Annotated in this window: 100 protein-coding genes and 1 other RNA gene (1 of these 101 running past the window's edge); 95 read left to right on the top strand and 6 right to left on the bottom strand. The window is 52.6% G+C overall.

All coding sequences use genetic code 11. The annotated features are described in order from the left end of the window. The first annotated feature begins 211 nt into the window (after positions 1-211). The 29 genes from addB (at position 212) to RB298_RS29850 (ending at position 35,910) form a co-directional block, all read left to right on the top strand. Positions 212-3,742, top strand: a complete 3,531-nt coding sequence (addB, locus tag RB298_RS29990) for a helicase-exonuclease AddAB subunit AddB (protein WP_486050018.1) — start codon at positions 212-214, stop codon at positions 3,740-3,742. Between the two features lie 5 nt (positions 3,743-3,747). Beyond that, on the top strand, positions 3,748-7,860 hold the full coding sequence (gene addA / locus RB298_RS29985; RefSeq protein WP_486050151.1) for a helicase-exonuclease AddAB subunit AddA: 4,113 nt from the start codon (positions 3,748-3,750) through the stop codon (positions 7,858-7,860). Positions 7,861-7,914: 54 nt separating this feature from the next. Further along, a complete protein-coding gene (locus RB298_RS29980) occupies positions 7,915-9,099 on the top strand; it encodes an exonuclease SbcCD subunit D (protein WP_486050017.1) in 1,185 nt (394 codons plus the stop codon). Position 9,100: 1 nt separating this feature from the next. Beyond that, positions 9,101-12,544 (top strand): AAA family ATPase, encoded by a 3,444-nt coding sequence (locus tag RB298_RS29975; protein WP_486050015.1) that lies wholly within the window; start codon positions 9,101-9,103, stop codon positions 12,542-12,544. A gap of 280 nt (positions 12,545-12,824) precedes the next feature. Continuing rightward, on the top strand, positions 12,825-13,184 hold the full coding sequence (locus tag RB298_RS29970) for a histidine triad nucleotide-binding protein (RefSeq protein ID WP_015734194.1): 360 nt from the start codon (positions 12,825-12,827) through the stop codon (positions 13,182-13,184). A gap of 184 nt (positions 13,185-13,368) precedes the next feature. Next, positions 13,369-13,542, top strand: coding sequence for a 30S ribosomal protein S21 (rpsU, locus tag RB298_RS29965; protein ID WP_005547957.1), 174 nt, complete (start codon positions 13,369-13,371; stop codon positions 13,540-13,542). Between the two features lie 16 nt (positions 13,543-13,558). After that, entirely contained in the window at positions 13,559-13,999 is a 441-nt protein-coding gene (locus RB298_RS29960) for a GatB/YqeY domain-containing protein (protein ID WP_006209020.1), read from the top strand. A 265-nt stretch (positions 14,000-14,264) separates the two neighbouring features. Then, positions 14,265-15,626, top strand: a complete 1,362-nt coding sequence (locus RB298_RS29955; protein ID WP_375121035.1) for an NfeD family protein — start codon at positions 14,265-14,267, stop codon at positions 15,624-15,626. Between the two features lie 93 nt (positions 15,627-15,719). Next, entirely contained in the window at positions 15,720-16,727 is a 1,008-nt protein-coding gene (floA, locus tag RB298_RS29950) for a flotillin-like protein FloA (protein WP_036666067.1), read from the top strand. Positions 16,728-16,748: 21 nt separating this feature from the next. Beyond that, the gene (locus RB298_RS29945; RefSeq protein ID WP_036666065.1) at positions 16,749-17,327 is read left to right on the top strand and encodes a single stranded DNA-binding domain-containing protein; all 579 of its coding nucleotides are present in this window, start codon (positions 16,749-16,751) and stop codon (positions 17,325-17,327) included. 201 nt (positions 17,328-17,528) lie between these two features. Beyond that, positions 17,529-17,822 (top strand): sporulation protein YqfC, encoded by a 294-nt coding sequence (gene yqfC / locus RB298_RS29940; RefSeq protein ID WP_009590797.1) that lies wholly within the window; start codon positions 17,529-17,531, stop codon positions 17,820-17,822. Further along, positions 17,819-19,012, top strand: coding sequence for a sporulation protein YqfD (gene yqfD, locus RB298_RS29935; RefSeq protein WP_486050012.1), 1,194 nt, complete (start codon positions 17,819-17,821; stop codon positions 19,010-19,012). The genes yqfC and yqfD overlap by 4 nt, the downstream gene beginning before the upstream one ends. A gap of 6 nt (positions 19,013-19,018) precedes the next feature. Beyond that, positions 19,019-19,990 (top strand): PhoH family protein, encoded by a 972-nt coding sequence (locus tag RB298_RS29930; protein WP_009590792.1) that lies wholly within the window; start codon positions 19,019-19,021, stop codon positions 19,988-19,990. A gap of 14 nt (positions 19,991-20,004) precedes the next feature. Then, positions 20,005-22,305 carry an HD family phosphohydrolase gene (locus RB298_RS29925; protein ID WP_486050009.1) on the top strand — a complete coding sequence of 767 codons (2,301 nt, stop codon included), beginning with the start codon at positions 20,005-20,007 and terminating at the stop codon, positions 22,303-22,305. Positions 22,306-22,307: 2 nt separating this feature from the next. Then, the gene (gene ybeY / locus RB298_RS29920) at positions 22,308-22,805 is read left to right on the top strand and encodes an rRNA maturation RNase YbeY (RefSeq protein ID WP_015734199.1); all 498 of its coding nucleotides are present in this window, start codon (positions 22,308-22,310) and stop codon (positions 22,803-22,805) included. Next, entirely contained in the window at positions 22,805-23,188 is a 384-nt protein-coding gene (locus RB298_RS29915) for a diacylglycerol kinase family protein (protein ID WP_213577419.1), read from the top strand. The genes ybeY and RB298_RS29915 overlap by 1 nt, the downstream gene beginning before the upstream one ends. A gap of 21 nt (positions 23,189-23,209) precedes the next feature. After that, a complete protein-coding gene (cdd, locus tag RB298_RS29910; protein WP_009590810.1) occupies positions 23,210-23,617 on the top strand; it encodes a cytidine deaminase in 408 nt (135 codons plus the stop codon). A 73-nt stretch (positions 23,618-23,690) separates the two neighbouring features. Then, on the top strand, positions 23,691-24,593 hold the full coding sequence (gene era, locus RB298_RS29905; RefSeq protein WP_096773047.1) for a GTPase Era: 903 nt from the start codon (positions 23,691-23,693) through the stop codon (positions 24,591-24,593). Between the two features lie 138 nt (positions 24,594-24,731). Next, positions 24,732-24,872: a YqzL family protein gene (locus tag RB298_RS29900; RefSeq protein ID WP_009590824.1), complete on the top strand. Its 141-nt coding sequence runs from the start codon at positions 24,732-24,734 to the stop codon at positions 24,870-24,872. A 36-nt stretch (positions 24,873-24,908) separates the two neighbouring features. Further along, positions 24,909-25,664, top strand: a complete 756-nt coding sequence (recO, locus tag RB298_RS29895; protein ID WP_015734203.1) for a DNA repair protein RecO — start codon at positions 24,909-24,911, stop codon at positions 25,662-25,664. A gap of 370 nt (positions 25,665-26,034) precedes the next feature. After that, entirely contained in the window at positions 26,035-26,922 is an 888-nt protein-coding gene (gene glyQ, locus RB298_RS29890; RefSeq protein WP_015734204.1) for a glycine--tRNA ligase subunit alpha, read from the top strand. Then, positions 26,915-28,990, top strand: coding sequence for a glycine--tRNA ligase subunit beta (gene glyS / locus RB298_RS29885; RefSeq protein ID WP_096773048.1), 2,076 nt, complete (start codon positions 26,915-26,917; stop codon positions 28,988-28,990). The genes glyQ and glyS overlap by 8 nt, the downstream gene beginning before the upstream one ends. A gap of 213 nt (positions 28,991-29,203) precedes the next feature. After that, entirely contained in the window at positions 29,204-29,680 is a 477-nt protein-coding gene (locus RB298_RS29880; RefSeq protein WP_096773049.1) for a YaiI/YqxD family protein, read from the top strand. A gap of 41 nt (positions 29,681-29,721) precedes the next feature. Next, the gene (gene dnaG / locus RB298_RS29875; protein ID WP_015734206.1) at positions 29,722-31,539 is read left to right on the top strand and encodes a DNA primase; all 1,818 of its coding nucleotides are present in this window, start codon (positions 29,722-29,724) and stop codon (positions 31,537-31,539) included. 42 nt (positions 31,540-31,581) lie between these two features. Beyond that, entirely contained in the window at positions 31,582-32,712 is a 1,131-nt protein-coding gene (gene rpoD, locus RB298_RS29870) for an RNA polymerase sigma factor RpoD (RefSeq protein WP_036666181.1), read from the top strand. Positions 32,713-32,974: 262 nt separating this feature from the next. After that, entirely contained in the window at positions 32,975-33,733 is a 759-nt protein-coding gene (locus RB298_RS29865) for a tRNA (adenine(22)-N(1))-methyltransferase (RefSeq protein WP_192569231.1), read from the top strand. Beyond that, entirely contained in the window at positions 33,709-34,824 is a 1,116-nt protein-coding gene (locus tag RB298_RS29860) for a Nif3-like dinuclear metal center hexameric protein (RefSeq protein WP_486050003.1), read from the top strand. Before RB298_RS29865 ends, RB298_RS29860 begins: the two co-directional genes overlap by 25 nt. Positions 34,825-34,912: 88 nt before the next feature. Further along, an RNA gene (gene rnpB / locus RB298_RS29855) (RNase P RNA component class A) lies at positions 34,913-35,319 on the top strand. A 312-nt stretch (positions 35,320-35,631) separates the two neighbouring features. After that, positions 35,632-35,910, top strand: coding sequence for a hypothetical protein (locus RB298_RS29850; protein ID WP_015734209.1), 279 nt, complete (start codon positions 35,632-35,634; stop codon positions 35,908-35,910). Positions 35,911-35,978: 68 nt separating this feature from the next. Here RB298_RS29850 and RB298_RS29845 read toward each other — a convergent pair whose 3' ends face one another. Further along, entirely contained in the window at positions 35,979-37,907 is a 1,929-nt protein-coding gene (locus RB298_RS29845; protein ID WP_486050001.1) for a S8 family peptidase, read from the bottom strand. Between the two features lie 254 nt (positions 37,908-38,161). On the opposite strand from RB298_RS29845, the gene RB298_RS29840 reads away from it, so the two are divergent. The 6 genes from RB298_RS29840 to thiI all read left to right on the top strand — a co-directional run bounded on the left by RB298_RS29840 (position 38,162) and on the right by thiI (position 42,870). Next, on the top strand, positions 38,162-38,668 hold the full coding sequence (locus RB298_RS29840) for a YpuI family protein (RefSeq protein ID WP_009592128.1): 507 nt from the start codon (positions 38,162-38,164) through the stop codon (positions 38,666-38,668). Between the two features lie 138 nt (positions 38,669-38,806). Beyond that, positions 38,807-39,031: a DUF1540 domain-containing protein gene (locus tag RB298_RS29835; RefSeq protein ID WP_006209042.1), complete on the top strand. Its 225-nt coding sequence runs from the start codon at positions 38,807-38,809 to the stop codon at positions 39,029-39,031. 69 nt (positions 39,032-39,100) lie between these two features. Then, on the top strand, positions 39,101-39,463 hold the full coding sequence (locus RB298_RS29830) for a hypothetical protein (RefSeq protein WP_009592139.1): 363 nt from the start codon (positions 39,101-39,103) through the stop codon (positions 39,461-39,463). 153 nt (positions 39,464-39,616) lie between these two features. Then, positions 39,617-40,306, top strand: coding sequence for a lytic transglycosylase domain-containing protein (locus RB298_RS29825; RefSeq protein ID WP_213577440.1), 690 nt, complete (start codon positions 39,617-39,619; stop codon positions 40,304-40,306). 168 nt (positions 40,307-40,474) lie between these two features. Then, positions 40,475-41,635: a cysteine desulfurase family protein gene (locus tag RB298_RS29820; protein WP_375121031.1), complete on the top strand. Its 1,161-nt coding sequence runs from the start codon at positions 40,475-40,477 to the stop codon at positions 41,633-41,635. Next, positions 41,632-42,870, top strand: coding sequence for a tRNA uracil 4-sulfurtransferase ThiI (thiI, locus tag RB298_RS29815; RefSeq protein ID WP_096773055.1), 1,239 nt, complete (start codon positions 41,632-41,634; stop codon positions 42,868-42,870). The genes RB298_RS29820 and thiI overlap by 4 nt, the downstream gene beginning before the upstream one ends. Before the next feature lie 132 nt (positions 42,871-43,002). Here the strand turns inward: thiI and RB298_RS29810 are convergent, their stop codons facing one another. Further along, entirely contained in the window at positions 43,003-43,695 is a 693-nt protein-coding gene (locus RB298_RS29810) for a TerC family protein (RefSeq protein ID WP_096773056.1), read from the bottom strand. A gap of 128 nt (positions 43,696-43,823) precedes the next feature. Here RB298_RS29810 and RB298_RS29805 point away from each other — a divergent pair, with 128 nt between their 5' ends. The 5 genes from RB298_RS29805 to RB298_RS29785 all read left to right on the top strand — a co-directional run bounded on the left by RB298_RS29805 (position 43,824) and on the right by RB298_RS29785 (position 48,853). Further along, positions 43,824-44,486 (top strand): TerC family protein, encoded by a 663-nt coding sequence (locus tag RB298_RS29805; protein WP_036666043.1) that lies wholly within the window; start codon positions 43,824-43,826, stop codon positions 44,484-44,486. Between the two features lie 258 nt (positions 44,487-44,744). Next, positions 44,745-45,257, top strand: a complete 513-nt coding sequence (locus RB298_RS29800) for a hypothetical protein (RefSeq protein WP_090911800.1) — start codon at positions 44,745-44,747, stop codon at positions 45,255-45,257. A 152-nt stretch (positions 45,258-45,409) separates the two neighbouring features. Continuing rightward, the gene (gene typA / locus RB298_RS29795) at positions 45,410-47,251 is read left to right on the top strand and encodes a translational GTPase TypA (protein WP_009592389.1); all 1,842 of its coding nucleotides are present in this window, start codon (positions 45,410-45,412) and stop codon (positions 47,249-47,251) included. 39 nt (positions 47,252-47,290) lie between these two features. Next, positions 47,291-47,584, top strand: a complete 294-nt coding sequence (locus RB298_RS29790; RefSeq protein ID WP_009592386.1) for a YlaH-like family protein — start codon at positions 47,291-47,293, stop codon at positions 47,582-47,584. 162 nt (positions 47,585-47,746) lie between these two features. Beyond that, positions 47,747-48,853, top strand: coding sequence for an LCP family protein (locus RB298_RS29785; RefSeq protein ID WP_486049995.1), 1,107 nt, complete (start codon positions 47,747-47,749; stop codon positions 48,851-48,853). A gap of 456 nt (positions 48,854-49,309) precedes the next feature. Here the strand turns inward: RB298_RS29785 and RB298_RS29780 are convergent, their stop codons facing one another. Beyond that, positions 49,310-50,008: a YhcN/YlaJ family sporulation lipoprotein gene (locus tag RB298_RS29780; protein ID WP_486049993.1), complete on the bottom strand. Its 699-nt coding sequence runs from the start codon at positions 50,006-50,008 to the stop codon at positions 49,310-49,312. A gap of 117 nt (positions 50,009-50,125) precedes the next feature. Between RB298_RS29780 and RB298_RS29775 the strand changes: the two genes are divergently transcribed. Beyond that, positions 50,126-51,457 carry a PhoH family protein gene (locus tag RB298_RS29775; protein ID WP_096773061.1) on the top strand — a complete coding sequence of 444 codons (1,332 nt, stop codon included), beginning with the start codon at positions 50,126-50,128 and terminating at the stop codon, positions 51,455-51,457. 197 nt (positions 51,458-51,654) lie between these two features. Further along, positions 51,655-52,905, top strand: a complete 1,251-nt coding sequence (locus tag RB298_RS29770) for an extracellular solute-binding protein (protein ID WP_277748375.1) — start codon at positions 51,655-51,657, stop codon at positions 52,903-52,905. Between the two features lie 33 nt (positions 52,906-52,938). Here the strand turns inward: RB298_RS29770 and RB298_RS29765 are convergent, their stop codons facing one another. Beyond that, a complete protein-coding gene (locus RB298_RS29765; protein WP_486049990.1) occupies positions 52,939-54,051 on the bottom strand; it encodes a coiled-coil domain-containing protein in 1,113 nt (370 codons plus the stop codon). A 254-nt stretch (positions 54,052-54,305) separates the two neighbouring features. Further along, entirely contained in the window at positions 54,306-54,542 is a 237-nt protein-coding gene (locus RB298_RS29760) for a DUF2626 domain-containing protein (protein WP_006209059.1), read from the bottom strand. A 341-nt stretch (positions 54,543-54,883) separates the two neighbouring features. On the opposite strand from RB298_RS29760, the gene RB298_RS29755 reads away from it, so the two are divergent. The 38 genes from RB298_RS29755 to RB298_RS29570 all read left to right on the top strand — a co-directional run bounded on the left by RB298_RS29755 (position 54,884) and on the right by RB298_RS29570 (position 97,520). Further along, positions 54,884-55,534 carry an RsfA family transcriptional regulator gene (locus tag RB298_RS29755; RefSeq protein WP_090913118.1) on the top strand — a complete coding sequence of 217 codons (651 nt, stop codon included), beginning with the start codon at positions 54,884-54,886 and terminating at the stop codon, positions 55,532-55,534. A 139-nt stretch (positions 55,535-55,673) separates the two neighbouring features. Continuing rightward, positions 55,674-56,633: a ketopantoate reductase family protein gene (locus tag RB298_RS29750; protein ID WP_213577452.1), complete on the top strand. Its 960-nt coding sequence runs from the start codon at positions 55,674-55,676 to the stop codon at positions 56,631-56,633. An 11-nt stretch (positions 56,634-56,644) separates the two neighbouring features. Beyond that, positions 56,645-57,031 (top strand): DUF3397 domain-containing protein, encoded by a 387-nt coding sequence (locus tag RB298_RS29745; RefSeq protein ID WP_145035309.1) that lies wholly within the window; start codon positions 56,645-56,647, stop codon positions 57,029-57,031. Positions 57,032-57,180: 149 nt separating this feature from the next. Further along, the gene (locus RB298_RS29740; protein WP_096773065.1) at positions 57,181-58,845 is read left to right on the top strand and encodes a peptide ABC transporter substrate-binding protein; all 1,665 of its coding nucleotides are present in this window, start codon (positions 57,181-57,183) and stop codon (positions 58,843-58,845) included. 209 nt (positions 58,846-59,054) lie between these two features. Continuing rightward, positions 59,055-59,987: an ABC transporter permease gene (locus RB298_RS29735; protein WP_009590847.1), complete on the top strand. Its 933-nt coding sequence runs from the start codon at positions 59,055-59,057 to the stop codon at positions 59,985-59,987. Positions 59,988-59,989: 2 nt separating this feature from the next. After that, on the top strand, positions 59,990-60,940 hold the full coding sequence (locus RB298_RS29730) for an ABC transporter permease (RefSeq protein WP_009590830.1): 951 nt from the start codon (positions 59,990-59,992) through the stop codon (positions 60,938-60,940). A gap of 13 nt (positions 60,941-60,953) precedes the next feature. After that, entirely contained in the window at positions 60,954-61,949 is a 996-nt protein-coding gene (locus RB298_RS29725; protein WP_009590828.1) for an ABC transporter ATP-binding protein, read from the top strand. Next, on the top strand, positions 61,946-62,884 hold the full coding sequence (locus tag RB298_RS29720; protein ID WP_009590843.1) for an ABC transporter ATP-binding protein: 939 nt from the start codon (positions 61,946-61,948) through the stop codon (positions 62,882-62,884). The genes RB298_RS29725 and RB298_RS29720 overlap by 4 nt, the downstream gene beginning before the upstream one ends. Before the next feature lie 188 nt (positions 62,885-63,072). Next, complete coding sequence (gene bshC / locus RB298_RS29715) at positions 63,073-64,704, top strand: bacillithiol biosynthesis cysteine-adding enzyme BshC (protein ID WP_486049985.1); 1,632 nt, start codon at positions 63,073-63,075, stop codon at positions 64,702-64,704. Positions 64,705-64,744: 40 nt separating this feature from the next. Continuing rightward, positions 64,745-66,013, top strand: a complete 1,269-nt coding sequence (locus RB298_RS29710) for an adenosylhomocysteinase (protein WP_096773067.1) — start codon at positions 64,745-64,747, stop codon at positions 66,011-66,013. A gap of 207 nt (positions 66,014-66,220) precedes the next feature. Then, positions 66,221-66,658 carry a division/cell wall cluster transcriptional repressor MraZ gene (mraZ, locus tag RB298_RS29705; RefSeq protein ID WP_009590832.1) on the top strand — a complete coding sequence of 146 codons (438 nt, stop codon included), beginning with the start codon at positions 66,221-66,223 and terminating at the stop codon, positions 66,656-66,658. Between the two features lie 79 nt (positions 66,659-66,737). Beyond that, positions 66,738-67,691, top strand: coding sequence for a 16S rRNA (cytosine(1402)-N(4))-methyltransferase RsmH (rsmH, locus tag RB298_RS29700; RefSeq protein ID WP_036666015.1), 954 nt, complete (start codon positions 66,738-66,740; stop codon positions 67,689-67,691). Between the two features lie 33 nt (positions 67,692-67,724). Continuing rightward, a complete protein-coding gene (locus RB298_RS29695) occupies positions 67,725-68,138 on the top strand; it encodes a cell division protein FtsL (RefSeq protein ID WP_192569216.1) in 414 nt (137 codons plus the stop codon). 18 nt (positions 68,139-68,156) lie between these two features. After that, positions 68,157-70,463 carry a penicillin-binding transpeptidase domain-containing protein gene (locus tag RB298_RS29690; RefSeq protein WP_486049981.1) on the top strand — a complete coding sequence of 769 codons (2,307 nt, stop codon included), beginning with the start codon at positions 68,157-68,159 and terminating at the stop codon, positions 70,461-70,463. 86 nt (positions 70,464-70,549) lie between these two features. Beyond that, entirely contained in the window at positions 70,550-72,493 is a 1,944-nt protein-coding gene (locus tag RB298_RS29685) for a stage V sporulation protein D (protein WP_015734232.1), read from the top strand. Positions 72,494-72,554: 61 nt separating this feature from the next. Next, positions 72,555-74,039, top strand: coding sequence for a UDP-N-acetylmuramoyl-L-alanyl-D-glutamate--2,6-diaminopimelate ligase (locus tag RB298_RS29680; RefSeq protein ID WP_486049980.1), 1,485 nt, complete (start codon positions 72,555-72,557; stop codon positions 74,037-74,039). Then, positions 74,039-75,460: a UDP-N-acetylmuramoyl-tripeptide--D-alanyl-D-alanine ligase gene (locus tag RB298_RS29675; RefSeq protein ID WP_486049978.1), complete on the top strand. Its 1,422-nt coding sequence runs from the start codon at positions 74,039-74,041 to the stop codon at positions 75,458-75,460. Before RB298_RS29680 ends, RB298_RS29675 begins: the two co-directional genes overlap by 1 nt. 4 nt (positions 75,461-75,464) lie before the next feature. After that, positions 75,465-76,430 carry a phospho-N-acetylmuramoyl-pentapeptide-transferase gene (gene mraY / locus RB298_RS29670; protein WP_009590845.1) on the top strand — a complete coding sequence of 322 codons (966 nt, stop codon included), beginning with the start codon at positions 75,465-75,467 and terminating at the stop codon, positions 76,428-76,430. A 3-nt stretch (positions 76,431-76,433) separates the two neighbouring features. Beyond that, entirely contained in the window at positions 76,434-77,867 is a 1,434-nt protein-coding gene (gene murD, locus RB298_RS29665; RefSeq protein WP_096773072.1) for a UDP-N-acetylmuramoyl-L-alanine--D-glutamate ligase, read from the top strand. 49 nt (positions 77,868-77,916) lie between these two features. Then, positions 77,917-79,014: a stage V sporulation protein E gene (gene spoVE / locus RB298_RS29660; RefSeq protein WP_009589659.1), complete on the top strand. Its 1,098-nt coding sequence runs from the start codon at positions 77,917-77,919 to the stop codon at positions 79,012-79,014. A gap of 5 nt (positions 79,015-79,019) precedes the next feature. After that, entirely contained in the window at positions 79,020-80,129 is a 1,110-nt protein-coding gene (gene murG, locus RB298_RS29655) for an undecaprenyldiphospho-muramoylpentapeptide beta-N-acetylglucosaminyltransferase (RefSeq protein ID WP_009589637.1), read from the top strand. 157 nt (positions 80,130-80,286) lie between these two features. After that, on the top strand, positions 80,287-81,192 hold the full coding sequence (gene murB, locus RB298_RS29650; RefSeq protein WP_015734237.1) for a UDP-N-acetylmuramate dehydrogenase: 906 nt from the start codon (positions 80,287-80,289) through the stop codon (positions 81,190-81,192). A gap of 16 nt (positions 81,193-81,208) precedes the next feature. Next, a complete protein-coding gene (gene murA / locus RB298_RS29645) occupies positions 81,209-82,492 on the top strand; it encodes a UDP-N-acetylglucosamine 1-carboxyvinyltransferase (protein ID WP_009589613.1) in 1,284 nt (427 codons plus the stop codon). 58 nt (positions 82,493-82,550) lie between these two features. Continuing rightward, positions 82,551-83,306: a cell division protein FtsQ/DivIB gene (locus RB298_RS29640; protein WP_486049974.1), complete on the top strand. Its 756-nt coding sequence runs from the start codon at positions 82,551-82,553 to the stop codon at positions 83,304-83,306. Between the two features lie 215 nt (positions 83,307-83,521). Next, positions 83,522-84,805 carry a cell division protein FtsA gene (ftsA, locus tag RB298_RS29635; RefSeq protein WP_009589690.1) on the top strand — a complete coding sequence of 428 codons (1,284 nt, stop codon included), beginning with the start codon at positions 83,522-83,524 and terminating at the stop codon, positions 84,803-84,805. A gap of 57 nt (positions 84,806-84,862) precedes the next feature. Continuing rightward, a complete protein-coding gene (ftsZ, locus tag RB298_RS29630) occupies positions 84,863-85,990 on the top strand; it encodes a cell division protein FtsZ (protein WP_009589569.1) in 1,128 nt (375 codons plus the stop codon). A gap of 388 nt (positions 85,991-86,378) precedes the next feature. Next, positions 86,379-87,392 carry a sigma-E processing peptidase SpoIIGA gene (gene spoIIGA, locus RB298_RS29625; protein WP_228469002.1) on the top strand — a complete coding sequence of 338 codons (1,014 nt, stop codon included), beginning with the start codon at positions 86,379-86,381 and terminating at the stop codon, positions 87,390-87,392. A 169-nt stretch (positions 87,393-87,561) separates the two neighbouring features. Beyond that, positions 87,562-88,284: an RNA polymerase sporulation sigma factor SigE gene (sigE, locus tag RB298_RS29620; RefSeq protein WP_009589674.1), complete on the top strand. Its 723-nt coding sequence runs from the start codon at positions 87,562-87,564 to the stop codon at positions 88,282-88,284. Positions 88,285-88,361: 77 nt separating this feature from the next. Beyond that, the gene (gene sigG / locus RB298_RS29615; protein ID WP_486049971.1) at positions 88,362-89,144 is read left to right on the top strand and encodes an RNA polymerase sporulation sigma factor SigG; all 783 of its coding nucleotides are present in this window, start codon (positions 88,362-88,364) and stop codon (positions 89,142-89,144) included. Positions 89,145-89,307: 163 nt separating this feature from the next. Continuing rightward, complete coding sequence (locus RB298_RS29610; RefSeq protein ID WP_009589579.1) at positions 89,308-89,640, top strand: YlmC/YmxH family sporulation protein; 333 nt, start codon at positions 89,308-89,310, stop codon at positions 89,638-89,640. A gap of 67 nt (positions 89,641-89,707) precedes the next feature. Further along, positions 89,708-90,562 carry a peptidoglycan editing factor PgeF gene (gene pgeF / locus RB298_RS29605; protein ID WP_486049969.1) on the top strand — a complete coding sequence of 285 codons (855 nt, stop codon included), beginning with the start codon at positions 89,708-89,710 and terminating at the stop codon, positions 90,560-90,562. An 8-nt stretch (positions 90,563-90,570) separates the two neighbouring features. Next, positions 90,571-91,260: a YggS family pyridoxal phosphate-dependent enzyme gene (locus tag RB298_RS29600; RefSeq protein ID WP_096773076.1), complete on the top strand. Its 690-nt coding sequence runs from the start codon at positions 90,571-90,573 to the stop codon at positions 91,258-91,260. A gap of 2 nt (positions 91,261-91,262) precedes the next feature. Beyond that, complete coding sequence (locus RB298_RS29595) at positions 91,263-91,709, top strand: cell division protein SepF (protein WP_009589651.1); 447 nt, start codon at positions 91,263-91,265, stop codon at positions 91,707-91,709. 8 nt (positions 91,710-91,717) lie between these two features. Next, complete coding sequence (locus RB298_RS29590; RefSeq protein ID WP_090913083.1) at positions 91,718-91,987, top strand: YggT family protein; 270 nt, start codon at positions 91,718-91,720, stop codon at positions 91,985-91,987. 11 nt (positions 91,988-91,998) lie between these two features. Next, positions 91,999-92,784 (top strand): YlmH family RNA-binding protein, encoded by a 786-nt coding sequence (locus tag RB298_RS29585; RefSeq protein ID WP_096773077.1) that lies wholly within the window; start codon positions 91,999-92,001, stop codon positions 92,782-92,784. 171 nt (positions 92,785-92,955) lie between these two features. Then, positions 92,956-93,450: a DivIVA domain-containing protein gene (locus RB298_RS29580; protein WP_090913079.1), complete on the top strand. Its 495-nt coding sequence runs from the start codon at positions 92,956-92,958 to the stop codon at positions 93,448-93,450. A 400-nt stretch (positions 93,451-93,850) separates the two neighbouring features. Next, the gene (ileS, locus tag RB298_RS29575) at positions 93,851-96,940 is read left to right on the top strand and encodes an isoleucine--tRNA ligase (protein ID WP_486049965.1); all 3,090 of its coding nucleotides are present in this window, start codon (positions 93,851-93,853) and stop codon (positions 96,938-96,940) included. 229 nt (positions 96,941-97,169) lie between these two features. Beyond that, a complete protein-coding gene (locus RB298_RS29570) occupies positions 97,170-97,520 on the top strand; it encodes a DUF5665 domain-containing protein (protein WP_015734246.1) in 351 nt (116 codons plus the stop codon). 59 nt (positions 97,521-97,579) lie between these two features. On the opposite strand, the gene RB298_RS29565 is transcribed toward RB298_RS29570, so the two are convergent. After that, positions 97,580-98,320, bottom strand: coding sequence for a TraR/DksA C4-type zinc finger protein (locus tag RB298_RS29565; RefSeq protein WP_486049963.1), 741 nt, complete (start codon positions 98,318-98,320; stop codon positions 97,580-97,582). Positions 98,321-98,532: 212 nt separating this feature from the next. Here RB298_RS29565 and lspA point away from each other — a divergent pair, with 212 nt between their 5' ends. The 15 genes from lspA to RB298_RS29490 form a co-directional block, all read left to right on the top strand. After that, a complete protein-coding gene (gene lspA / locus RB298_RS29560; protein ID WP_096773081.1) occupies positions 98,533-99,033 on the top strand; it encodes a signal peptidase II in 501 nt (166 codons plus the stop codon). Next, on the top strand, positions 99,033-100,004 hold the full coding sequence (locus RB298_RS29555; RefSeq protein WP_486050148.1) for an RluA family pseudouridine synthase: 972 nt from the start codon (positions 99,033-99,035) through the stop codon (positions 100,002-100,004). The genes lspA and RB298_RS29555 overlap by 1 nt, the downstream gene beginning before the upstream one ends. Before the next feature lie 150 nt (positions 100,005-100,154). Continuing rightward, on the top strand, positions 100,155-100,310 hold the full coding sequence (locus RB298_RS29550) for an RAxF-45 family protein (protein ID WP_009589583.1): 156 nt from the start codon (positions 100,155-100,157) through the stop codon (positions 100,308-100,310). A 143-nt stretch (positions 100,311-100,453) separates the two neighbouring features. After that, positions 100,454-102,415, top strand: a complete 1,962-nt coding sequence (gene abc-f / locus RB298_RS29545) for a ribosomal protection-like ABC-F family protein (RefSeq protein WP_486049960.1) — start codon at positions 100,454-100,456, stop codon at positions 102,413-102,415. Between the two features lie 151 nt (positions 102,416-102,566). After that, positions 102,567-103,820 carry an LL-diaminopimelate aminotransferase gene (locus RB298_RS29540; RefSeq protein WP_015734252.1) on the top strand — a complete coding sequence of 418 codons (1,254 nt, stop codon included), beginning with the start codon at positions 102,567-102,569 and terminating at the stop codon, positions 103,818-103,820. A 317-nt stretch (positions 103,821-104,137) separates the two neighbouring features. Beyond that, a complete protein-coding gene (pyrR, locus tag RB298_RS29535; protein WP_096773084.1) occupies positions 104,138-104,698 on the top strand; it encodes a bifunctional pyr operon transcriptional regulator/uracil phosphoribosyltransferase PyrR in 561 nt (186 codons plus the stop codon). Beyond that, positions 104,698-105,609, top strand: a complete 912-nt coding sequence (locus RB298_RS29530) for an aspartate carbamoyltransferase catalytic subunit (RefSeq protein WP_277749023.1) — start codon at positions 104,698-104,700, stop codon at positions 105,607-105,609. The genes pyrR and RB298_RS29530 overlap by 1 nt, the downstream gene beginning before the upstream one ends. A 122-nt stretch (positions 105,610-105,731) precedes the next feature. Next, positions 105,732-107,033 (top strand): dihydroorotase, encoded by a 1,302-nt coding sequence (locus RB298_RS29525; RefSeq protein WP_486049957.1) that lies wholly within the window; start codon positions 105,732-105,734, stop codon positions 107,031-107,033. 60 nt (positions 107,034-107,093) lie between these two features. Then, the gene (gene carA, locus RB298_RS29520; RefSeq protein ID WP_009589632.1) at positions 107,094-108,230 is read left to right on the top strand and encodes a glutamine-hydrolyzing carbamoyl-phosphate synthase small subunit; all 1,137 of its coding nucleotides are present in this window, start codon (positions 107,094-107,096) and stop codon (positions 108,228-108,230) included. A gap of 1 nt (position 108,231) precedes the next feature. Continuing rightward, the gene (gene carB, locus RB298_RS29515; RefSeq protein WP_096773087.1) at positions 108,232-111,438 is read left to right on the top strand and encodes a carbamoyl-phosphate synthase large subunit; all 3,207 of its coding nucleotides are present in this window, start codon (positions 108,232-108,234) and stop codon (positions 111,436-111,438) included. A gap of 21 nt (positions 111,439-111,459) precedes the next feature. Further along, positions 111,460-112,197 carry an orotidine-5'-phosphate decarboxylase gene (gene pyrF, locus RB298_RS29510; protein ID WP_009589605.1) on the top strand — a complete coding sequence of 246 codons (738 nt, stop codon included), beginning with the start codon at positions 111,460-111,462 and terminating at the stop codon, positions 112,195-112,197. After that, positions 112,194-112,835, top strand: a complete 642-nt coding sequence (pyrE, locus tag RB298_RS29505) for an orotate phosphoribosyltransferase (protein WP_486049954.1) — start codon at positions 112,194-112,196, stop codon at positions 112,833-112,835. Before pyrF ends, pyrE begins: the two co-directional genes overlap by 4 nt. Before the next feature lie 190 nt (positions 112,836-113,025). After that, positions 113,026-113,610, top strand: a complete 585-nt coding sequence (locus RB298_RS29500) for a TetR/AcrR family transcriptional regulator (protein ID WP_452519932.1) — start codon at positions 113,026-113,028, stop codon at positions 113,608-113,610. A gap of 217 nt (positions 113,611-113,827) precedes the next feature. Further along, positions 113,828-114,613, top strand: coding sequence for a hypothetical protein (locus RB298_RS29495; protein ID WP_486049952.1), 786 nt, complete (start codon positions 113,828-113,830; stop codon positions 114,611-114,613). Between the two features lie 72 nt (positions 114,614-114,685). Next, positions 114,686-115,343, top strand: the 5' portion of a protein-coding gene (locus RB298_RS29490) for a WXG100 family type VII secretion target (RefSeq protein WP_096773090.1). It continues 416 nt past the right edge of the window; 658 of the gene's 1,074 nt are visible here — the first part of the coding sequence; the start codon lies at positions 114,686-114,688; the stop codon falls past the right edge of the window.

Below are 115,343 nucleotides of genomic sequence, written 5' to 3'. Positions count from 1 at the left end.
GGGAATGAAATCCAAACGTATGTTCCACCAATCAGGACTTATGTTATACTAGTAATCAGCATCTTTTTTGATAGAGTCGAACCATCACGCAAGATTTGACATACATTTTTGATCTTGAACTACTAGATTCAAAGGGCATGATTTCACCGGATCAGCAGCTGGTTTTGAAGGTGAATGAGTCTCTTTCGGCAAGATGTAAAGGAGGCATAGCATGGGCGTTCAATTTGTTATCGGCAGGTCGGGCAGCGGCAAGAGCACGTCGATCCGCCAAGAGATGATCGAACGGTTGGAGCATAATCCCAAGGGGGATCCGATGATCCTGATCGTTCCGGAGCAAGGGTCCTATGAAGCGGAGCACGCGCTCGTCAATGCGGGAGGCATTCGCGGCATGATGCGCGCGCAGGTGCTAAGCTTCCGCCGTCTGGCTTACCGCGTCATGCAGGAAACCGGCGGAGCCGCTAAAGTGGCGATCAGCGAGGAAGGCAAGCGGATGCTGCTGTATAAAATTCTGCGGAGGCGCAAGGAAGAGCTCCACATGTTCGGCGCCTCGGGAGAGCAGCATGGCTTTGTCGGCAAGCTGAGCGAGCTGTACACGGAAATGAAGCGCTATTGCATTGACGCCTCATGCGTGGAGGAGCAGCTGGGACAGATGGTATCGGGCTCCGGGAATTCACCGATGCTGCGGCGGAAGCTGGAGGACATCGTAACGGTCTTTCGCGATTTCGAGCTTGAAATTTCACGGTTTTACATGGATGAGGAAGACACGCTGGCCTCATTGGCTGAGGGTGTGGCCGAATCGGAATATATCAAGCGTGCCGACATCTGGATCGACGGCTTCCACGGCTTTACGCCGCAGGAGTACCGGGTGCTGCGAGAGATCATCGCACACGCCAAGCGAGTGACGATCGCGCTGACGCTGGACAAGCCTTACAGGAACGGGACGGTTCCGCATGAGCTGGATCTCTTTCATCCTACTGCGGTGACGTACATAAAGCTCAAAGGGATTATCGATGAGATCGGGCTGGAGGCGGAGCACCGCATTCTTCATCCCGATGTTCTGCCGCGGTTTCAGGAATCTCCCATGCTTGCCCATCTTGAGCGCGGTTATGATCGGAAGAGACGCTGGGCGGAGCCGGATGAAGGCCCGGACACAGCGAGCAGTCCAAACCGCGGGAGGAAAGGTCTGCTTTTACACGCTGCCAGCCATCGCCGGGCCGAAATCGAAGGAGCTCTGCGCGAAATGCTGCGGCTGGCACAGGAGGAAGGGGCAAGATACCGCGAAATGGCTGTTTTTGTCCGGAATATGGGGGACTATGAGCATCTGATGGGTCCTTTGTTCAGGGAATACGGCGTTCCTTATTTTCTCGATCAGAAGCGGAGCGAGCTTCACCATCCGCTGGTCGAGTTCATTCGCTCTGCGCTTGATGTCATCGGTCGCCAGTGGCGTTATGAGGACGTATTCCGCTGCGTGAAGACGGATCTGCTGCTGCCGCTGGACGGTTCGCTTACCCGTGAGGACATGGACCGTCTGGAGAACCATGTGCTGGCCTCCGGAATCCAGGGCACGCGCTGGACGGACGGCCGTCCCTGGAAGGGAGTTCCAAGCCTTTCTTTAGAAGAGGGGGAAAGCGAGATCCGCAATCAGGACGGCATGGCGGCGATCGAGTACGCCAGGAAGGTGATAACGGAACCGCTGCATGCGTTCGAGAAGCGGATGAAAAAGGCTGCGAGCGCGATGGATCAGAGCACCGCGGTCTATCGGCTGCTGGAGGAGTGCGCTGTGCCCGAGAAGCTGGAGCTGTTAAGCCGGGCCGCACTGGATGCCGGGCGTCCTGAGGAAGCCCGGGAACATCGCCAGGTATGGGGTGCCGTGCTCGGCCTGCTCGACCAAATCGTCGAGATGATGGGCGCGGAGAAGCTAAGCACCGAATTGTTTACCGGCGTGCTGGGTACGGGACTTACGGAAATGAAAATGGCTCTTGTGCCTCCGTCTCTGGACCAGGTGCTCATCGGCAGCATGGACCGGACGCGGACGGGCGGGGTGAAATATGCATTCCTTCTCGGCATTAACGACGGCGTGCTCCCGGCCCAGTTCCAGGATGACGGCATCCTGACGGAGCCGGAACGGGCTCATCTTGAAGACCGCGGGCTGGAGCTTGCCCCGAGCATATCCCGAAGACTGCTGGATGAACGGTTTCTGATCTACAATGCGCTGACTTCGGCCAGCAAACAGCTGTGGGTCAGCTACCCTGCGGCGGATGATGAAGGCAAGCCGTTACTTCCATCCGAGGTGGTGCGGCATCTGAAGCTGATGTTCCAGCTGGAAGAGGAGCCTTTGTTTCCAAGGCCGCATGCCGGGCAATCGGCCCTTGAGCAGGAGGGTTATGCGGTCCGTCCAGACAAGACGCTTGCTTATTTAGCGGGCCGGCTTCGCGACTGGAGGAATGGGGAGGAGATCCCGGATTTGTGGTGGCATGTTTACAACTGGTATGCGGAGCAGCCGGGTTTGCGGCCCCGCCTTACGACCATGCTCTCCTCCTTGTCTTACCGGAATGAAGCCCGGCCTCTCAAGCTGGAAACCAGCAGACAGTTGTACGGAACGAAGCTGCGGACAAGCGTATCCCGGATGGAGCGCTTTGTTGCCTGCCCGTTCTCCCATTTTGCCTCCCATGGGTTGAAGTTGAGAGAGCGGCAGCTGTACAGGCTTCAGGCTCCCGACATCGGACAGCTGTTCCATGCTGCCTTGAGCAGCATGGCCGTCAAATTCCAATCGCAGCATCGAAGCTGGGGAGACCTGACCGCCGAGGAATGCCTGCGCGAAGCGGAAGCGACCGTGGATCGGCTCGCGCCCATGCTGCAGGGTGAAATCCTGCTCAGCTCCAAGCGGTACGGCTATATTTCGCGAAAGCTTAAAAACATCGTGGGCAGAGCGTCGGTCATATTGGGAGAGCAGGCGAGGCGCGGCAAATTCGAGCCGATCGGCCTTGAACTTGATTTCGGTCCCGGAAAACCGCTGCCTCCCCTGGCGTTTGAATTGCCGAACGGGACCAAGATGGAGATTGTCGGGCGCATAGACCGGGTCGACATGGCTCGAGGCGAGCATGGCATCATGCTTCGAGTCATCGATTATAAATCGAGCCAGAAGGATCTGCGGCTGCATGAGGTCTATTACGGCCTATCCCTGCAGATGCTGACCTATCTGGACGTGCTGCTGACGTTTGCGGAGGAATGGCTGGGCGAGCAGGCCCTGCCTGCGGGAACCTTGTACTTCCACGTGCATGATCCGGTATTGCAGTCCGCCAACGGCATGACGCCGGAGCAGGCGGCGGAGGAGCTGCTCAAGCGCTACAAAATGAAAGGCCTGCTCCTGGCAGACCGCGAAGCGGTGTCCCTCATGGATTCGTTCCTTGAAAAAGGGCACTCTGCCATCCTGCCCGTCGCCGTCAAAACGGACGGCAGCTTCTACAGCAGCGCGGCCGTGGCAACGCCTGACCAGTGGGAGACCTTGTTGTCCGCCGTGCGGGAGAACATGCTGAACATCGGCTCCCGCATCACAGGCGGCGATGTCGCGATTAAACCGTACCGTATTCAGCAGGAGACCGCCTGCACGTTCTGTTCTTTCCGGCCCGTATGTCAGTTCGACGACGCGATTGAGGGCAGCGAATACCAGCTGCTGGGCAAACCGGGCAAAGATCAGGTGTGGGATATGCTTGGACATCCGAAGGGAGGAGAGAGCCGGTGAGAGAGATGATAGCAAAACCCGAGGGAAGCATGTGGAGCGACGACCAGTGGAAAGCCATTGCGCTGTCGGGCGACGATATGCTGGTTGCAGCTGCGGCAGGTTCGGGGAAAACCGCCGTGCTGGTTGAACGGATCATTCGCAAAATCCTGGACGATGCCGCAGGGTTCAGCGTAGATCGGCTGCTTGTGGCTACCTTTACGAAAGCCGCCGCTGCCGAAATGCGGGGACGGATCCGGGAAGCGCTGGACCGTGAGCTGGACCGGGATCCGGACAATGAGCATATCCGGCGTCAGCTCGCTTTGCTTGGCAGAGCGTCGATTACAACGCTGCACTCCTTCTGCATGGAAGTCATTCGGCGATATTATCAGTTAATACCGCTGGATCCGGGATTCCGCATCCTGAACGAACATGAGGCGGATTTAATGCGGCAGGATATGCTGGAGGAGTTGTTCGAAGAGAAATACGGAGAGGCGGAGGGGGACCGGGAAAGCCGGTTTCTGCGCTTGGCGGACTGGTTCAGCGGCGAGCGAACGGACGATGCGCTGTACCGTCTCGTGCAGCGTCTATACGATTTCTCCCGCAGCCATTCATGGCCGTCACACTGGCTTAGAGAGACAGCCGCCGGCTTTCAGGTGGCCGATACGGAAGCCCTTGGTAACACGCCATGGGTCCAGAGCATCTTGGCGGATGCACGCCTGGCTCTGAACGGAGCGGCAGGGCTGCTGCAGCAAGCCAAGGCCATTGCCATGCAGCCTGGAGGGCCAACACCGTATGCGGACAATCTCGATGAGGACTTGCGGCTGGTGGCTTCCCTGCTGGAGGCCATCGATACTTCGCCGTGGGAATCGTTGTACGGCATTTTCCGCGAGGCGTCTTTCGGCAAGCTCAAATCCGTTCGTAAGGATGAGGTGCTGCCGGAGCTGCAGGAGCAGGTCAAGGAACTGCGCGACAACGTGAAGAAAATCGTAAATGAGCTGAAAAATGCATTGTTCGGCCGTCCGGCATCGGAGTTTTTGCGGGAGCTTCACACGGCAGCGCCGCTGATGATGGAGCTGGCCGAGACGGTGATCGCGTTTGGCGAGCGATACCGGGAGGCCAAGGCGGCCAAAGGCATGGTCGACTTTAACGACCTTGAGCATTACTGCCTCCATATACTTCGCCATCCCGATTCCGTGCCGGGACATATGATGCCTTCCGATGCGGCGATGGAATACCGCGAGCAGTTTGATGAAGTGCTGCTGGACGAATATCAAGATACGAACAGCGTGCAGGAAGACATCGTACGATTGATTTCCCGGGAGATGCCGGGCAACCGGTTTATGGTCGGCGACGTGAAGCAGAGTATTTATCGGTTCCGTCTGGCGGAACCGGGACTGTTTCTCGATAAGTACAAGACGTTTTCTTCCGAGACAGGCACGTCCCAAACGGGCATCCGTATTGATCTGGCCCGTAATTTCCGCAGCCGGATGGAAGTGGTGGACGCCGTCAATTTGCTGTTCCGGCAGATCATGAACGAATCGGTAGCCGAGATTGCCTATGATGAACGGGCCGAGCTTGTATGCGGAGCTTCCTTTCCGGAACAGGAAACGAACGGAGGCGCGAATCCCTACATGCCCGAAATGCTGCTGATCGACCGTGCCGGAAAAGGTCCGGAGGAGCAGTCCGATGAATCGGCTTCCGAAGAGGACGGGATTCAGCTTGAGGCTGAGGCGCTCGAAATGGAAACCGCCCAGCTGGAAGCCCGCGCCATCGCACGCAAAATCCGCGAAATGACAGGCGAAAGCGGAAAGCCGCTCATGGTTTACGATAAAGGGTTGAAAACGATGCGGCCCGCAGGGTATGGGGACATGGTCATTTTGCTGCGCTCCGCCATGGTTTGGGCACCGTTAATTATTGAGGAGTTAAGGCAGGAGGGAATACCGGCATTCGGCGAGCAGAACAAGGGATACTTTCAGGCTACGGAAGTGGAGATCATTTTATCGCTGCTGCAGGTGATCGATAATCCGCGGCAGGACATTCCTTTGGCTTCGGTATTGCGCTCGCCCATTCTTGGATTATCCGAGGAAGAGATGGCACAGGTTCGCCTGTGCGCGAAAGGGTCTTATTACGATGCGCTGAAGGCGGCGGTCTCGTTAAGCGTCGCGCCGCCGGTCATGGATCCGGCACGCCCTATGGGCTTCGTCGACGGAAAATGGACGCCGGGCGCAGGACTGGAAGGCCTGGCCGAAGCCGCCGCCGGTCATGAGCTCGTAGCAGGCAGCCATCTTTGGGATGCCCCGCTAACGGCGGAGGGCCATGCTATCGAAATATCGGCGGAGCTTGGCGCCAAACTTGGATTGTTTATGGATCGGCTGCAGCGCTGGCGGCAGGAAGTGCGTCAGGGAAGCCTGAGCGATCTGATCTGGGGGATTTACAGCGAAACCGGATATTTGGATTGGGTTGGCGGCTTGCCCGGCGGCAAGCAGCGTCAGGGCAATCTGACCGCCCTATATGACCGGGCCGTGAAGTATGAACAGGACACAGCCTCCAGAGGGCTCTTCCGTTTTCTGACCTTTATCTCGCGTCTCCGCGAGCGCGGCGGGGATCTTGGCACGGCCGGAGGCACGGAAAGCCAGGGCAACGCGGTGCGCCTGATGACCATTCACAAGAGCAAGGGCCTGGAGTTTCCGGTCGTGTTCGTGGCGGGATTGTCCAAAAATTTCAACCAGCAGGATTTGAACGCCCCCTTCCTGATGCATAAGGAGCTTGGCTTCGGACCGAAGTTCGTGGATGAAGGCATGCGCGTAAGCTACCCGACGCTGCCAAACCTGGCGATTCGGCGCAGATCGCAGCTGGAGCTGCTGGCCGAGGAGATGCGGGTGCTCTACGTTGCGCTTACAAGGCCGAAAGAGAAGATGATCCTGGTCGGCACGGTGAAGGATTTGCCGAAAAAGGTGTCCGCTTGGGCACAGGCCGATTTTAACCCGGAGCAGCTTCTGCCGGATTACGTCCTTGCCCGGGGACGGAGCTACCTGGATTGGATCGGTCCGGCCGTGATACGGCATCCGTCTGCGGGTCTGCTCCGCGGACAGGCGGGATTGCCCGAAGAGACGAGCTCGCGCGCGTTAGCGGCAGACCGATCGCAATGGATATTCTCGATTGAAACGCCGGAATCCCTGGCGCAGGGCATGACCGGCATGAGCGATGACGTTCAGGCGGACAGCGAAAATCGGATGACGAAGCTGAATGCCCTGCGCAGGCTCGAGCCTGTCCCGGAATCTGCGATTGCCGAAGCGGAAAAAGGGGGGACGGATGTTCAGCGGGCTTCCATCGATCAGCGGTTGTCGTGGAATTATCGTTATGAAGCGGTCAGTCAAATATCGGCCAAAACGTCCGTAACGGAGATGAAAAAGCTGCTTGCCCTACAGGACAGCCCCTCCTTGGATTTGCTGGAGGAACGGGCCGTGAAACGCCAGAGCAGGGAACGTATAGACGCAAGCACTTCCTTCACGCTGAGCCTGCGGCGGCCGAAATTTATGGAGTCCACGAAGCTGACGCCCGCCGAGCGGGGAACCGTCTATCATACCATCATGCAGCATCTGCCGCTTCAACGGCTGGAAGACGCAGCAGAACCGACAGCGGAGATCGAAGAAACCATCCGTTACCTGGTGGAAAAGGAGATCATCACCGGTGAGCAGGCTTCCGCGGTGGAAGCAACGGAGATCAGCAGCCTTTTTGCTTGCGGCCTTGGAAAGCGGGTGCTGTCAGCAGAGGATGTCTGGCGCGAGATGCCGTTTTCCTATGCGCTCCCAGCGGCAGAAGCTTATCAGGGTCTGGCTTTTCTGGACCCGATTTCGGAACACACGGCCCAAGGCTTGCCCGCGATGGAGCTGCTTCGGGACGAAACGGTGCTGATCCAAGGGGTTGTGGACTGCATGTTCAGGCATAACGGCCGCCTTGTGCTGCTTGATTATAAGACCGACCGGGTGCTGGAGCATCGCGGCGGCCTGGCGGCCTTGGTTGACCAGTATCGTTTTCAGCTGGACCTGTATGCAAAGGCTTTGGAGGATATTTTAGGCGAGCCTGTGCATGAGAAATGGCTGTACTTTTTTGATGGGGGACATGCCGTACAGGTATAACCTTTCGGTAAGTTATGTTTTGTTAGACGTTTGAAGCGGGAGAGGAGATTATCGATGCGTATTTTGCATACGGGGGACTGGCATCTGGGGCGCACGCTCGAAGGCCGAAGCCGGCTGGCCGAGCAGGAGCGCTTTCTGGATGAGCTGGTTAAGCTGGCGGACGATCAGCAGGCGGACCTGATCCTCATGGCGGGGGATGTTTATGATTCCGTCAATCCGCCTGCGTCAGCCGAGCAGTTGTTTTACGAAGCGGCCGCCAGACTTACGGAGGGAGGCCGCCCCATGGTGGTCATTGCAGGCAACCATGATCAGCCGGAACGGGTTGCATCGGTTACGCCGCTTGTTGCAGCCAGAGGCATCACGCTGATAGGGACACCTATCGCCGATGCGGTAACGGTTGCCGCAGCCCGTACCGGAGAAACGGCCAAGATCGCAGCTCTGCCCTACCCGTCAGAGGCCAGGCTCAACGAGCTGTTATCGGTCGACGGGGATGAGGATCAGCTTCGCCGCGCCTACAGCGAGAGAGTCGGAAAACTGATGAGGATGATGGCAAGGGAATTTTCTCCGCAGACGGTCAATCTGGCGATGAGCCATATCTATGTCCTTGGCGGCGTCGAGAGCGATTCCGAGCGTCCGATTCAAGTCGGGGGAGCGTACACGGTTGATCCGTCGGCACTCGCTGTCGGCGCTGCCTATACGGCGCTGGGTCACCTGCATCGTTCCCAGGCTGTGAAAGGGGAAGGGATGATCCGCTACAGCGGATCCCCGCTGGCCTACAGCTTCTCGGAAGCGGGACAGGCGAAATCGGTGACCATGGTTGACGTATCGCCGGGAGGGGCTCCCATGATTGAGGAGCTGTTTCTCAGCAGCGGCCGCCCGCTCGTCCGATGGAAGGCCAAAGGCGGCTTGGATGAAGTCTACCGCTGGCTGGATGAGGGGCGCGATCCCCAGGCTTTCATTGATCTGGAGGTATCCTTAACGGAGGCCATGGGGCTTGCCGATATTCAGCGGCTGCGCAAGAGCAGGGACGGCATCGTCCACATTCGTCCGGTATACCCGGAGATGGAAGCGTTGGAGCTGGAGAGCGAGCGCTCAAGGCTGCCGCTGCCGGACCTGTTCCGAAAGTTCTACCAACGGCAAACCGGGGGAGCTGAGCCTGAGGATCACCTGGTCGATTTGTTTCTGGAGCTGGTTGAGGAAGAGGAGTCTGAGTCTGACGGCACGGAGGTGAAGTCTTAGAATGAAGCCGATTTTGTTGAAGTTATCCGGACTGCAGAGCTACCGAAGCACGCAGGAGATTGATTTCGAAACGTTGTGCGAAACCGGGCTCTTCGGTATTTTCGGACCGACGGGCAGCGGGAAATCCACGCTGCTGGATGCGATTACCTTAGCCATGTACGGAAAAGTGGAGCGCGCGGTTAACGGAACCCAGGGCATCATGAACCACTCGGAGGACGGTCTGTCCGTCTCCTTTACGTTTGAGTTGTCTTCCGCGGCCGGGCTGGAGCGATACCGGGTAGAGCGCAGGTTCAAACGGGTAAACGAGCTTTCCATCAGCAATACGGTGAGCCGTTTCATTCGCGTTACCCCCGAAGGGGATCAGGTGGTGGCGGATAAATTGGCCGAGGTCACCCGCTGCGTCGAAGAGAAAATCGGGCTCAAAATGGACGATTTTACCCGGGCGGTCGTGCTTCCACAGGGAAAGTTCGCCGAATTCCTTTCCCTGAAGGGGAGCGAACGCCGGCAGATGCTGCAGCGGCTGTTCCATTTGGAACGGTACGGGGATCAGCTTGCGATCAAGCTCAGCCGCCGTGTTAAGGATACGGAGGGTTCTCTGAAATCGGTCGAAGCGGAACAGCAGGGTCTTGGAAGTGCAGGCAAGGAAGCTTTGGCGGAAGCGACTGCGGTGCTGGAACATGCCAAGAAACACGCGGCGTTATCCCGCAATCAACTCCAAGCCGCCATGGAAGCCCATGAAGCTATGGGAAAAATTCGCGAGCTGGATATGGAAAAGCGGCGGCTGCAGGGGAAGCTGGACGAGCTTGCCCAGCATGAGGAAGAGATGCAGCGGTTGGAACGCCGCCTTGAGCTGACAGGGGCTGCGGCCGCCGTACTCCCCGCGCTCGAGGCATGGCGCGAATCCGGCAAGGCATGGGATCAGCGGCGGCGGATTGCCGAAGGGCTCCTGGCGCAAGCCGCGTCCGCCCAGCAGGCGGCCGAGCAGGCGGTGAAGGCGGATGAAGCCGCCCAGGATGCGCTTCGGGCTGAGGAACCGAAGCTGGTGCTTCGGGAGCAGCAGCTGGAGCAGGCCGTTATATTGCAGCGGGAACGCGATGCATTACGGGAAGAACTGGCCAAGCTGGATGCGCAGCGAACGAAAGCGCGCCAAGAGCGCGAAGGGGTAACGGCACTGCTGCATAAGGAGCAGGAGCTGCTCGAACGAGGCCGCAGGCGGCAGGAGGAGCTGCAGGGCAAGCTGAAAGGGCTGGAGACCCGCTCAGGGGAGCGCCAGGCGCTTCATTTGGCGATGCAGAAGGTTCAAGCGCTTGAGGCTGTCCGAAGGCAGAAGCACAAGTCCGAGCTCGAACTGAAATCGCAGGAGGGCAAGCTGAAGGAGCTCGAGGCCAGATTGGGTACCATGCAGAAGCAGGAGCAGGAGCTGCAGCGCGACTACATACAGCTCTCCATGCAGGCTGACAGCTTGCAGCGTGACGCAGCCGAAGCATCGGCAATTGCCGATCGGATCGCCGCCGCCGCAGTCGAGGTAAGCCAGGCGATGAGCCGATCGCTTCGGGACAGACAGCTTCATGCGCTGTCCCTTTCGCTGGCCGCCGAGCTCCGGGCAGGCGAGCCATGTCCCGTGTGCGGAAGTCAGCATCATCCGCAACCGGCCGTTTCGGCAGGACAGCCTGAAGAGACTTTGGATGAGGGCATGGACCGGCTGACGCGGATCACGCATCAAATCCAGGAAGCCAGACTGACCCTGCGGGGGCAGCATAACGAAGCGGAGTCGCTGGCGAGTCAATCGCGTTCGCAGATCGGCACTTTCGCAGACGGCGAATTGATTGACGCGATTTCCTTCAGGCAGAGCGGATCGATGGAAGCCGCGGTATCAGCCATGCCTGTCGCTGAAGGACCGTACGACGCGGAAAAGCTTGTTTCGGATACAGCCTGGCTCATAGAAGCGGCTGATGCTCAAGCTGCTGCCATCGGACAATGCCGAGCGGAAGTTTCCAAGGTGCAGCAGAGTCTCCTGGCATGTCGGCAGGAGCTGATGAAACAGAGCGCCGCGCTGGAGAATGGACAAGCGGCAGAGCACCAGATGCGGGATCAGTTAGCCGGGTTGGAAACCGAAGCTGCGGACATTTTGGCTTCCTGGCAGGAAAACAAGCCGGAATTTCCTTTGGAAGAGGCAGCTGCCCGTTTTCAGCTCATGCAGGAGAAGGACGCGGAATCCGAATCGATTAAGGAAGGGCTCGAGCGCAGCGTTCCATTCATCGAAGAGAAAAAGGAGGCCGTCCTCCGCTTGGAGCAGCAGCTGCTTGAGCTCGAAAAGCTGCAGATTCAATGGGATGCGCAGCGGGAAGGAAAGGCGGATGGCCTGAAGGATAAAGAAGAGCGGCTTCAGGCTTGGATCGGAGACCGGTCGGCCGAGGAAATGCTGGGCGAGTGCAGGTCCAGGATGAAGCTGCTGAAGGATTCCGCGGAACAAGCCAGGAGCGAATGCAGGAAGGCAGAGGAGGCGGCTCGGCATGCAGCCAAGGAAGCGGCGCTTGCGGAACAGGCTGAAATAGCCGCGCAGGAGCAGCACGTGGCTGCCAAGCTTGCCTGGGAGAACCAGCTGGCCGCCTCTCCGTTCGCTACGGAGCATGCCGTCATGGAAGCCTGCTTGACCCCGGAAGAAAGCGAACGATGTGCCCAGCTCGTGAAAGCGCATCGGGACGGGCAGCGGGAATGGACGCTGAGGCTTCGCGACGTCGAGCTGAAGCTTGGCACCCGCCCGTTCCAAGAAGAGGACTGGGAACGGTGCACAGCCGAGCTTCAGGCGGCCCGTGCAACCGACGAGGAAGCGCTGCAGGCGAGAGCCCGGGCGGAGCGGGATTTGGAAGACCTGAACCAGCGTCACGTCCGGTTCATGGAATTGGAAGAGCGGCGCCTAAACCTCCAGCGAGAGAGCGAACGCTTGTCCAAATTGCAGTCCTGCTTGCGCGGCAACGCGTTTGTTGAATATATTGCGGAAGAACAGCTGATGCAGGTGAGCCAGTCGGCCTCCCAGCGTCTTCGCTATTTGACCAAGCAGCGCTACTCGCTTGAGGTGGATTCCGGCGGAGGCTTTGTCATTCGGGACGATGCCAACGGCGGCGTCCGGCGTCCGGTATCCACTTTATCCGGCGGCGAGACGTTCCTGACCTCATTGGCCTTGGCTTTGGCGCTCTCCGCCCAAATCCAGCTGCGCGGGCAATACCCGCTGCAATTCTTTTTCCTCGACGAAGGGTTCGGCACGCTGGATCCGGAGCTGCTGGAGACGGTCATCACCGCGCTTGAGCGCCTCCATACCGATAAGCTAACCGTCGGCATCATCAGCCATGTGCCCGAGCTTCGGGCACGCCTGCCGCGCAAGCTGGTGGTACAGCCGGCGGAACAGGCGGGAGCGGGATCCCGGATTGCAATCGAATCGATGTAGCCGCAAAACATAAGGCGGTGTGATTTAAATCACGGAAACAGCAACAAGGCGCTGTTATAGTACAGATAAGCCGACATATAGAAGAAGCACCGGGCTGGCGCATGATCATGAGAGATTCCTTTCTTTTCCCTTGCTCTCGTGATGAAGCGCCTCCTTACTGGACAGCTGCGTTCCAGGGGTGCTTCTCTTTTTTTATATGGATCATCTTCCATTGATTGGACGCACTGCCCGTTTTCTTATATGATAAAAGCATGTAAACGTATGAAAGGGGTAACCGCGAATGGATTGTGTTTTTTGTAAAATCGTAGAAGGTGAGCTTCCTTCCACGAAGATACTCGAGAATGATAAGGTGCTCGTATTTCAAAACATCAACCCGGAAGCGCCGGTTCATGTCTTGATCATTCCGAAGAAGCATATCGCTTCCATGAACGATATTGGGGATGAGGACCTGCTGCTGATTGGCGAGATGCACAAAGCGGCTAAAGAGGCCGCGGCCAAGCTGGGCATTGCGGAGAGCGGTTATCGGTTAATCAACAACTGTGGTCGCGATGGGGAACAAACGGTGTTCCACGTGCACTATCACCTGATGGGCGGCCGCCGCTTAGGCGCATTAACAGGCATTTCCCCCGCTCATACATAATTTCTTGCATAGGAAGAAATATATCAGCCTCGCAGCGCATGGCCGCCGCGGGGGTGTTTCCATTGCACGGACTATCGTAAATTAAACGCCCAAGGTTGACACCCTATTTCGGTTTGCCCTATAATGAAGTTTGATGAACCGTGTTAATGCTCTTGGACGGTCTGGTCGGAGGGAGGGAAAACTGGTGTCTGAAACTAAAGTTCGCAAAAACGAGACAATTGATGCTGCACTTCGTCGCTTCAAGCGTTCCATTGCTAAAGATGGCGTATTGGCTGAAGTGAAGAAACGCAAGCATTATGAAAAGCCAAGCGTAAAGCGCAAGAAAAAGTCCGAGGCTGCTCGTAAGAGAAAGTTTTAGGAGGATCTGAACTAGCATGAATCTTAGCGAACGATTGAACGAAGATATGAAGCAAGCGATGAAGAGTAAGGACAAGTTCAAACTCTCAACGATTCGAATGGTTCGTTCGACGATAAAAAATCTTGAAATAGATTTGAAACGAAGTTTGGATGACAACGAAGTGCTTGATATTTTTAGTCGTGAAATCAAACAGCGCAAAGATGCCCTCCAAGAATTTGAAAAAGCGGGACGCGACGATCTTGCCGCCGATGCAAAAGCAGAAATTGAGCTCCTTAGCGCCTACCTCCCGGAACAGCTTACTGAAGAAGAAATTAAAGTCATTGTACAGCAGACCATCCAGGAAACCGGTGCTTCTTCAAAAGCCGAGATGGGTAAAGTAATGAGCGCTCTCATGCCGAAAGTTAAAGGGCGTGCAGACGGAAAGCTTGTCAATCAAGTTGTTCAACAATTTCTGTAACAACATAAGTGAAACACCCCTTGTTTTCTCAAGGGGTGTTTTTTCTTTGTCGTGAAGGAGCAGGGCTTGGAGAAGCCGAGCGCCTTGATCGATGGTTTTTTCCATGGATGGGCATACTTTTTGAAACGAAATCGTTTCTGATTCGTAATAACTACCATATGGGTGCAAGTAGATACATATGCTTATGCAAGAGGCAGGCCGCTGAACCTGTTTTGTCGAAATGAAGGTAGAGGTGGCCGAATTAAGTCGAAAAGGAGGGGAAAAGATGAGTAGAAAGTTGTGGATGCGCAGATTCCTGACATTAACGGCAGCGGTCGTGATGATGCTGATATCGATCGGAATGTATGCAGCACCGATGAAATCCGCGATGGCGGCTAACATCGGGTCGGTGTACGTCATTCCGGTGAAGCAGCCGATCGAACGCGGCTTAACCAGCTTTATGGAACGCGGATTTAAGGAAGCCAAAGAGATGGCGGCAGGACTGATCGTCCTGGAAATCGATACGCCGGGCGGTCTTGTCGACCAAGCGGGTGAAATTGCTACCTTGATGAAGGGCAGCGAGATTCCGATCGTGGCTTACATTACGGGCGATGCGGCATCGGCCGGCAGTTACATCGCACTCAATGCAGACAAGATTGCCATGTCCGAGGGCAGCATGATCGGCGCGGCTTATATGGTGGATGCCAGAGGCAATCGGATCGAAGATGCCAAGCTGGTTTCCTGGTGGAAGAGCAAGATGGCAGGAGCTGCCGAAGCGGGTGGTAGAAACAAAGAAATCGCGATGGGCATGGCAGATATCAATCTGAAGGTCGATATGCCTGAAATCGGATTGACGAAACAACCTGGCGAGGGTCTATCCTTGATGCATGATGAAGCGCTGAAGACAGGTTACGCAGACACGATTGCGAACAGCACCGAAGAGGTCATCACATGGATGGACTACTCCACGCAGGACGTATTCCGGATGGAGCCGACGTTCTCGGAGAAGCTGGCTACATTTCTTACGCATCCCGGGGTCATGACGCTGCTGTTGTTCATCGGTATCGCCGGCGTGATTATCGAAGTCATCGTTCCAGGCTTCGGCGTGCCGGGGATTCTTGGCGTGGTTGCATTCGTGCTCTATTTCTTCGGCAACCAGGTGGCCGGATTTGCCGGTTGGGAGACCTGGCTGCTGTTTGTGATCGGTATCGTGATGCTGGCGATGGAGCTGTTTGTGCCAAGCTTCGGGATACTGGGCATCATAGGCTCAGCCAGCTTGATTGCCGGCGTCGTCATGGCGGCCTATAGCACCTCTCATGTTGCTTTGTCCCTTGGGGTTGCAGCGGCATCGGCCCTGGTGGCCATCATTGTGGTTGCCCTCGTATTCAAGGAACGGGGAGTATGGCGCAAGTTCATACTCAGCGACAGCTTATCGAAGGAACAGGGCTATATTCCGAATGAAGACCGGGATGTACTGATCGGCCTGGTCGGAACTTCGATTACGCCGCTTCGGCCGGCTGGGACGATGGAACTTGAGGGACGGCGCCTTGATGTGGTTACCCTCGGCGGATTCATCGATTCCGGCCGACCGGTCCGCGTCATCAAGACGGACGGTACCCGAATTGTGGTAGAGGAAGAAAAAGGGTGAACCTCTGCGCGGAATTGTGTAGTATTAAAAGAGCCCGTGTTTAAACGTTCTGCGTGATGAAGGCAAATATTCAATATTGGAGGGTAAACGAATATGGAATTGGATGGTTCTTTGGTACCGATTCTTCTAATCGGGGTTGTCGCGATTATCCTGCTTAGCGTGTTTTTCAGTTTCTTCCCGTTAATGCTCTGGATCTCGGCGCTCGCTTCCGGCGTGCGCATCGGGATTATTACATTGGTGGCCATGCGCCTGCGGCGCGTAACGCCAAGCCGGATCGTGAATCCGCTCATCAAGGCCACAAAGGCAGGACTTGGTCTTAATATCAACCAGCTGGAGAGTCACTATCTCGCCGGAGGTAACGTAGACCGGGTGGTCAACGCCTTGATTGCAGCCCAGCGCGCGAACATACCGCTTGAGTTTGAAAGAGCTGCGGCGATCGATCTTGCCGGGCGCGATGTTCTGCAGGCGGTTCAAATGAGCGTTAACCCGCGCGTGATCGAGACGCCGGTCGTGGCAGCCGTGGCGAGAGACGGTATTGAAGTGAAGGTTAAAGCCCGCGTGACCGTGCGCGCCAACATCGACCGTTTGGTCGGGGGCGCAGGGGAAGAAACGATCATCGCCCGTGTCGGCGAAGGTATCGTAACCACGGTCGGTTCAAGTAATTCCCATAAAGACGTGCTGGAGAATCCGGATTCGATCTCAAGAACCGTGCTTTCCAAAGGTTTGGATGCTGGGACTGCGTTTGAAATCCTGTCCATCGATATCGCGGACGTCGACGTAGGCAAAAACATCGGTGCTTACTTGCAGACCGAACAGGCGGAAGCCGACAAGCGCATTGCCCAAGCGAAGGCGGAAGAGCGCCGTGCCATGGCGGTAGCGCAAGAGCAGGAGATGAAGGCCCGAGTCGTGGAAATGAGAGCGCGCGTGGTGGAATCGGAATCCCAAGTTCCGCTGGCGATGGCCGAAGCGCTTCGCAGCGGCCAGCTGGGCGTGATGGATTATATGAACCTGAAGAATATCGAAGCCGATACGCAAATGAGAGGTTCCTTCGGTAAGATGGGTGAGAACAATGACAACTCCGGAGACAACAAAACCAAGTAACCACGATGAGGTGAGCCTATAGTGAGCTGGTTAATCGAAAATTTTTACATTGTAGCTGTTATAGGCTTCTTCATCATCTCCGCCCTCGGAAAGCGCGGCAAGAACGCTGAGGACGGGAAAAACCCCCGTATGCCATCCTTCGGCGGCGAAGGGGACCGTCCTGCAAGACCGGGGCAGCAGCGGCCACAGCGGCCTGAAGCAAGACGGGTACAGACCGCTCCGCAAGTCTCCCGTCCGGCACCTGTTCAGGAAAGCCCCCGGATCGACAGGATCGATGAGGAAGAAGCGGATACCGGAAACGGATATTCTCTTGAGCATCAAGAGATTGACCGAATGAAACGAAGGCTTGAAATGAGTTCGAGCCACGACAGTATGGATCATCGAATCGAGATGATGCAGAGGGATCTGGACCGGATCCACTCCCATCTGAATCGGATGACACTCGATATACCGGAAACCGTTGTCGAAATTCACGACGAGGATCAGGAACAGGGCAAGAATGGCCGATCGGTTCTTGCTGAACAGGCTCGAAACGGCATTGTGTGGGCTGAGATATTGGGTCCCCCGCGCGCCAAACGCTCCATGAATCCTCGTCGGTAAACGGCGGCGCGTCTGAGGTGTTCAGTGCCATAGGTTAGGGTAAGTTTTAAGAAATTAGCTGCGATTCATAGATTCTTAGATTCATAGAAGCGGGAGACCGCCTCGTCAGATTTTTGACGGGGCGGTCTTTTTACTTTTCATCTCATAAAACGGCTACCTGGGGCATAAGGTGTACAGTACAGGAAGGGGGAAAGTCTCCATATGTCCCGCATCAGCCGCAAGCTGCAGAAATGGACCCAAGAAATGCTTGATTTGCCACAGGACCTGTTATTTGATTTACCGCGGTTGACCCTGATTGGCAATAAAGAGCTGCATATCGAAAACCATCGCGGAGTCCGGCATTTTTCCGAGGAACGACTTGTGTTGTCATTAACGCAGGGTTCTTTGGAGATTTCCGGGACCGGGCTTGCGATTCAGGCCATTCAAAGCCATGAAGTGACCATCATTGGCACCATTCATAATATTCAATACATAGGATTGGGGGAGAAACCGTGAAGATTCCGACGATGATCCATCTTCGAGGATATTTGAAGCTCGCCGTTCGCGGTGAGCATGTGGAAGCATTCATCAATTCATTGGCGGAGGCCGGGACCCCGGTTTGGGATGTAACACCGACAGGGGCGCATTCAGCAGAGTTTAAGCTGCTGCTGAAAGATTTCAAAGGGCTCCGTCCGCTGTTAAAACGGACAGGCTGCCGTACGCGCATCAAGGAGCGTTTTGGTTATCCTTTTCAAGCACGACGTTTGTTGAAACGCAAAGCGTTTGTTATCGGCGTCGTTGCGTTTTTTATGATCCTGCTGACGCTTTCGTCCATGGTATGGAACGTGGAGGTCGAGGGGAATGAAACGATTGCGTCGGAAGATGTGCTGGATGCGGCCAAACAGGAGGGCATTTATCCGTTTCAATGGATATTTAAGCTGCAATCGATGGACAAGCTGTCCGGGAATTTGACCGTCCGTCTTCCGGGAACCTCTTGGGTAGGGGTGGAACGCAACGGGACGCGCATACGCATTCAGATCGTCGAGGCAGCCGTGCCGGAGAAACCGCCTCTCCAGAGCCCAAGGCATCTGATCAGTACCCAGGACGCGGTAATTACTCACATGTACGCAGAGAAGGGGGTTCCTAAAGTAGGGATCAACAGCCGGGTGAAGAAGGGCGACATTCTGATCTCTGGGGTTCTTGGGGATGAGGAGAACTCGGAAAGAGTCGTAGCCAAGGGGGAAGTGAGAGGCCTGGTATGGCATGAATACGATATCGAAATTCCGTTGGTAAAAACGCATAAGGTCTATACGGGCGAAGGAAAGAAGCGCTCCTATATCGTGTTCGGGGATCATGCCGTTCAGTTGTGGGGCTACGGGGAAATCCCGTATTCGCAGCAGGAGACCCTGACCTTCTATGATCCGCTGACTTGGAGGACGCGCGTGCTGCCGATCGGCTGGATGACGGAAAAAATCATGGAGGTCACCGAGGTCCAGCGGACCATTACCGAGGATGAAGCCAAAAAAGAGGGAATCGAGGGGGCACGCCGCGATATTTTGGCGAAATATGGGACCGATTCAAGATTCGTAAGCCAAAAAATTTTGCATGATAAGAAAGAGAATGGTAAAGTTTATATGAAAGTGCTTTTTGAGGTGGAAGAGACCATCGCGAAAGAACTTCCCATAGTATACGATCAAGGAGAATGAGGCTATTTGTCACAGCAAACGACCAGCATTCAAATTTTACTTCAAAGCGCGTCAGAAGGTCTGTCCTTATTCGGACCACAAGATACATTTCTAAAATTAATCGAAAAAGAGATTCCTGCAACGATCGATTCACGTGAAGCCGTCATCACGATTCGGGGACAACATCGAAATGTGGAGAGTCTTCAGCAGCTGTTTGAAGTGCTGCTCCAGCTTGTGCGCAACGGCTACATTTTGACCGAGCGTGATATTCTTTATGCTGTAGAACTTGCCAAGGATCTGAGAGCCGATCAGCTGCTGGATCTGTACAAGGGCGAGATTACGACAACTTTCAAAGGTAAGCCTATTCGAGTAAAAACCATCGGTCAGAAGCACTATGTGACCACCATCAAGAAGCGGGACATCGTATTCGGCATCGGTCCTGCCGGAACAGGGAAGACCTATTTGGCCGTCGTTCTGGCCGTAGCCGCGCTGAAGGAAGGATCCGTCAAAAGAATCATTCTGACAAGGCCCGCGGTGGAGGCCGGAGAGAGCCTGGGCTTCTTGCCCGGAGACCTGCAAGAGAAGGTTGACCCTTATCTGAGACCTTTGTACGATGCCTTATACGACGTCATGGGCCCGGATCAAACGGCCAAGGCGCTGGAGCGCGGGTTGATCGAAATCGCGCCGCTCGCGTACATGCGCGGACGGACGCTGGACGACTCGTTTATTATTTTGGATGAAGCACAGAACACCACGCCGGAACAGATGAAGATGTTTCTGACACGGCTCGGATTCGGTTCGAAGATGGTCATTACAGGGGACGTGACCCAGATTGACCTGCCGCGGGGGAAAAAATCAGGACTTATCGAAGCTAAAACGATATTAAGCGGAATTGAGGAAGTCGGATTCGTCTATTTCGCCGAACAGGATGTTGTACGTCATTCCTTAGTACAAAAAATCATCGTCGCTTATGATAAAGCAGCAGAAAACCAAGATTAAAGGGGATTGTCGCAATGGCCTCCAAAGAACCATCGACGGACAAGTCCATATGGAGTAAAAACAGCGGATGGAAATATAGCGTGGCAACACGCTATATTCTGTTTCTGCTGCTTGCTTTGCTCTTTTATATCAGTCTAGCATCCAAGCTTTTGCCGGAACGCTATGACATCCAGGTCAATACGAAAAGCGAAAAGAATATCGTGGCGCCCGTTCAAATCGAGGACAGCAAGGCGACGCTGAAGGCACAGGAGGCGGCGGCGGAGAACGTCCAGCCGATTTACCCTCTCGTCCCGCTGCGGAACGACGTTCTGGTTACGCAGATCCTTGACCGTATTGAACGTTTGAACCAGGACGTGGATATCAGCTCCGCCGAAAAGGTGGAGATTTATCGCAAAGAAATTCCGCGGATGGCCAGAGAATTCGTGCAAAATTTCGTGTCGGCCAACAGCACGAATGAAGCCTACTCCAAAGAGCTGCTTCAGGAAATGCAGCGGGTCATTGAAGAACAAACCTATCGGATTCCCGAGGAAACGTTCATTAAGATACCGCGGTTGAATTCGGAAGATATTATTCAGATGAAGCCCGTAGCCCGCGAGATCGTCTCCAGGCTGATGCTGAACGAGATCGTGGATGCCGACACGGCCCGCACCCGCGTGGCGGAACGAGTGAACACCAGCTCGTTGAATGATCGGACCGCCAGGGAAGTCGTTCAGGAACTGGCGAGTTTAACGATTACGGCCAACAAGTTCTATGACGAGGTCGCCACGAAGAATGCGAAGGTTGAAGCTCGCGAGAATACCCCGCCCGTCTTTATCAAACAAGGGGACATCCTTGTGGCAAAGGGTCAGCTCATCACGCCGGAGCTGTACGAGCTGCTCGGCAAGAACGGGCTGCTGAAGGACGACATCAACTATTGGCCGGAGCTTGGCGTTTTGCTCCTGTCCGTTTTGCTGTCCCTCGGCATACTGATGTTCATCCGGCAGTCGGAGCCGGGCAAATTCAAATACAACAACTCGCAGCTGCTGATGTTGGTCCTGGTGTACGTCATTACGCTGATCACCATGCATTTGACCGCATTTCTGCAGAGCGATTCCCAGATGTACGTGGGGTATTTGGCGCCTGTCGCGATCGGCGCGATTCTGGTTACCCTGCTGCTGGAGACCTCGCTTGCCTATTTCAGCGTCATTATCTTCAGCATCATGGCAAGCGTCATATTGAACGTTCAAGGGGAACTGTTCGACTTCAAGTTCGGGTTATTCGCAGCCGTGACTTCCTGCGTGGCGATCTTCTCGATCCACCGCGCGAGCCAGCGGTCGACGATGCTGAAGGGCGGCATCATGGCTTCTCTCTTCGGCGCCTTGATCGTGTTCATTATGCTGCTGCTCAATAACGACACGTGGACTACGACGGAAACGCTGTATTCGATCGGCTTTGCCATCGCGGGCGGACTGTTAACGGCGATCCTGGTTATCGGGCTCATGCCGTTCTTTGAAGTCACCTTCGGCATCCTCTCGGCGCTGAAGCTGGTTGAATTGTCGAATCCGAACCATCCGCTGCTCCGCAAACTGCTGACAGAGACGCCGGGCACATACCATCACAGCGTCATGGTCGGTAACTTATCCGAGGCAGCTGCGGAAGCGATTGGCGCCAACGGACTGCTGTGCCGCGTCGGTTCTTATTATCACGATATCGGAAAAACCAAGCGCCCCATCTATTTCATCGAGAATCAGAACAATATGGAGAATCCGCATGATTCCATAGAACCGAAGCTGAGCAAATCCATTATCGTAGCGCATGCAAGGGATGGCGTGGAGATGCTCAAGGAGTACAAGCTGCCCAAGCCGATAAAGGATATTGCGGAGCAGCATCATGGCACCACGTTTTTACACTATTTCTATCATAAGGCGGTTCGCCAGGCGGAAGAGCAGGGCGTCGAGCCGGATTTCACGGAGGATGATTTCCGCTATCCGGGGCCGAAGGCCCAATCCAAGGAGTCTGCGATTGTCGGCATCGCCGACAGCGTGGAAGCGGCCGTCCGATCATTGCGTAAGCCAACGGTCGAACAGGTCGAATCGATGATCGAGAAGATTATCAAGGGGCGTCTGGATGACCATCAGTTTAATGATTGCGATTTAACGATGAAGGAACTGGACATCATCGCCAAGACGTTAAAGGAGACGGTGATGGGGATTTTCCATTCCCGGATCGAATATCCGGAGGATGTGAAGCGTCCCAAACTGTCCGCGCCGAACGGCGAAGCCTCGACCGCATCGGAGACGTCCGCAACGAGTGAGGAACAGAGAAGGAGCGTATAAGAATGAGCCTGCAGCTGGCATGGAATAATGAACAAGAGGATTTTCAGATTGGCGAGGAATTGATCGCCCTGCTTGAAGCGATTCTGCAGAAGGCCGGAGAGGCTGAAGGCGTAACCGATGGCGAGGTTGATCTGACCTTTGTCGATGATGAAGGGATCCATGAATTGAACCGGGAGTACCGGGGAATCGATCGTCCGACCGACGTGCTCTCCTTTGCAATGAATGAAATAACGAACGATGAGCTCGAGATCATTTATGAGCTGGAAGAGGGAGAAGAGCTGGAGAGCGTGCCGGATGTACTGGGCGATATCATTATTTCGGTCCCCCGGGCGAAGCTGCAAAGCGAAGAATACGGTCACTCTCTAGAGCGTGAGCTGGGTTTTCTGTTTGTTCACGGATTTCTTCACTTGCTCGGATATGACCATCAGGATGAGGCAAGCGAAGCCGAAATGATGGGCAAACAGGAAGCCGTACTTGCCGAAGTAGGATTGACAAGATAGTGAAGCCGCACAGACAATCGTTATACCGGGCTTTTAGGTGCGCTATACGAGGCATCTTGACGGCTGTACAAACGGAACGCAATATGAAAATCCACATTGCTGCTGCCTTGATCGTGTTCATCGCAGCAGCTTTGCTGCAATTGGATCGAATCCGCTGGTTATTTTTGCTATTGGCGGTTTCCGTTGTATTCATCGCGGAGCTGGTCAATACTGCGGTGGAGGCCATCATCGATTTGATCTCGCCAGACGAACATGAGTTAGCCCGGGTGGCTAAGGATACGGCAGCCGGTGCAGCGTTCGTTGCAGCGGCGTTTGCCGTCGTGATCGGCATTCTGGTCTTCTATGAACCGGTATGGGAATGGATACATTCTTTAACAAACTGAACGATATAGGAGGAACTAGATATGGATGCAGGTTTGTTGATGCAAGAAGCGATTAAAGCGCGAACGCGGGCGTACATACCTTATTCGAAATTCGGCGTGGGAGCGGCCCTGCTGGATTCTCGCGGACAGGTGCATTTGGGCTGCAACGTGGAGAATGCCGCCTACGGACCGACCAACTGCGCGGAGCGCACGGCATTGTTCCGGGCGATTGCCGACGGTCATGAAGCGGGGAGCTTCCAAGCGATTGCCATCGTTGCGGATACGGACGGCCCGTGCACGCCGTGCGGCGTATGCCGGCAAGTGCTGGTGGAGCTGTGCAAGCCGGATATGAAGGTCATTATGGGTAACATGAAGGGCGACATCAAGGAGACGACCGTCAGCGAACTGCTGCCGGGGGCGTTCGGTCCATGGGATTTAAACAAGCAGTAAGACTCCAAATCATATAGTATGGAATCAATGTAGTACACAACACGTAGATACGGAACCGTAACGGAGGCATGGTATGCAAAAAAAACAATTTAAATCCGGTTTTGTGGCAATTATCGGCAGACCGAACGTAGGCAAATCGACGCTAATGAACCAAGTGATCGGCCAGAAAATCGCCATCATGTCGGACAAGCCGCAAACGACAAGAAACAAAATCCATGGCGTTTATACGACCAACGAATCCCAAGTGGTTTTTTTGGATACGCCGGGCATTCATAAGCGTCAGTCCAAGCTCGGAGATTATATGAACCAGACCGCTTTGAGCACGCTGGGTGAGGTTGAAGCGGCATTGTTCCTGGTTGACGCGTCCGAGGGCATCGGCGGGGGAGACCGGTATATCGCCGAGCAGCTGCAGAAGATCAAGACGCCGATCATCCTGGTGATGAACAAAATCGACAAGATTGAGCCGCCCGCTCTGCTGCCTCTGATCGAGCAATATCGGAAGCTGCATGATTTTGCAGAGATCGTCCCGATTTCCGCGAAGCTCGGCAGCAATGTGAACACGCTTCTCGAGCAAATCCAGAAGTATTTGCCGCCTGGCCCGCAGTACTATCCTGAGGACCAAGTGACGGACCATCCGGAGCAATTCGTATGCGCCGAGCTGATTCGCGAGAAAATTTTGCACATGACCAGGGAGGAAGTGCCTCATTCCATCGCAGTCACCATCGAGGACATGCGGGTCGAAGAGAACGGAACCGTCTATATTTCCGCCGTTATTTTCGTAGAGCGCGATTCCCAGAAGGGCATCATTATCGGCAAGCAGGGGGCGCTGCTTAAAGAAGTGGGCAGACAGGCCCGCCAGGATATTCAAAGGCTGCTGGGGTCCAAGATTTTCTTGGAGCTCTGGGTTAAAGTAAAAAAAGATTGGCGCAATCAAGAACGCGTTCTTCGCGATCTCGGATTTCACCGCGGGGAATAATGAAGCCGGCTCAAATTCGAGGGAAATCATACGCTGCTGCCGCCTGCCAACAATTGCATTTCATAAATCTGCTCTAGAGGCACATCCTAATTTTCGTAGATGATGCAGACGTCATTTCCGAAGAGAGGATGAATACGAATGCGAGATTTTTCGTGGAAGTATTTTGCGATGACTGGAGATGTCGATGCGTATTTGCTGTATAAGGAAGCCGAGGGTGAATCGGTCCTTGCAGCTGCATCCGTTGAAGACGAGGCGGCCCCGAATGAAGAAGACGAGTAATCATTGGTTGTTCCAGGAATGGTTGGGGGAAAGCGCATGCTATATCGGGCGGAAGGGATTGTCATCCGCAGCATGGACTACGGTGAAGGGAACAAAATCATTACACTTTGCACCAAAGAATCGGGCAAGGTAGGCGTGCTGGTCAGAGGAGCAAAGAAGGTGAAAAGCCGTCATGCTGCTCTGACGCAGCTGTTTACTTATGGAGAATATGTGTTCTTCCGCAATGGTACCGGGCTTGGCAACTTGAACGCCGGCGAGATTATGGAATCTCACCACGGGCTCAGGGAGGACCTTGTAAAAGCCGCCTATGCTTCTTATGCCTGCGAGCTCTTGGATCGGGTGCTGCAGGATGAGGAGACGGGCGCTTTTTGGTTTCATCAGCTCAAGGCCTGCCTGGAAGCCCTTCAGGAGGATAAGGATCCCCAAATCATCATCAATCTGTATGAGATGAAAATTTTGCAGGCGGCAGGGTACGGGCCGGAGCTGGATGTTTGCATTTCATGCAATCAATCCAGAAAAGACGAAGATATGCTGGTGAGCCCCCGCCTTGGCGGCGTGCTGTGCCGTTACTGCAAACATCTGGATCCGCCGGCGATGGCCATCTCGACCAGAACGCTGAAGCTGCTGCGCCTGTTTGGACGCCTGGACCTGAGGCGGCTGGGCAATGTAGACGTAAAGGACGAAACGAAGGCGGAGCTCAAAAAAGTCATGCGAGCGTTGATGGATATGCAGCTGGGGCTGCGTTTGAAATCGCAAAACTTTTTGGATCAAATGGACAAGTACAACATTTGACGTAAGGTATGGAATGAGGTATTATATTTATCAGTTTATTAGTTTTTTGAATACTGGCATGCATTGAACGGGAAAGTAGTGAATAATCGATCCAATGATAGCGAGCCGGGGGCGGTGGAAGCCTGGCGGGAGATATTCATGAACAGGGCACCCGGGAGCATGGTGAAACGATAAAGTGGGTTTTGCTTATCGCTGGAGATCGTCAGATCACTCGGCGGCAAAAGCAAGGCCAAGTAGGGTGGAACCGCGGGAAGCTACAGCTCTCGTCCCTATGTCTGTACAACAGGCGTAGGACGAGAGCTTTTTGTTGTACAGAGAAATGTAAGCATGATGGATTGGATTCGAAAAAGAAAACAAAGGAGCTAAAATCATGAATTTCCAGCAGATGATTTTGACGCTGCAGCAATTTTGGGCGGAACAGAATTGCATCATCGTGCAGCCGTACGACACGGAAAAAGGCGCCGGTACGATGAACCCGATGACGTATTTGCGTTCGATCGGACCTGAGCCGTGGAACGTGGCTTATGTTGAGCCTTCCCGTCGCCCGGCCGACGGCCGCTATGGGGAGAACCCGAACCGTTTGTATCAGCATCACCAATTCCAGGTCATTCTCAAACCTTCGCCTGACAATATCCAGGAGCTGTATTTGGAGAGCCTGAAGCGTCTTGGCATCAATCCGCTTGATCATGACATCCGTTTTGTCGAGGACAACTGGGAAGCGCCAACGCTCGGTGCATGGGGCTTGGGCTGGGAAGTATGGCTCGATGGTATGGAGATCACGCAGTTTACGTATTTCCAGCAGGTTGGCGGCATTGACGCCAATCCGGTGGCTGTGGAGATTACCTACGGCATGGAGCGCCTTGCATCCTACATCCAGGATAAAGAGAACGTGTTCGATCTGGAGTGGGTAGACGGCATTACCTACGGAGACGTGTTCCATCAGCCGGAATTCGAGCATTCGAAGTATACCTTTGAGGTGTCCGACGTGAAGATGCTGTTTACGCTGTTTAACATGTACGAGGAAGAAGCGAATAAAGCGATGAACCAGCATCTGGTGTTCCCCGCTTATGATTATGTGCTGAAATGCTCGCATACGTTCAACCTTCTGGATGCCAGAGGCGCGATCAGCGTAACGGAGAGAACGGGATACATCATGCGCGTGCGCAACCTGGCTCGTCAGGTAGCTGCCACGTATTTGGAGGAGCGCGAGAAGCTGGGCTTCCCGCTGATTAAGAAAGGGGGCGCAGAGCATGTCTAAGGATTTATTGTTTGAAATCGGCCTGGAAGAAGTGCCGGCGAGATTTCTGCGCGCCGCGATGGAGCAGCTTCAGGACAAGTTGGTCAAATGGCTGGATGCTTCCAGAATCGCGCATGGCGAAGTCACGGCATTTGCCACCCCGCGCCGCTTGGCGGTATGGGTTCAGAACGTTGCGGATAAGCAAGAGGACGTCAGCGAGGAAGTGAAAGGGCCTTCCCGCAAGATCGCTCTCGATGACAGCGGGCAATGGAGTAAGGCGGCTCTTGGTTTTGCCAAAAGCCAGGGCGTTGATCCCGAGAGCTTTACGTTTAAGGAGCTTGGCGGAGTCGAGTATATTTACGTGACGAAGAATAGCGTCGGCGTGGATACGAAGTCCATCCTGTCCGAAGGACTGCTTGGAATACTGACTTCGATGACATTTCCGAAAAACATGCGCTGGGGAGCGCACGAATTCAAATTCGTCCGTCCGATTAAGTGGATGGTCGCGATGCTGGGCAGCGAGACGGTAGATCTGGAAATTACGGGCGTGAAGGCCGGTAACGTAACTCGCGGGCATCGTTTCCTTGGCGGAGAAGCCGTAATTCCGGAAGCATCTGCTTACCGGGACGTGCTTCGCGAACAGCATGTTATCGTCGATGTGAATGAGCGCCAGGAGATGATCGTTTCGCAGATCCAGGCGCTGGCCCAGGAGAAGGACTGGAATATCGCGATCAAGGATGACCTGCTTGAGGAGGTATTGTTCCTGGTTGAGACTCCAACCGTGCTGTACGGATCGTTCGACTCCTCATTCCTTCATATTCCGCAGGAAGTATTGATTACGTCCATGCGTGAGCATCAGCGGTATTTCCCGGTGCTGGATAAGCAGGGACAATTGCTTCCGTATTTCGTAACGGTTCGCAGCGGGGACAGCCGCTCCCTCGACGTGATTGCGAGAGGAAACGAGAAGGTGCTGCGGGCTCGTTTATCGGACGCGAAATTCTTCTATGAGGAAGACCAGAAGCTTCAGATCAAGGATGCCCTGTCGAAGCTGGAGAGCATCGTTTTCCATGAAGAGCTGGGGACGATCGGCGATAAAGTCCGCAGAATACGCCGGATATCGGACCAACTGTCCGCGAAGCTTAACGTTTCTGCTGACGCAGCCGATTCCGTGAGCCGTGCGGCCGATATTTGCAAATTCGATCTGGTGACGCAGATGGTCTATGAGTTCCCTGAATTGCAGGGGGTCATGGGAGAGGATTACGCAAGAAAAGCCGGTGAGAAGGAGCATGTGGCCAAAGCGGTGTTCGAGCATTACCAGCCTCGCTTTGCCGGCGATTCGGTGCCTTCCACGATGGTGGGTTCCATCGTGAGCATCGCCGATAAAATCGACACCATCGTGGGATGCTTCTCCATCGGCATTATTCCGACTGGCTCCCAGGATCCTTACGCACTCCGGCGTCAGGCTGCGGGCATCGTTCAGATCATCTTGGAGCACAAACTTCCGGTGACTTTATCCGACGTGTTCGGCGTAGCGCTCGAGGTTCACGAGAACATTCGCGTATTGAAGCGATCGACGGACGAAATCCGCAAAGACCTTAAGGAGTTCTTCGGGCTTCGCGTGAAGAAGCTGTTGTCCGAAGACCAGCGTTATGATGTGGTGGATGCGGTCATTACGGCCGGATTCGATCATGTGGTGTCCGTCGTATCCCGCGGCCATGCGCTGATGAATGCCGTGGAGAGCGTCCAGGATTTCAAAACGACGGTAGAGTCCTTCAACCGGGTCAGCAATTTGGCTGCCAAGGCGGGCAAGGCCGCCGTCAACGCCGAACTGTTCACGGAATCGGAAGAAAACAAGCTTTATGAAGCTTGGAACGCGATTCGCGCAGATTACCATGCCGCGCTGCAGGCAGCGGACGGCGAACGTTCATTGTCCTTGCTGAGTGGACTGAGGGAGCCGATTACCGGGTTCTTTGATTCGGTCATGGTGATGGCTGAAGACGAAGCGGTTCGGGCCAATCGCCTTGCGCTGCTCTCCGGCATCGACGGTGACTTGAAGCGGTATGCCGATTTCACGAAATTGGTGTGGTAGTAGTGACAGCATGATTTTGCAAATGGTATAATGTATTGTTCAGTGAAAGCGACAGCCCGCGGTTCAGCGCGGGATGGCGCTTTCGCTATGAACGGACGGATTCAAGCAAGGGCAAGGTCATTGTTTATTTGGGCAGCAGGATTTTAATCGGCCAAAGACGTATATAATAATATACAGCATAATAAGGACCCAAGATTAAGATAAGAGCCGGTGATGCGTATGAACGAAAGCTCCATTTCGATCGTGGTTGACGGGGATGCTTGTCCAGTCAAGAAGGAAATCGCAGAGACTGCTCGTACATTCCGTGTGCCGGTGCTGCTTGTTTCTTCCTACGATCATCTGCTGCAAGCCGAAGAAGGGGTTACGACGATCCAGGTGGACCGGAGTGATCAAAGTGCCGACCTCTACATCGCTAACCACATATCCAGGGGGGATATCGTGGTGACGCAGGATTATGGACTGGCTGCGCTTGCGCTTGCCAAATCATGCCACGTGATCTCCTTTCGCGGCCGTATTTTCCATAATACGGATATCGATTTCATGCTGGATTCCCGTCACCATCAGGCGAAGGCGAGGAAACAAGGAAGGTATGGCAAAGGGCCCAAGAAACTGCTTGACGAAGACCGGAGGTTTTTTCAACATAAACTGACAAAACTTTTGCGTGAATTGCAGGAGAATGTCCACCCGTAGCGAATACTATTTACGTGCCAAAAGAGATGAAGGTGGTTTGGATGAGTACCGGACAAGGCAATATTCCGGATGATGTCATTGAGGAAGTACTGGCCAAAAGCGATATTGTGGATACGGTCAGCAAATACGTGCATCTTACCAAACAGGGGAAATACCTGAAGGGCTTGTGCCCGTTTCACTCAGAGAAGACTCCTTCCTTTACGGTTACACCGGAACGCCAAATCTTTTACTGCTATGGCTGCGGTAAGGGCGGAAACGCCATTAAGTTTAGAATGGAAATCGAAGGATTTTCTTTTCCCGAAGCCGTCAAGACAATGGCAGAAGAGAATGATATCTCGTTGCCGGAAGGTCAAGGAGTTCCCGTAATTCCTCGTAATCCGGAAAAAGAACGTTTGATTGAAGCGTATGAGCTTAGCGCCAAGCTGTACCATTTCCTGCTGAAGAATACGGAACATGGTACGGAAGCCATGAAGTATTTAAGAGCCCGCGGAATGAACGACAAGATGATTGATCAGTTTCAAATCGGTTATGCGCCAGATCGTTGGGACACGCTGGTTCAGTTCCTGACCAAACGCTCCTTTGACTTGAAAGAGATGGAAAGAGGCGGTTTATTATCCGCAAGACATGAACAAGAAGGCTATCTCGACCGTTTTCGCGGACGAATCATGTTTCCGATACATGACCGCAGCGGCAAGGTCATCGCGTTTGCTGGCAGAATACTGGGGGACGGTCAACCGAAGTACCTGAATTCCCCGGAGACACTTCTATTTAATAAGAGCCGCACATTGTACAACCTGCACCAGGCCAAAACATCCATACGCAAATTGCGTCAAATTCTGTTATTCGAAGGATACGGCGATGTCATTTCGTCATGGGAAGCAGGACTGCACAACGGTGTGGCAACGATGGGAACCTCTCTAACGGAAAACCAAGTGGCAATCATGAAATCGGTGGCTGAAGAAGTTGTTGTTGTCTATGATGGCGATAAAGCCGGCATGGCCGCCGCGTCAAAAGTCATTCCAATGCTGGAAGGCGTTGGTCTCAAGGTACGAATCGCTTTGGTGAACGAAGGAATGGACCCGGATGATTATATCCGCAAGTTCGGTCCCGAGCGTTTCAGGCATGTGGTAGAAACAGCCGTTTCAACAACAAAATTTAAACTTATATATCTGAAGAAAAACCATATACTGCTAGAAGAAGATGGTAAAATTGCGTACGCCAAAGAGGCACTGCCCATTATCGCCGTACTGGATTCCTCAACCGAACGGGAGGTTTATTTGAGGGAATTATCCTCCGAGCTTCATCTTTCCTACGAAAGTCTTAAGCAGGATTGCAATCTGCTTCGGCAATCGATGCAAAAAAAGATGGGCGATGGGGATAATAAGGAAAAAAGGTGGAATAATGGTAGGCATAAAAAAGGGCGCCAGCCCGCCCCGGCACTTCTGCCTGCTTACCATGCTGCAGAACGGCGGCTGCTGTCGCTGATGCTGCAGGATGCGGAGGCCGCGCGATACGTTGGCGATCGCCTGGGAGAAGCGTTTAATATTGAAGATCATGCGGCAATCGCTGCTTATCTATATGCTTTTTACGCACAGGGCAAATCCCCGGATATCAGCCGTTTCATGTCATCGCTCCAAGACGATCGTTTGGAAATGACGGTCAGCTCGATCATGATGATGGAAGCACCCGCCGAGTGGAACGTTCAAGTGCTCGATGATTGCATACGCGAGGTGCTGAAATTTCCGCAGCAGAGAGAGATCGACCAGAAAAAAGAAGAAATGATAAAAGCGGAGCGCTCAGGTGATTTTTTGCGAGCCGCGCAAATTGCAAGTGAGATTATCGCCCTAGAAAGACAATGAAGCCCCGCGCATTGCTGTTTCTAGGGAGGAGGGAGTCGAATGATGGCGAATGATCAGCATACTGAACTAGAAACGGAATTTACGCTGGATCAAGTCAAGGATCAGTTGATTGAACAGGGTAAAAAGAGATCCGTATTAAGCTATAAAGATATTATGGAGAAATTGTCGCCATTTGATCAGGACACGGAGCAGATGGAAGAGTTCTATGAGCAGCTGGCCGACCTGGGCATTGATGTGGTAAATGAAAATGACGAAGAGGGCCCTCACCGGCAATCGGGAGATTCCGAATCCCATGATAATGAGGATTTTGGATTTGACGACGATCTTTCACTGCCTCCGGGGATCAAGATTAACGACCCGGTTCGGATGTACCTGAAGGAAATTGGACGGGTTCCGCTGTTGTCCGCGGATGATGAGATTGAGCTTGCCAACCGGATTGAACAGGGAGATGAAGAAGCCAAGCGCCGTCTGGCCGAAGCCAACCTGCGTCTCGTCGTAAGTATTGCGAAGCGTTATGTGGGTCGTGGAATGCTGTTCCTGGATTTGATTCAGGAGGGCAACATGGGTTTGATCAAAGCCGTGGAGAAATTCGATTACAAAAAAGGCTTCAAATTCAGTACGTATGCGACTTGGTGGATTCGCCAAGCGATCACGCGCGCGATCGCGGACCAGGCCCGTACCATCCGTATTCCCGTGCATATGGTAGAGACCATCAACAAGCTGATTCGTGTATCCAGACAGCTTCTGCAGGAGCTTGGACGTGAGCCTTCGCCGGAGGAAATTGCTGCAGAGATGGAGCTCAGCGTTGAGAAAGTCCGGGAGATCATGAAGATTGCCCAAGAGCCGGTTTCGCTGGAAACGCCGATCGGCGAAGAGGACGATTCCCATCTTGGGGATTTCATCGAGGATCAGGAAGCACTCGCTCCTGCTGACGCGGCTGCGTACGAGCTTCTGAAGGAACAGCTCGAGGATGTGCTGGATACGCTGACAGAGCGCGAGGAGAATGTCCTTCGCCTTCGTTTCGGACTCGATGACGGCCGCACAAGAACGCTGGAAGAGGTCGGCAAAGTATTCGGCGTTACGCGTGAGCGGATACGGCAGATCGAAGCCAAAGCGCTCCGTAAGCTACGTCACCCGAGCCGCAGCAAACGGTTAAAGGATTTTCTCGAATAGCTTAATCCACGGACCTTCTGCAGTAACGCAGCAGGTCCTTTTTTTCGAATGCAAGCAGGGTGAATGAGGTTTCTTGGTTCTGGAATTTCTTCCTGCATTTGTTGTATTGGTCTTTATTTTAGCTCTTTTCCAGACCCATTGCAAATGACTTGGCACCCGGTTGGTTTGCCGGATTTGCGGGTTTGCAGTTTGGTATCGTGTCTGTTAGGGTAATGAATAGATCGTGGATTGAACGAAAATATGGAATGTAAGGGTGTCAGCATTGAAATTATCAAGAAGATTAACGAAAATTCTGGAGAAGATTCCTCGCGGCAGCAAACTTGCAGATATCGGTTCGGATCATGCCTTGCTGCCCGTGGCTGCCGTGGAGTGCGGAGCTGCGGTTCAAGCTGTCGCCGGTGAGGTAAACCCAGGCCCATACGATGCTGCCGTCAAGCAGGTCATCGAATCAGGGATGACCGATGTCATCAGCGTGCGAAAAGGGGACGGATTGAATGTGCTCTCGGCCGGTGAGGCGGACGTGATTACCATTGCCGGCATGGGCGGCAGCCTGATTGCAGCGATTCTGGATCGCGGGATCGAGAAGCTGGCCGGCGTTCGCAGGCTTGTTTTACAGCCGAACGTGGGAGAGGACATTTTGCGCAGATGGTTGCATTCCCATGGCTGGGTGCTGATCGAGGAATGGATCCTGGAGGAAGACGGAAAAATTTACGAGGTGCTGGTCGCCGAGCCTTCGGATACAACCGACCTGACGAATGAACAGGTATACAAGGAAAGGACGATCGGAGACGGTGTCCGGCTTTCTGCGGACTGGCTGTTCCGTATGGGGCCTTGGTTGACGCAATCCCCGAATCCGGTTTTCCACGATAAATGGACGTCGGAGATGGAGAAGATGGGGTATATACTTCAGTCGCTATCGCGTTCGGATCTGCCCACGGCAGCCGATAAGGCGAGCGAGATTCGATCGGATATCGAGTTTATTCAGGAGGTGCTGGCATGCTTGCCAAAGGACAAACCGTAATTCAATTCATGGAACAACTGGCCCCGAAGCACGTGGCCGAACCCGATGACCGGATCGGGCTCCAGCTCGGAACTTTGCAAAAGGACATCCGCACGGTGCTGATTGCACTGGACGTGAATGACGAAGTGGTGGATGAAGCCATAGAGCTTGGGGCTGACCTGATTATCGCGCATCATGCGATTATCTTCCGTCCGCTGAAGCAGCTGCAGACGGATACGCCGATGGGCAAGGTATACGAGAAGCTGATCAAACACGACATCGCGGTCTATGTAAGCCATACCAATCTGGACGTAACCGAGGGCGGCATGAACGATTGGATGGCGGAGGCGCTGGGCATCGAGGATACGTCGCCCATCCATGACATGCATAACGAGCAGCTGTCCAAGCTGGTGGTGTTTGTTCCGAAGAGCCACCATCAAGAGGTGCTGGATGCCGTGCTCGGAGCCGGCGCGGGCTGGATCGGAAATTACAGCCACTGCAGCTTCAATATCGAGGGCTTCGGCACCTTCGTTCCAAGAGAAGGCAGCACCCCTTTTCAAGGCAAGGAAGGAAAGATGGAACGGGCAGACGAGGTCCGGATCGAAACGATTGTTCCCCACACGATTAAGAACAAGGTCATCCAGGCTATGCTGAAGGCGCATCCTTATGAAGAGGTTGCCTACGATCTGTATAACATGGACCTGAAGGGAAGATCCCTCGGTCTTGGACGGGTCGGGAAGCTGAAGGAGCCCCTGACGCTGGCTGAGTTGGTCGACGTGGTAAAAGAGAAGCTGGAGGTCCCTCATGTTCGCGTAGTAGGAGAACTCGACCGTACCATACGCAAGGCAGCCGTTATAGGCGGCTCCGGAGGACGCTACATGATGAAGGCGCTGTTTCGGGGAGCAGACGTGCTGGTAACGGGGGATGTGGATTATCATACGGCACAGGACGCGCTGGCCGCAGGACTTACAATCATTGATCCGGGCCACAATGCCGAGAAGATCATGAAAGTCAAAGTTGCCGAGTGGATGGAGCAGAAGCTGCAGGAGCATAAGTACGAAACTCGGGTCGTGGCTTCCCGCATCAACACGGAGCCGTTCCAGTTTGTTTGATTTCGGAATGGGAAAATAATCAGCTGTTGTTAATGTTTAATGGTTGTGTACCGCATGGAATCACGATATAATATGTAATGTTGTCCGGAAAGTTTGACAGACAATCGCTGGCGGCCTCAAAGCCGCGAGAGGAAAGTCCGGGCTCCATAGGGCAGGGTGCTGGATAACGTCCAGTCAGCGCGAGTTGAAGGATAGTGCCACAGAAATGGACCGCCGATGGCCGCCTAAGGGCGGCACAGGCAAGGATGGAACCGAGGTGTAAGAGACCCCGAGGAACGCTGGTGACTTCGTTCCTGGTAAACCCCACCTGGAGCAAGACCTAATGGGACGCAGTCTCCTTCGAGGAGACAGCCTTAGCCCGAGGCGCGTCCGGGTTGGTCGCTTGAGCCGATTAGTAATGATCGGCCTAGATAGATGATTGTCGCTTATGGTGGCAGGGTAGTTCCCGCTATGACCACGAAGAGCACAGAACCCGGCTTACGGAAAACTTTCCCAACTGCACAACGATTTTATGAATATGCTATGGTACAAACGCGTATTTTCTTTTCACTCCTTGCGGGGGTGTACAGGAAATGCGCGTTTTTTCAAGTATCAGAAAGTATAAACTTCGAAGCTTGGGTCTTCCTGATATCGCAAGAAACTTCCTCTAACCGTGGTCTGTGTTCTGAGAAAGTACGTCGATAGACGTTTTTCTTCTGGATTTGTGAAAATATTGGGAGATCATGTGCCCTGTACGGATAATCGTCCATACCAAATAGCCCTTGGGATAATAAGCTATAATCATCAACGGAAAGGAGATGCAAACACATGTCTTGTCATAACGATTATCCATGTCCTCCGGTGTCCCCGATTGTGTGCGATCCGATTGTAGTCGTGAGAGACCACTATGTACCGCAAATCGTACCGGTTATTCATCCTATAAAAGTGGTGGATAAGATTCACTGCGTGCCGGTAGAAAAACATCTGTACACGTACAGCGAAGAAGAAGTCGTAACCGAAAATGGAGGCTATGGCGGCGTTACGGTTTCCGGCAAGCGTTCCAAGAAAGCTACAGTGCGTACCAGCCGTACCCGCCGGAAGAAATAAACGTGACGGCATTGCCTCGGATCATGAATAAAGCAGCCAACGCGAGAGGGCGGAAGCTGCTTTATTCTTTATCTTTTATCGTTTGAGCCGTTTAGTTTGCGGAGCTCTTGCTCCAGATTGCGAAGGGTATGGCCGGGCCACATTTGAAGAGGCACTTCAGGGGCGCCAACCGCCTTCAAGGACTGGAAGATGTCGATCTGACCATGACCGTAATATTTATCCCTTCCCTTGTCGCCAAGATCCACCGCTTGGTTGATCATGACGTCCATGACCTCTTGATTGGTCAGGTCAGGATTAAGGGAACGGATGAGCCCCGCCATGGCGGCTGCATGGGGACTGGCCATGGAGGTCCCGGACAGAGCTGCATATTGATTTCCCGGGAAGGTGCTTGCGATATTGGTCCCTGGAGCGGCCACATCGATGTAATCGCCGTAGTTGGAATATTCCGCCCGCTTCTGATTGGAATCCGTTGCGGCGACAGCCAACACCTCCGGATAGGCGGCAGGATAGCCGGGGCGCTCCGTGTTGTCGTTGCCTGATGCGGCAACAAGCACAACGTCGCGATCATAGGCGTATTTAACGGCATCATGCAGGAACTGGGAGTCGGCATAGTTGCCAAGACTCATATTGATTACCTTGGCTCCGTGATCCGTGGCCCAAATAATGCCTTCCGCGACAGCATAGGTTGTTCCCGATCCGGATCCGTCGAGCGCTTTGACCGGCATGATTTTGTTGTACCAGCTAACGCCCGCAACGCCTTCGCCGTTGTTGACCAGGGCACCGATGATCCCGGCTACGTGCGTCCCGTGCCCCACATCATCCAGCGGCTGTTTGTCTTTCTCGACAATGTTGTATCCTTCCACCAGTTGTCCGTCCAAATCGGAATGCTGAAGATCCACCCCTGTGTCAATTACGGCGATGATGACATCTTCGCTGCCTTTGGACAGATCCCAGCCCCGGTTTGTCTCGATGACGGGCAGATTCCATTGATATTCCGAAAACAGGAGATCATTCGGAATATTGACTTGGGCATTCGCCCCATCCGGGAAATCCGAGTTAACCCGGGATTGAGGGCTGCGATCATTGGTTAAATAAATGTAGTGAGGCTCCGTGTATTTGATTTTCCACTTCTGCTGGAAATAGGAGCGAAGCTTCTGGTAATCCATATCTTTGGAACGGAAAACATAGGCATAACCCAGTTTCCTTGGCGTTTCGCATGATATTTCCTTGGAGATATCCAACAGCTGCTGCTTTGACGGTTCATTTTGAAAGGACACCACGATTTCATTTTCGTAAAAATGACTGGCCTTTTCATTATCATGGCCGGTTTTGACGGTGATGTCGGAGAGGGTATCCGCATGGATGGACTCGACCCGGAATTTTCCTTCCTTCGGATACGGAATTAAGCGGAGATTCCGCTTCTGGTGATTGCTTACCTCTTGGAGCACGGCTTGATTGACCAGGGCGGCAGCGCCATATCTGCCATCCTTGGACGGTTCGGCCACAACAAAATAAGGCTGCCCCGCCGCGTTGAATTTGGGGGAATCATAAGGTTCGCCGCGTTTCAATTTCTGCTGCGCCAGTTGAAAATGATGGGCGATCCGATTTTTGTCGGTTTTGCTCATTTTGGGAAGCTGGCCTTGAATGTCCGCCATCTTGTTTTCCTTGAGGTTATACCAGCGTACTTGCTGAAAATGCTTGTGCATCTTTTGCTCTTTCTGCGTATACGCCTTGACTTGCCCCGCGCTGCGCAAAGAATTGTTGTTCAGCATTTTGCGGAGGTGTCCCCTGGCATCGAGACGGTTTAATTGATCCGTTGCCTGGATATCGCCCAGCATGGTAAAATGCTTGGCCTTGTTCTCCTGCTGGGGTTTTAAGGGCCGTGACGGTTCAGCCGTTGGAGCCGGCTGTTTCGAGCCGGGGATGAACAGCAAGATCAAAAGCGCGCCAATAACTGACGCTGCCCCTATAATGCTCCAAAAGGTACGAGATTTCACATATTTTCCTCCTCGCCGCATTTCAGGATGTAAGTAATCTTAGCGTGGGAAGAGTGCATCCTTTTTATGCGTGCAAGAAATCTTTAGTCAATAAGAGTGAATACGCCAAAAAAATGTACTAAAAATAACCTTGTAAGTGTATTCATGATAGGGATTTCGTTATCCCAAAATTTGTGTTAGGATAGTACATATTAGCATGACCGTCAGGCCGTTTTGGCCTGCAGGTCACGACCATTTAAGGGGGATCTATCGTAATGCCAGCAGACAATCTTCAGAAATTATGCTCAGAATCCAGAGAAAAGTTGAAATCTGCTATTTCGATTATGGAAACGTTTTTGAATGAACATGCTTTATCTCAATTGGTAACGGAACAGGACGAGGAAACCGTTCACTTTTACAAAGGATTCTTGTCGGATGTTCGCCATTTGCTCGTATTTTCTGAAGTTTCCTATGAGAAGCTAGGCGTTGTACAGCGTCGCCCTAATTTTGATATCGATTTTGCCGAGAAGGCTTTGTATAATTTGTATCATCGCTGCGTGAACAGCTTCTTCTATCCCAAAAATGAAAGTTATTCCGAAGATGGCCGTTACGCCTACACCGGACAGGATGCCATCCGTTTCCGGAAGAAGCCGGTACGTCCCGCACGTGACGTCATCATGAACATTACCAAGATTTATGAAGAGCTTCGCGACGATCTTGCTTATTACGAGAGCGATTATTTGACGGAGCGCCGGATGCAATCCGAGAGAAGCCACGCTTAGTATAATTATGGAAGACTCAAGAGATGCCAGCCGTTGGCATCTCTTTTTTGCGTTCCGCGCCTAAGGCACCAACTGACAATCGTTATCGTGCATACCGGCCCTAAACATAGGAAAAAATGTTGACGAGGTGATGCTAAAATGGCCAACGAAGCCAAACCATTAGTGAAGTGCAGTGTCAGCAATTGCCATTACTGGGGAGAACAAAATTTATGTCATGCCGAGATGATTATGATCGAGATTGACCGTCATGCGAATGTGAAACTTAACGAAGAGTATGGGGCAGAGCCTTACGTAGACGATCATCAGGATGTTGCTGACAAGTCTTCCGAGACCTGCTGTCTGACCTTCAAGCCGAAGGGCTGACGGGCACAAGCTCCGGATAAAGTCCGGGTACCGGGCACTTTAGGATGATGGAAATGGAGGAAGCGAGCTATGGATAAAAAACATCGCAAAAATAAAATGAAGGTTGTTCAAGGCAAGCGAAACCGGGTAGACTTCCCGCGGAAGGATCACCGCGAGGAATATGCTGCCGAGGTGGCTCCGCCGATGGAAACCTCGGTACGGCATGCAGACGAGGATAAGACGGATCTCTCCACCGGCCGGGCGGTCGGATACGTAGGCCTGGTATTAGGGATTGCCTCCTTGTTCATGTGGTCGGTCATTCTCGGACCTATCGCGGCTGTCGTGGGTTATTACGCATACAGCAAAGGCAGCAGAACGACAGGTGCTTGGTCCATAGGACTCGGCATTCTGGCGACGCTCAGTTATTTTATCTTGATTCCTTTCAGCAGATAATGATTGATTTATTTATCATCGTTTAATATGGGCGGGTCAACCGGGAAGGGTTGGTCCGCCTATTTTTTTGTCGAATAGGTATAGCAGATTGTTCCAGTTCCGTGATAAAATAAGGACAAGTTTGAAATTTAACGGCAGAAAGTGAGTTAAACGATGCAAATAGATCCGATATCATGGAAGCAAATGACGGATGTATCACAGATGAATACGAATTCCACCGAATCGTCAGCCGGATTTGTCAATGTGCTGAGCAGCCTGCTTAACGAAGAATCCACTTCCAAACCGGTTGAACGTTCCATGACACAGCTGGCGCCCGGCGTCACCTTTAAGGACGGGCTGTTGTGGCAGCAGTTAGGCGTTGTGAATGAATCCGTTTCGTCGAGCACCTCGATAGAAGCAGAGATCAACGACACCGGGGCAACAAAGCCTACGACTTTTGAGGATTTAATCACGGCGGCAGGGGAACGCTATGGCGTGCCGGTATCGTTGATCAAAGCGGTCATCGACGCGGAATCCTCGTTTAATCCGCATGCGGTCTCGTCTGCAGGTGCCAAGGGACTGATGCAGCTCATGGACGGTACGGCGAGAGGACTCGGGGTAAGCAACCCTTTTGATCCGGCTCAGAACATCGAGGGCGGCACCAAATATTTGTCCAATCTGATCCAACGGTTTGGCGGAGAGATAGCCATGGTGCTTGCTGCCTATAATGCAGGACCGACACGCGTCGCGGGTTTGGGTGTATCCAGCGATGAAGAGCTGATGTCCGTGGCTCATGAATTGCCCAAGGAAACCCAGGCATACATTAGCAAAGTCATGAACGCCCAGTCGAAATACGCCTTGTAGTCCGATTGGGGCGAATAGTAATCTGATAGAGGATCAAACGATAAGCGCCGCTTTGCCCAAGGCAAGATGGGGTGCGGCTTTACCGTTTGGTCTTTTTGTGTAAATATAAAGGTCTGGAATCATAAGCTATGCAATCTGCGATGCGTAAGATGGAAAGGGGAAATTACCTTGATATATTGGGATCACGCTGCAACGACCCCTCCTTTTGATGAAGTGGTGGACACGATGGCGGAAGTCATGAAGCTTCATTATGCCAACCCGTCAGCCCTTCACCGTTCAGGCGAAGCGGCCGCCAAATTGCAGAAAAGGGCAAGAGAGGTGTGCGCAGCCGCGCTGGACGTTAAGCCTGATGAGATCGTATTTACGTCCGGGGCAACCGAGGGCAATAACATGGCGATAAAAGGGGCTGCGATGCAGTACAGCAGCCGGGGCAAGCATATCATCACGACGGGAACCGAGCATCCGTCCGTATATGAATGCTGCAGACAGCTGGAAACGCTGGGCTGGGAAGTGACGTACCTTCCCGTGGATGCCGAAGGCATGGTGGATCTGGCTGCCTTGAGCGAAGCGGTCCGTAAAGATACGGTGCTGGTCAGCATCATGCATGTGAATAATGAAACGGGGGCCGTACAGCCGCTGGCGGAAGTGGGGCGTATCGTGAAGGAGCGGAACCCGCGCACGCTGCTGCATGTCGATGGCGTACAGGGATTCGGCAAGCTCCCGGTCTCGCTATCCGGGTGGCAGGCCGATTTGTACAGCTTGTCCGCACATAAGTTCAACGGTCCAAGGGGAATGGGGGTGCTGTACATCAGGCAAGGCGTGCAGCTCTTTCCCCTGATATCCGGCGGATCCCAGGAGAGCGGGCATCGGGCGGGCACGGAGAATGTTGCCGGAGCGGTAGCGATGTCGAAGGCCATGCGATTGTCCAGGGAAAATCAGCCTGAGCTTTATGCCAGGATGACGGAGATCAGGGAGCTGCTGTTTCAGGGCATCCGCAAAATTCCGGGCTTGGTGTTAAACAGCAGCGAGCAGAGCGCACCGCACATCATTCATTTTTCGTATCCGGGATTAAAACCCGAGGTGATGGTCCATGCTCTGGAAGAGATGGGCATGCTCGTATCGACCAAATCGGCTTGTTCGTCCAAATTCAGCGAACCCAGCCGGGTGCTGTTGGCGATGGGAAAAGACAGGGAGGCAGCTTCCTCCGGAATTCGTATCAGTCTTGGCAAGGAGCATCAGCTGGGCGATGCAGCGCGGCTGGTCGAGGTATTGGCGAAAGTTTGCGGGAACCTGCGTCCCGTCATAGAAAGAGAGGGTAATCGGAGATGACTTACGATAAACTGCTGCTTCGCTTTGGCGAGTTTACCCTGAAAGGCAAAAACCGCAACCGGTTCGAGAGATCGGTGCTGAATCATATTCGAAGCGTGCTCAGACCGTATCCGGGCGCGAAAATCATCAAGGAATATGGCCGCCTGTACGTCGAGCTTAACGGAGAGTCTCCCGAGGCGCTGATTCAAGTGCTGAAGAAGGTATTTGGCCTGGTTTCCATCAGTCCGGTTCGCGTTTGTTCTTCGGAACCTGAACGCATTATCGAAACAGCGGTTGAATTTGTGGGGCAGAAGGAACTGGAAGGCACGGTAACCTTCAAGGTCAATGCCAGAAGAGTATGGAAGCAATTCCCTCATTCCTCGCAAGAGATGAATCATTTGGTCGGATCGCCATTGCTGCGGACCTATCCCCAGCTTAAAGTGAAAGTGAAGCAGCCCGATATGGAGCTGCGCGTGGAAATTCGGGAGAACGAGACGTATTTGTACTATGAAGTGATTCCCGGCGCCGGCGGTTACCCCCTTGGTACGAACGGGAAGGCGATGCTGCTCCTCTCCGGAGGAATTGACAGTCCTGTAGCGGGCTGGTCAGCGATGCGCAGGGGACTTGAAATTGAGTGCGTCCACTTCTACAGCTTCCCCTACACCAGCCAGCTTGCGAAGGAAAAGGTCATGGAGTTAACGAGGCTGTTATCGGGCTATACAGGAAAAATCAAGCTTCACCTGGTGCCGTTTACCGATGTGCAGACCTCCTTTGTCGGCATTGGCCAGGATAATCTGATCATTACTTTTATGCGCAGAGCCATGTTACGGATTGCTTCCTCGCTTGCTGAGCGGGAAGGGGCACTGGCGATCGTGACCGGGGATAGCCTGGGACAAGTGGCCAGCCAAACGCTGCCGAGCATGAATGTGATCGGAAGAGCTACCGAGCTGCCGCTGCTCCGGCCGCTCGTCATGATGGATAAGAACGACATCATCAACATTGCGATGGACATCGGCACATTTGACACGTCGATTCTGCCGTATGAGGATTGCTGCACGTTGTTTGTTCCTAAATCGCCGACCACCAATCCGAATCTGAAGATTATCGAGAAGGTGGAGGCTTCGCTTACCGAGCTGCCTGCCTTGATTCAAGCGGCGGTTGAAGGCACGGAGACCGTGATCATCACGCCGGACAGTAAGATCGGCGAGCTTGGCGAGAAGCGTGAGGAGCCCGTAGTCAACGAAGACTGGTTCTAAATCGGGTATGAAGCTGCGGCCGCCATGGCGCCGCCGACAGAGCGTCTTATGCTATTCGATAAGATAAAAACCATAAAAACGCCCCGAGGCTTACGATAAGCCTCGGGGCGTTTTTATGGTATGTTGAGACCGTTAGGACAGGGTGGACGACTGACGGCGAGCGGCTGATTTTTTTTTCAGATGTCCTGCCGTCAGCACGCCGACGATGATGGCGGCAATGAACAGATACTTTATAATCTGGTGCCCTTCAAAGTACCCCATAAAATGCTTCTCCTCGGTAATCATGGAGGATGCCGTATATGCAAGCACCGCTGAACCTACATAGATAATCCATGGGAAGCGGTTGATCAGCTTGATGAACAGGGTGCTGCCCCATACCACGATGGGAACGCTGATGAGCAGGCCCAGGGTTACAAGGATCATGTTATGTTTGGCCGCGCCGGCAACGGCAATGACGTTGTCCAGGCCCATGGCGGCATCGGCTACGATGATGGTGCGGATGGCCGCGCCCAGGTTGCTGCCAGCCTTGATATTGCCGTGATCATTATTGTCGTCGGTCAACAGCTTGTAAGCAATGCCGATCAGGAGCACGCCTCCCACAAGCAGCAGCCAAGGGATGTTGAGCAGCCAGACGACAAGGATGGTGGCTATGATGCGGAGAATTACAGCACCTGCCGTACCGTAGATAATGGCTTTTTTCTGGGTTTCCTTCGGAAGATTGCGTGCCGCCAGGCCGATCACGATGGCGTTGTCCCCGGCCAATATCAAATCCAAAAACACAATGTTGATTAATGCAAGAAAAAATTCAGCGGCTGTGGTTTCCATGAATGTCACTCCTCTTAGAATACGTTCCACCATTAAACAAAGTGGATTTATTATAGGCCTATTTTTCCCGATGTGCAAGCATAGCCTGGACAAAAACCACATATGTGTAGAGTGGGGGTGTTGTACTGGTGGAGACGATTTTTTTGTTGGGACAAATATTAGTGATCAATCTTGTACTCAGCGGCGACAATGCCTTGGTCATTGCTATGGCCAGCAAGGATCTTCCGGAAATACACCGCAAACGGGCCGTTTGGATCGGGACGGCGGGGGCCGTACTTTTGCGCTGCATTCTGACTTTTGTGGCCGTTCTGCTGTTGAAAATTCCGTTTCTGCAGGCTGGCGGCGCATTGCTGCTCATCTGGATCGCGGTCAAACTGATGATGCAAAAGGAACATGATCCTGCGAGCATGGCCAGGGCTTCCACGATATGGGGCGCGGTCAATACGATTCTGATCGCCGATTTTGTCATGAGCCTGGACAATGTCTTGGCAATCGCGGGGCTTGCCAATGGCGATCTCTCCCTGATTGTCATCGGGATTATATTAAGCATTCCAATTGTTGTATGGGGAAGCGGGATGATCTCCAGGCTGCTTCAAAAGTTTCCCGTACTGCTGTATATAGGTGCCGGTATTTTAGCTTTTACAGCAGGCGAAATGCTCATACAGGATTCTCGCGTCGGCCTGCTGCTGGCTTATTGGATGCCCTATGCGCACAGCTTGCTGCCGATTATCGTGGCGGGTTTCGTTGTTCTCATCGGCGGATTGCAGACGGTAAGACGGACCGGCGCGTAAACGGGGACATTACTGCAGGCTGCGGTGTTGGACATACTCATGCGGAAGCCGTAAACCGGATAAATGGACGACTGTCTCTCGCAGTCGTCCATTTCTTGTGATGCTAGGCCGATGCCTCGTGGGCCGGGCGGGGTAATTTTTAAGCGGAACAAGCTCGGGATATGGTTTTTTTTGTCGGTTTGGGCTAAAATTAACGTAACTGCTTCTGTTAGAAACCGCTGTTTATGGTGATACATATATTGAAGAGAGGGTGATCAAATGTCCTCCAGAAAAGATTTGGCATTGGGTATTTTCATCGTTGTCGCTGGAGTCGTTATTTTGCTCGGCAAGCTTGGCGTGTTCGGATTTCTGGGCAGAACGTTATGGCCGCTCGTCCTGCTGCTGCCGGGTATTTTTTTGCATATCCTGTTTTTTGGTCGCCGGGCTTCTGCCGCCGTACTGATACCGGGCGGTATTCTGACGGTATACGGGCTTCTGTTCCTCATATGCAATATCGGCGGCTGGGGACTAATGGCCTCATTATGGCCTGTTCTCATTCTCGGTGTGGCCGTAGGCCTGTTTGAGTATTATCTGTACGAGAGCCCGCGTCCCGGCGCTGCACTGCCGATTGCGCTTGGTCTGACGGCGCTTTCCGTTGTGATATTCATCTTCACCTGGCTTCAGACAGGAGCGTTCTACATTATTGCGCTGATCTTGATCGCGGCGGGCGCTTGGATGATCTTCGGTCGCAATCGTTCGAGACGCAATAATAAATGGAGCCGAGGCTGGTAATCGGGAAGAGGTAAAAGTTGCTGGAAGTTTTCTGAAAAGACTTGATTTTCCCGCTCGTTTACCTATATTATAGGATGTATGTTGAAGCGTCGGCATGTCGTCCGGCGCTTTCTTTGTGGCTCATTCGAATAGAAGGGATTTGAGATATATTTATGCAATCAAGAGATCAGATTCGCAACATTGCCATTATTGCTCACGTTGACCATGGCAAAACAACACTTGTAGACCAACTGCTGCAGCAGTCCGGTATTTTCCGGGAGCATGAGACGCTGCAGGAGCGCGCGATGGACTCCAATGATTTGGAGCGCGAACGCGGTATTACCATCCTAGCCAAAAATACGGCTATTACGTATAAAGATTTCTTGATCAACATCGTGGATACGCCTGGACACGCCGATTTCGGCGGTGAAGTCGAACGTATCATGAAAATGGTCGACGGCGTTCTGCTCGTTGTTGACGCATACGAAGGCTGCATGCCTCAGACCAAGTTCGTTCTGGGCAAAGCGCTTGCCCATAACTTAACGCCGATCGTCGTTGTAAACAAGATCGACCGTCCGGCTGCTCGCCCAGCTGAAGTGATCGATGAAGTGCTTGACCTGTTCATTGAGCTTGGAGCGAACGACGACCAGTTGGATTTCCCCGTAGTATATGCATCTGCCCTAAACGGTACTTCTAGCATGGATCCGGAGAAGCAAGACGATAACATGCTTGCTCTTTACGAAACCATTATCGACCATATCCCTTCCCCTACCGAGAAAGTGGACGAGCCTCTGCAGTTCCTCGTTACCTTGATGGATTACAATGAATATCTGGGCCGTATCGCCGTCGGCCGCGTGAATCGCGGTGTCATTAAGCAAGGCCAACCGGTTGCCGTTATGCTTAGAGACGGTTCCACCAAGAATGCCCGCATCGAGAAGCTGTTCGGTTTCCAGGGACTGAAGCGGATCGAGGTTGCCGAAGCAGGCGCTGGCGACATCGTGGCGATCGCAGGCATCAAAGACATCAACATCGGAGAAACCATTGCGGATCCGCAGCATCCGGAAGCCCTCCCGGTTCTCAAAATTGACGAGCCTACCCTGCAAATGACGTTCCTGGTGAACAACAGTCCTTTTGCCGGACGCGAAGGCAAATGGGTGACATCCCGCAAGCTTCGTGACCGTCTCTTCAAAGAACTGGAAACGGACGTCAGCTTGCGAGTGGATGAGACGGACAGCCCGGATGCCTATATCGTTTCGGGACGCGGCGAGCTTCACCTCAGTATCCTGATTGAGAATATGCGTCGTGAAGGCTATGAGCTTCAAGTATCCAAGCCTGAAGTTATCGTAAGGGAAATCGATGGCGTCAAAATGGAACCGATCGAACGCCTCCTGATTGACGTGCCGGAAGAGAGCATGGGCGCTGTTATGGAAAGCCTTGGAACACGCAAGGCCGAAATGGTGAACATGGTGAACAACGGAAACGGTCAAGTCCGTCTGGAATTCCTGATTCCGGCTCGCGGGCTTATCGGCTACCGCACCCATTTCTTGACGCTGACACGCGGCTACGGCATTATGAACCACGCGTTCGACAGCTATGGCCCGCTGGTTGGCGGCCAAGTGGGCGGACGCCATCAAGGCGTGCTGGTTTCCACGGAAAACGGATCTTCGACGTTCTACGGCATGATGTCGGTTGAAGACCGCGGAACCCTGTTCCTGGAACCGGGAACCGAGATTTATGAAGGCATGATCGTCGGGGAGCATACCCGGGACAACGATATCGTCGTCAATATTTGTAAAGAGAAGCAGTTGACCAACGTTCGTTCGGCAACGAAGGACGATACGGTGAAATTGAAAACACCGGTCATCTTCTCGCTTGAGCAAGCTCTGGAATACTTGAACGACGACGAGTATTGCGAGATTACGCCGAAATCCGTTCGTCTCCGCAAGAAGATTTTGAACAAGAGTGAGCGCGAACGCGCAGAAAAACATCGTAAAATGGCGCAAGCAAATCTATAATAGATAGAGATCTACTTGCCCAAAAGGAGTGAACCTATCATGCAGGAATGGTTTGCCGCGCACCCGCTCGTTTCGTATATCGTCATATTTGTGCTGATCACCTACGTTTACAACAAGGTATTCCGAGTGAAGCAGAAGCTTCCTCTGTTGAAGGAGATTCTCCTGTATATCTTGATGGCCCTGGGTTCGGCGATACTACTTGTGTTTCAGATCGATAAGCTGCCGATTATCCAATGCTTGTTGGTCGCCGTGGCGTTGATGCTGATGGTGCGTATTCGATACTTTGTTGAAGATCGTCAGAAGAAGAAGGCTCAAGCCGAGCCGAAGTCATAAGGTTTGTAGAAATTTAGCAATTCAGGCAGCAACCTACGGCAACTTTTTGTCAGTCCCCATCGTTTATAAGAGAGAGAAGTCAACCATGGTCCGGTAAATGCTTCGCAATTTGAAGCGTTTATCGGACATTCATCTAATTTGAATGAAATCAGGTGTTATGATATGAATCCTACTCATACCAGTCTCCCTCCAAGAGCCAAAAGTGGGGGGAAGGGCAAGAAACAGCCAGTTCCTAAAAAGAAAAAAAGCCCATGGAAATCATTTTTTAAATTTATTCTGATCGTACTGCTAATCGCGATTTTGGCTGCAGCAGGTTATGCCGGGTATCTGTACATCAAAGGGAATCAGGTTATCGAGAAAAGCGGGATCGACAAGCCGGTGGCTCCCGGCCATTCCGCAAAAGAAAAACCGATCACCGTGCTTCTCTTGGGAACGGATCATCGCCCGGAGACGGGGACTTACTTGACGGATGTGGTCATGGTCGCCACCATGCATCCGGAAACCAATACCTCGACGCTGGTATCCCTGCCGCGGGACACGCTCATTGAACTCGATGGATATAGAGCGACGAAACTGAATGCGTATTACCCAAGGTTTAAAACGGCCTACAATGCAGCGGAGAAAAAGGAACCGGGTAGCGGCATTCCAGCTGAAGAAGAAATGAAAGTCATGATGAGCAAATATCTTGGCGTTAATATCGATTATGTAACGGTTATCGACTTCCAGGGATTCCGTGATGTGGTGGACACCTTTGGCGGCGTAGATGTGAATGTTCAATACAATATGTGTTACCGCGATACTGCTGACGGGACCGACATTAACCTCACTGTGGGTCCTCAGAAGCTGGATGGCAAGAAGGCACTGGATTATGTTCGTTACCGTAAATCCAGTAAAAGCTGTTCGCCGAGAACGAAGGAGTCAAGCGATTTTGAACGTAATGCTCGCCAAAGCGAAGTATTGCATTCCCTGCTCGACAAGATGAAGACGCTCGGAGGCGTTGCGAAGGTGGGCAATGCGCTGGATGCGGTCAGCGATAACATGACCACCGATTTCGAGCAGGAGCAGATCCGGAATTTGATTGCAACTTATTATGATATCGGAAAAGATGATGTGAAATTCATGCCGGTTACAGGCAATTGGAAGAGCCCTTATGTATATATAAGCAGCAGCGAGCTGGATGCAGCCAAACAAGCGCTGCAAGACGAACTTGCCGGCAAGCACAACGCCGGTGATCAGGGAACAGAAGCGGATTCTGCAACGGCTCCGTGACAATTGAAGGCAAGTTTTATCGTATGTTATAATACAATGTATCAGATGGAGATCATTGTACAGGAGGCCGAAGGAATGTCCTACCTCATGATGCATACGACACACCCATTGATCCATAGTCGGCAGACGGGTTGCCTTGCCCCTGCATTGGTGCGGGCGGATTCCATTAGGGAACGGGGATCCTTCGGATGTCGTCCTTCTGATTCCATGTCGCTCATGACGGGTTCTTTCGACATGGGTGTCCATGTTGCACCGAATAAGCAGTCATACTCCAAATATGTTAACGGTCATGTCCCTAGCGAAGCAGCTATGCCGGTTAGTGGCGTTGTTATGACCTTAAAAAAAGCCCAGTGAGCATCACTGGGCTTTTTTTGTATGAAATTTGGAGACTTGTGACGGACAAACTCGGGTCATGACGGGATATGTCCGCGCGTAAGACCGAATTCATCCTCAAGTTTATTTCCCGTTTTGTGGATGGGCCGGTGCATGACCGCGATGATTTGGTTTTACCGTTTTAGCACCGTTTTGCTGCACATTTCCCTGTTGCTGCCCATTCCCGTTTCGCTGTGCATTCCCGTCTCGCGGCGTTACGTCTTTCGGCAATTGAGGGATGATACGGCCAACGATGTCTGCAAGTTCACTGGCAAGTCCGGAAACAGGATGTCCCTCCTGAATGTGCCGACCAAGCTCGGCAATCCGGTTGGCTACGTCCAAATCGGCGGTAACCAGCGCATTGGCGCCTGCCGGATCGGTTTGAAGGGCTTCCGCGACCGTGTATTTAATGGTTCCAACTTCTGCACGATCTAAATTTCCATCTACATTCAGCCCGACGACAGCCGTATTGCCCATGACAACACAGTTCGCGTTTTTAACGCCAGGCACGCTCTCAGCCAGCGATTTCAGGTGATTTGCGGTTGTAGCGTCAACTCGTCCGTTGTTATCATTTACGTTACCGACACGCCCCGTATTGGGGTTATCCGGTGTCCAACCGTCTACATTGTTGGTGGTATAACCTCTGTTCCCGTTCATGTTGCGAACACTGTTAGCAGTGGTTCCATCGGTTTGATTACGAGGAGAGGGTGATGCATTGTTATTGGCGGTCCCGCAGCCTGCGAGCAACAACACCGCCAGCATGATGGATAGAGCAGCTCTCATGGATTGATCTGTCCTTTCGTAATAGAATTCGCTAAATTACTCCAGTCGCTACGCTTATTATGTCCGGGACGGAAAGGTTTATGTGTGTACCTGATGAAGAAGCAGTGGAGGGATAAGATGAAAAAAATATTTGTACTGGATACGAACGTACTGCTGCATGATCCTCAATCGATTTATGCATTCGAGGAGCATGAAGTCATCATTCCTGCGGTGGTTCTTGAAGAGATTGATTCCAAGAAGCGAAATGCCGATGAAATCGGCCGCAATGCCCGTATGGTCTCCCGATTGCTTGATGGGCTTAGAGAACAAGGGCATCTTCACGACGGAGTTCTTCTGGAGAACGGCGGGACGTTGAAGGTTGAGCTAAATCATCGCAGCTTCGTCAAGGTACAGGAGTTATTTAGCGAAGCATCGAACGACAATCGTATTTTGGCTGTCGCGTTAAATTATAAATTGGAGGAGGAGCCGAAGGAGGACGGAAGACCCGTTGTTCTTGTCAGCAAGGATGTCCTCGTTCGAATAAAAGCGGATGTGCTTGGGCTAACGACACAGGATTATCTATCTGACCGCACGGCGGATCCAAGCGAATTATATCCGGGATTCTCAACGATCAAGGTGCATCCTTCCGTGATCGACGAATTCTACAGCTATCGTTATTTGCCGATTAAACCACTTCAACTCTCTTATCCGCTTTATCCGCACGAATTCGTTATTCTGAAGGACGAGATGGGATCCGGCAAGTCTGCCCTTCTTCATGTGAATGAAGATGCAACCCGACTAGAGCCGCTTCATCTAAGCAACGAGCCCGTATGGGGCATCAGTGCCCGGAATGCTCAACAGCGCATGGCGATTGAGCTTCTCCTGAATGACGACATTCCGCTGGTTACCATTACGGGAAAAGCCGGAACGGGAAAAACCTTGCTGGCATTGGCAGCAGGACTATCCAAGGTGGAGGATGAGCACAAATACAAAAAACTGCTCATTGCGCGTCCGGTCGTTCCGATGGGGAAAGATATCGGATATTTGCCGGGAGAAAAGGAAGAGAAGCTGAGACCGTGGATGCAGCCGATCTATGACAACCTGGAGTATTTGTTCGACACCAAGAAATCCGGCGATATCGATAAAATATTGATGGGTCTGGGAAGCATCCAGGTAGAAGCACTGACTTACATCCGCGGTCGCTCCATTCCAGGTCAGTTCATCATCGTTGATGAGGCTCAGAACTTATCCCGCCATGAGGTCAAGACGATTGTTTCCCGGGCGGGAGAAGGGAGCAAGGTGATACTGATGGGGGACCCCGAACAGATTGACCATCCCTACCTGGATGCCGTTAGCAATGGGCTGACCTATGTGGTTGAACGATTTAAGCAGGAAGGTTTAAGCGGACATATTACGCTGACTAAAGGGGAGCGTTCCAAGCTGGCACAGCTGGCGGCCGATTTGCTGTAGCGTGATATTTCCCGAGAAATGATCTCACAAAGTAACTTGTACGAGAAGGACTGTCCGGAATTCATAGGACAGTCCTTTTAGCGATCGGGTCCTATTAGTAAAATATGGACTGGTAAATTATAAAAAAAGATAGGACAAGAGCACTATAAGTTTGGTAAAATAAGGGCATGCGACTATGGGAGGAGTGAAGAAGGGATATGAAGCGGAAGAAATATTGGTTCTTATTCGCCATTTTATTATTATCCTTATCCAGTTTATCTCCCAGCTTTGACTTCACTCATCATACGAGACGGGAACCGCCCGGGGATGAACCGATTCCTCCGCAGCAGAGGCCGGAGGTGCCAGAGAGCGACCTGGGCCCCATCAAGGTCGGCGTCCAATTGAATCCGGACGAGCTGAGGCACCTGAAAGCGCTCAACGAACGCTTTATGGAAGAGACCGGAGCCGAGATCGAAATCACGCCTCTGGAAACAGCCGGTACGGAGAAAGAATCGTTTTTGCTTCATATGTCCCTTGGCGAAGGACCGGACATTATATTAACGGATTCCCATTACATTAAAGCGCTTGCAATGACGGGATATCTTCTGCCCGTCGATGCATCACAGACAACGGTGACCGGCGAGGATACCCTGAATGGTCTTCTGCCGCAGCTGCAATGGAACGGGTATCAATGGGGAATGCCTTTTGATATAGATCCCTATATCGTGACCTGGCAGACCGAAGGGAAGGACGGCGCCTCATTTAACATGCCGGAGAGCCGTCAGGCTTGGAAGGAATATATGGAGCTTCATAAGACGAGCCCTGTCCTCTCATTTGATCCGAAGGATCCTTACGCATTCGGCGCGGCGGTGCATTTGCTTGAAGGCGATCCTTCCAAGCCGGATCAAGAGGTACTTGAAATGTTAATCCGCAATCACCTTCGAACGCTGGAATCGTCCCACGGCGCAGCAGATACGATAGAAACGGGGCAGGAACCTTCCTCTGGCATAGAGGAGGCTTCCGTGGCCGTTGAGCCGTATTCGAGCTTCGCGGACCGAGAGGTAAGCGGATTGTCTTCCGCATTGGCCATGGGAAAGAGTCATTTGAATACGCCGGTTGTGCGAGCGAGAAGTTTTGCGGTAGCCGCACAGACGGAGTCGTCTGCGCTTGCCATGAAATGGATTACGTATATGACAAGCAAAGAGATGCAGCAGGAATGGAGCAAAACGTCAGGAACACTCCCCGTTGTATCCGAAATGTATGTCACGGGCACGAACCTGAGGGATCGGGGCATTTGGCAAAAAGCAGCGGTTCCCGCCCAGGTGCTGCTCTCTCGGAATGAGCCGGCCGCTTTGGATTTTGGCGATTCTGAAGGTTTCCAGACTTATAGCGAATCGGCATATCGATTGCTGCATGGCGAAATAACGGTTGAAGAATATATGAAATTGTACACGCCTGCTCAACCATAACAAGAAAAAAGCTGCCCTCGCGGGCAGCTTTTTCTATAGATCCAGCTCCATTTTGACCACTAATCGTTGATCGTCGCTTGCGACCTCCGTCGCTTTCAAGAAAGAAACCAGCTGCTTGGGATAAAAGTTCATGTCGAATTCTTCCTGCAGCGCTCTGCGCGTTGTGTCGGGCAATTCCAGCCGGTTGAACACAAGTTTGTCGACTTCAAACATAATGGCATTCTCCGGTTCGTTAATGACGGTGTATTTCCCTTCAATCAGCAGCGACAAATTTCCGCTTTCGCCGGAAGCTATTACTTTTCCATCGTCAAAATGAAACGCAAAGCTATTAAAGATTTCGTCTTCGGATCTTAAAAACGTGTTGAGATCATCTTCATGGATGTCGATGGTGTATACCTTGCCGTTGGTCTTCAGTATGTTCTTGCTGCTTTGGACGAACGACGGCAGATTTTCCATGGCGCTAGCCAGGGCCTGGAAATGACGCTTCACCTCGTACAGCCCTACATTCTCCCAATAGAGGGTAAACTCCTCGATCAGCCTCTTCATGGCATCCGGATTGCCGCTGGCTGTGAGTGCTCCATCTACCTGCTGCTCAAGCGCAAGCACCCGTTCGCGCTGCTTCACCAGGCTGTCCTTTACTTCGGCGAGCTGGGACGCATTCCGTGCTGCTTCAGCCTGAGCGGAAGCAAGTGAGCGGTACTGATTGTTATACACGGTAAGCGTATCCCGGTCGTTCTGAATAATAATATCGTAAAAGTCCATGACGCGGAAAAAGCCGGCTAAGTCTTTTGCAGACAGCAGCATGAAAAATAAGTTATCCCGCTCACCCATATAATATGACCGAAGGACGGCGGCCGCCCGAGCTCGCCGGTCTTCAATGCGCAAGCCCATATCCTGGATTTGGGTTTGCAGCTCATTCTGAAGAGTCTGCAATTCCTCCATGCGTTTGGTTATCCGTTCGATTTCATGATCGATTTCCACGATGGAGAGGCTGTCCTCCAGAAGCTTGCGCGCCTCTTCCGAGTCAGGCATGACGGGGCTGACATCCTGCTGGGAATAAACCGCAGCGGGAGCGCCGATGAAGCAGAAGAACAGGGTTAAACACAGCAAGACCGGGAGGAGTGGGTATTTTACTCGTACTTTCAAACGGGAGTCCTCCTTGCATGGTTGTTAGTCGAAAGGATACCAACCATGGTCTGTCCCTTCATTTTAACCAATATATGACGCGTACGACTCAATTATCAACCTTTAGGCACTAAAAAAGCGATCCGGCAGCTAAAGCACCTGATCGCTCTTTTAAGTACTTGTTCTCTAATCGCAAGGAAAATCCACCAGCGCAGCCTCAGGTTGTCCAGGTTGACCGCCGGCGGATATCGTTTATCGCTTGCATGGTTTACATATTAGAGTGGTTTGCCCATAATGAAGACCGTCCAGTAGCTAAAGCCTGTGAAGGTCACGATCATATAAGCCCAGAAGAGAAGAATATAGGTTCTCTCCGTGAATTTCAAATATCCCAGGATCACGAAAAATGCGGTCTGCAGGAAGAAAAGCAGTGCCATTTCAATATGATCTCCGGCAAAGGCCATCAACCCGATGGTCAGGGTGAAAAAGCCAAGGACTCGAAACATCCGTGCCACGATTATATCCTCCTCTCGTATGTACGCACATAATGCTGCTATGAACATTATAGCGTTATGGGAAAAACGTGTAAACGCCTAACTCAAGAAAACCCTTTATTTTTTATTATTAACCAGAAGCAGGACATTGAATTCGGGAACAATTTGGGTGAAACGCCCCTTTTCCCTCCGTAAGAGTATGATCTGTAATCAAAATGGAAATACATTTTAGTATCAAATAGATTCTATGAACTCTATGAGAGGCATAGAAATGAACTAAGCAGTTTTTATACCCTATTCAGCAGCCGATTTACGGTATTGAAGACGGTTATTTTAGGATGTCGTTAGGAGGGTTTTATGGTATGTCAGCAGTGAGACAGGATGCATGGAGCGCAGAGGACGACCTAATACTGGCGGAGGTAACCCTGCGTCATATTCGTGAGGGCAGCACCCAATTGGCTGCCTTTGAGGAAGTCGGAGAAAGAATAGGCCGGACATCGGCGGCTTGCGGATTTCGTTGGAACAGCTGTGTTCGCAAGAAATATGAGGATGCTATCAGCTTGGCGAAATCTCAGCGTCAAAAGAGAAGTTATTATAAAAAACAGCCTTCCGCCAGCGGACCACAAGTTGCAGGATTGGCAGCTCCAGAAATGGAGCACGATGTTTATAAAAATGATGGCGCAAGCGAAGAGACGCTGTCCATCGATGCGGTGATCCGTTTCCTTCGTCAGTGGAAGGGCGGGCTGCAGGAAAGTTCACGCCAGTACAAACTGCTTGAGAAGAATTTGCGTGAAAAAGAGGATGAGCTTGCAAGGCTCCGCAGCGAGAATCAACGGTTGTTGAAGGAAGTAAGCGAAGTGAAAACCGATTACCATGTGGTCAATGACGATTATAAGGCACTGATTCAGATTATGGATCGGGCACGGAGGCTGGCTTTTTTGAATGAAGAGGACGAGGAACTGAAGACCCGCTTCAAAATGGATGCCAACGGTAATCTGGAACGAATCGAATAGGTAAAGGTTATCCTGATCCGCCGTAACCCGCACTAGTGCATTTCATGCGCTTTGGCGGGTTATTTGTGCGTATTGAAGATTATTCTGATATATACTAAGACTAGCACATCATGTTTAAAGACAGTAATGGGGGATGATTATGAATATACATATCATCGGGGCCGGCTCTTTGGGCCTGTTGTATGCCGGCAAACTTGCGGCTTCAGGCTGCGGCGTCACGGTATGGTGCCGCAGCGAGGAGCAGGCGAGCAAACTCCGGGCATCCGGCATCACGATCGAGGAGATGGAGGGGAAGCCTCAGACCGTTGCCCCCCATGCTTTTTCGGTCCGTGTATGGGATGCCTTTGCCGAGTCGGGAGCGGCAGCGGATGCGGATTATCTCTTTCTCATGTTGAAGCAGCAAGGGATCGAAGAGATGGCTAGGGAAGTGCTGGCACCATTCGGACACCATCGCCGCAATCTCATATGTTTTCAGAACGGTACAGGCCATTTGGAACGGCTTCGGGAGCTGCTGCCCATGTGGAAGCTCTATGCGGCGATTACCACGGAAGGGGCCAAGCGTACAAGCAGTTCTTCGGTTCTGCACGCCGGCCACGGAACGACAACAATCGGCAAAATGATGCCTGCTGCAAGCTTTATAGGGGCAACATCCCGCGAAGATCATGAAATTGAGCTGGTTAAAGAGCTGAATAGAGCAGGATTTGAAGCTTTATTGTCGAATGAGATGGATGAGATGATCTATCGTAAACTGCTGATGAATGCGGTCATTAACCCTTTGACTGCATTGTGGCGGATTCCTAACGGAGCGCTGTTATCCTCCCCTGAACGGGTCGGGCTTATGAAGCAGCTGTATCATGAAGGAATCCTTGTATATGAAGCTGCCGGAATTCCGTATGGAAACAAGCTGTGGGAATGGATTGTAAGCGTCTGCCAATCCACTTCGGGTAACACGTCCTCCATGCTAAAGGACGTGATGGACGGCCGAACGACGGAAGTTGCCTGGATTAACGGAAGCATTGTCCAGCTTGGACACAAATATGGCGTTTCAGTGCCAAAACACGAGCTGATCACGCAGCTCATCGAGGGGATGAATCTATAGGGGGTCTTAGCATGGGGTTTTTGCAGGGTCTGTTTAACACATTGAGTCTTTTTCCGTTCATTCCGTTTCTGATCGTGTATATCATAGTGCTCCAAAGAAATAAGAATCGAAAACAAGCGCTGGAGCTGGCCATGGATATCACCACCTTTTTTATGCTGTTCTCGGTTTCCGCCTTGTTTAATACTACGTTCCAGACCAAATTCGGATTTTATCTGATCCTCCTGATGCTGCTGATCGCGGCGGGGCTGATCGGGAGTGCGCAAAACCGCTGGAAAGGCAAGGTAAACGGTAAAAGGCTGCTGCGGGCCGTGTGGAGGCTCGGCTTTGTGACAATGAGTTTTGGTTACATAGTTTTTACATTTTTTGGTCTACTCTCCTACATAATTAAGATGATGTAAGTACAATCTAATAACTAGTATTATATGAGAAATCTGTTTGATCATTGGATCAGGCAGATTTTTCAATTTATTGATTTCTGGATTTTTTTGACCACTGGTTGTATAATCGATAAGCATATACCTAAAATCTATGAGGGGGATACCGCAAGATGAAGAAACACAAGAAACTCCTGCTTCTCATGACGCTGATTCTTGCCTTCAGTTCAGTGTTGGCAGCATGCGGAGCTGACAAGAATGATCAAAGTGCCAACAACGGGGAAGCGGGCAACAAGCCGAAAGAACAAGTCTTTCGTATGAACCTTGCTTCTGACCCTCCAACATTGGATCCGGGATTGTCTCAGGACAATACGTCGAATACGGTAATCAATGCTGTGTTTGAAGGTCTGGTTCGTAAAGGTGCAGACGGTACCGAAGAGCCAGGCGTAGCCAAAGAATGGAAAATTTCTGAAGATGGCCTCAAATATGTCTTCACGCTTCGCGAGGATGCCAAATGGAGCAACGGCGATTCTGTAACGGCTAAAGATTTCGAATATGCATGGAAACGCGTACTTGATCCGAACTTTACGCCGGCATCGCCTTATGCATATCAGCTGTATTACGTGAAAAACGCTGAAGCGTACAACCTTGGCGAAATTAAAGACGCAAATGAAGTTGGCGTAAAAGCAACTGATGATTACACGCTGGAAGTAACGCTGGAGAACCCGACGCCATACTTCCTCAGCTTGATGTCATTCCAAACCTACTTCCCGGTTCACAGCTCCGTTGAAGGTAATGCTTCTTGGGCAACGAAACCGGATACGTTGATCGGCAATGGTCCGTTCAAAGTTTCACAAATGACGAAGGGTCAAAAGATCGAGCTTGTTAAGAACGACCAATATTGGGACAAGGCTTCCATCAAACTTGAAAAAGTTCAAATGAGCATCGTCAACAGCTCTGCGACTGAGCTTTCAAGCTATCGTAACGATGAATTGGATTATGCAGGACATCCAACAGGCAACATCCCGACCGATCAACTTACGGCGATCAAGAAGGAACTGGGCGATGAATTGATGATCAAAGGCATTTCATCGACTTATTTCTATATCTTTAACACAACGGAAGAACCATTTGACAATGTAAACATCCGTAAAGCCTTCTCGATGGCGATTGACCGTCAGGCAATCGTAGAGAAAATTACGCAGGGCGGACAACTTCCTGCACACGGGTTTGTTCCTCCGGGTATCAAAGGTGAGTCCGATGAGTACCGTAAAGAGGTGCCGGATACTTACTTCGAAGAAAATCTTGAAGAAGCTAAGAAACTGCTCGAGCAAGGTATGAAGGAAAAAGGCTATACCACGTTGCCTGAAGTTACTCTGATCCATAACTCCGATGACAACCACAAGAAAATTGCGCTTGCCATCGCGGATATGTGGAAGAACAACCTCGGCGTTACTGTTAAGGTTCAAAACCAAGAGTGGGGCGTATTCCTGAAGAACCGTACGGACCTCAACTATCAAGTTGCACGTTCCGGCTGGGGAGCAGACTATAACGACCCGATGACTTATATCGACATGTGGACATCCAATGGCGGAAACAATGACACTGGATTCAAGAACGAAGAATATGACAAACTTGTGAAGGATGCCTATGCGACTAGCGATAACGCCAAGCGTATGGAGCTGATGTCCCAAGCAGAGAAAATTCTTGTTCAGGACAATCAAGTTGTGATGCCGATCTACTACTATTCCAGTGTGTCCCTGGTTAAACCATGGGTGAAGAACCTTCATCTGGATTATAAAGGTGATATCGATTTCACACGTGCATATATCGAGTAGTCTTTTATAAGCATTTATAAAAGGTTGCGGTTCGGGATATATATGTGGGGCATTTTTAAACCTCATATATATCCCGATTTTTTTGTATGAACGCAAGGTTTCCAAATCTTGTGTCCGTTGGTGAAAGTTAAGGGATGCTCAATCCGCCCTGGAATTATACAATTATAGGGACGGCTTGGTTTAGAACAACTGATCAGGAGGCTAGCGAAATGCTGAGGTATGTGGCGAGTAAGTTTTTTTATATGCTTGTATCGTTGTTCATACTGATCTCAGCCACTTTTTTTCTTATGAAAGCCATACCGGGCGATCCGTTTATGGGAGAGAAAAAGCCATCGCCTGAAATTCTGGCGAGGCTGATGGAGCAGTATGATTTGGATAAACCGGTATTTCAGCAGTATACGAAATACTTGGGCAATATCATCCAGGGTGACTTTGGCTTGTCCATGAAGAAACAGGGACAATCCGTAACAGATATTATTGTAGACACGTTCGGCCCGTCACTGCGTCTGGGTCTTATCGCGATTGTGGTATCCGTCATCGTGGGCGTCCTGCTGGGGATGCTTGCGGCTTTGTATCACCGCAAGCTGATTGACAACATCGCCATGATTATCTCGGTTCTGGGCATCGCGGTACCGAGTTTTGTACTCGCGTCCTTGTTGCAATTCGTTCTCGCGGAGAAAGCAGGCATATTCAACGTCATGGGCTTTGAGGGACCGCTGGACTACGTGCTTCCGGTCATGGCGCTGTCTGCACAACCGATTGCATTTATCGCTCGCTTGACAAGATCCAGCATGCTGGAAGTTTTGCATTCGGATTATATCAAGACGGCGAAGGCCAAAGGCCTTAACTGGTTCGCGATTATGTTTCGTCATGTGATCCGTAACGGTATTTTGCCGGTCGTGACTTATGTCGGTCCAATGACAGCGAACATTATCACGGGTTCGGTCGTCATTGAACAGATTTTCGGTATCGGCGGCATAGGCAAGCAGTTTGTTGAAAGTATCACGAACCGTGATTATACCGTCATCATGGGAATTACGATTTTCTACGGCATCCTGCTGATGCTGGCTCGTTTTGTTACGGACATCGTGTATGTATTTGTGGATCCACGCATTAAATTGACCGGCGGGAAGGAGAGGTAGACATGGAGAAAGAACAGCGTATGCCTCATCCTGCGGCACTAAACTTGAAGCCTGAAGATTTTCAGAAGATTGGTCCTGATGAGAAGCAATCCGAGGTAATACAGCGTGAAAGCTTATCTTCCTGGAGAGATTCCTGGGAGAGATTGCGCAAGAACAAGCTGGCAATGACAGGCTTGATTATTATGATCCTGATTGTCATCATGGCCATCATCGGCCCGATGATCTCTAAATATGATTATGAAACGAATGATTTGATGAATACGAATATGCCGCCTTCATCAGAACATTGGTTTGGAACCGACGATCTGGGCCGCGACGTCTTTGTTCGTACCTGGATGGGAGCTCGGATATCCTTGACCGTTGGTCTTGCAGCAGCTGCGATTGACTTGATGATTGGCGTAATATATGGCGGCATCATGGGTTATTTCGGTGGCCGCGTCGATGAGTTCATGAATAAGTTTGCGGAAATTTTGTATTCCATTCCGTACCTGCTCGTTACGATCTTGCTGTTGGTTGTATTCGAACCAAGTTTAGGCACGATCATACTCGCCTTAACCATCACGGGGTGGATTAACATGTCCTGGATCGTGCGGGGCGAGATCATGCAGCTGAAGAGCAGAGAGTATGTGCTCGCTTCACGCTCGATGGGTGCGGGAACTGCCCGCCTGCTGTTCCGGCATTTGATTCCGAATGCGATGGGCCCGATCATCGTTACCTTGACCTTGTCGGTTCCAAGCGCAATCTTTGCCGAGGCTTTCCTGAGTTTCCTTGGTCTTGGCGTTCAAGCACCGGTTGCATCATGGGGCTCCATGATTAATGATGCCTTGTCCGGATGGATGTATTATCCATGGCGGATGTTGTTCCCTGCTCTATTTATCAGCTTGACGATGTTGGCATTTAACATTTTCGGTGATGGATTGCGTGACGCGCTGGATCCGAAATTGAAAAAATAGGAGGTGGGAAGGTATGGAACCGATCTTGCAGGTGAAGGACCTCAACGTATCGTTTCGTGTTCGCGGCGGTGAAGTAAAGGCAGTCCGCGGCATGAATTTTGAAGTCGGCAAGGGGGAGACGGTTGCCATCGTCGGTGAGTCCGGAAGCGGTAAAAGTGTTACCGCCCAGACCATTATGCGATTGATTCCGTCCCCGCCCTCGGAAATAAAAAAAGGAGAGGTCATTTTCCAAGGACAAGACCTTCTCAAAAAAACGAACAAACAGATGGAAGCGATTCGCGGCAAGGATATCGGGATGATCTTCCAGGATCCGATGACCTCGCTCAATCCAACCATTAAAATAGGAAAACAAATCACGGAAGTGCTGGTCAAGCACCAAGGGATGTCATTCTCGGAAGCCAAGAAACATGCCATCGAAATGCTGAAGCTGGTGGGCATCAAAAACGCGGAAGAGCGCTTCAACCAGTATCCGCATGAATTCTCCGGCGGTATGCGCCAGCGCGCGATGATCGCGATCGCCCTTGCATGTAAGCCGACCCTGCTGATCGCGGATGAACCGACGACTGCCCTTGACGTTACCATTCAGGCGCAGATTATGGACGTGATGAAGGAAATGCAGGAGCGTTTGGGCACATCCATCATTCTGATCACCCATGATCTCGGCGTTGTTGCCGGCATGTGCGACCGCGTGATCGTCATGTATGCGGGCGAAGTGGTGGAAACGGGAACGAAATGGGAGATTTTCAAAAATCCGCAGCATCCTTATACCAAAGGCTTGCTTCGTTCCATGCCGCGCCTGGATCAGAAGAAGGACGAGCCGCTGATTCCGATCATCGGTACGCCTCCCGATCTCATTAAGCCGCCGGTGGGCTGCCCGTTTGCCGCTCGCTGTGATGAGGCTATGCGAATTTGCGAACGGGTCGACCCGGGCGCAACGGAATTCAGCGACACGCACATCGCGCGCTGCTGGAATCTGCACCCGATGGCGAAGGAGGCGCAGGGCTCATGAAGGATAACCATTTGATTGAGGTAAAAGGCCTGAAGAAGTATTTCAACGTTGGCAAAGGTCAAGTGCTTAAGGCGGTTGACGACCTGAATTTCTTCATTCGCGAAGGCGAAACGCTTGGTATGGTGGGTGAGTCCGGCTGCGGCAAGTCAACCGCAGGACGGACGATTCTTCGCCTCTATGAACCTACGGCCGGGAGCGTTAATTTTAACGGAACGGACATTTACAAGCTGTCCCCTGGCAAGATGAAGGCGATGCGCCGCGATATGCAGATGATTTTCCAGGATCCGTATGCCTCGCTGAATCCAAGATTCACGGTGTCGGACATTATCGGCGAAGCCTTGGATATTCACGGAATGGCAGGCAGCCGCGCCGAACGCAAGAAGCGGATTGAGGAGCTGCTGGATATGGTCGGCTTGAACAGCGACCACGCGACGCGTTACCCTCACGAATTCTCGGGCGGTCAGCGTCAACGGATCGGGATTGCCCGCGCCCTTGCGGTAAACCCTAAATTCATCATTTGTGACGAGCCGATCTCGGCGCTTGACGTTTCGATTCAGGCGCAGGTTGTCAATTTGTTGAAAGATCTGCAGGATCGGCTTGGTTTGACTTATCTCTTCATTGCGCATGACCTGTCCATGGTTAAGCATATCAGCGACCGGGTAGCGGTGATGTATTTGGGCAAAATGGTGGAGCTGGCAGACAGCGAGGAACTGTATGCGAACCCGATCCATCCGTACACGAAAACCCTGCTGTCCGCGATTCCGATTCCGGATCCTGAAATTGAGGCAAACAAAAAGCGCCTCAAGCTGGAAGACGATTCGCAGGGGCCGATTTCGGCAGCCAAAGGCGAAGACGGAACGGTTCAGCTGGACGTGAAGGATTCGGAGCTGGTCGAAGTGTCCAAAGGACACTGGGTTGCCAAAGCCTACGCTTAAGTCATCCATACCTGCTAATAGGAAGCTGCTTCAAGAATAGCCGCTGGCATCGTGCCGGCGGCTATTCTTTTCCTTTGACGCACAATGCCAACATTCGGTACAATCAAGAAAGGCAAAAAATAAAGAAACAAATTTACCTGCATGCACAATCTAGATTTGGTTGCGACGTAGAATAGGAGGCATACCTCATGAATATCGTTCCGGAACCATTATCCCTCGCTTCGCGTCTCGCCCATGATTATATTCACCATTTCGACCGGGTAAGCGGGTTCTACGGTGAAGATCACCGCGGCGAGCACGGCTATGCCGAGCGGGTACAATGGCTGGATCTTTCGGAAGACAAACGAATTCAGCGCAAGTCGCTGGCAGCATGTCTTCGGACGTATAACCAGAAACACAATGATCACCCCGCCGTACATAAATCACTTCAACTGCTGGAACAGCCCGGAACTGTTACCATGGTTGGTGGACAGCAAAGCGGTTTGTTTACCGGCCCCCTGCTTGCCATATATAAAGCCATCACCGTGATTCAGGCTGCCCGCGAAGCGGAGGAACGCTTGAATCGTCCCGTTGTGCCTGTATTTTGGATCGCCGGAGAGGACCATGACTGGGATGAGGTCAATCACACGTATTTCCTGACTCCGGATCAGCAGCTGTCCAAAATCAAGCTGGATGCCAAGGACGGGCTCAGGACATCGGTGAGTTATACCGATGTTCCTGAAGAGGACTGGTCGATGATGCTGGCAGAGCTTCAGACGCAGCTGGCGGACAGCGAATACAAGGCAGACCTGCTGAAGCTTGCGTCTCAATCGTTTGACGGCTCGGCCGGATTAAGCGAGGCATTCGCTAAACTCATCGGCTGCATGTTCGGCAAATATGGACTGATCCTCCTGGATTCCGCAGACCCGGGACTTCGGGCGCTGGAAGTGCCCATATTCGAATCGCTGATTACCCGCAACGAGACACTGGGACTTTCGTACCAGCAGGCTGCAAGGGATATCGACGGACTGGGCTACGAGGTCCAGGCCGACGTATCCGAGAACGGGGCCAATCTGTTCTACTTGCATGAAGGCAGACGCCTGCTGCTGTACCGGGAAGGAGGCGTGTTCTCCGACCGCAAGGGCATCGTTTCTCTCACGAAGGAAGAATTGCTTCGGGATTTGCATCAGTTTCCTGAGCGCTTCAGCAATAACGTGCTGACCCGGCCGATCATGCAGGACTCGCTGCTCCCCGTGCTGGGGACGATACTCGGTCCCGGCGAAATCTCTTACTGGGCGATTACGCGCTATGCATTTGCCGATATGGGCTTGCAGATGCCGCTAATCATCCCGAGAATGTCTTTCTCCATTGTGGACGGCGCCGTCCACAAGCTGATGGAGAAATACGGATTGTCCTTCGAGGATGTTCAGCTTCGCTTGTCCGAGAAGCGCGAGGCTTGGCTGGCAAGCAAGGACGAACTGAATCTGGAGGAACGCTTCAGCGAAACCCGGAAACAATTCGAAGCATTATACCAACCTTTAATAGAAGATCTTGGCAAAATGCAGAGCGGACTGTTAAAATTAGGTCTAACCAATAAGGATAAAATATTGGAGCAAATGGATTACCTGTTAAGTAAATCCCGGAATGCCCTGGAACAGCAGCATGAGGCCGCCTTGGCGCAGTGGAAGCGCATCGAGCAGACGCTGCTCCCGGAAAGGAAGCCTCAGGAGCGGGTATACAACATACTGGAATACATGAATCGTTACGGATTGAATCTGGTGGATCGCCTGATGGAAATCCCATACGATGCTTCGGGCATGCACCGCGTCGTTTACGTATAATGATCAGGAATTCAAACATCAGATCCTAGGAGGCTGTTAAATGAGCTCATCATCAATACAAACCAGCAATATTGCCGACCTGAAACTGGCGCCGGAAGGTCATCTCAAAATTGATTGGGTGCAGGCGCACATGCCGGTATTGAACCGGGTACGCGAACAATTCGAGAAAGAACAACCGTTCAAAGGCTTGAAAGTGGCCATCTCGCTGCATCTGGAAGCGAAGACCGCGTATCTGGCGAAGGTCATCCAAGCCGGCGGAGCCGAAGTGACGATTACCGGCAGCAATCCGCTGTCTACGCAGGATGATGTATGCGCGGCGTTGGTGGAAGACGGAATCACGGTGTTTGCCAAGTACAACCCGGATCCGGAGGAATACAAGCAGCACCTCATCTCGACGCTGGAAACGAGACCGGATCTGATCATCGACGATGGCGGAGATCTCGTAACGATCCTTCACTCCGAGCGCACGGATCTGCTAGAAGGAGTGCGAGGCGGCGCCGAAGAGACAACGACGGGCATTCTGCGCCTGAAATCGCTGGAGAAAGAGGGCGCTCTGAAATTCCCGATGGTTGCCGTGAATGACGCGTACTGCAAATACTTATTCGATAACCGTTACGGTACGGGGCAATCGGTCTGGGACGGAATTAACCGAACGACCAACCTGGTGGTTGCAGGCAAAACGGTTGTTGTCGTCGGCTACGGCTGGTGCGGCAAAGGCGTGGCGATGCGCGCCAAGGGTCTCGGCGCCAACGTCATCGTGACCGAGATTGATCCGATCAAGGCGGTTGAGGCTTACATGGACGGCTTCCACGTTATGCCGATGCGCGAAGCGGCTAAACGGGGAGACTTTTTCGTAACCGTCACGGGCAACCGCGACGTCATTAGCGGAGAAGACTTTGATGTCATGAAGGATGGCGCCATTTTGTCCAATGCCGGGCACTTCGATGTGGAAGTCAACAAACCGGATCTGTCGGAGCGATCCCAATCGGTTCGGACGGTTCGCCGCAATATCGAAGAATACCATTTGAAGGACGGCCGTAAGATCTATTTGCTTGCAGAAGGCCGTTTGGTGAATCTGGCGGCAGGAGACGGACATCCGGCAGAAATCATGGATATGACGTTTGCGCTTCAGGCCTTGTCGCTCAAACACGTGAATGATCAGTACCAGAGCATCGGCAACCGCGTCGTGAATGTTCCGTACGAGCTGGATCAACAGGTTGCATTATATAAACTGGAAAGTCTAGGTATCCATATCGACAGCCTGAGCGCTGAGCAGAAATCCTACTTGGACAGCTGGGCCCAGCATTAAACCGCAGCAGCTTCAGATCATTTGCAGACCTCCTTTCCATCCCCCGACGGGATGAAAGGAGGTTTTTTGCGCGGTTGTTCTGAGAGAAAGTTCCAAAAAAACAAATGCAGCTCAGAAGGGATTTGATTCTTGACGCCGAATCTATTATCCTAAAGTGGTGGAAAGTGGTGCAAAGTGGGGAATCGGGGTTAAGGAGTGGAATGCCTGATGTTTATGGGGGAGTTTCAGCATAGCATCGACGATAAGGGGAGAATCATCATCCCCGCTAAATTTCGCGACCTCCTGGGCACCTCGTTTATCGTAACCCGCGGATTGGACAATTGCCTCTTTGTATACCCCAAAGATGAATGGGCCATCATGGAGCAGAAGCTCAAATCCCTACCGCTCATGAAGTCGGATGCACGCGCATTCACCCGGTTTTTTTTCTCCGGAGCGACGGAATGTGAATGGGATAAACAGGGAAGGGTAAATTTGCCGGGCAATTTGCGCGAGTTCGCCAAGCTCGAGAAGGAATGCGTCGTCATCGGCGTATCGAGCCGCGTGGAGATCTGGAGCAAGGAGCAATGGCAGAATTACTATCAGCAGTCGGAGGAAGCGTTCAACGACATTGCTGAGAAGCTGGTAGACTTTGATTTTGACTTATGACCAGCTAGGAAAATCCCGTAATCGAAATGGACAAGTTACACTAAAAATCATGTAAGAGACACAATGGAGGGCTGCAGCTTTGTTCCATCACATCACAGTGCTTAAGCAAGAAGCGACAGAAGGGCTGCGCATCAAACCAGACGGTATATATGTTGACTGTACGCTCGGGGGGGCGGGGCACAGCTCGCTCATTGCTTCCCAACTAAGTTCGGAAGGCCGGTTGATCGCTTTGGATCAAGACGACTGGGCATTGAATAACGCCCGGGAGGCCATGAAGCCTTATGCGGACCGGATCACTCTCGTTAAGACCAATTTTCGCGATTTGGAGGAGGTGCTCCGACGCGAAGTGGGGGCTGGCGAGAACGGGCAGCCGCAAGTTGACGGTATACTGTTCGATTTGGGCGTATCTTCTCCGCAATTTGATGAAGGGGAGAGAGGGTTTAGCTACAATCATGATGCCCCGCTGGATATGCGGATGGATCAATCCGCCGAGCTTACAGCAGCCAAGATTGTAAACGAATGGCCGGAACAGGAAATCGCGCGGATATTGTACCAATACGGCGAAGAGAAGTTTTCAAGGCGGATTGCCAAGGTCATCGTTGAAAGAAGGGCACAGAGTCCTATTCAGACAACCGGAGAGCTTGTCGAAATGATTAAGGAAGGGATACCGGCCGCGGCTCGAAGAACGGGCGGCCACCCGGCGAAGCGAAGCTTTCAAGCATTTCGCATCGCGGTAAACGATGAGCTGGGCGCTTTCGAGGATGCGCTTCATCAAGCCGTAAGATGTCTAGCACCGGGAGGAAGGGTCTCTGTTATTACCTTCCACTCGCTCGAAGACCGGATATGCAAGCAGATTTTTAACAGTTACATTCCCAAGTGCACGTGCCCTCCAGACTTTCCGATGTGCGTATGCGGAGGCGGCCAAGGCGATCTGAAGCTGGTAAACCGTAAACCGCTTATCCCGTCGGCGGAAGAAATTGAGAGTAATCCAAGGGCGCGTTCGGCGAAGCTGCGGATTGCGGAGAAACTGTAGTAACATTAAATCCCTGAAGAAGGAGAATCAGCCATGGCTTACACGCGCGGCAATTTAGCCGTACAGGAGAGACAGAAGGAAACGCAGCAGTCCGCTTATCTCGAGAAGACCAAAGTCGTTAAACGTCGTTCCCAGCTTCCGCAAAAAGAAAAGCTGCTGTATTTGTTGTCCGTGGTGTTCGTGGTTGCCGTCATGGGCGTCATCGGCATGAGTCATGTTCATTCCTATGACCTGAACCGGCAGATCCAGGCGACGGAGAATGAGATACTTAAAGCTAAACGAAACATCAGTCAACTTCAGGTAGAGAAGCAGACGCTGGAGATGCAGGTATTGGACAAGGCGAAAGAGCTCGGTTATGTGCCGATTGAGGACGATAACATGATCCATCTATCACCTGTCTCGGGAGCAACCGGGACACAGGATTCAGACTCGGGACAAAATGATTGAAGTGTGAGGTTTTGACCGATGATTAAAAAAATCAAACTGCGTACCGTGCTAATAGGGGGATGTATAACCCTCTTTTTTGCTTTATTGATTGGTCGGGTATTTTGGCTGCAGGTGATCGATAACGACTTCTGGAAGGAACAAGCCTTAGCGAAATGGTCCAGAACCCAGGACTTGCCGGCATCCCGCGGTACGATCATGGACCGGGACGGCGACATCCTGGCCATGGACGCCCCCGCCTTCACGGTCATTGTAAACCCTGCGGTCATCCAGGCTAACGGCCTGGAGGATGAGGTCGTTAAAGGGCTGCACGAAACCCTCGGCAAGGATGAGGATAAGCTTCGCGAAATGGTTCAAGCCAAAGGCAAGGACGGGGAATACCTCAAGGGCGTGGAAGTCCGCAACGAAGGATGGAAGATCAGCCAAGAGAAGATGGTAGAGGTTAAAGCGTTCAGCCAAAGCTTGAATGATAAATTGAAGGCCGCAGGCAAAGTCCCCGATTCGGGCATCGGCTTTCAACGCGAGCAGAAACGCTTCTATCCCAAAGAGACATTGGCCGCGCATATGCTGGGTTATACCGATCGTCAAGGACAGGGGATCGGAGGCATTGAGCAGTTTTATGACGAGATGTTGAAGGGGACCGACGGATTCGCTTCTTACAAGAGCGACAAGAAGGGAGTCAAGCTGCCCAGCGAGGATGATTTATACCAGCCTGCAATAAATGGGAAAAATTTAGTACTGACGACCGACGATACAATCCAGTATTATATCGAGGAAGCGATGCGCGACACGTATAACCAATATAAACCAATCAGCATGACGGTGATCGCGGCGGATCCGAACACGATGGAAATACTGGGGATGGCCAACATGCCGACTTTTGATCCCAATACATATTCGAAGTGGAATCAAAAGAATTTTATCAACCATGCCGTGCGGTCCATCTATGAGCCGGGATCGACCTTCAAAATTGTAACCCTGGCCAGCGCAGTGCAGGAAAAGCTGTTTAACCCGGGTGATATCTATCAATCCGGATCCATCAGGGCGGGGGGAAGAACCCACCGGGACATTAACAGCGTAGGGTGGGGCCCGATCACCTACCTGGACGGCGTGAAAAAGTCGAGTAACGTTGCTTTTGTTAAACTCGGATACGAAATGCTCGGCAAGGAGCGGTTTACCAATTATATTCGGGAATTCGGTTTTACCGAGAAAACGAATATTGACCTGCCGGGGGAAATTCTCGGTACCTTGAACATGACCTATGATTCCGATATTTCAACCATGACCTACGGTTACGCCGTATCCGTAACGCCTATACAACAGATTGCGGCCATTTCCGCCGTTGCCAACGGCGGCAAGCTCATGGAGCCGCATATGGTGAAGGAGATCGAGGACCCCAACACGGGCGAGGTTCAGAAAATCGAGCCGAAAGTCGTGCGCCAGGTCATATCTCCCGAAGCCGCAAGAGAAACAGGGACTTACCTTGAGCAGGTCGTAGCCGACCAATTAAACGGCACAGGCAAGCTTGCGTATATCGACGGATACCGCGTTGCGGGCAAAACCGGTACCGCCATTAAATCCGGCGGCGGATATAAAGACCGTTCGAAACAGGTGGTTTCGTTCATCGGGTACGCACCCGTCGAAAACCCGAAGATTGCCGTGCTGGTTATTATCGACGAACCGAACGTGGAGAAGGGCGGCGGAACGCTGGCGGCACCGATTTTCAAAGAAATCGTCTCCAAGACATTGAATTATTGGGGCGTTCCCAAATCGACTGAAACTCAGGACAAAGAAAAATCGAATACGGGAACGGCGCCGAAGGATTCCCTTAAAGCACCGGACTTTACGGGAATGAAGCTCAGCGAAGTAAAGGCCAAGCTGTTGAAGGACGGAGTTGCGTTTGAGACATTGGGTAATGGAAGCACCGTGAAGGAGCAGTATCCGCCCGCAAATGCGACCATCAGCGTTGGACAGCGCATCTATCTTCTTACAGAGGACAGCCCATCGATGAAAATCCCGAATTTAGAAGGAGAATCGCTTAGGGACGCCATGGAGGTGCTCACCTTGATGAAAGTAAAGGTGAACGTTCAGGGCGAGGGTTTCGTTGCATCGCAATTGGAAGCCAAAGAGAATGGCCAGCGGATCGTGCAATTAACGCTGAAATCGGCTCAAGAGCTGATAACGGGGAGCAGCAGTACCGATGAAACCTCCTCCGATGGCAACGAAAATGCGAACGGGGAAGAAACCGGCGACAAAGAGACGGAAGGAACCCCCGATAACGAAGCCGAAGCAAACGACCCAGGACAAGGCGATACAGAAGGGGAATAGCTTGTTCTAACCCGGGTTTGTCCCGAATACTCATGTGAAGAACGCATATCATGAGCTTTCGGGTTCAAACAGGGAGGGAAGCTTAGGTGAAAGTATCCAAGGTATCGCAGCGGAGAAGGCTGCTCTGGAGCCTGCTGCTGCTGCTCCTGCTGTTCTCTGCGCTGATCATCAGACTGGCCTATGTGCAGATCGGGAAAGGCGCGGAGCTGTCGGCGAAGGCGGAGGACCTCTGGCGCCGCGACATTCCGTTCGCGGCACAACGTGGCGAAATTCTGGACCGTAACGGAACCGCATTGGTTACGAATATAACGACACCGACCATTTGGGCGATTCCTGTACAAATCAAAGATCCGGACCATACAGCCGAGACGTTGGCCGGGCTGATCAGCATGGACAAGGCCGATATCAAGAAGATCATTACGAAACGTTCGAGGTTGGAACGGATAAATCCCGGTGGACGAAAAATTACGATGGAGCTGGCTCAGGAAATTCGTGATTTGAAGCTGCCGGGTATCGTTGTTGCTGAGGATAACAAACGGTATTATCCCTACGGCGATCTCGCGGCCCATATTTTGGGGTTTACGGGAGCCTACAGCCAGGGACTCACCGGCCTGGAAGCCATGCATGACGACAAGCTGAAGGGCTTCGAAGGCGGAATATCCTATTTGTCCGATGCCGGCGGAAGAATCATGCCGGGCTCCTCGGAGAAATACGTAGAGCCCCGCGACGGTCTGAATCTGGAGCTGACGATCGATAAATCGATCCAGTCCATCATGGAGAGGGAGCTTGACCAGGCCATGGTGAAGTACCAGGCGAATGGAGCATGGTCGATTGCCATGAATCCGAAGACGGGCGAGATTTTGGCGATGGCCAGCAGGCCGGGGTACTCCCCTGCCAACTATCAGGAATTTTCAGCGGAGACATACAATCGCAACTTGCCGATCTGGATGACCTATGAGCCGGGCTCGACGTTCAAGATTATTACGCTTGCCGCTGCCCTCGAAGAGGACAAGGTCGATCTGAAGAACGACCATTTCTTCGACAGCGGGGCGGTAGAGGTCGGCGGAGCCAGGCTGCGCTGCTGGAAGAAAGGCGGCCATGGCAGTCAAACCTTCATGGAGGTTGTGCAGAACTCCTGCAACCCGGGTTTTGTGGCATTGGGCCAGAAGCTGGGCAAGGAAAGCCTGTTCCAGTATATCCGGGATTTCGGCTTTGGAGCGAAGACGGGCATCGATTTGAACGGGGAAGAGAACGGCATTCTGTTCAAGCTCGATAACGTTGGCCCTGTGGAGCTGGCCACAACGGCGTTTGGCCAAGGCGTATCGGTTACGCCGATCCAGCAGGTTGCGGCCGTGTCCGCCGCCATTAACGGCGGTAAGCTGTTCAAGCCGCACGTCGCCAAGGCTTGGGTCAATCCGGAGACGGGCGAGACGGTGGAGGAGATCAAACCGGAGCTCGTCAGACAAGTAATCTCGGAGGAAACCTCCAAGCAAGTGCGCGAGGCACTCGAAAGCGTCGTCGCCAAAGGAACCGGACGTCCGGCCTTCATCGACGGTTATCGTGTGGGAGGGAAGACCGGTACCGCCCAGAAGGTGATTAACGGCCGTTACTCTTCAACCGAGCATATCGTCTCCTTCATCGGATTCGCGCCAGCCGATGATCCGGAAATCGTGGTGTACACGGCGGTGGATAACCCGAAAGGCATACAGTTCGGCGGCGTCGTGGCAGCCCCGATCGTGCAGAATATCCTGGAGGATGCGCTGCACTATATGAACGTTCCGCCGCGCAAAGACCAGCTTGCCCGCGAATACAAGTACGGCGAGACACCGACCGTGACCGTACCTAACCTGGTCGGTGCAACCGTTCAGGATCTGTATGAGGACTTGAATATGAACTTCATGCTGGCCAAGTCCGGAACCGGCAATACGGTGATTTCCCAGGCGCCGAAGCCGGGAAGCCGGGTGGAGCGAGGGTCCACCATTCGGATTTACATGGGTGAAGACCCGGGGGAATCCAAGCACGAACACTAAGGCATCATCCGGTCGGCAAGCGAAGGGCGGATGATGCAGATATATAGAGAGAGGGATAACAATGAACTTAAAGCAATTATCATCCGTATTGGCCGCTGCTGTTATCGAGGGATCCGGAGATGTTGAAATTACGGGGATAGAAACAGACTCCAGACAAGTAAAACCGGGGGATTTGTTCATTTGCCTGCCGGGCCATACGGTGGATGGACACCAGTTTGCAGCCCAGGCCGCCGGCAAAGGCGCCGCGGCGCTGGTCGTTGAACGCAAGCTGGAGGTTGACCTCCCGCAGGTCATCGTGAAAGACAGCCGCTTCGCGATGGCGGGTTTGGCGAATGCCTTTTATCATCAGCCGAGCTCCCGCATGAAGATGATCGGCGTAACCGGTACGAACGGCAAGACAACGACAACGTATTTGATCGAGACGATCATGAACGATTTCGGGTTGAAAACCGGATTGATCGGCACGATTCAGATGAAATACGACGGCCAGTCCTTCCCGATGCCGAGAACGACGCCCGAGGCGCTGGAGCTTCAGCGTTACTTGAACGATATGGCCAATGCAGGCACCGAGTGCTGCGTGATGGAGGTATCCTCGCATGCGCTCGAACAGGGGCGCGTGAAGGGAACGGATTTCCGGACGGCCATCTTCACGAACCTGACCCAGGACCATCTGGACTATCATCACACGATGGAAGAATACCGCGGCGCAAAAGGGTTATTTTTCTCCCGGCTGGGCAACGCTTTTGCCAAGGATGAATCCGCGCGCAAATATGCCGTCCTGAATGCGGATGACGATGCTTCGGCATATTTCGCCAAGCAGACCGCGGCGGAAGTGATTACCTACGGTTTGGGTGAAGATGCGGATGTGCGGGCGAGCAATATATCGATCACCGCGCAAGGCACCTCGTTCCATGTGGATACGTTCCGCGGCAGTGCGGACATTTCGATTCGAATGGTAGGGAAATTCAACGTGTATAACGCCATGGCTGCGATCGCGGCAGCGCTCCTGGAAGGTGTGCCGCTCGAAGATATCAAGAACAGCCTGGAGTCCGTGCCCGGAGTCGATGGCCGCGTAGAGGTCGTGGATGAAGGCCAGCCGTATGCCGTGATCGTGGATTATGCCCATACGCCGGACGGACTTGAAAATGTGCTCCGCACCGTCAATGAATTCGCGGAAGGCCGGGTGCTCACCGTTTTCGGCTGCGGGGGCGACCGGGACCGGACCAAACGGCCGATCATGGGTAAAATCGCTGCGAAATACAGCGATGTTGTATTGGTAACTTCCGATAATCCCCGTACCGAGGATCCGGAGTTGATATTGAAGGATATCGAGGCCGGATTGGTTGAGGACGGTGTGGCAACCGAAAGCTACAAGCTCATCGTCGATCGCCGGAAAGCGATCGAAAAGGCTATTGAAATGGCAAGCCCGGGCGATGTAGTATTGATTGCGGGGAAAGGTCATGAGACCTATCAGCTGATTGCGGGCGAAGTGCTTGATTTTGACGACCGCATCGTAGCCAAAGACGCGATAAGGGGCAGACAATAGTGATCCATAAATCATTAAAGAGCATCGCCGACATGTGCGGCGGAACGCTCTCACGTAACCAAGATGACAACATCATCATTCAAGGAGTCGGTACCGACTCCCGAACCATACAGCCGGGCAACCTGTTTGTTCCGATTGTCGGCGAGAAGTTTGACGGGCATGAATTCGTGGAGAGCGTGCTCGCCGGCGGAGCAGGCGCGGCATTCTGGCAGAGGGATCATCAGCCGGTTCCCGCCGACCTTCCGCTCATTTTCGTGGAGGATACATTAAAGGCGCTCCAGTCGCTTGCGGCGGCCTATTTGTCCGAGAGCAGAGCCAAGGTGGTGGGCATAACCGGCAGCAACGGCAAAACCACCGTGAAGGACATGGTGTCGGCACTGCTTGAAACCACGTATAACGTTCACAAAACGCAAGGCAATTATAATAATCATATCGGGCTTCCGTTAACCGTACTGGCAATGAAGGAAGGCACCGACATTATCGTGCTTGAGATGGGTATGAGCGGACGACATGAGATCGAGCTGCTCTCGAATATAGCCCGTCCGGATTTAACCGTGATCACCAATGTCGGGGAAGCGCATTTGCTGCAGCTCGGTTCCCGGGAAGAAATCGCACGGGCCAAGCTTGAAATTATCAGCGGCATGAAGCCCGGCGGTTTGCTGATCTATCATGGGGACGAACCGCTGATCCGTCAGGTGCTTGCTGAAGAGACAACGGTGAAGCCGGAGGGGCTGCGTACGTTTACGTTCGGAAATCAAGATACCAATGACGATTATCCGACGGGACTCATGTTCCATGCCAGAGGAATCATTTTTACTTCGAGCCGGCATGCAGGCGAAGGCTTCAGCCTGCCGCTCCTCGGCCGCCACAATGTGGTAAACGCCCTGGCAGCCATGGCCGTGGCGACCCATCTGGGCATCGGCGATGAAGCCATTCGCAGCGGGTTCGCCCATCTGAAGCTGTCGAGCATGCGGATCGAAGCCGTAGAGACCGCGTTCGGGGTAACCGTGCTGAACGATGCCTACAATTCCAGCCCGACGGCGGTGAAGGCGGCTGTAGACGTGCTTGGCGATATGAAGGGTTACCGCCGCCGGATCGCCGTGCTCGGGGACATGCTGGAACTTGGTCAGCGGGAAGAGTCATTCCATGCCGAAATCGGAGAGTATTTATCTCCGGACAATGCGGATCTGGTATTCACCTACGGTCCGTTGTCTCTTCATACGGCGAATAAAGCGAAAGCTCGCTTCCCGGAAGGGGCCGTGCTTTCTTTTACGGATAAAGAAAAGCTGATCGAAGCCCTGCTGGAGCAGGTTACGGAGAAGGATATCGTATTGGTGAAAGCCTCGCGCGGCATGAGGCTGGAGCACGTGGTTGATGCCTTGAAGGCACTGCCGGGCAGCAACAACGGAGTGAGGGGGTGAGCTGATGGACTTTCAATTGCTGTTATTGACAATCGGTGTAGCGTTTGTGCTTGCGGTGATATCGGCTCCGCTGCTCATTCCGCTGCTGCGGCGTATGAAGTTCGGCCAGCAGGTCAGGAACGACGGTCCGCAGAGCCACTTGAAAAAAGCCGGGACGCCAACGATGGGCGGCGTCGTCATTCTTTTAGCTTTTACGCTGACTTATATTAAATTTTCGCCTGTCGATACCGATTTCTACGTGCTGATCGTAGCCACGCTCGGTTTCGGTTTGATCGGCTTTCTTGACGATTACATCAAGATCGTGTTTCGCAGATCATTAGGACTTACGGCCCGGCAGAAGCTCTTTGGACAGCTTCTGTTTTCCGGTATTATGTGCTGGCTGTTGATTTCCAATGGCCACAGCACGGCAATCAGCGTACCGGGCATGGATTGGTCCTTTGATTGGGGCCCATGGTTCTATTATCCGTTCATCGTGGTCATGATGCTTGCAATCAGCAACGCGGTCAATTTCACCGACGGATTGGACGGCCTGCTGTCCGGCGTCAGCGCGATTGCCTTTGGCGCCTATGCCATCGTCGCGATCCAGTCCACCTCGTTCGCGGCGGCGTTCTGCGCGGCTGCGATGATCGGCGCGGTGCTCGGGTTTCTGGTATTTAACGCTCATCCCGCGAAGGTGTTCATGGGTGATACGGGTTCTTTAGGCATCGGCGGTGCCATCGGCGCCATTGCCATCGTAACCAAGAGCGAGCTGCTGTTCCTGATCATTGGAGGGGTCTTCGTCATCGAGATGCTATCTGTTGTGCTTCAGGTGATCTCCTTCAAAACCCGGGGCAAACGAATATTCAAAATGAGCCCGATCCACCACCATTACGAATTGTCCGGGTGGTCGGAGTGGCGCGTTGTTTTTACATTTTGGGCCGTGGGACTGGTACTTGCGGGACTCGGACTCTATATCAACAAGGGGTTGTAACATATGAAGCAGCTAGATGTTTATCGGGATAAGCATATCGTCGTGTTGGGTCTTGCCAAAAGCGGAGTGCAGGTGGCCAAGGTGCTGCATCAAGCCGGCGCCTCCGTCATCGTGAATGATCGAAAGGAAAGAGAACAGTGTCCTGAAGCCTCGGAGCTCGAGGCTTTGGGTATTTCTGTTATTTGCGGCGGGCATCCCGATGACCTCATTCATCCCGGCGTGGCGCTCCTTGTCAAAAACCCGGGAATTCCGTATTCGGTCCCGCCTGTCCAAAAGGCGATCGAGCTTGAAATTCCGATCGTGACCGAAGTCGAAATCGCCTATCACCTCTGTGAAGCTCCCATAATCGGCATCACGGGCTCGAACGGCAAAACAACCACGACGACTTGGGTGGGCCAGCTGCTGGAAAACGCCGGCCTTTCTCCGATCGTTGCCGGCAATATCGGCACGCCCCTATCCGAGGCTGCAGCGACAGCCACCGAACATGACTGGATGGTCGTGGAGCTGAGCAGTTTTCAACTAAAAGGAACGGAGGCGTTCCGGCCGCGCATTGCCTGTCTCCTCAACGTGACGGAAACGCATCTGGATTACCATGGCGGAATGGATGATTATGTGGCATCCAAAGCCAAGCTGTTTGCCAACCAGACTTCGGAGGATACCGCTGTGCTCAATTGGGATGATCCCGTGTGCAGAAACCTTGTCCCGTATATCAAGGCGCACATCGTGCCTTTTTCGATGAGCGAGAGCCTTCGTGAAGGGGTTCACATCACGCCGCCATATGCTCCCGGTGCCCAGGATTCGGACGACGACGATCAGGGGCGCAGAATCATTTATACAGACGGCGAAGGGTTTACCCATGAGATCATCCGTGTGGAGAACATCGGACTGCCGGGAAGATTCAATGTGGGGAACGCAATGGCGGCCTGTGCCATCGCCATAGCGGCGGGCGTTGCCCCCGATAAGCTGGAGGAAGCTTTGTCCAGCTTCCGCGGCGTTGAGCACCGCCTGGAATTTGTGGCGGAGCTTCAAGGCGTATCCTATTACAACAATTCCAAGGCAACCAACTCCAAGGCGACGCACATGGCTTTGACCTCGTTCAAGGAACCTGTCGTTTTGATCGCGGGGGGGCTTGACCGGGGATCGGATTACGAGGAGCTGATTCCATCCATGCAAGGGCGGGTGAAAGCGGTCGTGCTTCTTGGCGAAACCAGGGAGAAAATCGCGAACGCTGCCGCCAAGGCCGGATTAAAGGACATCATCCTCGTCGATAATGGGGAGGACGCCGCTTCGACATTGACCTCGGCTGTCCGGAAGGCTGCCGGGCTGGCGGAGAGCGGAGACATCGTTCTCCTGTCCCCCGCGTGCGCGAGCTGGGACATGTTTCCTTCCTATGAGACGCGAGGACGCATTTTTAAAGAGGCGGTGCATAACCTTTAAGTAGGGGGGTGGAAAAGCCCCTACTAAGGATGTACGAGGTGGCCTTTCCATGAACAAGAACCGCCAGGCGCCCGATCTGTGGCTGCTTATCTGTATTTTGGCCCTGCTGGCCATCGGAATCGTCATGGTATACAGTGCAGGCTCCGTCCTCGCTTTTCATGACTATGGCGATAAGTTTTATTTTGTGAAGCGTCAGCTGTTTTTTGCCTGTCTGGGGCTTGCTGCCATGTACTTCACATCGAGGATCGATTTTCGGGTTTGGAAGAAATACAGCAAGATTGCGCTGCTGGTCTGCTTTTTTTTACTGATTATCGTACTAATTCCAGGCATCGGCGTTGTTCGCGGCGGAGCCAGAAGCTGGCTCGGCATCAGCTCGTTCGGCATTCAGCCCTCCGAGTTCATGAAGCTGGGCATGATTCTGTTTCTATCGCGCTGGCTTAGCAAGCAAGACTATGATATTACATCATTTACCAGAGGGCTGATGCCGCCGCTAGGTTTGATCGGACTGGCATTCGGGCTGATCATGCTCCAGCCTGATTTGGGTACGGGCGCCGTTATGCTCGGTGCAGCGATGATGATCGTATTTACGGCAGGAGCACGGATGAAGCATCTGGGCTTTCTCGCTTTAGGCGGGATAGCCGGATTCATAGGCTTGATTCTGACAGCGCCCTACCGGCTGAAGCGGATAACCGGCTTTCTCGATCCATGGTCCGATCCGCTCGGCGCAGGCTACCAGATCATCCAATCCCTCTATGCGATAGGGCCGGGCGGACTCGGCGGACTCGGACTAGGCATGAGCCGTCAGAAGTACGCTTATGTGCCCGAACCGCAGACTGATTTTATTTTTTCGATCCTGGCCGAAGAGCTGGGGTTCATCGGCGGCTTGATTGTACTGCTCTTGTTCGCCGCCTTGGTGTGGCGGGGCATGAGGGTGGCCATGACGGTCACCGACGGCTTTGGCAGTCTGCTGGCCGTAGGGATCGTAGGCATGGTCGCCATCCAGGTCGTCATCAATATCGGCGTCGTTATCGGTTTGATGCCGGTGACAGGGATTACGCTGCCGCTCATCAGTTACGGAGGCAGCTCGCTGACGCTGATGCTGACGGCGCTCGGCATTCTATTAAATATTTCCCGTTATGCGAGGTGAAGGGTATGCGTGTCGTTTTGACCGGCGGCGGAACGGGGGGGCATATTTACCCCGCCGTTGCCATAGCAAGACAATGTGAGAAGGAAGATCCGAAGACGGAGTTTTTATATATCGGAGGCGAGCGAGGCCTCGAAAGCAAGCTGGTGCCCCAAGAGAAGCTGCCGTTCGAGAGCATCGATATCACGGGGTTCCGGCGCAAGCTGTCGATGGACAACGTGAAAACGATCATGCGTTTTTTCAAAGGCGTGAAGCGATCGAAGGCCCTTCTGAAGGAGTTTAAGCCCGATGTCGTGATCGGGACGGGCGGATATGTGTGCGGCCCTGTCGTTTACGCCGCCGCCAAGCTGGGAATACCGACCATGATTCATGAGCAGAACGCGATTCCGGGCCTGACCAACCAATTCCTCAGCCGATATGCGGATACGGTTGCGGTCAGTTTTGAAGGAACGGAGTCTTCTTTTCCTAAAGCCAAAAGAACGGTATATACAGGAAATCCACGTGCGACAACGGTTTTATCCGCCAATCGTGAACGTGGATTTGCTACGCTCGGCATTCCGGTGGACAGCCAGGTCGTTCTGATCGTCGGCGGAAGCCGGGGAGCCAAGGCGATCAATAACGCGATGATCGGGATGGCGCCGTTCATTCACAAGCTGCCGAACGTCCATTTTGTATTTGTTACGGGCGATACGTATTTCGAGAATACGCGGGAATCCATTCGGTCCCAGCTCGGCACCATGCCGAATCATCTTCATATTTTGCCCTATATTCATAATATGCCGGAAGTGCTTGCGGCTACTTCGCTGATCGTAAACCGTGCGGGAGCCTCATTCCTGGCGGAAATTACATCGCTTGGCATCCCATCCGTCCTTATACCATCACCGAACGTCACCAATAACCACCAGGAGGCGAATGCGAGGCAATTGGAGGAAGCGGGGGCATCCAGCATGATTTTGGAAAAGGACTTGACGGCTGAATCGCTGTTCCGAAAGCTTGAGGAGATCATGACCAACCGCTCTGCAAGAGAGTTGATGTCTGCGGCTTCGAAAGAGCTCGGCAAACCGGACTCGGCGGCCGTCATAACCCAAGAAATCCGCCGGTTAACCGGCAAACGCTAAAACGGCTGGGCGATTGTCACACACCTATGGAGCCTGACATAAGATACTCTATAATCGTGACACACCCATGAGGCCGGCATTACTGACAGCGGCCATCTCTTCATCCAGTTGAAGGAATGGCCTTTTGGTTTTGAAAGTCAAGGGAGGTTTATTTAAAATGCAGCAGTGGAAATCGCTACTATCAGAGGCCAATGTCGGAGCAGTGTTATGGAATGAACCGCTGGCAAAATATACGACATGGAAAATAGGCGGACCAGCCGATTGCCTGATTGTTCCTGAGAACAAGGAACAGCTCAAGGAACTGGTCACTCTTCTCCATGCCCATCACATACCTTGGACACAGCTGGGCCGCGGTTCAAACATGCTGGTTGCCGATAAAGGAATTCGGGGAGCGGTCATCAAGCTGGGCCAGGGTTTTGAGGAGCTTCGTTTTGACGGAGAGACGGTAACTGCAGGCGGCAGTCTGTCTTTTGTCAAACTTAGTGTTCTGGCCGGAAAACAAGGATTATCCGGGCTCGAATTTGCCGGAGGCATTCCTGGATCGGTCGGAGGGGCCGTCTACATGAATGCGGGTGCCCATGGGTCTGATGTGTCACGCATATTCAAGTCCGCTGACATTGTACTGGAAACAGGGGAATTGGTTACGTATGCTGCGAAAGATATGGCGTTTGATTACCGACACTCCATTCTGCATGAACGAAAAGGGATTGTGACTGAAGCGGTATTTGAGCTCCGTCAAGGAGACCGCAAGGAGATTACAGCCGTTATGGCCTCCTATAAGGACCGTCGCCGGCGTACGCAGCCACTCCAATCCGCAACGGCAGGCAGCGTATTTCGAAACCCGCCCGGCGACCATGCGGCGAGGTTGATCGAGGCTGCCGGTCTCAAGGGCCTGCGGATCGGAGGCGCGGAAGTTTCTTTACAGCATGCCAATTTCATCGAGAACACCGGTCAAGCGACAGCAGAGGACGTGCTCGCTTTGATGGAACGCATCAAGGAAACCATATCGGAGAAGAACGGAATTCAAATGGTGCCTGAGGTGTACGTTCTGGGCGAGCGGTAAACTCGGAGGTGATACATTGGACAAATTGGTGATTGAGGGCGGAAGGCCCCTATCAGGAACCATACGTATCCATGGAGCAAAAAATGCAGCTTTACCTATTCTAGCAGCAAGTCTTCTTGCAGAAGGGACTGTAAGATTAAGCAATGTCCCGCATCTGCTGGATATTGAAGTGATGCTCAGCATTCTCGGCCGTCTCGGCTCCAAATGCAAGCATGAGCTGGAGACGGTGACCGTGGATACCTCGTCGGCCAATTCGTTTCATGTCCCGGAAGATTTAATGAAGCAGATGCGATCCTCCATCTTTTTGATGGGACCTCTGCTGGCCCGTTTTGGCGAAGTGACGATCTACCAGCCCGGAGGCTGCGCGATCGGAGAACGCAAGATCGACCTCCATCTTAAAGGATTGCAGGCGCTTGGTGCGGAAATCGAGGAGAGCAACGATAAGATCCATTGCAGGGCCAGCCGTTTGATCGGAACCGATATTCATCTGGATTTTGCCAGCGTGGGGGCGACGGAGAATATCATGATGGCAGCTGCAACGGCGCTCGGCACGACGGTGCTCACCAATGCCGCGAGAGAGCCTGAAATTCAGGACCTTCAGCATTTCCTGAACAAAATGGGAGCGAACATTATCGGGGCAGGAACGGATACCATAACGATCCATGGCGTGGAGCGCCTGGAGCCTTGCGAGTATGAGATCATTCCAGACCGGATCGTAGCCGGAACTGTCATGATCGCAGCAGCGGTTACCCGCGGCAGCGTAACGCTTACAAAGACCAATCCGTCCCATTTAACTTCCCTTATACATGTGCTGAAGCGCGCCGGTGTTCAAACCAGTATATGCAATGATATAATAAATATAAGCTGCATGAGCCGTCCTAAAGCTGTGGAACGAATCGTGACTTCGCCGTATCCTTCTTTCCCGACTGATTTGCAATCCCAGGTCATGGTCTTGCTGTCCTTGGCGGACGGGTTTAGCGTGATGAAAGAGACGGTATTCGAAGGACGGTTCAAGCATGTGGAGGAACTCTCCCGCATGGGGGCGGACATTTCCACGGATCTGAACTATGCGTTCATACGCGGCGTTCAGAGAATTTACGGAGCCACCGTGGAAGCAACCGATCTTCGGGCTGGAGCGGCGCTCGTCATTGCCGGTTTGGCCGCGCAGGGAACGACCGTGGTGGAGCAAGTTCACCATATTGATCGCGGTTATGATCGTATTGAAAACATGTTCCAAGGTTTAGGCGCACGGATCTATCGTCAGTCCCCGGTGCCAAAGCCGCTTGATTTAGCCAATTGAGGTCCTGAGCATCCCCTCCAGGAGGAGGGGATAACAGGTCTTTATGGAGAGAGTGGATATGTCCAAGACACATATGCCTGTCCTGAAGCAGGACAAGCCCAAACCGAAAACGGCCAAAAAAATCATATGGATTCTTTTGCTGCTGTTTGCAGCTCTTCTGACGATCCTGTTTTTCCGGTCGTCGGTCAGCCAAGTTACCGAGATTCATTTTACAGGTAATACGTTTAATACAAATGAGCAGCTTACCAAGCAAAGCGGACTCCACATCGGAGACCAGTACTTTGGCGTCGACCCCACACTCGTGCAGGAGCGCCTGATGAAGCTGGGCACGATTAAGACGGCCGAAGTGGTCAAGAGCTTTCCCGGCGAAGTCAGTATTGTGGTGACGGAACATCCTACGGTTGCCTATGAGCTGTCCGACAGCGGCGAGCTCCAAGCGATTCTGTCGAGCGGTACCTCCGTTCCCGTCACGGCAAGCGGCATTGCCGTGGAGAAGCCGATTCTGACCAATTGGGATGCAAACGACCCCAACAAGGCCAAGCTCAGCAAAGTACTTGCCGAGATTCCGGGCAGCCTGACTTCGGACATTTCGGAGATCATGCCATCGCCAACGTTATCTTTTCCGGATCGGATCAAGATGTATACGCGTTCCAAATTCGAGGTCATTACTTCGGTTTCCTTGCTCCGTGACAAGGTAGAGTACTTGAATCAGGTTACCGAAATAGAGCGGCCGGGTGTGATTACGATGCTGGAAGCCGATTCTTACGTGCCGTTTGAAGAAGAAGTTGGAGAAGACGCCGAGGAAGGGCAATAAACCCCTACTCAGGCATAGGAATAAATGGTACAATTGAAAGTATTGACAACTTGTTTCGGCTCTTCTTTTTTGAATGACTTTTACGGCCTGTTATAGCAAATGTTGGCAGTAAAAAAAATGTTGAAAAAAGAGGGAAAGACCCGCGAGTGTTGAATAAGTAGAAATGTATTCTTTATAATCAAAATTAATTTGCTAAAAACAGGAGGTGCCAGGGCTTGAGCAACAATGACATCATTGTTAGTTTGGACATCGGTACATCCAAAGTTCGTGCTATTATTGGGGAAGTTAATAATGGAACCTTTAATATTATTGGAGTTGGATCTGCCGACTCGGAGGGAATTCGCAAAGGTGCAATTGTAGATATCGACCAGACCGTACAATCCATTCGCAGCGCTGTTGATCATGCGGAGCGTATGGTCGGTATTCAAATATCCGAAGTTTATGTCGGCATATCTGGAAATCATATCGGACTTCAATCCAGCCACGGCGTTGTGGCAGTATCGAACGAGGATCGCGAAATTGGTGAAGAGGACATTGACCGCGTGCTGAAGGCAGCGGAAGTCGTTGCGCTTCCTCCCGATCGTGAAATTATCGATGTGGTTGCTAAACAGTTTGTAGTTGACGGTTTGGAAGGAATCTCTGATCCGCGAGGAATGATCGGCGTAAGGCTGGAAGTGGAAGCGACGATTATAACTGGCGCCAAAACGGCAATACATAACCTGTTACGCTGCGTGGAGAAATCAGGTCTGAAAGTGAAGGATCTGGTGCTGATTCCGCTTGGTGCGGGACAGCTGGCCTTGTCCAAGGACGAGAAAACGATGGGGTCCGTGCTGGTCGACGTCGGAGCGGGCTCAACCACGCTGGCTGTGTTCGAGGGAGGCAGCATTGCCGCAACCTCCACGCTTCCGGTAGGCGGAGATTTCGTGACGAATGATATCGCATACGGCCTGCGAACGCTGACGGATCAAGCAGAGAAGGTTAAACTGAAGTACGGGTGCGCGCTGATCGAGAGTGCCGCACACGAAGTAACGTTCAAGGTAACGAGAATTGGAAGCAATGTGGACAAGGAGTTCACTCAAGAGGATCTGGCAGCTATCATAGAACCTCGCGTTCAGGAAATATTCCAATTAGTGCGCCAAGAAATCAAGCGCTTGGGTTACAGTGAGCTTCCTGGTGGTTATATACTTACTGGGGGCACTATGTCCATGCCTGGTGTGCTGCAGGTGGCACAAAATGAGCTGGCGACTTCCGTACGGATTGCGGTTCCCGATTTTATCGGTGTTCGTGATCCGGGATACTGCAGCGGAGTCGGCATCCTCCATAATGCAATCCGGAACGTACGCGTACGGAATACAGGAGGAAGCAACAACAGCAGCGGAAATAGCAAGAAACCGGTGAACCGCGCTAAGCAGCAAAATCCTGTCGCAGCAACTCAGGAGACCAGCCAGAAGCCGGGATTTATTGAACGCCTGAAAAAGATGTTCAGCGAGTTTATATAGCGGATTCATTCGACTGTGGACGTGCCATCCACGCACATTGAGGGGGAGATGGATTAGATGTTGGAATTTGATTTTGAAATGGAGAGCTTAGCTCAAATAAAAGTAATCGGAGTAGGCGGCGGCGGAAGCAACGCCGTTAACCGAATGATTGAAAATGGTGTGCAGGGCGTTGAATTCATTACGGTCAATACGGATGCTCAGGCACTCCACCTTGCAAAATCCGAACATAAACTGCAAATCGGGGACAAGCTCACTCGCGGTCTTGGTGCCGGCGCCAATCCTGACGTAGGCAAGAAGGCTGCGGAAGAATCCCGTGATTTGATCATGAACACCCTGAAGGGTGCCGATATGGTATTCGTTACAGCCGGTATGGGTGGCGGTACAGGTACTGGAGCTGCGCCTGTCATCGCTGAAATTGCTAAGGAGTGCGGGGCATTAACGGTTGGGGTTGTCACTCGTCCGTTTACGTTCGAAGGACGCAAGCGTGCTTCCCAAGCGGAGCTTGGCATCGAAGCATTGAAAGAGAAAGTGGACACACTCATCGTCATTCCGAATGATCGCTTGCTGGAGATCGTGGATAAGAAGACACCGATGCTGGAAGCGTTCCGAGAAGCTGATAACGTATTGCGTCAGGCCGTTCAGGGCATTTCTGATCTGATCCAAGTGCCGGGTCTGATCAACCTTGACTTTGCCGACGTGAAAACGATCATGACAGAACGCGGCTCGGCTTTGATGGGTATTGGACTGGCTACTGGTGAAAACCGTGCCTCCGAGGCTGCCCGCAAGGCGATCATGAGCCCGCTGCTTGAAACCTCAATCGAAGGTGCCCGCGGTGTGATCATGAATATTACGGGAGGAACCAATCTTTCCTTGTATGAAGTGAATGAAGCGGCCGAGATTGTAACATCTGCTTCCGATCCGGAAGTGAACATGATCTTCGGTGCGATCATTGAGGAAAGCATGAAGGATGAAATCAAGGTCACGGTTATCGCTACCGGCTTTGAGAGCAAGCCTTCTCCAATCCCGCCGGGACGTCGTCCTGCAATGCCGCAAGGGGAACAACAGCAACAACAGCAGCCGGAAACGGACAAGAGTAATGTGAATCTGAAGCCGTTTGGCAATCAGAGCAATGATCAGCTTGATATTCCTACTTTTCTTCGCAATCGTACCCGTAATAATGATTAATAACGGTAAGCCTGTGCTTCGTCATCATGATGAAGACAGGCTTATTTTTATATCCATGCCTCGTCATCTTCCTTTTATTTCATTTACAAGGCCAACAGCTGATGCTGTCACACTTTCACGAATGAAAGCCCAATCAGCAATTACTGGGGAAATTACGGATATTCCCCGAGCCTTCCTGCCAAGATAGAGATCGCCGATAACGCTAAGAGGCTGCTCTTGGTACAGGTCTCTAAAAACTGCCCTTCATCGACAAAAAAAGTCCGAAATCCGCCCACAGGTTTAGACAGACTTTGAATTCTATTCTTCTTATACTAGTAACATCTCCCATAGCCCAGAATTCAACAGAAGGATAACGGTAGAGGATTCTTCGACTAGGCAGGTGAACAACCTGGTTGTTTATATTGATCTCATATTTTTGGCAAACCTCGTCATTGACGCCGTTTTGCTGGCTTTGACCGCCTGGATGCGGAGAGTGAAGCCAACATGGTGGAGGCTTGCATTATCCTCTGTGATCGGCGCTCTGTATGTCGTCATGATGTTTGTCCCGCAATTGTCGTTTTTGTTTACCTTTCTCATCAAGTTTGGACTATCGTTGATCATGCTGTGGGTGGCTTTCGGCTTTGTGAGCTTGCAGAGTTATCTTCGGAATTTGGGAGCTTTTTACATGGTGAATTTTGCAGCTGCCGGAGGCATTATCGGTTTTCATTACTTGGTCCAAAATTCGGGAGAGTTGTTCAGCGGGATATGGTATACGACATCGGGCGGGCTATCCTTTGAATTGAAGGTGGGATTCTGGTTTGCGTGCATTACCTTTTTTGTAGTTGTATTCGCGTTTAAAGCCGTTCAGACCACGAAACGAAAAACCGAGAACCGGGAAGCCTTGTTGGGAGAAGTGTCCGTATGGATCGGCAGCGCCAAAATAGGCTGCGTGGGTCTACTTGATACTGGTAACCAATTGAGCGATCCCTTGACGCGCACGCCGGTTATGGTGATGGAAGCAGAACTATGGGAAGCCTACCTGCCCCAGGGATGGAGCAAACAGCTGATGGAGGGGGAACCGGACAAATTAATCATGGGGCTGGCGGCAGAGGAATTCGAATGGCAGGACCGCCTGCGGCTTGTTCCGTATCGCGGCGTCAACCGGGGGGCTGCATTTATGCTTGCGCTGAAGCCTGACATGGTGCGAGTCGAGCTGGGGGGATTTGAATACGCGGCATCCAAGGTGCTGATTGGTCTTGACGGCGGGACGCTTTCGGGAGACAGGGCATACAGGGCCATCATCCATCCGGCGTTGACGGAAGGTGAGGGGACGCCGAAGAATGCACAACCTGCCATAACGGGCGATTCTCAGAATCATGAGGCGACCGGTCTGAAATCAGGCGAAGCCAAGACTGCAGGATAATGACAGGTGAAGCCATTTTCATAGTGTTCGAGTCTGTGACCCAACGTTCGAGCGATGGATAAGTCTTTGAAAATCTTCATGAAAATCCATCCTTTCCGGATTAGGAGCCTAAAGATGATCTTTATGAAGTCAGTTAAACCTTCGGGAAAACGCATTAGGAGGATAAGAGATGCCCGTTAAATGGAGATTAGCATTGCAGCTGCAGTATTACCGCGTACTTTTTATGCTGGGTTTGAAGAGTCAGGAAATCTACTATATCGGAGGAAGCGAGGCGCTTCCGCCTCCGCTAACGAAAGAGGAAGAGGAGTTCTTGCTCAAAAAGCTGCCTACCGGCGATGCGGCCACCCGGGCCATGCTGATCGAACGTAATCTGCGTCTGGTCGTTTATATCGCCCGCAAATTCGAGAACACCGGCATTAACATCGAAGATTTGGTATCGATCGGTGCCATCGGTTTGATTAAGGCGGTGAATACGTTTGACCCCGAGAAAAAAATCAAGCTGGCCACGTATGCCTCGCGCTGCATTGAAAACGAAATTTTGATGTACCTGCGCCGGAATAACAAAACGCGAAGCGAGGTCTCGTTCGACGAGCCGCTGAATATCGATTGGGACGGCAATGAATTGCTCCTGTCCGATGTATTGGGCACCGAGAACGACACCATCTACCGCAACATCGAGGAGCAGGTCGACCGGAAGCTGCTGCAAAAAGCACTCGATAAATTGAGCGACCGGGAACGCATGATTATGGAGCTTCGTTTCGGCCTGCAGGACGGGGAAGAAAAGACGCAAAAAGACGTGGCAGACCTGCTTGGAATCTCGCAATCCTACATTTCCCGATTGGAGAAGAGAATCATTAAACGGCTCCGCAAAGAATTCAACAAGATGGTGTAACTGGAAATCGCAAGGAATAAAATAACCCCCCTCGGAGATAATGTACAGTAATGTTTCTCCTTGGGAGGTTAGTCATCATGACGCGAAACAAAGTTGAAATTTGTGGTGTGGATACGTCAAAACTGCCTGTTCTGACGAACGTGGAAATGAGGGAGCTGTTTCATAATCTGCAGCAGAACAATGAACGGTCGGCCCGAGAAAAATTGGTGAACGGCAACCTGAGACTGGTGCTCAGCGTCATCCAAAGGTTTAACAATCGGGGAGAGTTCGTTGATGATCTGTTTCAGGTAGGCTGCAGCGGATTGATGAAGGCCATCGACAATGTTGATTTATCGCAAAATGTTAAATTTTCCACTTATGCCGTACCGATGATTATCGGAGAAATACGTCGATACTTAAGGGACAATAACCCGATTCGCGTCTCCCGATCACTGCGCGATATTGCCTACAAGGCACTTCAGGTCCGGGATCAGCTGACCAATGCGAATTCGCGTGAACCAACGATTTTTGAAATTTCCGAAGCGCTGAATGTGCCCAAGGAAGACGTTGTTTTTGCACTCGATGCCATTCAAGATCCCGTTTCGCTGTTTGAGCCGATTTATCATGACGGTGGCGATCCGATATATGTGATGGATCAAATCAGTGATGACAAGAACAAGGATGTGTCCTGGATTGAGGAAATCGCTCTCCGGGAAGCGATGCACAAGCTCGGGCAGCGCGAAAAAATGATTCTGTCCATGCGGTTTTACGAAGGCAAAACCCAGATGGAAGTTGCCGATGAAATCGGTATCTCCCAAGCCCAAGTGTCGCGCCTGGAGAAGTCGGCGATCAAGCAGATGCAAAAGCACGTCAAAACTTAAGAAGCCCAGCAATCAAACGAACAGACAACGATCCCGTTTATGGGGTCGTTTTTTTCGTTTTAAATAAGCTATTTTACCCAAGCGGATCATATATTGAACAGAGGGATACGGATTGAACAGGGATGGACGGATAACCTTCAAATACATCTAAGGTGTGATGCTCATGATACCTGATAATCAAATGGTGGGGAAAAAGATGAAAATTTCCGATTTTCAAACAAAGGATGTTATTAATATCATCGACGGCAAGCGGCTCGGGCAAATCAGCGATTTGGAGCTGGATTTGCGGCAGGGCCGGATTGAAGCGATCGTGGTGCCGAGCTACGGCAAATTCATGGGGCTGTTCGGCGGCGGAAGCGATCTGATCATACCGTGGCGGAATATCGTCAAGATCGGCTCGGACGTGGTCCTTGTCAAAATGGAGGAACTGCGGAGAACGCCGGATGATCAGGAACCGGTGGAGTATCTGGATCGTCCTGACCGTCGATCCTTCTAACCAAACGGCGGGTTCATATGTCTCCGGCGTATGTTTTCTGTTACACTGGTCATAGAGGTGAATGTTCATGGAACCGTTTGTTAGTCAAGATCGGCAGACACCGAGTCTGTTTGTGCTCGAAAAATGGGAAGGGAAGTCAGCGGCCGCACTCACGGCCGGGTTCACGGGCCGGCATGGCGGCGTGAGCCGGATACCCTATGACAGTTTGAATTTGGCCTTTCATGTCGGAGACGAGCCGGGCGACATTGTCGAGAACCGGAAGCGGGTCGCCGCAGCGCTTGGCTTTTCTCTCGAAGACTGGACGTGCGGCGAGCAGGTGCACGGCATCCGGATTGGCGTCGTTCATGATAAGGACAGGGGCAGAGGGAGCTTGGACCGGGCCTCGGCCTATCAAGATACGGACGGGCTTGTAACCGATGTTCCCGGCGTGTTGCTGACTTCCTTCTACGCCGACTGCGTGCCGCTGTATTTCTGGGACCCGGTCACGGGCGCCGTCGGTCTGGCCCACGCTGGCTGGAAGGGAACCGTGGGTGCCATAGCCGAACAAATGGTGGTCAGGATGTCTGCGGAATACGGAAGCTTGCCTCGGAACCTCCATGCAGCCATCGGTCCGTCGATCGGCGTATGCTGTTACGAGGTGGATGATCGGGTCATGGAGCGTGTCCGCGAACTCGGATTCGAAGGATTCTCAGGCGATAAAGTTACAAATTCAGCTTTTTATATCGACAAGGGACACGGGAAATACATGCTGAACTTGAAAGAAATAAACAGACACATTATGATTAAAGCAGGAATATTGGCGGAACATATCGAATGTACATCATGGTGTACAAGCTGCAATCACGATCGGTTCTTCTCCTATCGCAAAGATGGAGGGACTACGGGTCGGATGGCGAGTTGGATCGGGATGAGAAAGAGGTGAGTCGTCCCTTGAGTTTGAAGGAACGTATCGATCAAGTGGAACAGCGAATAACGGAGGCTTGCGCAAGAAGCAGCAGGGACCGGAATGATGTGAATATGATTGCGGTCACGAAATATGTCTCCTTGGATATGACGGCTTCGGTACTGGATCACGGACTTTTGCATATCGGCGAGAACCGCTGGCAGGATGCCCAGGCGAAGTGGAATGCACTCGGCAACCGCGGCACATGGCATTTCATCGGCCATCTTCAGACCAATAAGGTCCGGGATGTCATTGATAAATTTCAATATATTCATTCGCTCGACCGCTTGTCTTTGGCCCATGAGCTGGAGAAGCGGGCGGCTGCGCTGAATCTGCAGGTATCCGCCTTGATGCAGGTCAATATCTCGGGTGAGGAATCCAAGTACGGCTTGCCTCCCGAGCAAGCAGCCGAGTTTTTGAAGGAAATCAACAGTCTTTCGCACGTAAAGGTAACCGGACTCATGACCATGGCTCCATACGAATCGTCGGCGGAGCAGACGCGTCCTGTATTTCGTGGTTTAAGACAACTAAGAGATGAGCTGAACGAGCAGGCGCTTACGGCGGAGCCGTTGACCGAATTGTCCATGGGCATGTCCAATGACTTTGAAGTTGCCATAGAGGAAGGGGCGACCTGGGTGCGTCTCGGCTCAATTTTAGTAGGGAAAGAGGAGGATTGACGATGGGCGTGATGAACCGGTTTATGAATTTCTTGGGACTGCAAGAGGAAGAAGAAGTTGTGGAACGCGAGGTTCTGGCCTCGCAGGAAGAGCCGGTGGAGGCAACGCCGTTTGATCATCGGAAAAACCAAAAGAGCGGCAACATCGTTAGCATTCATTCGCAGAAGAACGTTAAGGTTGTATTAGTCGAGCCTCGTTCATATGATGAAGCACAGGAGATTGCAGATCATCTGCGGTCATTCCGAACGGTTGTGGTCAACCTTCAGCGCGTGAGGAATGATCAGGCGCTGCGCATTATCGATTTTCTTAGCGGAACCGTTTATGCGCTTAGCGGCGGAATCTCGAAGGTGGGCGGGAACATCTTCCTATGCACGCCGGATACCGTTGAGATCCAAGGTTCGATCTCGGAGATTCTAGCAGACGAGCATGAATATAACAGAATGAGGTGATTTAGGCTTTGACCTACGAAATTTACAGTATCGTTGGAACGCTGTTCCAAATTTATTTTTACATGATCTTGGTCTACGTCTTAATGTCATGGCTTCCGAATGTGAGGGAAAGCTTTGTCGGGGAGCTGCTTGGCAAGCTGGTAGAGCCATACTTGGCGCCTTTCCGTCGGTTCATTCCGCCGATTATGGGCATGATCGATATTTCCCCGATTATCGCGCTGTTCGTCCTGCAGCTGGCACAGCGCGGCGTATACGCCATTCTCGGATATTTCCTCTAGCAGGTGAATGAATGATGAAACTGGACATCTACGATCATTTTCACAAGGACGAACGGGAATTTGTGGACCGGGCTTGGGAATGGGTGGTCAATGCCGGACAATATCATGAAACCAAGCTGACGGATTTCCTGGATCCCAGGCAGCGGTTCATTCTGGAATCGCTCGTGAATCGTCATCCGGACGTGCATGCCGTGTTTGATGGCGGACATGCTGATGCCGAACGCGTGCGGGCGATGATTGCTCCGGATTACCGGGCGCTTGAGGGCGAGGATCTGAAGATGAAGGTGCTCAGCATCTCTTCCGGAGATCAGAAGTTTCTGGAGCTGGAGCATGGCGATTATATGGGGTCGATACTGGGTCTGGGCATTAAGAGATCCAAGATCGGTGATATCCATGTACTTGCGGACGGCTGCCATGCGGTCGTTGCCGACGATATCAGCGCCTTCCTGCATCTGAATCTCAGTCAGGTCCACCGGGTGCATGTCATGACGGATCTGCTGCCGCTGGACAAGCTTCAGGTGGCCCGCACGAATTTTGAGGCGATGGACATTACGGTATCTTCCATGAGACTGGACGGAATCGCCAGCGATGCCTACCGAATCAGCCGCACAAAAATCGTCGTGCCGATCAAGGCCGGCCGGTGCCGCGTCAACTGGAAAGTGGAAGAGGATCCCTCCACGAATTTAAAAGAAGGCGATGTCGTCTCCATCCAAGGATTTGGACGTTTTAAAGTACTGGAGACGGGCGGCCTGACGAAAAAAGGGCGGTACCGTATCAAGGTTGGGAAATATGCTTGACCTTTGAAGGAATTGCCGTTTTTTTGTCGAAACCATACAGGGAACATTCAAAATGACAATGGATTTGCCGATAAATCGTAAATGACCGCTATTGTCTTCACGGACGGGTGGTTTGGCTAACACAGCGGACGGACCGTCCTGTAAGGCCCATATATTTAGGAGGTGCACACCATGCCATTGACACCGCTTGATATACATAACAAGGAATTCGCCCGTCGAATTCGCGGTTATGATGAGGACGAGGTCAACGAGTTTTTGGATCAGATTATTAAGGATTATGAAAGTGTGATCCGGGAGAATAAAGAATTAGGCAACCAGCTGATGGCGATGCAAGAAAGACTGGATCATTTTTCGAATATTGAGGAAACCTTATCGAAGACCATCATTGTCGCCCAGGAGGCGGCGGATGAGCTGAAGAACAACGCGAAGAAGGAAGCTCAGCTGATCATTAAGGAATCCGAGAAGAATGCGGACCGGATCATTAACGATGCGCTCGGGAAATCCCGCAAAATCGCGCTGGAGGTTGAAGAGCTGAAGAAGCAGGCCTCCATCTACCGCACCCGTTTCCGCTCCTTGGTAGAGGCTCAGCTGGAGCTTCTGAAGCAGGAAGGCTGGGAGACGCTGGAGAACCGCGAACCGAGTCTGGAGCCGAAAGAGGTATACTAGGCGGGTATCCGGTTGACTTTTTCCGCGAAGTCGTCTATAACTAATAACATATTGTTGATTCATACCGTAATTCGTTGATGGGAATAGTACGCGAAGGATCTGTCCCCCAGAGAGCCGGCAGTTGCTGAAAGCCCGGCGTTCAGGCCTAGCAGAAGATCATCCCGGAGAAGTGAAGCTGAAGCGCTGTGACCGCGTGCGTAAGCTAAGCCGTCTGCCGAACGTTATATCGGACCTTGCCTTACGAACAGGCATGGACATTGAGGTGTCGTTTGAGCAGGCTTCCATTAGAAGTCGGCCGGGCGAAATTAGGGTGGTAACGCGAGAACAGGTTCTCGTCCCTTGGGGGACGGGGCCTTTTTTTATTTTCACAGAACATTTACGAAGTGAAAGGAAGATCTGCATGAACAGAGTAGACGTCAAGGAGAAGGCGCGGGCAAGAGAGCTGCGCATCTTGAACAAATGGAACGAGGAGAACACGTTCAAGAAATCAATCGAGCTGCGGGCCGGCAAGCCGAATTATGTATTTTACGAAGGTCCGCCAACCGCGAACGGCGCGCCTCATATCGGTCACGTGCTCGGCCGCGTCATCAAGGATTTTGTGGGCCGTTATCAGACGATGAAGGGCTACCATGTCGTTCGGAAAGCGGGCTGGGATACGCACGGGCTTCCGGTTGAGCTTGGCGTAGAGAAGCAGCTTGGCATCTCCGGCAAGCAGGAGATCGAGAATTATGGCGTGGAGGCTTTTATCAAAAAGTGCAAAGCCAGCGTATTTGAATATGAGCATAAATGGCGCGAGCTGACCGAAGCGATTGCGTATTGGACCGATCTGGATCATCCGTACATCACGCTTGAGAACAACTACATCGAGAGCGTATGGAACATTTTGGCGACGATTCATGACAAGGGCCTTCTGTACCGCGGCCACCGCGTAAGCCCGTACTGCCCTTGCTGTCAGACGACACTGAGCTCCCACGAAGTGGCACAGGGGTATGAGGATGTTAAAGACCTGAGCGCAACGGCGAAGTTTAAGCTGCATGACAGCGGAGAGTATGTGCTGGCATGGACGACGACGCCTTGGACGCTGCCATCCCACGTGGCACTGGCTGTTAATCCGGATATGGATTACGCCCGCGTCGAGCAGGAGGACGGCATCTATATCGTGGCTAAAAATCTGGTAGAGGATGTCATGAAAGGCGAGTTTACCGTTCTATCGACGCTGAAAGGCTCCGAGCTGGTCGGCAAGACTTACGACCCTCCGTTCCCGTATGTAAAAGCGGAAAAAGCGAACCTCATCGTCGGCGCATCCTTTGTTACCGATGCAAGCGGTACGGGGATTGTGCACATGGCTCCTGCGCACGGCGAAGACGACTACCGCGTATGCCGCGAGAATGGCATCAGCTTCGTAAGCGTCGTGAACGGCCACGGCCGTTATACCGATGAAGTGACGGATTTTGCCGGACGCTTCGTCAAGGATTGCGATCTGGACATCGTGAAGGCATTGTCCGAAAAAGGACTTCTGTACAGCAAGGAGAAATACGAGCACAGTTACCCATTCTGCTGGCGCTGTAAATCCCCGCTGCTCTATTATGCGATGGAGAGCTGGTTTATCGAAACGACGGCGGTTAAGGATCAGCTGATCGCCAACAACAACGAGGTGACCTGGTATCCGGGCCATGTACGCGAGGGACGCTTCGGCAAATTCCTTGAAGACCTGGTCGACTGGAATATCAGCCGGAACCGTTACTGGGGAACGCCGCTTAACGTATGGGTCTGCGATTCTTGCGAAGGGCAGTTCTCGCCGCACAGCATTGCGGAGCTTCGGGCTAACGCCGTAGGCGAGGTGGCGGAGGATCTGGAGCTGCACAAGCCCTATGTGGATGAAGTGAAAGTCAAATGCCCGCATTGCGAAGGCGGCGTGATGGAACGGACCTCGGAAGTCATCGACGTATGGTTTGACAGCGGGTCGATGCCGTATGCGCAATACCATTATCCATTCGAGGACAAGGAGAAGTTCGAACAGCAGTATCCTGCCGATATGATCTGCGAAGGGATCGACCAGACGCGCGGATGGTTCTACAGCTTGCTCGCCGTATCGACCCTCTTCACCGGTAAAGCGCCTTATAAAGCGGTCATGGCCACGGGCCATATTCTCGATGAGAACGGACAGAAGATGTCCAAATCCAAGGGCAACGTCATCGATCCTTGGGAAATCATCGAGGAGTACGGCACGGATGCGTTCCGTTGGGCGCTGCTCGCCGACAGTGCGCCATGGAACAGCAAACGTTTCTCGAAAGGAATCGTCGGCGAAGCCAAATCCAAGGTTGTGGACACGCTGGTGAACACCCATGCGTTCCTGACATTGTATGCCGGCATCGACGGCTATGATCCGAAGGAGCATGACTTCAAGGGATCGGACCACAAGCTGGACCGCTGGATTCTCTCCCGCCTGAACAGCTTGATTCAAGTGGTTGACAAGGGATTGGCCGTCAATGATTTCCTTAACGCGGCCAAGGCGATCGAAGCTTATGTGGATGAGCTGAGCAACTGGTATATCCGTCGTTCGCGCGATCGTTTCTGGGGCAGCGGACTCGGTGAAGATAAGCTGGCCGCTTACGGGACGCTTACGCACGTGCTGTTGACGCTATCCAAGCTGATGGCGCCATTCACGCCGATGCTGTCCGAAGATATCTTCGTCAACCTGGGCGGCGGCGAGAGCGTGCATCTGGCCGACTTCCCGCAAGCCGACGAAGCGTTGATCGACAAGGCGCTCGAGCAGGACATGGAGACGGCAAGACAGATCGTAGAGCTTGCGCGGAACGTCCGCAACGAGACAGGAATCAAGACGCGTCAGCCGCTGTCCAACCTCATCGTATCCATGGATCGCGAGTTCGATCTCGCGGGGTATGAAGACATCATCAAGGACGAGATCAACGTCAAAGCGATTGAGGTGGAGACCAGCGACAGCGGATTCGTTGATTTCACGCTGAAAATGAACCTGAAGGTCGCAGGCAAGAAATACGGTAAAAATATCGGCTTCCTGCAAGGTTTCCTGAAGGGAATGAGCAGTGACGAGACCCGCAAGGTGGTCCAATCGGGCGGCGTGAACGTAACTTCACCGGAAGGCGAAGAATTGCAGATCACGCCCGAAGAGCTGCTGGTAGAGAAGAAGGCGAAGGAAGGCTTTGCATCCGCTTCGGGTTACGGGTTAACCGTTGCGCTCAATACGGATATCACGCCGGAGCTGGAGCAGGAAGGCTGGGTTCGCGAAGTGGTGCGTGCCGTGCAGGATACGCGCAAGAAGCTGGACCTCCCGATCGAGAAGCGGGTGAACTTGACTCTCGATACGGATGATGAGCTTCAAGCTGCGATCACCGCATTTGAAGATGTGCTGCGCGAAAACGTTCTGGTTAACGATTTGCAATACGGACAAAGCGAAGGCATGGAGCGGGTTGAGCTTGGCGGCAAAACCATTGGCATCCATATCGTCTGAGAATCGTTGATATTATTAAACCACCGCCATGAAATGGCGGTGGTTTTTTGCTGTCCACAATAAGCACCGGCTTTGTTCGGAGGATTCCGTGCGAATGAGATGCTTCCAACAGATGCATAATAATCAGCGAATTCTCATGCATGTTATGTAAGGTTTCAAGCAGGAAGAAAGCGGATCCTGATCTGTTTTTCCAGAGTCTGCCTAGTATAGTGGCAAGGGGGCGGTGAATATGGCAGAGAAGCCGGAAAATGCGTTATCAACCGAAAAGAATAAATCGCTTGTGGAAGCAGAGCGGGACCAATTGGGCGCCATACACCGCATGACCACGGACATCGCGCAGCAGCTGGAGAAGGCCCGGATCGCGGAATACACCCAGCTGTTGAACCGCCCCTGGAAATTGATATGGACCAATCTGCTGGCCGGGTCGGCACGCGGCGTGGGAATCGCGATCGGGTTTACTTTTTTTGCGGCAACCATCATATATGCCCTTCAGGCCCTTGGCGCGCTGAATTTGCCTATTATCGGCGATTACATCGCGGATATTGTCCGGATTGTTCAGCGGCAGCTTGAACTGACGTAATGGATTATGTAATGCCCGGCAGCCGCTGCAAGTCATATGCTGCCGGGTAAGACGCTTAATCAGCTGAATGATTCATCATCCGGGTCGCCATTGGGGTCAAGGAGATAGCTTCCTTCGCCCCGGTTTAGGTAATCGACATATTGGGGACTGCGTACGATAAACACTTCCGAGCCATCGATATTGGTGGCAACGAAGTTTTCGTACACCTCCACGAACCCGCTTTGATCGTCGCCATTCTCGATATCCATTTCGTTATAGCTGTCCATTTCGTTACCTTCCGCCAAAGCCGGGGAATTGGAGTTCCCCCAGCTCTCAACGATCTGCCAGGCGTCCTCGCCGTCAAATGCAGCATATTCGTGCTCATCCATACTGGATTTTCCGAAAGCGGGAGCTAGAACGTCCTCCTCGACCGGACGGTCGCGGGACACGCGCTCCCGAGGCGTATGTTCTACGCAATATTGCGTATCCGGGATAACCTCCAACCGCTCGTACGGAATGGGCTGGTCGCAGGTAAGGCACACGCCGTAACGGCCATGATGAATGGCTTCTAGCGAAAAAATAACCCGCTGCAGCTCCTGATCCACCCTGTCCTGAAGCGCGAGGTCTTTTCCTCTTTCAAACACTTCGGTTCCCACATCGCCAGGGTGATTATCAATATGGGACAGCTCGCCGGTCATATCTCGCTCCGATTCTCCCAGCCCGTGTTGGTCGTTATTGACCATGCGCCGTTCAAGTTCAACCTTTCGATCCATCAGCTTTTGTTGCAAATTATGAAGTTGCTCCTGAGTGAGATGCGACATGTCAGGCTCCTTTCATGGTCCCGAAGTTGACCTTCTTGGTTCATAGGTATAGAGTGCACCCATCGATAAGGTTTTACTGACGGAAAATGTTCTCGCCGCTGGACAGGAATGGACGGTTTCTGAGCCGCTGTGCTACAATAAGACGAGTTACGGACCGATCAGCGAAGATGTTCGCCTGATTGGAGAAGACAAGAACGGAGTGACATAAACAAGTGGTATATTATTTGATTGCATTTGTTTTATTTCTTATCGATCAGGGAACCAAGTACTTGATTGCTACCAAGCTCGAGCTTTATGAACAGATACCGGTCATCGGGGATTTCTTCCTGATCACGTCCAGTCGGAACCGGGGAGCCGCGTTCGGCATACTTCAGGACCAGTTATGGTTCTTCATCATTGTGACAATAATCGTTGTGGGCGGAATCGTCTGGTACCTGCGGAAGGTATCGAAAGAAGGACGCAAGCTGCTGCCGACCGCGCTTGCGCTTGTACTTGGAGGGGCACTCGGAAACTTCATCGATCGATTGATAATGGGAGAGGTCGTCGATTTCCTGCAGTTTAATTTTGGCAGTTACACCTTCCCGATCTTCAATATTGCCGATTCTTGCATCGTGATCGGCGTGGGATTGATCATATTGGACACGCTTCTGGAAGGAAGACGCGAGAAGATGCAGACAACAAGTGAAGTTTCAGGCACAGAAGGGACTGAATGATGGTGCTAGACGGTAAGGATACAGATACGGATTGGACAGATGAGAACGGTCAGGAAACGGAAGCCATCGAATGGACGGTGGATGCCGACGCTGCCAAAACCCGTATCGATAAATACATAACGGAAAATCTTGGGGAAGATGTGTCGCGTTCCCAGGTGCAGTTATGGATTGCGGACGGACATGTGAGTGTGAACGATGGCCCAATCAAGCCGAATTACAAAGTGAGTCAGGGTGACCGCATCGTGCTGAAGGTTCCCGAGCCATCGGCCGTCGAGATTATTCCCGAGGACATCCCGCTTGAGATCGCGTTTGAAGACGGGGACGTGATTGTCGTAAACAAGCCGAGGGGAATGGTTGTCCATCCGGCTCCGGGACATTCGTCCGGCACGCTAGTGAATGCATTGATGTTTCACTGCAAGGATTTGTCGGGAATCAATGGAGAGCTTCGCCCCGGCATCGTCCATCGGATCGATAAGGATACTACGGGCCTGATCATGGCCGCGAAGAATGATAAAGCCCATGCTTCGCTGGCCGCCCAGTTGAAGGAGCACAGCGTGAACCGCCGTTATTTGGCGTTGGTGCACGGCAATATCAGCCATGATCAGGGAACCATTGACGCACCGATCGGCCGGGACGCCCAGGATCGCAAACTGTATACCGTCACGGACCGGAACAGCAAACATGCGGTGACGCATTTTACCGTGGTGGAACGGTTCGGAGATTACAGTCTCCTCGAGCTGAAGCTGGAGACGGGTCGTACCCATCAAATTCGCGTGCACATGAAATATATCGGGCATCCTCTCGTAGGGGATCCCGTTTACGGCAAGAGCAAGGGGATCAAATTGAACGGACAAGCGCTTCATGCGGCCGTATTGGGTTTTGTCCATCCTTCGACCGGGGAATATAAGGAGTTTTCGGCACCGATGCCGAGCGATATGAATGAGCTGTTGACGATTTTAAGGGGCCGCTAGCGGTCCCTTTTCGCATGTATAAGCATGGGTCCCACAAAGGTTTAGAGTAAGCATCAAAGCATGGGCTCCACTTTGCTGGGCTATTTGTCTTGCCTTCCAAACCATGGATATGGTATAGTGACGATAACTTTGATGAAGGAGGTGAGCAGGATGAATATCGAGATGGTCAACAACCGTATTAGCCAGCTGCCTATCGCTATGGCTGGCATTGTTCATGCATTTCTCAACAACGGGAGAGGTCTGTCCAATTTTAATGATACGAGTTGTACCATCGCGAGAAGTCACCTGCCTGCCTGCACGGATTAAGCCGATTTAAGGCTTACGATTCTTAAGGGTCCGCGGAGCTTGCTCTGTGGACCCTTTTTGCGTTTGCAGTCCGGTTCTTCTCCCTAATTCATGCGCTCGAACAGAGTTTTGGTATTGTTCGCAGCATACAGGAGGAACCAAGAATGAATATGATCAATGTACAGAAACTGACGCAATACCACGGGGCCCAGCTGGTATTGGACGGGATATCGTTTGAAATACAGGAAGGCGAGAAGGTAGCGCTTATCGGCAGAAACGGAAGCGGCAAGTCCACGCTGATGCGCCTGCTTGCCGGATTGGATCAGCCGAATGAAGGGCAGCTTGCCATCAAGAAGGATACAGTGATCGGGTATGTGGAGCAGATACCGAGCCATATGGATTCCTGGACGGTCCTGGATGTACTGTCCCATGGGTTGATTCACTTGAAGGAATACCGCACGGAAATGACGGAACTGGAGAAGAGAATGAGTGATCCGGGCATCGCCGGGAATGCTGAGCTGCTTGATCGAGTGCTGCGGAAATATGCAGCGCTTCAGGAACGGTTTGAAACAGAGGGCGGCTATGAGCTGGAAGCGAGCATCGATAAAATCGCTACCGGGCTGCAAATACCCAAAAGTGAATACGGACTGGCTTTTGGTTCGTTGTCGGGCGGAGAAAAGACCCGAGTCGTGCTGGCATCGCAGCTGATCGTACAGCCGGATCTGCTCCTGCTTGATGAACCGACCAACCATCTGGATTTGGCACGCACGGAATGGTTGGAGGAATTCTTACGCGAGTATCCGGGTACCTGCGTCATTATCTCCCACGACCGATATTTTCTGGACCGGGTCGTGTCCAAAACGATTGAGCTTGAAGATGGCGAAGCTTTCACTGCCTATGGTGGCTACACTGCGTTCATGAAAGATAAGGAAGAGCGTTTGCTGCAGCAGTTCGCCGAATACCAGGAGCAGCAGAAAGTAATCAAGAAAATGAAGGAATCCATCAAGCAGCTTGAAGAGTTCGGCCGGATTGGCGGCAATGAGAAGTTCTTCAAACGCGCAGCTTCCATGAGGCGGGCACTGGAGCGGATGGAGCGGGTCAAGAGACCCGTGCTGGAACGAAGACAGGCTGATTTTGAACTAAATCCTCAGGATCGTTCCGGCCGCCGCGTGGCATACTTTGAACAAGTTGAGGTTCGCTATGGGAATCAGGCGGTGCTGGGAGGGGCTTCCGGTCTTATCGAATTCGGCGAAAAAATTGCGCTGATGGGTCCGAACGGCAGCGGAAAAACGACGCTGTTCAAAGTGCTGGTGGGCGAGCTTATGCCCGACTCCGGATCCCTTGAATGGGGCGCGCGAGTCGACGTGGGATATCTGGCCCAGCAGGAGGAGCCGAAAAATCCGAAGGAAACGGTGCTCCAATATTTTCGGGAGAACGCCGGGGTTGAAGAGGGAGAGGCCCGGGGGATTTTGGCAAGATATCTGTTCTATGGCGCGGCCGTGTTCCGATCGGTGGGCCAGCTGTCAGGCGGTGAATGGACACGATTGAGGCTGGCGCTCCTTATCCATCAAAAGCCGAACCTGCTGCTCCTGGATGAACCTACGAACCATCTGGATATTGCTTCCCGGGAGGCCTTGGAGGATGCGCTGCAGGGGTATCAGGGGACCGTTCTTGCCATTTCCCACGACCGTTATTTCGTAAACCAAGTGTCAGGCAAGGTGTGGGATTTGAACCAAGGGACGCTGACCGTCTTTCATGGAAATTATGATGATTTCCGGGCCAAGAAAGACCAGCTTGAAGCCGCATTGCAGTCAAGAGAACTCTCAGCTGGTACGAATGCCGTTTCTTTACCAAGGGGGACGCCGCCGTCCAAAGCCAACGAAAAGCCCGGCCAGAAATTCGAACGCAACCATCCTGATCGCTCTGCCGCGGAAAGATCCAAATGGCTGGAAGAGGAGATCGCCCGTTTGGAGACCCGCATCCGGCAGCTGGACGGCTGGCTTGAAACGGAAGGCTCGATAAGCGGCAATTCGGACATGTCGCTGCTCGAAGAGCGTTGGAACGAGCGGGAGTCCCTGGCAGCAAGCCGCGACGAGCTCCTAGCAGAATGGCTGGAGCTGCCTTAACCGACTTCGTGCAGGGAGGCCATGGTGTGTATCAGCTCCGACTCAACCTAAAAAGTACAAATCATCTGATATATAATGCATGGCTCCAGTCGTGATTTTCCTGCATATTTAGGATGTGTAACAAAGCTAGAGTAGGAGATGAATACAAATCATGAGCATGGATAAATATCAGGAAACGTACATTCAACAGAGCTTTGCCGATCGGATTGGCGGTGCTAATTACGGTAAAGATACGGCCATTTATAAATTCGAGAAGATCAAGAGAGCAAAGGCGGCTGCGAAGCAGGAGCATCCTGATACCGAATTGATCGATATGGGAGTTGGCGAGCCGGATGAGATGGCGGATGCAGGCATCGTGGCAAAGCTGGCGGAAGAGGCGGCGAAGCGGGAAAACCGCGGATATGCGGATAACGGGATTCCGGAGTTCAAGGAAGCGGCTGTTCGCTATTTGAGCAATGTATTCGGCGTCGAAGGCATCGATGCGTCCACGGAAGTGCTGCACTCCATCGGCTCCAAGCCGGCGCTGGCCATGCTGCCGTCCTGCTTCATCAACCCGGGCGACATCACGATCATGACGGTTCCCGGATATCCTGTGCTCGGAACGCATACCAAGTATTTAGGCGGCGAAGTCTACAATGTGGAGCTGAAAAAAGAGAATGCATTTCTGCCGGATCTTGGCTCGATCCCCGAGGACATTGCCCGCCGTGCCAAACTGCTCTACCTGAACTATCCGAACAACCCGACGGGGGCCAGCGCAACGGCCGAATTTTTCGCGGAGGTTGTCGAGTGGGCCCGCAAATATGGCGTGGTGGTTGTTCATGACGCACCTTATGCTGCGCTCACTTACGATGGTTTGAAGCCGCTGAGCTTCCTGTCCGTTCCTGGAGCGAAGGATGTCGGCGTGGAGCTTCACTCCCTGTCCAAATCCTACAACATGACGGGGTGGCGCATTGGCTTCATCGCCGGCAACCCGCTGGTGGTTAAAGCGTTTGGCGACGTGAAGGACAACAACGATTCCGGACAATTCATCGCCATCCAAAAGGCTGCCGCTTACGGTCTGGATCATCCGGAAATTACGGAGAAGATCGCCGAGAAGTATTCCCGCCGCCACAACATGCTGGTCGACGTACTGAACGGACTCGGTTTTACGGCGGAGAAGCCCAAAGGCTCCTTCTTCCTGTATGTGGAGGCTCCGAAAGGCGTCAAAGGCGGACGCCGTTTTGAATCCGGGGAAGACTTCTCCCAGTACCTGATTCGCGAGAAATTGATCTCCACCGTTCCTTGGGATGATGCAGGACACTTCGTTCGTTTCTCCGTTACCTTCATTGCCGACGGCGAGGAGGAAGAGAAACGCGTCATTTCCGAAATTCGCAGAAGACTCAGCGATGTGGAATTCGAGTTTTAATTCAAGGCTATGAACATGCTTGGAACGCGACAACGTTCGACATGATTGCTGTTGACATCTCTTGTAGGGTCTGTCATAATGGGATCAATCGAATAGCACCTTTAAATCAGTCCCGTGAGGCTGGCAAGGTAACGTGAACCGAGGTTCATTAACAGGAGGCATGGCTCTGTCTGCGGATAGATGCTGCGCTTTCCACACCATCTCTATGAGATCAACTCCTTGTCCAGCCGGGCAAGGAGTTTTTTTGTGTGGAATGAATCCACGGATCGTCAGGAACGATAAAGGGCTAATCAAACGTTTAGAAGGAGGACAAGAGGATGAGCAACGAACAGCATGTGATTATGGACGAGACGGCCATCCGCCGCGCGCTAACGAGAATTGCCCATGAAATATTGGAAAAAAATAAAGGGATCGAGGATTGCGTATTGGTCGGGATTCGCACGCGCGGGGTGTTTCTGGCCCAAAGAATCGCGGAGCGAATGAACGAGATCGAAGGTACTCCGATTCCTTGGGGAGAGATCGACGTGACCTCTTACCGCGATGACCGGGACAGCAATGGAGCCGCTGCGGAACGGGGTGAGGGAGCGAAGCACAGCCTAGCGCACCTGAACATCCATGACAAGAAGGTTATTTTGTTTGATGACGTGCTGTACACCGGCCGGACGATTCGGGCAGCAATGGACGCCCTGATGGACTGCGGACGGCCTAGAATGATACAGCTTGCGGTTTTGGCAGACCGGGGGCATCGCGAGCTGCCGATCCGGCCGGATTATATCGGAAAGAACGTTCCTACCTCCAAACAAGAGGAAATTACGGTGGCATTAACCGAAATCGACGGCAAGGACGAAGTGACCATTAGCCAAAGAGAGGAACGATAATCATGACAACAGCCATTTCATTGAAAGAACGCAGCCTCTTAGGTTTGAAGGATATTAGCAGAGACGAAATCGGATCCATCCTGAATCGGGCAGCATATTGGGAAGCGCAGTCCGAGAAAGTGGTGCCGGTACTTCAATCGAAATTTGCGGTTAATATGTTCTTCGAGAACAGCACCAGAACGAGATTCTCGTTTGAAATGGCTGAGAAAAGACTCGGTGCCGAGGTCATGAACTTTGCAGCGGCAGCATCCAGCGTCGAGAAAGGCGAGTCGATCTACGATACCGTCAGAACGCTGGAATCCATGGGAATCGACGCGGGCGTCATCCGGCTGAAGCCAGCCGGCGTGCTGCAGGAGCTGGCGGAGCGGATCTCGATTCCGCTGGTCAATGCGGGCGACGGCAACAATGAGCATCCCACGCAGGCGCTGCTTGATCTATACACGATGAAGAAAAGCTTCGGCGAGCTTAAGGGATTAACGGTGTCCATCATCGGGGACATCAAGCACAGCCGGGTTGCTCGTTCGGATCTGTGGGCCCTGCAGAAGTTCGGAGCCCATGTGCAGTTCTGCGCGCCGGAAACGATGCAGGCTCCGGAGCTGGCTCAGTATGCGCCTTACGTATCGATGGAAAAGGCGCTCAAGGCCGATGTGGTGATGATGCTGAGAGTACAGCTGGAACGCCATAACGAAGGGGTGTTCAAATCCAGCGCGGAGTACCGGGAGCAGTACGGCTTGACGGAAGAGCGGGCGGCCAAGCTGTCGGGGCACACCATGATTATGCATCCGGCACCGGTGAACCGCAACGTTGAAATCGACGACGCGGTCGTGGAAAGCCCGAGATCGATGATATTCAAGCAGATGGCGAACGGAGTGCCCATTCGCATGGCGGTTATGGAACGGGCGATGGTCTGATTCGAACATGCGGAATACGGTTTACAGAATGAATAAATATTAATAATTATACACAAACATGAATTTTTATTATACAATATACAAAGAAGCGAACGGTGCTTCTGCTGCGGAGGGGAACCAAGATGCAAATGCAAGTGATAAAGAATGCCAAAGTGATCAATGAACAAGGACAGCTCGAAGATAAACATATCGTCATTGCAGACGGATTGATTCAGTCGGTTGCGAGCGATATCGCAGCCTTGCCGGAACCGGGCGATCACGTTCAGATCATCGATGCCGAGGGCAAGCTGGTCACGCCGGGATTCATCGATATGCATGTGCACTTGAGAGAGCCGGGTTATGAGCACAAGGAAACCATCGAGAGCGGCAGCCGCTCGGCAGTCAAAGGCGGTTTCACGACCATCGCCTGCATGCCGAACACAAGACCGGTGACCGATACGCCGGAAACGGTGAAGCTCGTGCTGGATAAGGCCAGCGAGGCGAATCTTGCGAAGGTGCTGCCATATGCAGCCATTACGAAGAACGAGCTGGGCCGCGAACTGACGGACTTTGAGGCCTTGAAGGCCGCGGGTGCGATCGGATTTACGGACGACGGCGTCGGTGTGCAGAACGCACAGATGATGAAAGATGCCATGAATAAAGCGAAAGCGCTGGGCATGCCGGTCATTGCGCACTGCGAGGATGACTCGCTGGTAAAAGGAGCTTGCGTGACCGAGGGCAAATTCGCTCAGCAGCACGGCCTGAAAGGAATACCGAACGAGTCGGAAGCGATCCATGTCGGGCGCGACATTCTGCTGACCGAAGCCACCGGCGTGCATTACCATGTATGCCATGTGAGCACGGAGCAGTCCGTAAGATTGATCCGCCAGGCGAAAGCGATCGGCATCTCGGTAACGGCCGAGGTATGCCCGCATCATCTGGTTCTCTCCGACGAAGACATTCCCGGCCTTGATGCAAACTGGAAGATGAACCCGCCGCTGCGCACACCGCGTGATGTGGAGGCTTGTATAGAAGGTCTGCTGGATGGAACGCTTGATATGATCGTAACGGATCATGCGCCGCATAGCGCGGAAGAGAAAGCAAAAGGCATGGAGCTGGCTCCCTTCGGCATCGTGGGATTCGAAACGGCGTTCCCGCTGCTCTACACCAAGTTTGTCGCCACGGGAAAATGGGATCTCGCCCTGCTCGTAAAACGGATGACAAGCGATCCGGCAAGTGTATTCGGTCTTGCAACGGGTGTGCTGGAAGCCGGTAAAGCAGCGGACCTGACCATGATCGATCTCGAAGCGGAGAAAGAAGTGAACCCGGAAGAGTTCGCAACAAAAGGCCGGAACACGCCATTTACAGGCTGGAAGCTGAAAGGCTGGCCCGTGATGACTTGGGTGGACGGCGAAGTGAAATGGTCCGAACAAAACGGATTCTAAGTAACAAATAGGCAAAAGACTTATAAAATAAATTACACATAGATGACAGGAGTGATCGGGATGCAGGCAAGATTGTTACTGGAGGACGGAACGCTGTTCAGCGGAAAATCCTTCGGCGCGGATGCTGAAATGACCGGAGAGGTTGTTTTCAATACAGGGATTACAGGATATCAAGAGGTGCTGAGCGACCCGTCCTACTGCGGACAGATCGTAACCATGACGTACCCTTTGATCGGCAACTACGGCATCACGCGGGATGACTTTGAATCCATTCGGCCGTTCGTTCACGGATTCGTCGTTCGTCGTCATGAGCCTGTTCCCAGCAACTGGCGTGCAGAATACAGCGTTGACAGCCTGTTGAAGGAATACGGAATTCCGGGGATCAGCGAGATCGATACGCGGATGTTAACGCGTATCATCCGTCATTACGGTACGATGAAGGGCATTCTGACCACTTCCAACAAACCGGTGGAAGAGCTTAAGGAGATGCTCGGCGATACGACGATCGCTGAACTCCGCAACCAGGTGGCAAAAACCTCGACGCCGCAAATGTTTACTAGTCCAGGTTCAAAGGAACGGATCGTTCTGGTCGATTTCGGTGCAAAAAGCGGGATTCTGCGCGAATTGACGTCCCGCGGGTGTGACGTCATGGTCGTTCCGCATGACACGACGGCCGATGAAATCCGCAGACTTCACCCGGACGGCATTCAGTTGTCCAACGGCCCTGGGGACCCGAAAGACGTGCCTTACGCCGTCAACATGGTCAAAGAACTGCTCGGCGAATATCCGATCTTCGGCATCTGCCTTGGCCACCAATTGTTTGCGCTGGCTGCCGGCGCGGACACCGAGAAGCTGAAATTCGGACACCGCGGCGGAAACCATCCGGTAAAAGAGCTTGCCAGCGGACGCTGCTACATCACTTCCCAAAACCACGGATACACCGTAAACGAAGAATCCGTCAAAGGGACGGATCTGGAAGTTACGCATATCAACAACAACGATAAAACGATCGAAGGCTTGAAGCACTCGAAATTCCCGGCCTTCTCGGTGCAATACCATCCTGAAGCTGCGCCTGGTCCGCACGACAGCAGCTATCTGTTCGATCAATTCCTTGAAATGATAAGAGACCATAAACAGAATGAAATCCGGAAACCGCGCCAGGCGGTTCTGGCCGCAGCCGTGAAAGGAGCTCAATAATATGCCTAAACATGATACATTGAAAAAAATTCTCGTCATCGGCTCCGGTCCGATCGTCATCGGGCAAGCAGCGGAATTCGACTACGCTGGAACCCAAGCCTGCCAGGCACTGAAAGAAGAAGGCATGGAGGTCGTGCTGATCAACAGTAACCCGGCGACCATCATGACCGACACCAACATGGCGGATAAAGTGTATATCGAACCGATCACGCTGGACTTCGTTACCCAGATCATCCGTCAAGAGCGTCCGGACGGACTGCTCCCGACGCTTGGAGGACAAACGGGACTGAACATGGCGGTTGAGCTTGCCCGCGCCGGAATTCTGGAGCAGGAAAACGTCAAACTGCTCGGAACGCAGCTGGAATCGATCGAAAAAGCCGAAGACCGCGACTTGTTCCGCGAGCTGATGCGCGAATTGGATCAGCCCGTGCCGGAGAGCACGATCGTAACGACCCTGGAAGAGGCGCTAGAGTTCGCGAATGAGATCGGTTATCCGGTGATCGTGCGTCCGGCCTACACGCTTGGCGGCACCGGCGGCGGCATTTGCGCAACCGAAGAGGAGCTGCGCGAAACGGTCAGCTCCGGACTTCGCTACAGCCCGATCACGCAGTGCCTGATCGAGAAGAGCATTGCGGGAATGAAAGAAGTCGAGTACGAGGTTATGCGCGACGCCAACGATAACTGCATCGTGGTATGTAACATGGAGAACTTCGATCCGGTCGGCGTTCATACCGGCGACAGCATCGTCGTGGCGCCAAGCCAAACGCTGTCTGACCGCGAATATCAAATGCTCAGATCCGCATCGCTGAAAATCATCCGCGCCCTGAACATCGAAGGCGGATGCAACGTGCAGTTCGCGCTGGATCCGAACAGCTATCAATATTACGTCATCGAGGTAAACCCACGGGTCAGCCGCTCATCCGCGCTGGCTTCCAAAGCAACGGGCTACCCGATCGCGAAGATGGCAGCAAAAATCGCGATGGGTTACACCCTGGACGAGATCGTTAACCCGGTAACGGGCCAGACGTATGCTTGCTTCGAGCCTACGCTGGATTACATCGTCAGCAAAATTCCGCGCTGGCCGTTCGACAAGTTCATCCATGCCAACCGGAAGCTGGGCACCCAGATGAAGGCAACCGGCGAAGTGATGGCAATCGGCCGCACCTTCGAAGAATCGATCCATAAAGCGGTTCGCTCCCTGGAAATCGGCGTGCACCGTCTATACCTGAAAGGCGCGAACGAGCTGAGCGATGAAGTGCTCCAGCAGCGCCTGATCAAAGCGGACGATGAGCGGATGTTCCTGATCGCGGAAGCGTTCCGCCGGGGCTATGATCTGCAGCAGATTCAGGACCTGACGAAGATCGACTGGTGGTTCCTGGACAAAATCGAACGCCTGATCAAGTATGAAGACCATATTCGCAGCGAAGCGTCGCTGACTTACGAAACGCTGTACGAAGCGAAGCGTCTCGGCTTTACGGATCGTGCCATCGCCGAGCTCCGCGCAGAAGGCAAGGCCAGCACGCACACGACCGAGGAGTCGATCGGATTCCTCCGCCGCGAGCACGGATTGCGTCCGGTTTACAAAATGGTGGATACCTGCGCAGCGGAGTTTGAAGCAACGACGCCGTACTACTACTCCACCTACGAAACGGAGAATGAAGTCATCGAATCCGCGAAGGAGAAAGTCATCGTGCTCGGCTCCGGTCCGATCCGGATCGGTCAAGGGATCGAATTCGACTACTCCACGGTGCATGCCGTATGGGCCATCCAGAAGGCGGGATATGAAGCGGTTATCATCAACAACAACCCGGAGACCGTATCCACCGACTTTAATACGTCGGACCGTCTCTACTTCGAACCTCTTTTCTTCGAAGATGTCATGAATGTCATCGAGCAGGAGAAGCCGATCGGCGTCATCGTGCAGTTCGGCGGGCAGACGGCGATCAACCTCGCGGAGCCGCTCAGCAAAGCGGGCGTGAAGATTCTGGGCACAAGCCTGGAGAGCATTGACGAAGCCGAGGACCGCAAGAAATTCGAAGCGCTTCTGTCCCGATTGGAGATCGCCCAGCCGAAAGGTAAAACCGTAACGTCGGTCGATGATGCCGTAGAAACGGCACAATCGCTGGGCTACCCCGTGCTCGTAAGACCTTCGTATGTACTGGGTGGACGCGCCATGGAGATTGTATACTCCGACAGCGAGCTTCTGAGCTACATGAAAGAGGCGGTTAAGATCAACCCGGATCACCCGGTTCTGATCGACCGTTACATGCTGGGCAAAGAAGTGGAGGTTGACGCGATCTGCGATGGCGAGACCGTGCTGATTCCGGGCATTATGGAGCATGTAGAGCGCGCAGGGGTTCACTCCGGCGACTCGATTGCGGTATATCCGCCACAATACTTGTCCCAGGACTTGAAGGACAAGATTGTCGAAATTACGATCAAGATTGCCAAAGAGCTCAATACACGCGGACTTGTCAACATCCAGTTCGTCATCTATAAAAACGAAGTGTACGTAATCGAAGTGAATCCGCGTTCTTCCCGGACGGTGCCGTTCCTGAGCAAGGTGACGGGCATTCCGATGGCGAACCTGGCTACGCAGGCCATTATGGGCGGCAAGCTGAAGGATCTCGGATACGAGGAAGGCATGTGGCCGGAAAGCGAGCATGTATCGGTTAAAGTGCCGGTCTTCTCCTTCGCGAAGCTTCGCCGCGTGGAGCCGACCCTCGGACCTGAAATGAAATCGACCGGCGAGGTTATGGGCCGCGACGTGAAGTATGCCAAGGCACTGTACAAAGGCCTCATCGGTGCAGGCATGAAGATTCCTTCAACGGGCGCGATCATCGCCACCATAGCGGATAAAGACAAAGCCGAAGCGGCTGCGCTGCTGAAGGGCTTCCATAAGCTGGGGTATAAAATCATCGCAACCGGCGGTACGGCGGCAGCGCTCAAAGAAGCGGGTCTTGACGTGACGACCATCAACAAGCTGTCCGAAGGCACGCCGAACATTCTCGATATGATCCGCACAGGCGAAGCGAACTTTGTCTTCAACACATTGACCAAAGGCAAAACGCCGCAGCGCGACGGATTCCGAATCCGCCGTGAAGCGGTAGAGAATGGCGTTGTATGCATGACCTCGCTCGATACGGTTCGCGAGCTTCTGACGATGCTGGAGACCATCAACTTCTCCTCTGAAGCGATGCCGGTTTAAAATCGGGAAGGAGGGGTACAGATGAACGCCAGCTACAATGAAATGGCGGGCCGCCTGATGGTGGCCCTGGATTACCCGGATGCCGAGCGTGCACAAGCATTGGTACGTCAGCTGGAGGGCATCCCGTGTTATATGAAGGTCGGCATGCAGCTGTTCTATGCGGCCGGTCCTGACTTTGTGAAAGAATTGAAAGCGAAAGGCTATTCCGTGTTCTTGGATGTAAAGATGCATGATATTCCGAATACGGTCAAAGGCGGCTCGCACAGCGTAACGCGGCTGGGCGTGGACATGTTTAATGTCCATGCCGGCGGCGGCGCGCTCATGATGCAGGCGGCAAAAGCCGGGGCGGAAGCCGCAGTGGCGGACACCCCGGGTCTTGCCATGCCTACGATCATTGCGGTAACGCAGTTGACCAGCACGAATCAGGATGTCATGAATAACGAAATCGGCATTCCCGGCCAGGTGGAGGATACCGTCGTGCGTTATGCTGAGTTGGCCCGGCAGTCGGGACTTCACGGCGTCGTGGCATCCTCCCTGGAAGTGGAGGCCATTCGATCCGCCTGCGGCAAGGATTTCAAAACCGTCATTCCGGGTATCCGCCCTGCCGGTGCGGATATCGGTGACCAAGCGCGGGTGCTTACACCTGGGGAAGCGATCCGCAAGGGAAGTCATTACCTGGTTGTCGGCCGCCCGATCACCGAGTCCCATAACCCGAGACAAGCTGCAGAACAGATTATTGAGGAGATGATTCAAGCATGAGTACCATCGCGAATATTCCGCATCAGATCGCATCTTATTTGCTTAAGATCGAGGCCGTTTCCCTAAGACCTCATCAGCCGTTTACATGGACGTCGGGCATCAAGTCACCGATCTACTGCGACAATCGCCTGACCATGTCCTATCCCGACATTCGCGATTACATTGCTGAATCGTTCGCGGCCGTCATTCGGGAGCAGTATCCGGAAGCCGAGGCCATTGCCGGAACGGCCACCGCAGGGATCCCGCACGCGGCCTTCGTATCCCAGAAGATGAACCTGCCGATGTCCTATATTCGGGACAAAGCCAAAGGCCACGGCAAGGAAAACCTGATCGAAGGTTTGATCAAGCCCGGCCAGAAGGTCGTTGTCATCGAGGATCTGATCTCCACGGGCGGCAGCTCCCTGAAGGCGGCGCAAGCGGTCAAGGACGCAGGAGCAGAGCCGCTCGCGGTGCTCGCCATATTCAGCTATCAGTTGGATAAAGCGGTACAAGCCTTCGCCGAAGCGGGAATTCCGCTGCTGAGCCTGTCCAATTACGGTGCACTCATTGATGTAGCGTTATCGGAGAACCGGATTCAAGCAGAGGACGTGGAGCTCCTACAATCCTGGAGATCGAATCCAACCTCCTTTGGCGTATAGATATTCTTCATCCTCAGGCCGCCGTCTCTGTGAACTGACACAGAGGCGGCTTTTTTTGGTTTCCTGAAACAAGATAACGTAATATCGGCCGCGGGTTGACAGTCGAAGGACGGATCGTTACATTAGGACTGTAAGCGGCTGATTTAGCCATAAACATCCTGAAGCCGAATAGAAGGGATCTAATCTACCGATGAACGCAAAAAAAGAAGCGGTGCTTGAGGCCGGAAAGAGGTTGTTTCTGGAGCATGGGATTGTGAAAACCAGCATGGAGCAGATTGCCGAAGCTGTCCCCGTTTCCAAGATGACGATTTATAACTATTATCAGAGCAAAGAGGGCTTACTGGATCATGTGGTGGATCGCATGGTCGAGGAGATGATGGCGATCTATCGCGGGATCATGGAGCAGGCCAAAGATCCGCTGGATGCCTTAACCGTGTTCTACAGGGATCAGGAGAAGTTTTCGGCGCTCGTCTCGCAGCAATTTGTGTCGGATCTGGCCAAGTTTCCGGAACAGATGGACAAGCTGCTTCAGTTCAATCAGAAATACGTTGTCCCGGAATTCGAAATGCTGATTTTTAAAGGCCAGCAGCTGGGACAGATCCGCAAAGACATATCCCCGCAGGTACTGGTCGCGTTTTTGACTTTTATCAATGAATTTACGGCGCGAACGGAATGGTACCATGGTCTGGGCAGCCTGAATGCGGTCAGCGAACAACTGATGACGATTCTATATCACGGCATTATCCGGAAGGATGAGCCGCTTAATCCAACATAACCGCTCAAACATTCCAGAGGTGATTGCCTAAGCCCGGGAATGTTTTTTTGTATTTTGCCGCTTGGTGGTTTGGGAGCCGTCTGATTTGGGTATATGTTCCTATAAATTTAGGGCCAGGATTTGGTAGAGGGGAAGGATACGTCTCACCTATAATAGTAATGATAACTTCGAAAACAAACACAAAATAGGCGGGACTGACCGTAAGGAGGAGAGATCTTTGGAAATTCCGTCCAGGATCCAACTGACCGGCAAGCAATTCTTTGTATTAACCGGCATTGTCGGTGCGCGGGCTGTCATCGGGTTGGAGGACCCTTTTCGCGGAACGCTCACGGAAGAGATGCCTGTCGAAGTAGCCAAGATTGAGCAGGAACTGCTGGAGAAGGGTTTGATTCAAACGGCCGATAACGAGCCGGTTCTTGTGCAGGAGCTCCTGGAATACATAGAAGTATGCAGCCGGACCTTGTTAACGATTCATATGAGGGTGGCCGGTTCGGAGGAAACGTCGAAGGAGTGCTTCATTTATTACAGTTCCGGCCTTGTCGTGAAGGCGGATATCGAAATCGGGCCAGGCGGTGAAAGGCTTTATGTGCTGGAAGAGCTCGGAACCCCTTCGGAGGCTTGGCTGAAGATCATCGGTTACCTGCAGCTGGAGGACCGAAAAAATCGCGATACAGGCTCACTGGCCTTGCCTAAGGGCTGGTTCCAGCAATGGATGAACGCCGAGCAAGGGGAGCAGGAGCCTCGGAAGCACCTGCTTGCTCAAGGCTATCCGGAATCGGTCGTTCATGACTTGGCTGATTGCGTCAGCCATCCGGAGAGATATGCCACCTTCACGGCGTATTATTGTCCGGATCTCAACTGCCGGATTCAGGGAATCGAGCTGTTACGAGGAGCGCAATCCAATTGGCTGATTCGCAACGAGGGCGAACAGGACCAAATATGGGGCGCTACGGTAACCGAGATCATCCGCGAACTCGGCGCGGTCATCGAGCGTATTAAGTGAGAGACGTTGCATCCTGATCCCGCATACTGTAATTTTTGCCTTCTCGATCAATGACATGGAGGATTGTTAGCTATGACCAAAATACGTGTGGTACCTGAAATGCTGAACCAGCAGGGCGCAGCGGTATCTGATATTGCACGGGAAGTCCAAGCGCTTCAGGAGCGGATGCAGCAGCGCATCCAGAGCATGTCCTGGGAATCGCGCCATCGCGCCCAGGTAGAGCAGCGCCTTGCGCAATGCCGGGCCGCGTGCCAGTCTGTCGTAGGCCGTCTGGAGCAGAATCGCGGCCAGCTCGTGAAGAAAGCGGGGGATTTTTCGCAGACCGACCAATCGCTCGGGAGCAATCTGAATTTCGGCAAACAATCGGTCGCCCAGGTGAGTCCGCATCTGCTGCTTCAGGCGAGTATGGCACAGAACGGAAATAAGAAGACGGATCCGCCCGTGACGGCGGCGGGCGTCGAATTCAATGCGCTCGCGCCATTCGGCGGCACGGCGGATCAATGGAAGGGCAATCCGCTTGCGGCCGCAGGGGTATTGTTCGGAACGGCAACCGCATCGGGCACGATGTACAAATACTGGGATATGTACCGGAACGGCTTCGGCGTATGGCTTGAAAAAGACAAGCGCGGCAACATGCGTGCCAATGTGACGAACGGCATGCTTGCCAATATCCGCAAGAAATCCTATGCCGAGTACAATTGGCGGAATCACCCCCGAATTCCGAAATACG

The sequence above is a fragment of the Priestia sp. BR_2 genome (genome assembly GCF_041954005.1).
Lineage (GTDB): Bacteria > Bacillota > Bacilli > Paenibacillales > Paenibacillaceae > Paenibacillus_AQ > Paenibacillus_AQ lautus_A.
The sequence above is the reverse complement of the archived record's forward strand: the minus strand, read 5'-3'. Positions and strand labels throughout refer to the sequence as shown.

Bases quoted from the DNA above. Each gene is read 5' to 3' on its own strand.
- RB298_RS29550 (WP_009589583.1), top strand. From the start codon at position 100,155: ATGAATATCGAGATGGTCAACAACCGTATTAGCCAGCTGCCTATCGCT.
- pyrF (WP_009589605.1), top strand. From the start codon at position 111,460: ATGAACGCCAGCTACAATGAAATGGCGGGCCGCCTGATGGTGGCCCTG.
- mraZ (WP_009590832.1), top strand. From the start codon at position 66,221: ATGTTTATGGGGGAGTTTCAGCATAGCATCGACGATAAGGGGAGAATC.
- RB298_RS29830 (WP_009592139.1), top strand. From the start codon at position 39,101: ATGGATAAAAAACATCGCAAAAATAAAATGAAGGTTGTTCAAGGCAAG.
- RB298_RS29740 (WP_096773065.1), top strand. From the start codon at position 57,181: ATGAAGAAACACAAGAAACTCCTGCTTCTCATGACGCTGATTCTTGCC.
- ileS (WP_486049965.1), top strand. From the start codon at position 93,851: ATGAACAGAGTAGACGTCAAGGAGAAGGCGCGGGCAAGAGAGCTGCGC.
- RB298_RS29750 (WP_213577452.1), top strand. From the start codon at position 55,674: ATGAATATACATATCATCGGGGCCGGCTCTTTGGGCCTGTTGTATGCC.
- rpoD (WP_036666181.1), top strand. From the start codon at position 31,582: ATGGCGAATGATCAGCATACTGAACTAGAAACGGAATTTACGCTGGAT.
- sigG (WP_486049971.1), top strand. From the start codon at position 88,362: ATGACGCGAAACAAAGTTGAAATTTGTGGTGTGGATACGTCAAAACTG.
- RB298_RS29825 (WP_213577440.1), top strand. From the start codon at position 39,617: ATGCAAATAGATCCGATATCATGGAAGCAAATGACGGATGTATCACAG.
- RB298_RS29695 (WP_192569216.1), top strand. From the start codon at position 67,725: ATGGCTTACACGCGCGGCAATTTAGCCGTACAGGAGAGACAGAAGGAA.
- RB298_RS29640 (WP_486049974.1), top strand. From the start codon at position 82,551: ATGTCCAAGACACATATGCCTGTCCTGAAGCAGGACAAGCCCAAACCG.
- yqfC (WP_009590797.1), top strand. From the start codon at position 17,529: ATGTCCCGCATCAGCCGCAAGCTGCAGAAATGGACCCAAGAAATGCTT.
- RB298_RS29925 (WP_486050009.1), top strand. From the start codon at position 20,005: ATGGCCTCCAAAGAACCATCGACGGACAAGTCCATATGGAGTAAAAAC.
- RB298_RS29835 (WP_006209042.1), top strand. From the start codon at position 38,807: ATGGCCAACGAAGCCAAACCATTAGTGAAGTGCAGTGTCAGCAATTGC.
- recO (WP_015734203.1), top strand. From the start codon at position 24,909: ATGCTATATCGGGCGGAAGGGATTGTCATCCGCAGCATGGACTACGGT.
- RB298_RS29970 (WP_015734194.1), top strand. From the start codon at position 12,825: ATGGATTGTGTTTTTTGTAAAATCGTAGAAGGTGAGCTTCCTTCCACG.
- RB298_RS29565 (WP_486049963.1), bottom strand. From the start codon at position 98,320: ATGTCGCATCTCACTCAGGAGCAACTTCATAATTTGCAACAAAAGCTG.
- sigE (WP_009589674.1), top strand. From the start codon at position 87,562: ATGCCCGTTAAATGGAGATTAGCATTGCAGCTGCAGTATTACCGCGTA.
- RB298_RS29720 (WP_009590843.1), top strand. From the start codon at position 61,946: ATGAAGGATAACCATTTGATTGAGGTAAAAGGCCTGAAGAAGTATTTC.
- RB298_RS29570 (WP_015734246.1), top strand. From the start codon at position 97,170: ATGGCAGAGAAGCCGGAAAATGCGTTATCAACCGAAAAGAATAAATCG.
- RB298_RS29525 (WP_486049957.1), top strand. From the start codon at position 105,732: ATGCAAATGCAAGTGATAAAGAATGCCAAAGTGATCAATGAACAAGGA.
- pyrR (WP_096773084.1), top strand. From the start codon at position 104,138: ATGAGCAACGAACAGCATGTGATTATGGACGAGACGGCCATCCGCCGC.
- thiI (WP_096773055.1), top strand. From the start codon at position 41,632: ATGACTTACGATAAACTGCTGCTTCGCTTTGGCGAGTTTACCCTGAAA.
- RB298_RS29755 (WP_090913118.1), top strand. From the start codon at position 54,884: ATGTCAGCAGTGAGACAGGATGCATGGAGCGCAGAGGACGACCTAATA.
- RB298_RS29900 (WP_009590824.1), top strand. From the start codon at position 24,732: ATGCGAGATTTTTCGTGGAAGTATTTTGCGATGACTGGAGATGTCGAT.
- RB298_RS29585 (WP_096773077.1), top strand. From the start codon at position 91,999: ATGATGAAACTGGACATCTACGATCATTTTCACAAGGACGAACGGGAA.
- glyS (WP_096773048.1), top strand. From the start codon at position 26,915: ATGTCTAAGGATTTATTGTTTGAAATCGGCCTGGAAGAAGTGCCGGCG.
- murB (WP_015734237.1), top strand. From the start codon at position 80,287: ATGCAGCAGTGGAAATCGCTACTATCAGAGGCCAATGTCGGAGCAGTG.
- RB298_RS29780 (WP_486049993.1), bottom strand. From the start codon at position 50,008: ATGAGAGCTGCTCTATCCATCATGCTGGCGGTGTTGTTGCTCGCAGGC.
- RB298_RS29610 (WP_009589579.1), top strand. From the start codon at position 89,308: ATGATACCTGATAATCAAATGGTGGGGAAAAAGATGAAAATTTCCGAT.
- RB298_RS29810 (WP_096773056.1), bottom strand. From the start codon at position 43,695: ATGGAAACCACAGCCGCTGAATTTTTTCTTGCATTAATCAACATTGTG.
- RB298_RS29680 (WP_486049980.1), top strand. From the start codon at position 72,555: ATGAACTTAAAGCAATTATCATCCGTATTGGCCGCTGCTGTTATCGAG.
- abc-f (WP_486049960.1), top strand. From the start codon at position 100,454: ATGAATATGATCAATGTACAGAAACTGACGCAATACCACGGGGCCCAG.
- carA (WP_009589632.1), top strand. From the start codon at position 107,094: ATGCAGGCAAGATTGTTACTGGAGGACGGAACGCTGTTCAGCGGAAAA.
- bshC (WP_486049985.1), top strand. From the start codon at position 63,073: ATGAATATCGTTCCGGAACCATTATCCCTCGCTTCGCGTCTCGCCCAT.
- floA (WP_036666067.1), top strand. From the start codon at position 15,720: ATGGAATTGGATGGTTCTTTGGTACCGATTCTTCTAATCGGGGTTGTC.
- glyQ (WP_015734204.1), top strand. From the start codon at position 26,035: ATGAATTTCCAGCAGATGATTTTGACGCTGCAGCAATTTTGGGCGGAA.
- addA (WP_486050151.1), top strand. From the start codon at position 3,748: ATGATAGCAAAACCCGAGGGAAGCATGTGGAGCGACGACCAGTGGAAA.
- RB298_RS29725 (WP_009590828.1), top strand. From the start codon at position 60,954: ATGGAACCGATCTTGCAGGTGAAGGACCTCAACGTATCGTTTCGTGTT.
- RB298_RS29500 (WP_452519932.1), top strand. From the start codon at position 113,026: ATGAACGCAAAAAAAGAAGCGGTGCTTGAGGCCGGAAAGAGGTTGTTT.
- RB298_RS29595 (WP_009589651.1), top strand. From the start codon at position 91,263: ATGGGCGTGATGAACCGGTTTATGAATTTCTTGGGACTGCAAGAGGAA.
- RB298_RS29710 (WP_096773067.1), top strand. From the start codon at position 64,745: ATGAGCTCATCATCAATACAAACCAGCAATATTGCCGACCTGAAACTG.
- RB298_RS29980 (WP_486050017.1), top strand. From the start codon at position 7,915: ATGCGTATTTTGCATACGGGGGACTGGCATCTGGGGCGCACGCTCGAA.
- RB298_RS29960 (WP_006209020.1), top strand. From the start codon at position 13,559: ATGAATCTTAGCGAACGATTGAACGAAGATATGAAGCAAGCGATGAAG.
- RB298_RS29880 (WP_096773049.1), top strand. From the start codon at position 29,204: ATGCGTATGAACGAAAGCTCCATTTCGATCGTGGTTGACGGGGATGCT.
- RB298_RS29770 (WP_277748375.1), top strand. From the start codon at position 51,655: ATGAAGCGGAAGAAATATTGGTTCTTATTCGCCATTTTATTATTATCC.
- RB298_RS29775 (WP_096773061.1), top strand. From the start codon at position 50,126: ATGAAAAAAATATTTGTACTGGATACGAACGTACTGCTGCATGATCCT.
- RB298_RS29735 (WP_009590847.1), top strand. From the start codon at position 59,055: ATGCTGAGGTATGTGGCGAGTAAGTTTTTTTATATGCTTGTATCGTTG.
- addB (WP_486050018.1), top strand. From the start codon at position 212: ATGGGCGTTCAATTTGTTATCGGCAGGTCGGGCAGCGGCAAGAGCACG.
- RB298_RS29540 (WP_015734252.1), top strand. From the start codon at position 102,567: ATGAGCATGGATAAATATCAGGAAACGTACATTCAACAGAGCTTTGCC.
- RB298_RS29800 (WP_090911800.1), top strand. From the start codon at position 44,745: ATGTCCTCCAGAAAAGATTTGGCATTGGGTATTTTCATCGTTGTCGCT.
- RB298_RS29840 (WP_009592128.1), top strand. From the start codon at position 38,162: ATGCCAGCAGACAATCTTCAGAAATTATGCTCAGAATCCAGAGAAAAG.
- RB298_RS29785 (WP_486049995.1), top strand. From the start codon at position 47,747: ATGAATCCTACTCATACCAGTCTCCCTCCAAGAGCCAAAAGTGGGGGG.
- RB298_RS29690 (WP_486049981.1), top strand. From the start codon at position 68,157: ATGATTAAAAAAATCAAACTGCGTACCGTGCTAATAGGGGGATGTATA.
- RB298_RS29860 (WP_486050003.1), top strand. From the start codon at position 33,709: ATGCTTGCCAAAGGACAAACCGTAATTCAATTCATGGAACAACTGGCC.
- ybeY (WP_015734199.1), top strand. From the start codon at position 22,308: ATGAGCCTGCAGCTGGCATGGAATAATGAACAAGAGGATTTTCAGATT.
- murG (WP_009589637.1), top strand. From the start codon at position 79,020: ATGCGTGTCGTTTTGACCGGCGGCGGAACGGGGGGGCATATTTACCCC.
- pyrE (WP_486049954.1), top strand. From the start codon at position 112,194: ATGAGTACCATCGCGAATATTCCGCATCAGATCGCATCTTATTTGCTT.
- pgeF (WP_486049969.1), top strand. From the start codon at position 89,708: ATGGAACCGTTTGTTAGTCAAGATCGGCAGACACCGAGTCTGTTTGTG.
- typA (WP_009592389.1), top strand. From the start codon at position 45,410: ATGCAATCAAGAGATCAGATTCGCAACATTGCCATTATTGCTCACGTT.
- carB (WP_096773087.1), top strand. From the start codon at position 108,232: ATGCCTAAACATGATACATTGAAAAAAATTCTCGTCATCGGCTCCGGT.
- cdd (WP_009590810.1), top strand. From the start codon at position 23,210: ATGGATGCAGGTTTGTTGATGCAAGAAGCGATTAAAGCGCGAACGCGG.
- ftsZ (WP_009589569.1), top strand. From the start codon at position 84,863: ATGTTGGAATTTGATTTTGAAATGGAGAGCTTAGCTCAAATAAAAGTA.
- mraY (WP_009590845.1), top strand. From the start codon at position 75,465: ATGGACTTTCAATTGCTGTTATTGACAATCGGTGTAGCGTTTGTGCTT.
- RB298_RS29850 (WP_015734209.1), top strand. From the start codon at position 35,632: ATGTCTTGTCATAACGATTATCCATGTCCTCCGGTGTCCCCGATTGTG.
- spoVE (WP_009589659.1), top strand. From the start codon at position 77,917: ATGAACAAGAACCGCCAGGCGCCCGATCTGTGGCTGCTTATCTGTATT.
- RB298_RS29580 (WP_090913079.1), top strand. From the start codon at position 92,956: ATGCCATTGACACCGCTTGATATACATAACAAGGAATTCGCCCGTCGA.
- murD (WP_096773072.1), top strand. From the start codon at position 76,434: ATGAAGCAGCTAGATGTTTATCGGGATAAGCATATCGTCGTGTTGGGT.
- RB298_RS29955 (WP_375121035.1), top strand. From the start codon at position 14,265: ATGAGTAGAAAGTTGTGGATGCGCAGATTCCTGACATTAACGGCAGCG.
- RB298_RS29790 (WP_009592386.1), top strand. From the start codon at position 47,291: ATGCAGGAATGGTTTGCCGCGCACCCGCTCGTTTCGTATATCGTCATA.
- dnaG (WP_015734206.1), top strand. From the start codon at position 29,722: ATGAGTACCGGACAAGGCAATATTCCGGATGATGTCATTGAGGAAGTA.
- RB298_RS29745 (WP_145035309.1), top strand. From the start codon at position 56,645: ATGGGGTTTTTGCAGGGTCTGTTTAACACATTGAGTCTTTTTCCGTTC.
- RB298_RS29975 (WP_486050015.1), top strand. From the start codon at position 9,101: ATGAAGCCGATTTTGTTGAAGTTATCCGGACTGCAGAGCTACCGAAGC.
- RB298_RS29730 (WP_009590830.1), top strand. From the start codon at position 59,990: ATGGAGAAAGAACAGCGTATGCCTCATCCTGCGGCACTAAACTTGAAG.
- RB298_RS29555 (WP_486050148.1), top strand. From the start codon at position 99,033: ATGGTGCTAGACGGTAAGGATACAGATACGGATTGGACAGATGAGAAC.
- era (WP_096773047.1), top strand. From the start codon at position 23,691: ATGCAAAAAAAACAATTTAAATCCGGTTTTGTGGCAATTATCGGCAGA.